The following is a 91,204-nucleotide window of genomic DNA, read 5'->3' as shown; positions in this document are numbered from 1 at the left end:
GAAGTTAGGTGATTCACCTAACTTCTTCCCTACTAGATTCCTAATGAAATATATTTTTCTTCTAAGTAATCTCTTATTCCTTGGTGCCCGCCTTCGCGTCCGTAGCCACTCTCTTTCATGCCGCCGAATGGGGCTTGGGCAACTCCTGGCATGGCGTCATTTAAGCCGATAATTCCAAAGTTTAATGCTTCAGATACACGAACTGCTCTTGAAATATCTTTTGTATATAGATAAGCTGCAAGCCCATATTCTGTATCGTTCGCTGCGTTAATTACTTCTTCGTCGCTTTCAAAAATAGTGATTGGAGCCACAGGACCGAACGTTTCTTCCTTCATAATTTGCATGTCTTCTGTCACGTCATCAAGAATAGTAGGTTCATAGAAATAACCAGATTCTTCCGAGACCTCGGCACCGCCACAGAGAACTTTTGCTCCTTTAGAAACTGCATCTTCTACATGTTCTTTTACTTTATCGAGACTAGAGCCACTTACTAATGGACCAATATCGACGCCTTCGCTTAAGCTGTTACCGACTTTTAATTGTTGCACTTTTTCTACAAATAATCTTGCGAAGTCGTCTTTTACGTTTTTGTGAACGTAAATTCTGTTTGCACAAACACAAGTCTGTCCGGCATTTCTAAATTTACTTGCAACCGCTCCTTCAGCTGCTTGCTCAAGATCTCCATCTTCAAAAACGATAAATGGGGCATGACCGCCAAGTTCTAAAGATAATTTTTTCAATTGCTTCGCTGATTGGACAACAAGGTCTTTTCCTACATCCGTCGAACCTGTAAAGGAAACTTTCTTTACGATCGGATTGTTAAAAATTTCGTCTGAAATCGATTTGGTCGAACCAGCTACAATATTAATTACTCCTTTTGGAAGGTCTGCCATTTCAGCTAACTTTGCAAATGCAAGTGCAGTTAATGGTGTCTGGCTAGCAGGTTTCACTACGCCTGTACATCCGGCTGCCATCGCTGGGCCTAACTTTCTTGTCATCATCGCTAATGGAAAATTCCAAGGCGTGATTGCTGCCACTACACCAATCGGTTGCTTGATCACGAATAATCGCTTGTTTTCTGCAGAGGCGGGAATGGTTTCACCGTAAATACGGCGGCCCTCTTCAGCAAACCATGTAAGATAGCTGGCCGCATAAGTGACTTCACCTTTTGCTTCATTAAAAGCTTTTCCCATTTCTGCACTCATGATCATTGCGAGTTCTTCGGTATGATCCAGCATTAAATCTCTTAACTTTAACATGTAGCAAGCTCTTTTTTCTGCTGTTAATTTAGACCATTTAGGGAACGCTTCATTTGCTGCATCAATTGCTTGCTTCGTTTCCAGCGCTCCTCCTTTAGGTACATGAGCTACCAATTCTTTTGTAGACGGACTGTAAATATCGAATTGGCCTCCTTCAACTGAAGTGACCCACTCTCCATTAATAAACAGACCGACATTTTCTACGTCGATTAATGGATTACTTTTTAATACTGACATGTTCTCTTCCTCCCTTTCACTTTACTATATTTTGAACTCTTCCTTCCTAGAAGCGGAATAGAGTGAAAATCGCACCATCTATTCGATGTATTACACCGTATGAATTCCTTTTCCAATTAAGGCATTAGCTGATTCCATTAATGCTTCCGATAAAGAAGGATGAGGCTGTACCATGTTTGCCAGTTCATCGACTGTGCCTTCCAGATACATAAAGGCAGAGGATTGGCTAATCATCTCCGTGACATGAGCACCGACCATGACAACACCGAGTATTTCGCCATATTTTTCATCTAGCAACACTTTTGAAAAACCGTCTGTTTCACCGGTGGCAAGTGCCATTCCATTTCCTCCGAAGTTAAATGTATGAACACGATAAGAGATTCCCTTTTCCTTTAATTCTGTTTCGGTCATTCCTACACTTGCGATTTGCGGGGTCGTATAAATGCAGCGCGGCATGACCGCATAATTCATTTTGACGGTCGGTGTTTCAAGGTTTGCCACTGCAGTTAAACCTTCACTACTTGCAACATGAGCAAGTTGTAGATTTCCAATGACATCTCCGACTGCAAAAATTCCCGTTTCACTCGTTTCTAAATATTCATTTACTTGAATGAAACGTCCGTTCATTGCCAAATTAAGTTCTGCTACAGCATCCGTATTCGGAGTACGACCTACTGCAATTAACAGATCCTCGGCTTTCACCACTACTTCTTTGCCATTTTTGTCGGTGACGTGAACCTCTTTCGTATTTTCCCCTTCGTGCACTGCTTTCACTTGATGTTTCAGTAATACATTAACACCTTTTTGTTTCAAACTTTTAAGTAATGCTTTAGACGCTGCTTCATCTTCTGTCGGGATAACACGTTCACCTAATTCAATGATCGTGACGTTTGTTCGCAAGCTGGAAAAAATATTCGCGAACTCAACACCAATTACTCCGCCCCCAACGATGACAAGGGATTCTGGTATATGGTCAATATCAAAAATCTTATCTGTTGTATGATAAGCTACCTTATCCAGTCCGGAAATCGGTGGGACAGCGGGACGGCTTCCAGTTGCCACGATAATTTTCTCTCCTGTCAGCTCTGTCTTCTCATCAACGATGACATGTTTACCAGGAATTACTTTCCCAAACCCTTCATATATATCAATTTTTCCAGCTTGAAGCAGACCTTTAATCCCACCTCGAAGTGTCTGAATGACGTTATCTTTTCTCGCCAGCATTTTTTCTAAATCAAATTCTAAAGAACTTGTTTCAATTCCCCAGTTTTGTGCTTTTTCTATCTGTTCTATAATTTCTGCATGTTTTAATAATGTCTTAGATGGAATACAGCCACGGTTTAGACAAGTTCCACCAAGAAAATCCGCTTCGACTAGGGCTGTTTTTTTCCCTTCTTTGGCAGCGCGAATGGCAGCAACATAGCCGCCAGGTCCACCACCAACAACGATTACATCATACGTAGTCATTTCGTTAACTCCTTATACCATTAATTTATATGGCTGTTCCAGAACATTTTTTAAATCCGTTAAAAATTGTGCAGCAGGTGCACCATCAATGATCCGGTGGTCAAATGATAAGCTGAGTGTCATCATCGAACGGGCCTCAACTTGACCATTTATAATTACTGGCTTTTCCTGTATGCGACCGACACCTAAAATAGCAGCATTTGGCTGATTAATAATCGGAGTGAATCCATCTACTGCAAACATTCCTAAATTACTAATCGTAAAGGTGCTGCCTTGCATTTCATCTGGTGTCAACATTCCATCACGAGCTTTTTTAGCAATTGTTTTTGCTTCTTTCGTTAATATTCCTAGTCCCTTCTGGTCGACATTGCGTAGAACTGGAACGACTAGACCGTCTGGTACAGCTACTGCAAAACCAATATGAATGTCTGAATGATAGACGATTTCTTTCTCATTTTCCAAAGAAATATTGATGTTCGGATTTTGTCTTAGTGAAAATGCAGTTGCCTTTACTATAATTTCGTTATAGGATACGCGAACTCCTTCCGCTTCTTCAATAATAGGAAGCAACTGTTTCCGAAGTTTGACACATTCAGTCATATCTATTTCAGAATGAAGCGTCACATGTGGTGCTGAATAATAACTATCGGAAATACGATCAGCAATCACTTTCCGTATTCCTTTAAAGGCAACTCTTTCATCAGCGGCAGCTACTTCTTTCGGACGATTCGCTGCAATAATATCGTCTTTGACTATTTTTCCATATGCGCCTGAACCGGTAATGGATGTTGTATCCACTTGTTGATCTACAGCCATTTTCTTTGCAAGCGGCGTAATTTTTTGCTTATTCTGTGCAATCGCATTTTCCACATCCACTTTTTGAATTCTCCCAAGTGGGCCTGATCCTGTGATCTCACGCAAATCAATATTATTTTCTGCAGCTAATCGGCGCGCAATCGGTGTACGTCTGATCTCGGTCGTGTCACTATCTCCCGCGCCGGTTGCTGTCACTTCGGCCGGTGTGTCTACTTTAGCATCTGGCGTCACTGCTTCCGTTTTGTCTACGGAAGAGGCATCATCTACTAAATCATCCACATTTTCCCCGGCTTCACCGATATAAGCAATCACCTGTTGGACAGGGATCGTATCCCCTGCCTCATACAATTTTTTAAGTAAAACACCGTCTGCTTCTGCTTCCACTTCCATCGTAATTTTGTCCGTTTGGATTTCCACAATCGGATCGCCTTCTTCGATTTCTTCACCGACATCAACTAACCAAGAGTCGATCGTCCCCTCTTCCATCGTTGCGCCTAGCTTTGGCATCACTACTTTTTCTGCCATGTTGACACCTCCTTACTTATTCATCACTGATTTAACTTTTGCAATAATATTTTCCACTTGTGGAACGGCGGCCTTTTCCAATTTCGGATTATAAGGAATTGGTGTTGCAACACCACCAAGACGGCTAACAGGTGCATCTAAAAAGTCAAACGCGTCACTTTCACCGATCATACTTGCAATTTCTGCTCCATACCCACCACGTTCAACTGCTTCATAGACAACTAATGCTCGATTTGTTTTCTTAATTGATTCGATAATTGTTTCTGTATCTAAAGGCACTAATGTCCGTGGGTCAATGACCTCAATACTAATTCCTTCTTTCTCCAACTCTTTCGCTGCTTCTAACGTCCGATGAACCATCACGCCAGTTGCGACAACAGTTAAATCTGTACCTTCTCGTTTTACTTCTGCAACACCTAATGGAATTTCATATTCCTCTTCTGGTACATCGCCTTTTGAATTGTAAAGTAATTTATGTTCGTAAAATAAAACAGGATTATTGTTATTAATCGCTGTTTTCATTAATCCTTTTGCATCATAAGCGTTGGAAGGTTGTACCACAATTAAACCAGGTACATGGGCCATCCATGCCTCTAAGCTTTGCGAGTGTTGTGCGGCAAAACCTGCACCAGAACCTCCTGGCAAGCGAATGACTGTCGGAACTTGAGCTTTCCCGCCAAACATATAACGCATTTTAGCTGCTTGGTTTACGATATTATCCATTGCGATCATGACAAAATCAGAAAACTGAATTTCTAAAATCGGGCGCATCCCCATCATTGCTGCACCCACCGCACATCCACTGATGGCCGCCTCTGAAATTGGTGTAATTCGGACACGTTCTGGACCAAATTCCTCGATCATCCCGTTCGTCACACCAAAAGCACCACCATAAATCCCAATATCTTCTCCTAAAATAAATACGTCGTCATCTGCACGCATTCGTTGACTCATCGCTTCTCTAATTGCATCTGCATATGTTATTTCTCTCACCATCATTCTCCCCTTTCCTTATGCATAAATGTCTGCCGTTAATGTATCTAAACTCGGTTCAGGACTTTCTTCAGCAAATTGAACAGCTTCCGCTAAGTCTTTTTCCATACGTTCTTCAAGTTCAGCAAATTTTTCTTCTGTTAACACATTCTCTTCGATTAACTGTAGTTTGAATCGTGCAATTGGATCACGATTTTTTCTCCAATCTTTTTCTTCGTCTCTCGAACGATATTTCCGTGCATCACTTCGAGAATGACCGCGCCAGCGATACGTTTCTGCTTCAATTAATGTCGGACCTTCTCCTTTTCGTGCTCGTGCTACCGCTTCTTCTGTCGTTTTTGCCACTTCAAGCACATCATTTCCATTGATTGTAACCCCTGGAATCCCGTACGCTTTGGCTCTTTCTGAAATATGTTCCACATTGACCATTTCTTTGATTGAACCGGACATACCATATAAATTGTTTTCACAGAAAAAGACCATTGGAAGATCCCATACAGATGCTAAGTTTAATGCTTCATGAAATGCTCCTTCATTCGTTGAACCATCTCCGAAAAAGCAGAGAACAACATAGCCTTCATTTTTCATTTTTGATGCAAGAGCAGCTCCTGTTCCGAGCGGAAGTCCCGCAGCAACAATCCCATTCGCTCCTAAGTTACCGACATTCAGATCAGCAATATGCATGGATCCGCCTTTTCCTTTACAGTAACCAGTTTCTTTTCCTAATAGTTCCGCCATCATTCCTTTTACTTCTGTACCTTTGGCAATACTATGGCCATGCCCACGGTGGTTACTCGTAATTTTATCTTCTCGGGTTAATGCAGCACAAGCCCCCACTGCTGTTGCTTCTTGTCCAATACATAAATGCATCGTGCCATGAATTTTTCCGTCTTGGAATAGCTTTTCAACAGTTTCTTCAAATCCACGAATTAACATCATGTCATATAACATGTTTATTTTTTGTTCAGATGTATAATTTGCCATGATAAAACCTCCTATAATTAACTTTTAAAAAACATTTACAAGTTAAACCTTTCTTAAATAAGCAGTTATGTCACTATAACTTTTACTTCCTAATCATTTTGCAATGGTGTTTCCACAAAATATGTTCTGTAAATGACCGCAAAGATGCGCACCTAACCTAAATTAAAGTGCACATTTTTAATTAAGCGTGATGCGCTATTTTATTCAAATCTATTTCCCTAATTCTTTGTTAGGAGGTTGTACGATTTCTAAAGTGATCCCATCTGGGTCAAGAAAATAGCATGTATACCCACCTTGATTTCTTCCTGCCTGAATCGAGACAGGTGGTGATTTAAATTCCACACCATTAGAAATTAAAAATTCATATGTTTCAAAAATATCATCGACTAGTAATGCTAAATGTGCAGCACCTACATTACATGTTTTTACATCTAATTTTTCACCTTTTGGTGCGTAATATTGATTTAATTCCAACACATGCCCAGATCTTCCGGCATCGTGTCCTGAGATTTTGAGCATGACTGCTTCTAAATCAGCATCCTCGTACCCGACGAATTTTCTTGTATATTCATTATTTTGTCGTTGGGAATGCACTACTTCAAAGTTTAATAGTTCCGTATAAAACTTTACTGTTCGGTTTATATCACTTACGGTGAAAGCTGTATGCCAGTGTCCAATAATCATGATGATATTCCTCCCTTGGGGCTACTTCTTTATTTCGACAATAGATTAGGCAAAAACAAACTTACTTGCGGTATAAATGTGACGATTAGTAGCACGATTAGTAATGTAGTGAATATAGGAATAAAATATTTGAGCGATTGCTCGAACCTTATTCGTGCAATATTAGATGCTATAAAGATATTCAATCCAAGTGGCGGAGTAATTAATCCTAAAGCTAAGTTCAAGCAGACGATGATTCCAAAATGAATAGGATCAATTCCTAAAGGTAAAACAATCGGAAGTAATAATGGAACAAATAATAAAATAGCTGCTACTGTTTCCATAAATGCCCCAACAATGAGCAAGAATATGTTGATTAATAATAAAATGATAATTGGATTCGTCGTAAAATCAGCAATTACTCCAGCAATATATTGTGGAATTTGTTTTAAAGCCAATACTTTTCCAAAAAACGATGCGGTGCTTACGAAAATCATAATCGTACCAGATACAGTTGTTGCCCGTAAAAACACATCAAGCAATTGGTTTAATTTAAATTCTTTATAAATAAATACACTTACAATTAAACTGTACACTACCGCAATTACTGCTGCTTCAGTTGGCGTTACAATCCCACCGTAAATACCACCTAAAATAATAACCGGTGCAAGAAGTGCCCATTTTGCCTCATTTAAGGATTTCCAAAAACTTATTTTCTCTCCAACGTTTTTCGCTCCACCGAAACCTTCTTTTTTAGAAATGATATAATTAATCACCACTAGTGCAGTTGCCATTAAGAGCCCTGGTATAAGACCAGCAATAAACATATCTCCAATAGACACACTCGCCATTACTCCATATAAGATAAAGGTAATACTTGGCGGGATGATTGGCCCTAAAGTACCTGCACTTGCAGCAATCGAAGCTGCATATGGTTTACTATATCCATTTTTAAGCATATAAGGTATGGTGATTGCACCAATACTTGCAACCGTTGCTGCACCAGAACCTGAAATTGCCGCGAATATCAAACTCGCTATAATCGTGATTAAACCTAGACTGCCTGTAATCGATCCGACAATGTTTTGTACAAAGTCGATAAGACGTCTTGCAATTCCACCTGTACTCATTATTTCACCTGCTAAAATAAAGAAGGGAATAGCTAAAAGTGGAAATGAATCACTAGATCCAAATGTCGTCTGAATAAGAAAGGATAGAGGAACGGCATCTTCAACTAAAACTACTGTTAATCCAGCAATTCCTAGCCCCATTGCAATCGGTATATTCAAAAAGAGGGTAATTAAAAATACACCAAATATAAGTAGTAATGTCATTGTCATGGTTTAATTACTCCTCCTTTACCAAATCATCATGAATTTCTTGAATCTCAATTTCTGGGTTTTTGATCGATTCTATAATTTGAAAGAATAGGCGTAGTGACATGAGAAAATATCCTAAAGGTATTCCAAAATAAACGAGCGACATAGGTAATTTCATCGCCGCTGATACAGATGTTGTCATACTCAATGCATATGTGACTCCCAAGTACGTAACGAAAAGAGAGAAAGCAAACCAAATAATTCTTCCAATAATATTTATATAAGGGCGTATTTTTTTAGGTACGAGTCCGTTCAATGCCTCCACTCTTATATGCGCTCTTTCCGTAACTGCATAGCTTGTGCTGATAAAAATGAACCAAATAAATAAATATCTCGATAACTCTTCTGACCAGGAAAGGGATGCATTAAAAACATAACGGAATATGACTCCGATAAACATAACAAAAGTCATCGTCAGTAATAATCCAAAACACATATAGCCTTCAATTGGTCTTCTTTTTTTATCGCTCACGGTTACCCCTCCTTTTTTAAATGTAAGTATTAATTGCCTAGAACGGGATCTAGACAATTAATACTATTTGAATTGAAAAGTTTAGTTTTCTAATTGTTCGATCGCTTTTTCATAGTTTTCTTTACCAACAGTATCGATATGTTTTTCAATTACTGGCTCTACTGCCTTTTTGAAAGCTTGACGTTGTTCATCAGTTAGTTCTACAACATTAACTCCTTCGTCTTTCATACCTTGTACAGCTTCCTCTTCGGCATTTACTGCTAATTCTCTTGCATACGTAACATATTCATTAACGGATTCTTCTAAGATTGTTTTTAATTCATCAGAAAGTCCATTGTAAAAATCGTTGTTGACCATCATAACATGCGGCAAGAAAACTTGATTTGTTACTGTCATGTTTTTACTTACTTCAAAGAAACGGTCGCCATAAATTAATGGTGTCGTTGTAGAAACTCCATCGATTGTACCTTGCTGAAGTCCTGTAAATACTTCACTATAAGCCATAGGTGTTGGGTTACCTCCCATTGCTGACATTGTATCTAAATGTAAATCTGCAGCGGAAGTTCTAATTTTAAGTCCTTTTAAATCCTCCGGCTTTTCTATTGATCTATCATTATTCAAAATTCCGTAGAATCCTAAGTCAATAAATCCTAACACTTGTACATTTGCTTTTTCTTCGATTTGTTCTTTAATGCCTTCACCATATTCACCATCTAATAATTCATAAGCATCTTCACGGCTATCAAAAAGCATTGGCATATCAAATAATTTAAGTGCATCTACACCTGTAGTATTTGCAGTACCATAAGCAGAAGAAGTTGACAATTCAATAGATCCACTTTTTAAAGATTCTACAATTTCTTCATCTGAAGTTACGAGTGTTCCACCGTTATAAATTTCAACTTGAAATTGTCCATCACTTTTCTCTTCAATGATTTCTTTAAACTTTACATATCCTTGATTAAGAAAATTCTTTTCATCTACTTGATTTGCCATTCTAATTGTTATTGTTTCTCCGTTTTTCGATGATGCTTCTCCTTCATCACCTTTTCCATTTCCTTCTTCATTTCCTCCACATGCTGCAAAAATTGCTAACGACATAATAAATAGCAGGGTGATCCCCATACGCTTTAATCCTTTATTCATTTTGTTTCCTCCTCGTTGTCTGTTAAAGTATGAATATTTTAAATATTGCTTCGTGACTGCGCCCCATCAACCGTGACACATGCCCCAGCGATCCAAGATGCTTTGTCTGAAGCAAGAAAAACGACCGCTTGAGCTATTTCCTCTGGTGTTCCAAATCGACCAGCTGGAATTTCATTTTCTATAAATTTATTTATCATTTCTGGATTTTCGTTCATTCGCCTATGCCAAACCCCGGCTTCATGATAGACACTTCCAGGTGCAATGCTATTAACATTAACCCCTTTTTTCACCACTTCATTTGCTAATGACTTTGTAAAACTTATGAGTGCAGCTTTAGCATTGTTGTATGTGACGAGCCCGCCACTTTCTCTTCCATAAATAGAAGCTATATTGACGATATTTCCAGAGCCTTGTTTTACCATTTCACTCACTGCTAGCTGACAAAGATGGACTGCTGAAAAGTAATTGTATTCAAATGATTCATAAAAGGCTTCTAACTCAGTATTTAAGACAGTACTTCCACTGCTTCCACCTGCATTATTTACTAAAACATCGATCGATTCATTATCCCTTAAAAATTGCTCCATCAGGTTTTCACGATCTTGTTTATTCGTAACGTCTGCTTGATAAATATCAATATCTCCTAGCTCTTGCTTTACATCTTCTAACATAGCTAGTGTTCGTCCAACAATGGAAACTTTCGCACCTTCATCGACAAATTGTTTTGCAATTGCCTTCCCAATCCCTCTAGAGCCACCAGTGATCAAAATATGTTTATCTTTTAATCCTAAATCCATACTCCCCCTCCTTTATTAACTTATTTGTTTTTTTTAGCAATCAGTTCTCCACCAATGCTAAATAGATCTTTCTTTAGTTCGATGAGCTCAATTCTCACATCGTTTTTCGAAACATTCAGTGAATCACAAACAGCTTCGGTTATATTGGAAACCAGTTTATTTTTAGTTTCAATATCTCTTCCCTCAATTAATTTGAGTTGAATGTATGGCAACGTATTCACTCCCTTCCATAAAATAAGCTAGTTATCTTCCTAAAAATCCACCATCTACTGGTAACAGTGCACCTGATACAAAATCAGAAAGGTCAGAAGCTAAAAATTTAATCATGCCACCGATTTCCTTTGGTTCCCCAAAACGTCCTGCCGGTACACGGCTAATCAAATCTTGATAACGCGCTTCATCCGTTAAAATATGTGTGTTTAATTCGGTATTGTAATAACCCGGTGCAATCGCATTTACATTAATACCGTCTTTTGCCCATTCATTAGATAATGACTTTGTAAGTTGTGCAACTGCCCCTTTACTTGCAGAATAAGCAGTTGCATTGAAACCACCTTGTACCGCTAATACAGATGCGATATTAATAATTTTTCCTTTTTGGTTCTGTTTCATCTTTGCTGCAGCGAGTCGTGCTAGTTCAAAAACCGCTACAACATTCACATCTAAAACCCGTTTAAAGTCAGAAAGTGATAATTCTTCAGCTGGCAGTGGCTTATGAATTCCAGCATTATTGACTAAAATGTCGATGTCTCCATCTAATTTTTCTAATGCTGCACCAAAGTAATTCGTAATTTTTTCTACTTGTGACAAATCAGCTTGTACACCATGAACGTCATACCCTTTTTCCTTAAATGATTCGATGACCTCAGGTAGTTTAGGAGAAATGTCTAGAATACAAACTGTCACCCCTTCTTCACAAAGTGCTTCTGCCATTGCAAAACCAAGCCCTTGTGTAGCACCTGTCACGATTGCTTTTTTCGAACGTAAATCATTCATGATTTCACCTCGTAATTTTATTATTTTTCCATCAATTCGATTAGATAACCATCTGGATCTTTCATATATACTGCTTTAGCTCCTTTATGATTTCCGGCCGTAATCGTTACTACTTTTTCAGACTTAAATTGAACTCCCTTTTCAGACAATTCATTGAACATGGCACCTAAGTTGGTTACTTGCAAGCAAATATGCCCTGTTCCGTGGTCACACGATCTCGCTTCCCCTGGATAGGTATCGACCCCGATATATTCAAGGAGTTCAATCACAGTGCCGTCCGGCGCTTCCACAAATGCTATTTCTATTTTTTCAAGCCCAGGGATTCGGACAATTTCATGAATATAATCTGAATCATTCGTCTGGTTTTTAATAACTTTAAAATCAAGTAATCCCGTATAAAATTTCAAAGATTTTTGGAGATCCTTAACAGTAATTCCACTATGAATAAACCCAACAACCTTCCATTCGCTCACTTGAACTTCTCCCCCTTTCATTTACCCTTTTCATTTCTATGTGTTTTAGCAGATATACAAATTTAACTTTTTATGAAATCCCGTCTTGCAAGTGCTTTCAATTTCAATTAATTAAATGACTAACCCGCCATTCACACCGATAATTTGTCCGGTAATAAAGTTGGAACCTTGTGAGGCAAGGAATAAAACAGTTTCCGCAACATCTTCTGGCATCCCGATTCTCCCAAGTGGAAAGGCTTCTACATTAAAGTCCACGTTTTGAATCATATTAGACTGAATTGGGCCAGGAGCAATTGCATTCACATAGACATTATGTTTGGCACCTGCTTTGGCTAATCTTTTCGTGTAAGCAATTACTCCACCTTTTGAAGCTGCATAATGCAGTCCAGCCAGATCTCCACCAGTTTGTCCTGCATTAGAGGCTAGACAAATAATTTTTCCGGATTGTTGTTTTTTCATTACTTGAAACGCTTTACTTGTTACTAAAAAAGTTCCTGTTAAATTGATATCGATCATTCTTTTCCAATTATCTAACGTTAAATCGTTTTCATGTGTTGTTTCATAAATGCCAGCACAATGAACAACAATATCCAGTCGCCCAAATTTTGCGACACTTTCGGCAATTAAATTTTCAACATCCGCTTCATCCGTAATATTACAATCGACTGTTAGTAAGTCACCTGTAGAAACTTTTTCATGAAGTGCTTCTGTACCGTGGTAATCTGTAGCAACTACTTTAGCCCCTTCACGAAGAAATGTTTTCACTGAAGAAAGCCCAATTCCACCCAGTGCACCCGACACTAAAGCAACTTTCCCCTTTAAATCTGGCTTTGAACTTATCGTAGACATGTTTATATGCTCCTTTTATGTAATAAATCAATCTCTTCACATGAAAATAAGATGACGTTTACATATAGAATTTTATGAATTATTACTTGGGTTCATATTGTGAACCGTTAGTTCTCTTTTTGATGAAATTAAATATACTGTAAAAAAATAAATCCGTCAAGATGGATTTGTGTCTTTTTTTGTCGAGTTATTGGTAAAAATGTTGAAAGTATTGGTTTTTTCATAGGTGAATTTTTTTGGAAAAATTTTTTTGGAGTGGATTTATGGATGAAAAGAAACAATCTAATACTTGATATATTCTTGTAAAAAGTATACGTTGGTTATAAAAACAAGTACTTGTTTTATGAAATTTATGGAAATATAAGGGGATTAAACATATGAATCAAAAGAAAAATCCTAATACAGTCGCAGTAATTGAAAAAGCACTGACCGTTATCACTTTCCTAGAAAGAACCAAAGAGGGTGTAGGATTAACAGAAATTGCAAGACAAACTAACATAAATAAAACTACTTGTTACCGAATTTTACAGACATTGATGCTAGATAATATCGTAGAATACGGTAGTGTAGAAGGTACATATCGACTTGGCTTTCGATTATTAGAACTCGGAAACATCGTCAAACGCCGCATCGACGTTAGAGAAATTGCCTTACCTTATTTAAAAGAGTTGACGAATAACACTGATGACACCACATATTTATGTATTTTAAATAATGATGCTTCTTTATGCGTCGAACGAATCGAAGGTATCTATGTTCAAGTTTTATTGTTAAACATTGGAGACGTGTGGCCTCTCTATGTTGGAGCTGCACCAAGAGCGATGCTAGCCTTTCTTGATGACAAAAAAATCGACGAAATCCTAGCAACTCCTGATGAAAAAAATATCACTGTTCACTCAGAAATAAAGCATAATGATTATTGGAGCCTCATTAAAGATATTAGGAAAAAAGGATACTCAGTCAGTTATGAGGACGTTATAAAAGGGGTATCAAGTATCGGAGCACCAATATTTGACCATAAAGGAAGGATTACTGCATCTGTCAGTATTAGTACGACTTCACAGAAACTCCCCCCAAGTAAAGAAACAAAAATTGCCGAACAAGTCCTTCATACCGCAAACCAGATTTCTAAATCACTCGGTTGGCAAGGTGACAAAAAGTAATGGTAAGCAAAATATGAAATGTAATAGGGCTGTTTGAGGAATGAATAGTGAGATAGTGGATGCCTACGGGAAAGGCTGAGTTGAATTTGTAGCTAAGTTGTTTACGCTTTATCTGAGTAATTCTATAGTGTAACTGATGGATTTTGGTTTAGATAATTGATTCTTTGCAATCACGTGACAGATGAAGTGTCGCTAATAGAGCAGTATACTCATGCATATTTTCCCTATCTAAAAAAGAGGGCTGTCACAGAAATTCAGTTTTCACTGACTTTCTGGACAGCCCCTTCTGTTATTATTTTGGCTATTTTTGGCGACCTTACTACGGCTTGCTCAACTGCTGACGCGATTGCGCGACCTTCACCTTGAATTGCGCAACTTCTGATATGATCGCGCGACTTTAACCTTGAATTGCGCAACTTCTGATGCGATCGCGCGACTTTTACCTTGAATTGCGCAACTTCTGATGCGATCGCGCGACTTTAACCTTGAATTGCGCAACTTCTGATGCGATTGCGCGACTTTTACCTTGAATTGCGCAACTTCTTACGCGATCGCGCGACTTTTACCTTGAATGGCGCAACTTCTGATGCGATCGCGCGACTTTTACCTTGATTGCTCAACTTCAAACAAAAATCCATTTCTGTGTGCCTTCTCGTTGTAAATAAGTTAGAATTTTGCAGAATCCTTGTCACAACAAGCCTTGAGCTAATCTTCAAAAACCCCCTACATTGTTTATTTGTTATGGTATCTCAAATCAATAGGCAATAATCCTTTGTTTTTCTTATTTTATATATAAAAGACCCTCACCTCTCATTTAGGTAAGGACCTTCTAAATCATTCTTCTACTTTCTGTTGTCCACTTGGCAATTCCTCATGCAAAGATGAGGATGGACCGGCTGCTAACATATAGCTGTCGCCTGGAACGCCAATGATGTTGCGCACGTCTTTAGCTGCTGAGATCAGTGCGTTAAGATTCGTTCCAGTTTTGATGCCCATTTCTTCCAGCATATGAGCGAGATCTTCGGTCGATACGTTTCCGGTCGCGCCCGGAGCATAAGGACAACCACCGAGCCCCGCGATGGAGCTGTCGTACAATGTTACTCCTTGTTGCAATGCTGCTAATGTATTGGCAAGTGCCATTCCACGGGTGTTGTGAAAATGCATCGAATAATCGATGTGTGGAAATTCTGCTTGCAGAACGCCTAACACATCATATACTTGCTTTGGTTGGGCCATTCCTGTTGTATCGGCGAGAGAAATTTCTCGAACTCCTGCTGCCTCATAACGACGAACGATTTCGATTAAGCGCTCAGTCGGAACAATTCCCTCAAACGAGCAACCGAATGCAACAGAGATGGAGCCCATGACAGCAATGTTTTCCTTTGCTGCAAATTCAAAGATAGGACTCTGTTTATCTTGTGCGTCTGCTACAGTCGCATTCGCATTAGATAGACTGTGAGAATCAGTCGCTGATAGCATTGTTTTTAATTTGCGGACGCCAGCGCCGACTGCTCTTTCTGCTCCACGTAAATTAGGTACGAGCGCGCGTACATCTACCCCCTCAAGCTCGTCGATCACTGTGCGTACTACTTCTTCTGCATCTTTCAGTTGCGGAATCGCCCGTGGATGCACGAAAGATGTGATCTCAAGTGATGAAATTCCTGTCCGTGCTAATTTACGAATGATCTTCACTTTATCTTCTGTAGGAATAAACTCTTGAATCGATTGAAAGCCATCCCGTGGTGCAACTTCACATATGGTTACTTGTTCCGGTAAGGCTAAAATATTTACCACTTAAATCACTCCTTGTTCTTTGAGTGCATTAATTTCTTCTTCTGTAAGGCCGAGTGCTTCGCTTAAAATTTCATTATTATGTTCACCTAGTTCAGGTGCACGGTGGCGAATAGCTCCTGGAGTTTTAGAAAACTTCGGCACAATACCTGGCACTTTCACTTTACCTAGACGAGGATGTTCTACTTCAACAATATTTTCACGTGCTTTATATTGTGGATCATTGAAGATATCTTCAATGGTGTAAATCGGGCTAACAGGTACACCGTCTGCATCTAATTTTTCCGTTAATTCTTTTTGTGTAAATTGTTTGATCCAGTCAGAAACGATTTTTTGAACGTCATCATTATGTTTTAGACGGACCGCATTTGTATAATAACGATCATCTTCTAACATATCTTCGCGCCCCATTGATTTGGCAAGACGGTCGAATGTTGAATCTGTACTACAAACTAGGACAACGAATTTTCCATCTTTTGTTTCATATGTTCCTGCAGGACTTGAATGACCGGAGAGTCCTGGTGTCCGCTCGCGAACCATTTTATTTTGGTCATATTCTGCGATGAGAAACTCTAGCATCCGGAAAATAGATTCATAGAGTCCCATTTCAACTACTTGACCTTCTCCCTCTTCCCCAGTGTCACGATGATAAAGCGCAGTAACAGCTGCAAATGCTACATATACTCCTGTAATATAATCAAGCAATGAGTAAGAAGGACTTACTGGAGGACGATCTGGATATCCTTGAAGTGCAGTGTGTCCACTAAACGCCGTACCAGGTGTCCCAAATCCTGCTTTATGTTTATATGGACCAGTCTGACCATAACCAGATACTCGAACCATTACAAGCTCTGGATTTTCTTTCTTTAATTCCTCATATCCCAAATCCCATTTTTCCAATGTTCCTGGACGGAAGTTTTCAATTAATATATCCGATTGGGCTATTAATTTTTTAAAAATCTTTTTTCCTTCGTCTGTACGAATATCTAAAGTAAGGGATTTTTTATTTCGAGCAAGCCCTGGCCAACGAAGTGCCTCGTCTCCTTTCCAAGGCCCAACTGTCCGAAGGGTATCTCCTTTATTTGGTAATTCTATTTTAATCACTTCTGCTCCAAAATCCGCTAACAACGTCGCTCCAAATGGCGCTGCAATCATCGTTGAAATATCAAGAATCTTTATACCGGTTAACGGACCGAATTTCTTAGCTGTCATTCTAACCCCTACCTCCATCAATATATTAGAAAGCTTGACTCATTGCTAAAGTAACATGCCCCTTTCATAGGGGAAAACCGACGTTAGGCGCAAAGCCTATTCTTAGTCGGCCCTCCTCAGAGCCATGCTGGCGCAAGACAGTCGGTTATGTTGTCCTTATGCTCTTGAGTCAAGCCTTTTTTTAAGTTTTTGTGAATACTTATCCAAATGTACTTTCGTAAATTATGGATCGATCTAAACGTTACGAGGGAAGAGACTGTACTCTTCTTACAGTAACCCCTTCCTTATTAGAAAACTTGGCTTATCGCTAAGATAAACATTCCCTTTCATAGGAGATGCCGACGTTAGGCGCAAAGCCTTAGTTGCACTTATGCAGTAAGAAAGGATTTATACTTTCTTATCCGCCCATGGGTGCTCTACACCTAATTTACAACGAATAACCCATATTATTAGAAATCTCCAACGCGCTTGCTACTAAAATCGTTTTCAATTCTGCAACTTTACTTGGATTAAAACGCTGTGCTGGCCCGGAAACAGAAAGTGCTGCGACTACTTCCCCGTGAATATTAAAGATAGGAGCAGCTGCAGCCGAAGTTCCAGTTTCTCTTTCTTCAATACTTTCCGCATATTTTTCAAGCGTAATCATATTCAATTCGGAAAATAAGGCAGTTTTGCTTTTTACCATTACTTGCTTTTCCATAATTTCTTCAATAAATTCCTTCGATTCATATGCAAGTAAAACTTTCCCACTTGCTCCTACAGTTAAAGGTAACTTCTGTCCAATTTGGATCATATGTTTTACTGATTGCAAGCTCTCAAATTGTTGAATACAGACACGGTTTTCTCCTTCAAGCACATAAAGATTTACCGTTTCTTTTAACTGATCCCGCAAGCGAATCATCGTTCCTTTGGCAACTTCTTTTAATTCAATTGAACGTCCAGCTGCATGTCCCAAAAAATATAGGCTTCTGCCTAGTCGATACTTTCCTGATGTTGCCTCTTTTTCTACAAACTTATTTTCTTCCAATGTCGCTAATAATCTTGTTGTCGTCGATTTAGCGAGTCCTGTTTCATTTGATATTTCTGTCAATGTTAATTCTGCTCTCTCTTCACTAAAACTGTGAAGAATATCGATCGCTCGTTGTACCGAACGAATAACTTGCGGATTATTTTCCATTATCGACAGTTCTCCCTTTTAGTTTTCCAGTAATGGAACTCGATTCTGTACAATAGAATTATAACTTTAGTTTAAAACAATTCATTTAAATTATCAAATTTTTTTATTCCTTATACTTGTTGGACTGTAATAAATAGTATTCAACCTTAAAATCACAGTATTAATTGTAATAATCACCATATCTTCTATTTAAATTTATGAGAATACAACAAAATTTATTTATTTTAGAAATTTCGGATGACAGCTAGTTTTTTTTATGATAGAATGCTTTTATCCTTAAATTCCATTTGGGGATATAGAGTTCCATTAGATGGAATTTTTAATATCGTAAAGGTAACCGTTTTCAACCATAAATTATAAAAGGTGGTGAATTTTCCAGTAGTTAATTCTTATCATTATACAAATAAATGAATTATAATAAATAGAAAGGTAGAGTGAGAAATGAATAAATTTTTCCGTAGGATTGGAATATTACTTAGTTTAGTAGCTATATTCGCTTTAGCAGCTTGTGGCGGAGGAGATAAAAGTACGGATGAAGCTAGCGCAACAAAAGATAATGATGCAGCATCTTCATTCCCAGAGAAAGATATCAATGGTGTAATTCAGTGGGGTGAAGGTGGAGCAACAGATATTATTTCAAGAACTCTCGCTTCCATTGCTGAAGATGAGATTGGTGCTTCCTTAATTATGCAAAATAAAACTGGAGCAAGTGGTGCAATCGGTGCACAATATGTGTATGATCAGCCAGCAGACGGATATACATTATTATTCGGTGCTGAAAACCCTAACCTTTATCAACTTCTAGAGATTTCTGAAAGGGATTACGTAAATGACTTTGTACCAGTTTCTATTATTGGACAAAGTTATGCTGGAATTGTTGTAAATAAAGATTCCGAGTTTGATACGCTTGAAGATTTAGTAGATTATGCGAGTGAGAATCCCGGTAAACTATTAATGGGTACTTCAGGTGAGGGTGGCCTGCCACATGTTGCAAGTGCAATGTTAAAGAGCGAGCTGGATACTGCGTTTAATCTGATCCCTTATGATGGCGATGGTCCTCTCTCTGTTGCATTACTTGGAGATGAAATTGATGTAACCGTTCTTGCAGTCTCTGCAGCACAAGAGTATGTCGATTCAGGCGATTTTAAAATGCTAGCTGTTCTAAATGATAGTTCATTAGACTCTATACCGGATGTACCGCCGATTACGGATATTTATCCTCAGTTCGAACAATATTTACCATGGGGACCTTTCCAAGGTATTTTCGCACATAAAGATACACCAGAAGACGTCGTTCAAAAATTAAGTGATGCATTTAAAGCTGCACAAGAAGACGAAGAATTCATTGAAAAGCTTACAAGCCTTGGCGTTGATCCGGTGAACTTACATGGAGAAGAAGCTGAAGAGTTTGTAAAAGCGAACCAGTCAACTTCAACTTGGATGCTTTATGACGCAGGCGAAACAGATATTTCTCCAGAAGAACTAGGTATTCCTAAAGTAGGCGAATAAAGAATTGTTGCGCTCTTATCTATAAGAGTGCAACAATTAAACATAATGGGGGGAAACAACATGAAGAGTAAGTCACTTACATTTATTGTTCCAATTTTCGCAATAATTATTTTAGTTTTAGCAGCTTGTGGTTCAGGCGATGGAGAAAAGAAAGACAATGCAGGTGCAGAAAAAGAATCAGCAAGTTCTTATCCAGAAAAAAACATTGATGGGATCATCATGTGGGGTGAAGGTGGAGCGACAGATATAATCGCTAGAACACTTGCACCAATGGTAGAAAGTGAAATTGATGGTTCACTTGTTATGCAAAATAAAGCAGGAGCTGCAGGAGCTATTGCTACGCAGTATGTACACGATCAGCCTGCAGACGGATATACATTATTATTTGGAGCAGAAAACCCGAACCTTTATCAAGTTTTAGATATTTCTGACCGCAGTTATCAAGAAGATTTTGTTCCAGTAACTATCATTGCAAACTCGTTCGCTGGAATTATCGTAAAAGCGGATTCACCATTTGAAACACTAGAAGACTTAGTTGAATTTGCTAAAGAAAAGCCTAATGAGCTTATTTTTGGTACCACTGGTGAAGGTGGACTTCCAAGTGTCGTTCTTGCTATGCTTCAAAACGAATTGGGAACAGAATTCAAAACAGTACCATATGACGGGGAAGGTCCGGTTACGACTGCACTTTTAGGTGGCGAAGTTGATGTTACCGCAGTAACAGTTTCAGCTGCACAAGATTATGTTGAGTCAGGTGACTTTCGAATGCTAACCGTTGTGAATGAAGAACCAATTGAGGCATTACCTGATGTTCCTGCGATTACAGACTCTTACCCTGAAATTGATAAATACTTACCTTGGGGTCCGTTCCAAGCAGTATTTGCTCATAAAGATACACCAGCAGATATTGTGGAAAAACTTTCTGAATCTTTCCAAGCAGCAGTTGAAACGGATGAGTTTAAAGATACGTTATCAAATCTTGGTATGGAATACATGAATATAAGTGGGCAAGAAGCAATTGATTATGTAGATCAAAACCGCTCTACTTCAGCTTGGATGTTATATGAGGCTGGAGAAACAGCAAAATCACCGGAAGAATTTGACATTCCTAAAGTGGAAGAATAAGAGTGAAATCTAATTGGATAGCTCGCGATTTGCGAGCTCTCCTTTGTTTTACACTCAGATATAGAAATTTTTGCATAGTAATTTAATCAAAAGGAGGAGTTTAGAAAATGCAAAAGATAAAAGCATTTGCTCCTGGAGTAATTATGATTATTGTCAGTCTTGTTTTTTTAAGTCAAACATTTGTCATGGAAAAAGCCTCTATTACTGACCCTTCAGGTGGTAGTTTCCTTCCAGCATTAATTGCGATTGTGATGATGATTACTGGAATAACTGTTCTCATTCAAGAACGGCCTAAAAAGAAGGCTGCAGCGACTGAGTCTATTTCTCATAAAGTTAATAATGATGATACCGAAATGACAAGTGAGACTACCTCCGTTGAAAATATGGAAATGACTATGAGGCAATACGGTTTAATTTTAACTTATTTTATTATTGTTGTCTTATACGTTTTGTTGCTATCCTTTATTCCTTTTATCGTCGCAACATTTATTTTCTTATCAGTTAGTATGATTTATTTAAGAGGCGTTTCTTGGAAAACAAATCTTTTAGTTTCTATCATTAGTATTATCGTCATTGATTTAGTGTTTTCGAAATTGTTTCACATTATTTTTCCTTAAGACGAGGAGAGTTGGTTATGGAAGTCATTCAACAATTACTAGTTCCACTTTTAGATATTAAGTTATTATTTTATGTTGCAGCAGGTACGTTTGTCGGAATTATTCTTGGAGCGATTCCAGGCCTATCTGTAACATTATGTATTGCGTTAGTACTATCCCTTACTTATTCATGGGATCTTTTGGATGCATTAGCAATTATGTTAGGGGTTTATTATGGTGGTGTATTTGGTGGTTCACGAGCTGCGATTTTAATTAATATGCCAGGTGGTCCATCGAACGTCGCAACTTCATTTGATGGTTATCCATTAGCTCAAAAGGGAGAAGCGAAAATGGCGCTAACCCTTACGACGGTATTTTCTTTCGTAGGTGGGATGATTGGGGTTATCATTTTAGGAACAACGGCACCGCTTATAGCAAAAATTGCGATTAATTTTGGTCAACGTGACTATTTGTTACTTGCCCTACTCGGATTACTTTTAGTGGGCAGTCTCAGTAAAGGAGCTACAGCGAAAGGAATTTTTGCCGCTGGTGCCGGAATTTTAGTTGGACTTGTAGGGATGGATACAATCGGTGGCGGTACAAGATTTACATTTGGTTCCTTACAATTAATGAGCGGTGTAAATTTTGTTGTAGCATTATTAGGGTTATTCGGTATGTCTGAAATTTTGTTCCAAATGAGAACAATTAATAAATCTGGAATTAATGCGATTTTGAAGAAAACTGCCTTTCCAACAATTGCTTTTTTCTTGAAATTTTTGCCGATGTCTTTACGTGTTTCTATTATGGGTGTGTTCATTGGGGCCTTACCTGGTGCTGGTGGAGAGATTGCTGCCTTACTTGGGTATGATCACGCAAAACGAACCGTCAAAAAGTCGAACCGTCCATTTGGTGAAGGTTCCTATGATGGTGTAATTGCACCAGAAGCTGCAAATAGTGGAGCAATCGGTGGAGCGCTTATTCCACTTTTAACACTAGGAATTCCCGGGGATGCAGTTACAGCAATATTTATCGGTGCGCTATTTATCCATGGCTTACAACCTGGTCCATTATTGATGGAACAAAGTAGTGACCTGTTTTGGATGATGGTTGGCTCATCTGCATTAGCTAATATTTTCTTACTTATCTTCGGATTACTCGTCGTATCCATTTTTATCCGTGTTGTAACAGTACCGAAGCAAATTTTACTTCCTATTATTGCTGTTATAACAATCATCGGTTCTTATTCTTTAAACAATAATATCACTGATGTTTATTGGATGCTTGGCTTTGGAATTGTTGGATTCTTTATGAAAATCAATAACTTCCCAGTTGCACCGCTTGTTCTTGGGATAATTTTAGGCCCCCTTGTTGATACGTCTTTCCGACGGGCATACATGAGTTCTGAAGGAGCGGGAGACTTTTTACTCGGTTTCATCAACACGCCAATTACGTTAATTTTATCGGTCGTATTTATTTTTACTTTACTTTCTCAAACAAACTTATTTGAAAATGTAAAGAGTAAATTTAAGAAGGCGTAGGAGTTGGTCATGATGAAAGAAGTAAGACTTGCAGTACTTGGGCTAAATCACGGCTATAAATTTGCAAAAGATATAATAGAATTAGAAGGGGTCGAACTTGTTGCTGTTGCGGGGCAAGACATATTAGCAAAAGAACGCGCAGCAGCAATGAACGTCCCCCTTTTTGTTGATTACCGAGAGTTGTTAGCGACATGTGATATTGACGGGGCAATTATTACTCTCCCGAATCAGCTGCATTTGGAGGCAGTTCGTGAATGTGCCAGACGAGGCATTGACGTTTTGGTTGAGAAACCAATTGCTGCAACCGTAGAAGAAGGGGATGAGATTGTTCGTATCGCTCAGGAAGCAGGCATTAAACTGCTTGTCGGCCATCACCGGAGGTTTTCTAATAACATTATGCGATTACGTGAAGTAATTTTATCTGGAGCCATCGGCGATTTGATTGGTGTAAACATGCTTTTTACTTTAGCAAAAGACCATGACTATTTTAAAGAGAGCTGGCGTGTTTCAACAGGCGGTGGTGGTCCCCTTTTAATAAATGCTGCACATGATATTGATAATTTACGTTTTGTAACTGGTCGAGACATTGAGCGCGTGTATGCCTCCTCACAAAATCGTATCCGTAGCAATGAAGTAGAAGATGCAGCCTCTGTGTTACTGGAAATGAAGGATGGACCTACGGTGAATTATTTCATTACTGATGGAGTACCTGCTCCGTGGTCCTATGAGTTTACAACTGGGGAAAACCCTAAATATCCACATTACGGAGAAGAAAACTGCTATTACTTTTTTGGCACTAAAGGTAGCATCGCCTTCCCTAGCATGAAAATGTATACATACGAAGGAGAAAAATACGGATGGGATCATCCGTTGAGTGAGGAAATATTGGGTGTTGTGGACAATGATCCAATGACAACCGAATTACATCATTTTATTGATGTAATAAACCAAAAAGCTTCTCCCCTCGTTTCAGGAGAAGACGCATTAGAAACATTGAAAGTTGTATTAGCGATAAAACAATCAGCAGAAACGAAACAATTAATCGACTTGTAAAAACGGCTATCCGAGAGGAAGTCGTTTTTTGTGTAAGGAATGCATCACTTGGTGGAAAATGTGATTCACAAAGCATAAGTGGCGCGGCACTTGGCATAGAGCATACTCACTTGGCATAGAACGCGTGGCACTTAGCATAGCACGAATTCACTCAGCGAAGAACACGCGACACTTGGCATAGAGCGTATCCACTCTTCATAATCACGGCTATCTCATAGTTTCCTATTTATCTATATTAAAAATCCCCTCTACCTAACTAAGTAAAGGGGACGTTCGTTCGTTCTTTCATTTAATTATTATTCTACTGTTACGTGGTAAACTTTTTTACCTGGTGAGTAAATATCCATGATGTTCCAGTGTCCATCTGTTGGTACTGGATTGTTGATCATCGGTACATCGATTACTACAGGTTTATTCATTTTGATCGCTTTTTCGAGTGCTGGCTTAAATTCGTCAGCGGAATTGATTCTGATTCCTTCGATTCCATAGGCTTTTGCTACTTCGGCGTAATTAGGAGATTTGTCAAAGACTGTACCAAAAGTAGTATCATAATGAGCTTTCTGCAAACCTGCAATCGTTCCGAACGAGTCATTGTTCATAATAACCCAAACTACAGGAATGTTTTCCTCAGCTGCAGTTGCTAGAAGTGCCGGGTTTTGCCCGAATCCTCCATCTCCTACGAGAGAAATAACGACATTGTCAGGTGCTGCAAGTTTTGCCCCCATTGCTGCAGGTGCACCGAATCCCATAGTTGCAAATCCACCTGGAGTCAAGATGCTACCCGCTTTGTAAATCGGGAATTGCTGTCCAACACCATTTTTATTCCAGCCTACATCTGTTGTGATATATGCGTCTTTTGGAATAACTGCTTCTACGTCTGCTAAAATTCGTTGTGGTTTTAATGGATAGCTACTGTCTTCACGTACTTCTTGGTTGCTTGCACGGAATTCTTTTCTATTATTACGAATTTCTTCTTTAATTGCTTCGTTAGAAACCCCTTCCGGATACAACTCTTTCGCCACACGATTTAATACCGTTAATGCTTGTTTCAAATCAGCAACGACTCCAATTTCTACTGGGTAGTTGCGGCCGATTTCATCTGCGCTAATATCAATTTGGATCAATTTTGTTTTTGGAATATCGAATGTATATTCAGATTCCCATGAGCTACTGTCTGCTTCAGCGAATTGCGTACCTAATGCTAAAATAGTGTCTGCTGTACGTGTTTTTTCGTTAATGAATTTTGTTCCCCAGAATCCTGTCATTCCTAAAGTTAAATCATTATCATCTGACATGACGCCTTTCCCCATCAATGAATGGGCAACTGGGATGTCGAAGTGCTCAACAAATTCGCGAAGTTCTTCCGCCGCATCTGCTAAGATAACACCTCCGCCCGCATAAACAACTGGGTTCTTCGATGCAACAAGTTTTTCAATAATTTCTTTCGCTTTCACATCGTCGATTGATGGCTTTGTGATTGAGCGAGTATGGTGTTTGGCACGATCAAATAATGATTCGTCAATTTCTTTTGAGAAAATATCCATTGGAACGGATACTAAAACTGGGCCAGGTCTCCCTGTTTCAGCAAGTTGAAATGCTTTTTCCATAATTTCAGGCATTAAATCTGGACGGTCTACACGCCATGCACGTTTTACAAATGGACGATAAATTTCGTATTGAGAAGCATCTGCGTGTAAGTTCACTTCTTGGTGAGGATGTTTTCCGTAAAAATGTGTTGGAATGTCCCCTGCGATTACCACCATTGGAATGGAATCGAGTGCAGCATTCGCTACTCCTGTTGCAGCGTTTGTTAATCCAGGCCCCAAGTGGCTAAGTACAACTGAAGCCTTTTTCGTTACACGCGCATATCCATCTGCCATATGAGCCGAAATTTGTTCATGACGAACGTTTACAAACTTGATTGAACTTTTCTCAAGTTGAGAAAGGAAAGCAATATTTGTGTGACCACATAATCCGAAAATATGCTCTACACCACGATCTTCTAAATACTCTACTAATAAATTTGAAACTAGTTTCTTCGACATTTCCTTGCCTCCTAAAATAAAATTTTTTCACCGTTATATCGATCTACTTTTTTATAAAAAGGGGAGCTTTCCCCTTCCCTTCATTTTAAAATTCCAGAACAATTTTTCTGTAATGACCTGAAACAGCTTTTTCATATGCTTTTTCAAAGTGAGCAATCGGCAAAACTTCTGAAATAATTGGCTCTACGTAAAACTTTTCATCTAATAAGTATGTGATGCTTGCTAGAAAATCGTCTGGTACATTATAAATAATCGACCCAAAAATCGATAACTCTTTTCGAACCATTTTCACCACCGGAATTTTCGCCACGGCTGGGAAACCGACTGCTACTACGGATCCACCTGGTTTAACAATTTCAATACTTTGCTCAAAGGATGCGCGAACTCCTGCAACTTCAATGGTGACATCGTACTGATTTTCAGTTACTTCTTCCGGGTGTTTAATTTCAATATCCGGATAATGCTCTTTCACTTTTTGAAGCTTTTCAGGATTAATATCAATTGCCGTAATGTTGCCTCCTAAGTAATTTGCTAATGCAACCGCAAGCATACCTTCAGTTCCACAACCAATAACTGCAACGGACGTGTTTTCGTCTATTTTCACCTTTTTTAATGCATGAACAATGACTGCTAAAGGTTCAATCAATACTGCTCGCTCATTCGGCAGCTGGTCTGGTACAGGGATAATATATTTGGATGAAATGATAAATTCCTCGGCAAAACCACCATGTTCATTAATGCCGAGAGATTTTTTTTCTGGGCAAATGTTTGTCTTTCCAGCTTGGCAAAATTCACATTCACCACAATAAGAATTGGGTTGTACGACGACACGCTGGCCAACTTGAACACTAGCAGTCTTTCCAGCTTCCACTACTTCTCCCAAAATTTCATGACCCGGAATGACGGGATATGCTGCATGTGGCAGTTTTCCTTTAAAAACAGAAACATCTGAACCGCAAATGCCCCCATAAATTACTTTTAATTTCACTTCATCGCTGTTTACTTTTCCCACGGAGGATACCGTTTTCCACGTAATTTCTCCGGGTTTTTCTATATATAGAGCTTTCATCTTTACACCAACTTAATCCATACGAAGTACAATCATTTTAGATTCTGTCAACTCCTGAACGGCAAAACGTGGACCTTCTCTACCGATCCCACTATTCTTCACGCCACCATACGGCCAGTGATCGAGTCGGAAATTCGATGTACCGTTTATCACAACACCGCCAACTTCCATTTCACTTGCCACTTTGTATGCTAGGTCAATTTTATTTGTAAAAATTCCAACTTGCAAACCGAACGGAGAATTATCCGCTTCAGCAACTGCTTCCTCAAGTTCAGAATATGGAATGACGCTAACGATCGGCCCAAACACTTCTTCACAAACAACTTTTGCCTCTTTAGGAGGATTTTTAAGCACTGTCGGAACAACAGACGCACCATTTTTCTCTCCACCGTGTAAAACTTCTGCACCGGATTTTACAGCTTCATCGATCCAGTTCATAATTCTATTCGCTGCATTTTCGTCAACTAACGTTCCAACATCTGTTGCTGGATCAAGTGGATCACCGACTTTAAGTTTTGCCACTTCTTCTACAAGCTTTTCCGTGAATTCATCCACTACTGAATCATGCACATAAATTCGTTGAACAGAAATACAGCTTTGACCAGAGTTGGAGTATCCTGTCCGTGCACATTGCGTTGCTGCACGATTTAAATCAGCATCTTCATGAACGATTGTTGCAGCGTTTCCACCTAATTCATACAGTTGCTTTTTAATTCCGGCAATCTGAGAAATATTCGTGCTTGCTACAATTCCACCAGTGAATGAAATCACGTTTACACGATCATCACTGACAATTTGCTGTCCGACCTCAACTCCGCCTAATACCATATTAATCGAATTTTTCGGAAATCCTGCTTCAAATAATAGATTCAGTAAAGCGGTCGCAATTAATGTCGTCTGAGGTGCCGGTTTTAAAATGGTTACATTTCCGCCTGCAAAAGCTGGGCCAATTTTATGACAAACTAAATTAAGTGGTGCGTTAAATGGTGTAATTGCTGCTACCACACCAACTGGAACACGGATTGTTGCAGCCATTGTATTCATCCCACGAGAGGATACATCCCCTGGCATTGTCTCACCATGTAAACGTTTTGCTTCTTCGCCGGATAGTTCGAGCGTTTCGATAGATCGATCTATCTCATCTAATGTATTTTTTAAAGGTTTTCCTAGTTCACTAGATAATAGTTTTGCAAACTCTTCTTTTCTTTCTGTTAAAAGAGCTGCTGCATTCTTTAAAATATTTGCTCGTTTGAGCGATGGAATTTGTTTAATTTCTTTTTTACTCCGATAGGAAGCCTCAAGTGCACGCTCCACATCATCTTTTGTCGCCAAATATTGCACACCAATTTTTTCGTTAGAGTACGGATTAATGATATCAACCTGTTCACGATCCGTATCTAACCATTTCCCCTCTACATAAGAGTTCGAAACTGTAAGTACCATCTGATCACCCTCTATAAAATTGTATCGATCTAATTTTAACTTAAAATTTTCCCTAAGCCCTCATACCCTATTGATTTTCCAAGAAAAAGGAGTAGTATAATAGATAGTGAGTTTTCGTTAGATCGATCTAATTGTAATCGTTAACAATATAATACACTAGAATAATAAAAAATTCAACTCCCTTTTAGAAAAGTATTGAATTTAATAGATAGTTAGGTTGCTGGATGTATACAAGCGAACTATACGCAAAATCAGCAAATGTCAGATATTCAGCGCTATTATTATCAGGAGGTTGTTTCATGCTGCGTCTTTTTCTCTATCCGATGTTAATCATTTTATATATATTGGCGATGCTATTTCCAAATGAGGAATTATTTCAGATTGTAGGGGTTATAGCTAATATTACAATTATCGTTTCCTTTTTTTATGCACGGGGACTATATCTTTATTCAGGGATTTTATTTTACATAATTGGATTAACTCTTTTCATTACTAACGGGCTTTCTTGGCATGAATTTTTCCTGCAGTTTGATTCCATGCTTGGGATACTAGCTCTATTTTTACTGCTTCCGTTTTTAAATTCACTCATATTAGTCGGCCGATATGATAAACATTTACGTTCTCTTCTCGAATATAAGGTTTCACATGGAGGGGATTTATATCGACGTGGTGGACTGGTCAGTCATATACTTGGCTTGTTTCTAAACATAGCTACCATTCCGCTCGTACTGCACTCTTTGCAAACATCTTTGAAAAATTATCCAAAACCGATAACGGATAAATTTTATACACAAAGTTTGTTACGAGCATATGCACTTTGTTTAATGTGGAGTCCAATGGAAATTATGATCATCAAGTCGCTTGAAATTACGGACAAGGAATATATTTTTATCTTTCCCTTTCTACTATTTTTCTCTGGGACATTGCTTTATCTTGATACAATCTTTGGAAAACGTAAATATGCCCATTTGACCATTCAGGCTGTGGAGACGAACGTTTCTCTTTCATCCATTTTGGCAAAAATTAAGGAACTGTTCATCTTGCTCCTATTATTAGTCATCACCGTCACTATTTTAAATAAAGTTTTACAACAAGGATATCTTTTTTCATTGGTATTATTAATCATTCCGATATCTCTCATTTGGTCGTTTAAAATAAAGAAAGCACATCGATATTTTACACATAGTTTAGCTCATTGGAAACTAAAGACGAAAGGATTAGCCAATTTTTTCTTTATGTTTTTAACAGCAGGTTTCTTCGTTCATATGGTCGCTGAAACGAAAATTTTAACTTACTTACAAAATGTTTTCATTGACTTTTCTAATCAAACAATCATTTTATTTGGGTTAATTGGATTGTATTTTTTTATAACTTCCTTTATCGGCTTTCATCCGCTCGTTTCTATTGTTTTATTAGCGGAAATTTTACAACCAATTTTGTCAGAAATCTCAAGTATTCCTTTAGCGATTGTTTTAATTATGTGTAGTTTGAGTACTGTCATGTACAGTCCATTTAATGTATCGTTGTCGATTTTAGCTAACGAACTAAAAAGAAATTCGTATCAGATTAGTGTGTGGAATATTCCCTTTGCATTAGTACTCATCGTAGGGGCAATCTTGTTTGCATACACCATTCACATTGTAACAAAAATAATCATTTAACTACATTATGAGGATAAATGTGGAGAAAAATGTAAAATAATACCGTGAGTTCCTATACTTTATTACTCGTATGTACTATAATAAAGCTGATTATATATAGAGATATGCACGGGTTTTACATCGATATGGGGGGACAAAAATGATTAATAAACCACCACGCCGTGTAACATTGCAAGATGTCGCAAATCATGCTGGAGTTTCTCGAGCGACCGCTTCGCTAATTGTTCGCAACAGTCCCAAGGTTGCGGATAAAACGAGAGAGAAAGTATTAAAATCAATGGAAGAACTGGGCTATGTGTATGATCGGGTAGCAGCAAATTTACGCTCACAGAGTTCCACTACAATCGGTACAATTATTACTGATGTAGGAAATACTTTTTTTGCTCAATTTTTACTTGGGGTGCACCGGGAACTAGAGAAATATGGCTATACTGTTTTATTAGGAACTACATTTGATTCATTAAAAGATCAAGAAAGACTCATTTCAACTATGCTCGAAAACCGGGTCGGAGGCATTTTACTTTGCCCAGTTTCAGCTAGCTCAGCTGAAACCGTTGAGCGGATTAAAAAAATTGATATTCCAATTGTACTTGGAATTCGAGAACTGCCTAATTTAACCTCTGATTATGTTGGACTGGATTATCAATCGGGAGCCGATATGGCAGTATCGCATTTATTGGGCAAGGGGCATAAACGAATTGCTTTTATAGGAGGGATTTCCGATTCCACTACATGGCAAGAACGAATGAACGGATATCAACTAGCCCATGAAAAAGCCGGAGTCCCAATCGATGATTCACTAATTCTCGATAGTGAGCCAACAAGGGAAGGTGGACTTGAAGTCATACAGCAAGTGATGAAGCAAGCTAATCCTCCAACAGCGATTTTTTGCTTCAGTGATTTGATTGCATTTGGAGCGATTATTGGACTTCGAAAAATGGGATATACCCCCGGAAAAGATATAGATATTGTCGGTTTCGACAATATTCCTGAGGCCGAAATTTCCTATCCGCCACTCACTACTGTTTCTTCATTTGCCCAAGTGACCGGAACAAAAGCTGCAAACTTATTGCATAAACGAATTAGCGAACCAAATCAAGAAAGACAACGAATTATTATCACACCAGAACTCGTAAAAAGAGAATCATCTTAATTTTAAAAAGATGTCTAGTTAAAAATTCAAGCTAGACATCTTTTTTAAAATAAGGAAATGTCACCACCCCTAACCTTCATTGAAGAGGGACACTTCGCTATTCTACAAAACATGTTTGCACTCTATACTCCTTTAAAAATTGGTTTCCTTTTTTCTGCAAATGCAGCGAGTGCCTCCAATCGATCTTCTGTATCGATCGTCAATTCATACGCTTTTGATTCTATTCGTATTCCTGTTTCAAGATCTGTGTTCATCCCTTGAGTAATTGCATATTTTGCCTGTCGGATCGCGACTGGACCATTACTTGTTATACGACCTGCGAGTTCCTTACATTCCTTCCTCAGGCGTTCCTGTTTCACAACATCAAGCACTACTCCAAGCTCCTTCGCCTCAGTGGCATCAAACCGGCGAGCTGTAAAGATTAACTCTTTCGCACGCATTTCCCCAACTAGGCGTGGCAAGCGTTGTGTCCCACCAGCTCCTGGAATGATTGCCCAACTCGTTTCCGTTAGTCCAAATTGACTGTTCGACGAGGCTATTGCAAAATCACATGCAAGTACGAGCTCAAATCCCCCGCCAAACGCATACCCATTAACTGCAGCAATTGTCGGTTGAGGCAGGTTTGCGATTGCATTAAACACATCGACTATTGCCTTAACATTTCTCCGCACCTCATTTGGAGTCAATGTCTTTCGCTCTTTTAAGTCTGCCCCGGCGCTAAATGCCTTTTCACCGGCTCCTGTAAAAATGACAACTTGAATGGATGGATCTAAATGTATAGCGTCTACAACGTTTTGTAATTCGGATAATGTTTCATAATTAAAAGTATTTAACACCTTTTCCCTATAGATCGTTACCGTGCAAATACCATCCTCTTTTTCAGTTAAAATATTTGCCATTCCACTCCCCCGCTCTCACCAATTCCTAAGATTTTTCCACTAGCATGGAAATACCTTGTCCGACACCAATACACATTGTCGCTAAACCAAATCTAGAATCTCGACGTTTCATCTCATAAACTAATGTCGTTAAGATTCGCGCTCCGCTTGCACCTAGCGGATGACCAAAAGCGATTGCTCCACCGTTTACATTTATCTTATCCGGGTTTAGTCCTAATTGCCGGATACATTCAATCGATTGAGATGCGAACGCCTCATTTAATTCGATAAGATCAATTTCATCAAGATCCATTGCTGCGCGTTGTATTAGTTTTCGCGTTGCATAAACTGGCCCGAGTCCCATAATATCTGGCTCCAATCCAGACACCGCACTCATTCTATACGTTGCCAAAGGTTCGATCCCTAGCGCTCCTGCCTTATCAGCACTCATTAATAGAAGTGCACTTGCTCCGTCATTTACACCAGAAGCATTTCCAGCGGTTACTGTCCCATCTGGAAAAATTGGACGTAATTTAGCAAGAACTTCTTTAGTCGTATCAGGTCGTGGATGTTCATCCGTATCCACTGTTATTGTATTTCCACGTCTATCTTGATAAGTAACCGGAACGATTTCATCTGCGAATCTGCCAGCTTCTATCGCCTCTTTTGCTTTCATCTGGCTTTGAAAAGAAAACTCGTCCTGTTCTTCCCGCGTTACACCAAATTGCTGGGCAACATTTTCTGCAGTTTCTGGCATCGAATCTGTTCCGTACATTTCTTTTAATTGTGGATTTGTAAACCTCCATCCTATCGTCGTATCAAACAATTCTTTATTTCCTCGAGAAAACCCCAATTCCGGCTTTGCCATGACATATGGGGCGCGTGTCATACTTTCTGTTCCACCGGCTATATAAATATCCCCTTCACCAGCTAAAATTCCTCTAGCTGCATACGTAACTGCATCGAGTCCTGATCCACATAAGCGATTAATCGTCGTGCCGCCAACTGTTAAAGGTAAACCTGCCAACAAAGCCGCCATTCGAGCGATGTTCCGATTGTCTTCCCCAGCCTGATTCGCATTGCCGAGCACGACATCCTCAATCTCCTCCGCCTGTACTTTCGGGTTCCGTTCCAATAATGCCTTGACCACTATTGCAGCTAAATCATCAGGACGAACATTTTTTAACGCTCCATTATACCTCCCAAAGGGTGTCCGGACTGCATCCACGATGACAACTTCCCGCATTTAATCACGCTCCTTTGAATAATCATAGACTCCTTTTCCACTTTTTCTCCCAAGCCTGCCCGCTTTTACATACTGTTCTAATAGGGGAGCTGGACGAAATTTATCTCCTAATTTTTCATGTAAATAACGTAAATTATTCAACCGCGCATCAAGTCCTACTAAATCCCCCAATTCTAATGGTCCCATTGGAAAATTTAATCCGAGTTTAATCGCCTTATCAATGTCTTCAGCAGAAGCTACCCCTTCTTGTAACATATGAAACGCCTCATTCCCAACGAGCGCGCTAATCCTACTCGTCACAAACCCTGGAAACTCGTTCACTTCTACCGTTTCTTTTCCCATTCTCTCAGCAACTTTGCGAACTTTTTTCACCGTCTCATCACTTGTCTCAAGTCCTCTTACAATTTCAACGAGTTTCATTAAGTGGACTGGATTAAAAAAATGCATGACAGCAAAATGTTCAGGCCTATTCGTGTAGGATGCAAGTTCTGTCGGACTGATCGTGGACGTATTTGATGTAAAAATCACTCCATCCCTGGCATGCGCTTCTACCTCTTGCATGATACTCTGCTTAAGGGAGCGCTTTTCAGGCACCGCCTCGATCAGAAAATCTGTCTCCTTTGTCGCCGTGGCCAAATCTGTAGACGTGTGCAAATTTTCAAGTAGAATTTGCTTTTTTTCTTCCGTTATTTTCCCTCTCGCAATCCCTTTTTGTACTGTCTGTTTCGCATTTTCCATCGCATCAAGTAACTGACTTTCCGAGATATCTACCAATGTCGTCTTGAAGCCGGCAAGGGCGGAGACATACGCAATCCCCCGCCCCATCACACCAGCCCCCACGACAGTAACATGATTTATCGTCATGGGTACGCCTCCTTTTTTGAAAAAGTGTTGTTCTGATTATAGAAAATTTCACTTTACATGATTGAACAATTAATACGAATTGAGCGACTTTATCCCGAATTGCGCGACTTCATCCTGGATTGCGCGACTTTCACCTCGAATTGCGCGACTTTATCCCGAATTGAGCAACTTTTTCCCGAATCGCGCGACTTTCACCTCGAATTGAGCAACTTTTATCTCGTATCGCGCAACTTTTTCCCGAATCGCGCGACTTTCACCTTGAATTGCGCAACTTTATCCTGAATTGAGCGACTTTCACCTCGAATTGCGCAACTTCCATCCCAACTTGCGCGACTTTTCCCTGAATTGCGCGACTTTCGTCTCCAATTGCGCAACTTTTTCCCGAATCGCGCGACTTTCACCTCGAATTGAGCAACTTTTTCCCGACTTGCGCGACTTCCATCCCAAATTGCGGGACTTCATCCCGGATTGCGCGACTTTATCTCGAATCGCGCGACTTCATCCCAACTTGTGCGACTCTTACCCCGACTTGCGCAACTTCCATCCAACCCATACCTAATTTATATTTAACGTATCCACCCAGTAAATCTTATCTCTATACTCCAAACGGATTGATTGGCTTCGAGCCATAGTACGACAACACACTTTTATCTTCCATATATAAATCAAGTGACTCAACTGCCAACTCTCGCCCAATTCCAGATTCCTTATATCCACCAAACGGTGTTCCCGGGAATGCGGAGAACGGGCTGTTCACCATAACAACTCCAGCTTCAAGTTGATGAGCCACACGTGTAGCACGTCCTTGATTCGTCGTCCAAATTGCTGCTGCCAATCCATACTTCGAATCGTTCGCTCGTCCCACAACTTCTTTTTCATCCGAAAATTTCTCCACCACAACGACCGGCCCAAAAATCTCTTCGCGCACCGCTTTCATATCAGGGGTTACATCAACGATTACCGTCGGCGCGTACCAATGTCCATTTTCATGTCCTTCAATCGTAAGTTCCTTACCGCCTGTCAGCACCGTCGCACCATCCTCAACCGCTGACTTCACATAGCCATCAATAATCTCCAATTGCTCCCGACTAATAATCGACCCAACATGAGTCGCCTTATCAAATGGATCGCCTAAATTCAGCTTCTTTGTCTTCTCCACAAATTTTTCCAAAAATTCATCATAAATCGATTCATGCACAAACATTCTCGAACGCGCCTCACACGACTGGCCCGTATTAAAGTAAATTCCGAACAACGACCCCGCAACCGCTGCATCCATATCTGCATCTTCAAACACAATATTCGGCGACTTTCCACCAAGCTCGAGCGTAATCCGCTTCAATGTACCCGAAGCTTTTGCCATAATATCTTTTCCAATCGGTGTTGAGCCCGTGAACGCTACTTTATCTACATCCTCATGCTCCACAAGATAATCACCGACGACTGCACCTGATCCTGGAATGGTGTTAACTACCCCTTCAGGTACACCCGCTTCATGACAAATCTCGTTGATCAATATCGCTGTCACAGGTGTCAAACTTGCAGGCTTGACGACAACTGAGCAACCTGCCGCTATCGCGGGAGCAATTTTCCATGCTGCCATCATGACCGGGTAATTCCACGGAATAATCTGCGCACACACTCCGACTGGCTCCTTATGTGTATAGTTGAAAAATCCATATGGCATATTGTTCACCGTTCCGCGATGCCCGACAATGGCGCCTGCGTAAAATTCAAAATCCTCCACCGCCTGATTTATTTGCGCAATCGCCGCACCGACTGACTTTCCGCTATTTAACACTTCCATTTCAACCAGTTCCCTAAAACGGTCCCGCATAATTTCTGCAATTTTATTCATCACACGCGCTCGTCTTCCTACTGGCCATTTTCTCCATTTTCCACGATCAAAAGACTCCCTCGCAGCCTGCACCGCTTTTTCTGCATCCTCGATGGTCGCTTTAGCAACTGTTGCAAGTTTTTCTCCCTTCGCAGGATTGTACGTGTCCATTACATTATTTGTCACACTTTCCACCCGCTGGCCATTAATGATCATCTGGTAGTGATCCCGTTTCATCGTACCTACTTCTCTAATTAGTTCATCCTCTACAGTCTCTTTCAATTTAACTTCTCCCTTCTTAATAATGAATAAAATCACATCGTCTTCGAAATGTCACATCTTCACGAAATACATATCTATTCCATTAACAGCCCATCTCCTTCAAATTGGCATAGCTTACTTCAAATTTATTTCCCTTCAAACTTCGGGCGACGTTTTTCCAAAAATGCCTGAACTCCTTCTTGGTGATCTTCTGTTAACCCGGCGATTCGCTGGGCCTCCGCCTCTTGCTCTAGAAATCTTTCGAACGGGGTATGCATGCTGTCCATCATATATCGTTTCACTAATGAAAATGCTTTTGGTGGTAAACTAGCGAGCTTTTGCGTAAAGTTTTCCACTCCTTCATCCCATTCGGTTGCATCAATTAATTCTGATGCTAGTCCTAGCTTGACAGCTTCTTCACCGGTAATCGGCTTTCCAATTGTCGCTATTTCTAGTGCTTTTGCGTAACCTACTAGGCGTGGCAGTATGTACATAAATCCTGCATCTGGAACGAGCGCAATTCCTAAAAATGCACTTACAAATTGCGCTTCGGGTTTGACGATTCGGAAATCAGTCAATAACGTTAAACTCATTCCCGCTCCTGCTGCCACACCATTCACAGCTGCTACAGTAGGTTTAGGGATAGATTGAAAGGTATTGACCATCGGATAATAATTCTTCCTTAAAAAGGATCCGTAATCCATATCAACTTCCACGCTCTTAATATCCTGTCCGGCGGAAAATGCTTTGCCGTCTCCAGTGAGAACGACACAACGGATTTCCTGATCTCTCTCCGCTGTTTTAAGTGCATCCGTGATTTCTCGATTCATCACAGGGTTTAATGCATTATAAACATCCGGACGATTTAATATAATTTTTGCGACAGCATCCTTTTTCTCATAACGAATTGTTTCATATTTTCCCATCCATTACTCCCCTTTAAATGAAGGACGGCGTTTTTCCACGAATGCGCGCATCCCCTCTTTTTGATCCTTTGAGTCAAATGCTAAGTAAAAGTTTTTCCGTTCGATCGTTAAGCCTTCACGCAATGGTACATCCTCTGCTTTATTAACTGCTTCCTTAATTAGACGAAGGGCGATCGGCGACTGTTCGGCAAGCTTTTCTGCAAAACGCATCGTTTCTTCAAATACAATTTCTGGTGCGGTAATTCGATTAATAATTCCTAACTCTTTCGCTTCTTTTGCCCCCATATGTTCACCTAACCAGATCCATTCCAATGCTTTGCGTTTGCCGATGAGTCGAGTTAACAGTTGTGTCCCGCCTGCGCCAGGCATGACGCCTAAATTTACTTCTGGAAAACCGAATTTTGCATCCTCTGCTGCAATAATTAAGTCACAATGAAGAGCCAGTTCAAATCCGCCGCCAAGTGCATATCCCGTAACAGAAGCAATTAGTGGCTTTTTAATAGACATGAACCTATCCCAAACTGAAAAGGGGTCAGCCATTTCAAAAGAAAGTGGCGTTTCCCCCATCATTTCCTGAATATCCGCCCCAGCTGCAAATGTTTTTTCATTCCCTTGAATAACCACCACTCGAATTTGCCGGTTTGCTTCAAACATTTCCAGTTGTCCAACGATTTCTTCGATCATTTTTCGGTTTAATGCATTCAAACTTTTTGGTCGATTTAATTCGATGACACCAACTTTTCCCTCCGTTCGTACAAGAATATGTTCATATTCACTCATCGACTTCTTCACCGATCATGAGCGTAATAATATCACCTGCAAATTGGAATGCGTCTTTTCCAGAAGCTTTTCCTTCATCTGATTTCATCGCCTTTTGTAGAGATTCCATATCATCATAGATCATTTCACATTGTAAATAGTACTCACTTTTTCCCATGGGAGAACCGACAATCTTTGTAACATTCATTTCACGTAAACCAGGAATTTTTGCCGTTAGTGGGCCATGCACATTAAAATAGTGCTCATCAAATTTTTCCTTATCCTCGGGTTGTTTATATAATGCAATCACTTTTGCTCTTGCCATTTTACATTCTCCTTTTTTAATAAAATTTTCTTTATTAATGCAATAGATATTTATCTTCCTCAATCTACAGAATGATTCATCTCGCATCAAAACATCGAATTTTTCAAGTTCTAGTACCTTAAATTCTTTTCTATCTCACGCCGTCTCTTCCTCGACAATAACTGGCTTCATTGCTTCAAATGGATTTCGACAATCTAAACAATAAAGAATACTTCGACAAGCAGTCGGTCCAAACACGTTTTCCATCGATGTATAACTTGAACTGCAATAAGGACAATCTACTGTCCACTCCTCTCCGACACGATAATGGTCGGGTGGTGGAGAGATTCCAAGTTTTCTTAGTTGTACCTTTCCACGATCAGTAATTAAATCTGTTGTCCATTGATACTCAAATGAAAATTTTACCTCACAGCTATCTACCCAAGGAAGATGCTCAATTGCTTTTTTCACGTCACGTTCAATGAAGTCAAGAGCCGGACAACCGGCAAATGTTGGAACCATTGTCACCGACACATGCCCCCCATTTAAAACAACCGAATAAACCATCCCAAGGTCATACACGCTCACATTCGTTAACTCAGGATCATCGACTGTCTTTAATACTTCCAACACTTCTTCGTCCGGCATCAATTGCACCATCTGCCTCCTCTCCTTTCTACCAAGCTGCTTCCACATCTGTCCGATACACTGCGGTAAAAATGTCAATTGCTTGTTCCAGGTCTGCGTTAAATTCACCGATACGCCCGTTTCCTAATTTTTTCTTTGGTAATGACTCATATTTTTCCGCTAGTACCTCATTTACCTTTTCAAGCCAACGTTTTTTCAAGGTCTCTTCATCGATCAAAAGATCAAATCTATGAATATCGTCAGCTTTTGGACCTAGTTCAATCGCATCTCCAAATTCTTGCCATGCCTCTTCTAACCTTGCGCTAATCTTTGCTTTCGCTTCTTCCGTCGAGGCTTGCAATTGTTGAATCCATAATCGCCAGTGTGCTAAATGATACGTCTGTTCCATCAATATTTTCCGAGCAATAAATATTAGCGGCTCATAGGAACTACGTGTAGCTGCTTCTAACTTTACTCGTTTCAATGTTTCATAGAGAAAATTCCGAACAACAGCGAGTGCCCAATCATAATTTGCATCCTCTATATAGCTTCCTGAGCCATTCATTTTTTCTAAATAAACAGAACTTCGTCTTTCACCTGGCGACCTTCCGTGCGCTAAATGGTCTGCGTCTCCTTCTCCTAACTCTTCTAACATTTGAAAAAACATAGTCGCATGTCCCATTGTATTCTGAGTAATCGAAGAAAATGCTACATCTTCTTCAATGTGAGGAGCGAGGCCAAGCCATTCCGAACCACGGAAAGAAATAATAAAATCGTCATCTGCAAATTGATATAAAAGTTCAACCAATGCTGCCTTATATGATTGATTTTGCTTTGCTTCTTCCGGTGTTTTTATGATCTTACTCATCGGCTTCTCCCCTTACTCCATGAGAATATTTCTTTTTCATCCAACATTCCCATTTTCTCTTCTTTCTCTCGCCATAACTTTCTTAAATATCCGTATCCTTTTGTGTTCCGGTACTCTTTATTGTCCAACCGTTTCGTTAATTGTTGTTTTTCCTCGCTCGTTAGTGCTCGAATATCTTCCCTATCTACTACCCAAATATCAATCGCTTCTTCCCGTCGCATAAAATTTTCCTGAGCCATCATCACTGCCATTTCTTTATTTGGTGCAAGCAAACTGAACTGATGTTGGAGTGGCAACTTATTACTTTTCCGACTAAAAACTTCATACTCCCGGTAAAAGTTCTTTTCTTCTTCTTGAGTCATTTTTCTCCCTCCTTATACGACCGCTTCCGGCTGATGAGCTAATGCCCGACGTACCCAACTTCCGTTATCATAAGCAATTTGTCTTAAGTGCAATCTCGCTTTTGAACGTGGACCATTATTATTAATAATTTGTTTAAACTGCTCCCAATCTGGTTGCTCGTATGTCCATTCTTTCGTCTCTTCGTTAAAGGAAATTGTTTTATCTGGAAGCTCCAATCCAAGTGCTCGTATTCTAGGAATATATTTATCAAAAAAGGCTTGCCGTAGTTCTTCATTATTGTTTACGCGAATTTTGTACTTTATCATGATGTCCTGACGCGATGACCCAGTTACTTTCGGTGTTGGTGGTCCAAAAAACATCACTAATGACTCCCACCAACGGTTAAGCGCTTCTTGCAACATATCTCTTTGCTCTTTCGTCCCATTGGCTAGTGCCATAATGAGAGCTTCCCCGTGTTGTGCATGAAAAACTTCTTCTGCACAGATTCGCTGTAGTGCCCGCTGATATGGACCATAAGAAGCATTAAGCATATTCGTTTGGGTAATGATTGCCGCCCCGTCTACTAACCAAGCGATGATCGCAGCATCCGCCCATGATTTTGTTTTCATATGAAAGACATTATGAAACTTTATTTTCCCTTCTAATAACCCTTCCAACATTTCCTTTCGTGAAATGCCGTATGGTTTTTGTAAATCTTCTGCTACCCGCAGCAGCAACTGTCCATGCCCCATCTCATCCTGTACTTTTGCCATAATGGCAAGTTTCCGCTTTAATGACGGGGCTTTCGGAGTCCATTCCTTCTCTGGAAGCGCTCCCATTATTTCACTCATGCCATGCATGGAGATTAAACGAATGAGTGCTGTCCGATAATCATCAGGCATCCAGTCATTCGGCTCGATTTTTTCTCCATTGTTAATGCGTTCCATAAACAGTTCATAACGCCGTTCATCCGTTTGCTCATTCTGGATTAAATCTCCACCTTCAATATAAAGGTACATTACAAATCCTCCTTATGACGTTTTGTTAACACGTAATCGCATTACTTAATAATAAATGTGCTTTTATCCACTATTTTTTTAAGCTGGTGATCAGCAAAGAAGACACACAATTTGCAACTAATTTATCTCCCTGCTTTACCTCTGCAGTAACATATGCAATAGTTCTACCCCGTCTCTCTACTTTTGCCGAGATTTCAACTTCTCCCTCCATTGTTGGCCGATGAAATGTCGTATCTAAATCAATCGACGCAAAACCTTCTTCTTCTGTCAATGTGGAAGCAATCGCATATGCCATCATAATATCGACCGCTGCAGATACAAATCCCCCCATCACAATCCCATGGCCGTTAATAAATTTCCTATCCACCTTCCAGATTCCGTTAGCATTCCCAGCTTCCGCTTGATGAACATGAACTTGCATCGTTTCGTCACATGGTGGTGGACTTTTCAGTTGTTTTGCTACGTTTTGTAAATCAGTAATCGTATATTTTTCACTCATTCTCTATCTCCTTTAGTTAAACTTATTTTCAGTCTACTATATGCATATAAGGTTTTTAGTTGATAGCGAGCCACTTTACTAGGGTTTTGCAATCATGATGTTAGTTTGAAATCGTTTACATAAGAGTGGTAAATTTTCTTGTGTCATGGAGAGATAATATGATAGACAGATTACTTTTGAAGTTAACATTACGTTTATTTGTAATTCGTGTAAAGTTCGTTATAAATGATTATATATTCAACAGAATATACTGTCAATAGAATAATGAGAAAATGGACATTGCCCTCATAATAAAATATAAAGCTGTTATACGATAAACTTGAGCCTTCGTACTATAATAAATTACTATGACGTATTTTTCACGTTTCAGTAGAAGTAGTGGCTCCCTATGCTATAATAAAAATCAACTTAATTATTACGTCGTAAATACTAATTGCAGAGAAGGAGAAAGTATGGAAAAAAAGTTTAATACGAGATCGATGATATTTACAATCTTCGGCGACTATATTCGTCATTATGGAAGTACTATATGGATCGGGAGTTTAATTAAATTATTAGAAGCCTTTGGTCATAATGAGCAAGCAGTACGAGCTGCCGTTTCTAGAATGAGTAAGCAAGGGTGGGTTCAATCAGAACGGGAAGGAAATAAGAGTTTCTATTCTTTAACAGAACAAGGAAAAATCCGCATGGAAGAAGCATCAAGAAGAATTTACAAAGAACCAACCTTGTCATGGGACGGGAAATGGTGGATTTTACTATATAATATTCCAGAAGAAAAACGTCATTTACGCGATAAATTAAGAGAAGAACTTGTCTGGAGCGGTTTTGGACCTTTGTCAACGAGTTGTTGGATTACCCCGAATAATTTACAAAAAGAAGTTAACTTAATGGTTAAAAAGTATCAAATAGACGATTATGTCAGCTTTTTTCATGCTTCCTATGAAGGTATGCAAGATCATGAGCATCTTGTTCACAAATGTTGGGACTTACAAGATATTAACGATAAGTATGCACAGTTTATTGAACAATACAGTCAAAATTATATTATTCACAAAAACAAGATCAACAAAGATGAAATGAGTGACGGCAGCTGTTTTGTTGAAAGCGCCCTGCTCGTCCATCAGTATCGAAAGTTTCTATTTATAGATCCGAGTTTACCTTCCGAACTTTTACCGAATAAATGGTTAGGAGATTCAGCGGCAGAACTATTTAAAGAATATAATGCACTCTTATCAAAACCTGCAAAACGTTTCTTTGAATCTGTGTTCGAGCTTGGCGAGCCAATGAAACAACGATAGGGAATTTTTGAAAAATAATTTGAGGTTAAGACATAAGCTAAAAAAAATTATTGAAACACGAATGATTACGTTTATAATAATCGCTACAGAAATATTGTTCGTGTGTTCATATCTACTATTTTATTTTGTCCCAACCTCTTCACAAAAAAACTTGACAGCCAATACAGGAGGTCAAGTTTTTTCGTTCTTACAACTTTACTTTTGATCTGTCTACCTTTTCAAAAATTGCTGGATCTTGATATTGTGCTGCATTTCTAACATACGTACGGATTGTCAGATCAAGCAATTCTTCATCTTGTTCCGTTAACTCACGAACCACTTTTCCAGGACTTCCGATGACAAGTGAATTCGGTGGGATCACTTTTCCAGCAGGGATAAGTGTGTTGGCACCGATGATGGAATTTTCTCCGATTACTGCCCCATCCAGTACCGTTGCTCCCATGCCTACTAGGACTCCTTTTTTCAATGTGCACCCATGAATAATCGCATTATGTCCGACTGTCACTTCATCTTCTACAAGTAATGGATGCCCTTCATACAAATGACATACCGTGTTTTCCTGGATACTGCAGCGATTCCCGATCCGAATTTGATCTTCGTCTCCACGCAAGACCACATTAAACCAAATACTGGTGTTCGCACCAATGACTACGTCCCCAATTACTTTTGCTCCTTCTGCAATGAAAGCGGATTCATCTACTTGCGGAACAAATTGCTTGTAACGATAAAACATAGACTCTCCCCCTTTCCTTCCATCCTAAAGAGCTTACTTGATCAAGTCAACTGGAAAAAATTAGACACTTTTCACTTTTTCAAACAAGTGAGTACTGTGGATATTCACTCTTGCCTTTGGATCCATTCGTAACTTCGCTTGATTGACCGCAATCGTTGCTTCACCGAAACCTGTTGCGATTAATTTAGGCTTTCCTTTATAAACACAAATGTCCCCAGCCGAATAGATACCAGGAATATTCGTTTCCATCTGTTGGTTCACGGCAATCGAATTACGATAAATATCCAACCCCCATTTCTTTAACGGGCCTAAATCTGTGACAAAGCCAAAGTTTACAATAACACTATCTACATCTAGTACACTTACATGGTCCCCTTTCACTTCTTTGATCAAAACTTGTTCAATTCTTTCTTTCCCAAAAATTTCTCCAACTTCAAAAGGCGTTTTCACCGTAACACCCGACTGCTTCAACTGTGTAAGACTAGCCTCATGGGTTCGAAATCGATCCCGCCGGTGAATAAGTGTAACATTTTTCGCAATCGCATCTAAAGCTAATGCCCAATCAACTGCAGAATCTCCTCCCCCGCAAATCAACACATTATTATCTGTAAAATCTTTTACGTTTTTTATAAAATAATGTAAGTTTTTCCCTTCGTAATTGCCACAATCATCTATCTCTAATTTTCTAGGTTGGAACGCTCCTGCCCCTGCCGTAATAATAATCGCTTTCGTTACATAGCGGTCTCTCGTCGTAATTAGCTCAAATGTTTCTGAATCCAGGCGATTTACATGGAGAACAGACTCGCCTAACGTAATTTTTGGAGAAAAAGTGATTGCTTGTTTATAGAGTTCCTCGACTAAATCCTGCGCCTTTATTTTCGGAAACCCTGCTACATCATGAATATATTTTTCTGGATAAAGCGCAGATAATTGTCCACCAACTTCTGGCATACTATCAATCAAATGAACACTTGCTTCACGCATCCCGGCATAAAAGGTTGTAAACAAACCAACGGGTCCTGCGCCAATTATCGTTATGTCATGAATTTCCTTCACTGTCTAAGCCCCCCTAATATAGTTTTCTTCTTTTAAAGTATCACCATCAAACGGCTCATCCGATATCTTGATCGAACCCGTAGGACATTCATCATAGGCATCCTCCAAATCGTATAACAGATCTTCATCTACTGGTACATTTCCTTCATTATCATCCGCTATATAATAAGATAACCCTTCCTCATTGTAAGCAAATATTTCAGGTGCAATGGCTCCACAACTTCCACAAGAAATACAGGTTTCTTGATTCACCATTGTATACTTACACATATTCTCCCTCCTCATATAATTATATATGACGTTTTATATACGTTTAATTTATTTTTCGTTATAGTAATACTACATAAAACTCTTTTTACTGTCAATATCATTTTTGCATTATTTTGGAAAGTAATATTGTCTTACCTACTGACTTTTGTTACTATGAAAAATATATAATACAATTTTTACGGACGTATTTATCATGTGATAATTAAAGGAGCCGAATATCCAAATGAAGAGTGAAATTAGTAATCTATTAAATATTACTTACCCAATTATTCAAGGTGGAATGGGGAATATAAGCAATGCAAAATTGACAGCGGCTGTATCAGAAGCGGGCGGCCTTGGAACGATCGGCTGTGGGACAATGGAACCGTCCGAAGTAGAGAAAATCATTTTGGAGACAAAAAAATGCACGAAAAAACCGTTTGCCGTAAATATTGCGATTAATGTCACACCACATACCGATGCGTTAATCAAAACAATTATCAAACATAAAGTACCGGTCGTCTCCTTGTCAGCCGGAAATCCAGCTCCCTATATCCCTATTCTGAAGGAAAATGGTATCAAAATACTTACCATTGTCGCTGCTGTAAAACACGCCGTAAAAGCAGAAGCTGCCGGAGCCGATGCCGTTGTTGCGGAAGGATTTGAAGCTGCAGGAATAAACTCAAATTTAGAACTAACTACAATGACATTAATCCCACAAATCGTCGACCGAGTAAACATACCAGTCATCGCTGCAGGAGGAATTGGCGATGGTCGCGGACTTTCTGCCGCACTCATGCTTGGAGCTTCTGGTATCCAGATGGGAACGCGTTTTATCGCAACAAAGGAAGCACCTTTTCATGAAAACTATAAAAATGCCATCCTGCAAGCGACAGACACTTCGACAAAAATTATCGGACGAAATGTAGGACAAACGCGTAGAGTAGTAGAAAATGAGTATGCAAACAAAATCAGTCAATTGGAAGCCGATGGAATGACGGCGGAAGAATTTTGGAGCCTAACGACGGAAGCCCAGCATAGGAAAGGAGCTATTAAGGGTAATTTTACAGATGGATTTATTAATGGCGGGCAAGTTTCCGGTCTGATCAGCGATCTTCCTACTGTAGAAGAATTACTGACTGAAATGATGAGGGATGCACAGGCGCAAATAGAAAACGTGCGGATGTTGTTTTAATTTGCCCGCTGCCTTACGTATGTTCCTTCTCTGTATGAATAATTTATAAGAAAAAAGAGTGCGATAATCAAAATTTTCGCACTCTAAAATATCTATATTAAATTTAATTAAAGATGAACAATATATGAGTTAACCGAGTATTATTCTGTTTTTAAAAAATTTTGGGCAGACAAGCCACAACATTAGTTTTATACTTACTTGCTGGTTAAATTCGGACATCGTTAATTCACAAGTTTATTTATATACCCCTTCCGAATAAAGAAAAAGCTGATTATAAACAGTAGTAAAAATATACCTAAGCCAATTGCCGTTAGTTGATAAAATGCCAATGAGATATAGTTATGCATGCCAAGCAACGTTGCAAATAAAATAAAAACTGCAATTGTAAAAGGGATAAAAATTAAGGTAGTCAGCTCTTTTGTCACAACAGATGATAATTCTTTCATGGAAAAACCAATTTTTCTTATGCCCGAAAATTTTTCTCTTTCTCGTTCAAGCGATGTTTGGAGGTAAAAATATAGAATACTCAATGCCGCGCTCATAAAAATCAGACTAAGCATAAATCCAATGAAGAACATAATGCTTTTTACAAACTTCTCTGTCTCATATAATTCAATTTTAGAAGTCATTAAGCGTATATCAGGTTCTGTAGTAATTTTTGATAAAATAGTATTCGCCACATGGGCCTTGTTTGTCCAACCATCCAATTCATAAGCAAATATTTTATAATCTGGATACTCAATTGTTTCATATACTTCATCAGGAACGATATAATATACATTTTGTAACCCGGATGTTAAAATATTTCTCTTTTCTATACCTGTAAATTCAAGGTTTCCAAATGGATAATCATGAATGGATTCTTTGTTTGGGTCTACCCCTTCATGACCAGCTGCAACAAAATACTCATTATTTTTTAACGTTATTGGCTTATGCTGACCAAGCTGATTGAAATTCGTAACGGACATAAAAGCAATCCTACGCTTGTCATCAGTTTTAAAGGCAGAATAGTATGCTTCATAATTACCTGCTTTATCTAAGGTCGCTTCAATAAATGTTATATCTTTCTGAGCTTCTAATTCGTTTCCGGGAAATGAAGTATATTGGAAACTATAAGGATATAACATTTCCGTTTTTTCCTCTACATTGTAGTAAGAGCTGTAAAGTACGCTTGTACAAACAAAGGTACCTAATAGTAAGACTGTTAATAAATAAATGATATGGGCATGTGAACGCCCTCTTGCCTTTAAGTTAGAAACAAAAAGCATATTAGTTTTCCTAAAATACGATGGTTGCTTTTGCCATACACGAATGGCTAATAACATTCCTTGTGTGACTGTAAAGTAAATGGCCAATAATAGACTGATAAATAATGCAATGTAGGAGAGAGTTCCAAAGGATTCCACCCAATTCATTTCCTTTATCATAGAAAAGAGCAAGAATACACTCACGATGATGAATAGTATCAGTTTAAATGGTTCAAGTTTAATCAGTTTTTCCTGTGTAATGTCTGCTTTTAATAGGTGAACAATTTCTTCTTTTTTAATCATATATGTCATAAATTTAGTAACAATCAAGAATAGAAGAGTAAATAAAACAATCGTTATTAAGATGGCTTGAATTGGCACATACATGCCAAAGATTTCCGCACGTAATATCTTTTTGGCAACCATTAAATATAAAGGTGCAATAACAAGCCCACACACGATAGCTGTAATAATCGCTGCACCAGCAATGATCATATTTTCTCTAAAAAACATTTTGCGGATTTGCTTCATGGAAGCACCCATCATCATAAAGGTGCCTAGCGTTTTCGTTTTCTTTTTCAAAAAAGCGAACAACGAATAGATGATAAAGACAATCGAAAAAACATAAATAAAAAAGCTAGCTAGCAACATTGTTACTCCTAGTGTGCTTGTTGTATCCATTTTCGCCAACATTGGATGAAAAGCTGTAATTGAAAACAGGAAAAAAACTAATATAGAAAATATACTGCTTAAAAAGTAAGAAATGTATGTCGACTTATCCCGTAAAATATTTTGAACCACAATATGATTAAAACTCATGCTGGCCACCACCTAGAAATGTGAGTGTGTCCATAATTTCTTGGTAAAATTGCTGTTTGTTTTTGCCTCGATGTATCTCATTATAGAGGATACCGTCTTGTATAAAGATGACACGACTTGCAAAACTAGCAACGTATGCATCATGTGTCACCATTAAAATGGCTGTATTAAAGGTTTTATTTATCGATTCAAATAACGTCATCACACTATTCACAGATTTAGAATCCAAGTTTCCAGTCGGTTCATCTGCTAATAATAATTTTGGATTATGAATAACCGCTCTTGCAATCGCCACACGTTGCTTTTGACCGCCAGAAATTTCAAACGTTCGCTTTTTTAATATTTCCTCAATCCCTAAAAAGTCAACGATTTTATCTAAACTCTGTTTCATTTCTTTCTCGGATACAGAGTCTAGTGTTAAAGGAAGTAATATATTCTCCTCTACTGTTAATGTATGAACAAGGTTAAAATCTTGAAATACAAAGCCTAATTCTGTACGCCTGAACCTTGCTAATTCATCATCATTTAATTTATACGGATCTTTTGAATTAATTATTATTGAACCATTTGAAGGACGATCGATAGTGGAAATGCAGTTAAGGAAGGTCGTTTTCCCACTGCCAGATGGGCCCATCACAGCAACAAATTCTTTCTCCCCTAAATGAAAATCAATGCCTTTTAATGCTTTATATGTGATTTCTCCAGTATATTCTTTTTGTAGTTGCTTTACATGCAAAATTGTATCTGTCATACGGTTTCACTCCTTGGTGTCCTTTGATACATTTAGTATAAACAAACCGTTCTCCCGATAAAATCTTTGAACATGACAGCAATATGACAAATTTGTCATATTCAATAACGGCTGCCTTTTTAGCAACCGTCTACACTCCCGGAAAAATCAATCATAAACATCGTTTCATTATGAGCAGAGGATAACTTATATGGATGATGCAGCGTAGAGAGTATTTTTTTGACTAAATAGAGTCCGATACCAGTCGCTTCACCTTGGGTACGTCCCTTTGTTCCAGTGTAAAACAATTCAAATACACGGTTAATTTCACTTTCTGGTATCGCTTCGCCTTTATTTTTGATCCATAACTGACCATTTTCATAACGAATGAGAACGAAGGATTTCTTTTCACCATATTTGACAGCATTACTTAATAGCTGGTAGATAACAACTTTAAGCCATTTACGATCAGAATAAATTAAGATATTTTCTTCAATTGTACTTTTGGGGTATACTTCCATTTCAATAAAGAAATCTTTTAAATCGTTAGCCACTTCTTTGACAATACTCTTTAAGGATATCGGTTCAATCTTCAGATCAGCTAATAATTGGGATGATCGGCTATAGGTTAATAGTTGATTTAAAGAATAATTCACTTTATCGCATTCTTTTTTTACCTTTTGCCATTCAAGTAGTAAATTTGGTTCTTTTAATTGATTCGTTTGTATAAGTAATTGAATTACGGAAAGTGGTGTTTTCATTTGGTGAACAGTTTGGGAAATCATTAGTTGCTGTTCATGTAAGAAATCTTTGTGTTCATCCTCTTTTGAAATAAAAAGGGACTGAATTAACTGCATTTGTTTTGCATATGCCTTTTCAACAAGAGCTTGGGGATGGTGAATCAATAAATCATTTTCTCCTAATTCCTTTCCATTCAAATGTGTATACATTTTTTTGCGTCGAATATATCGAAATAAAAGAAGAATGGCTAATAAAATTATAGATAAAAAGATAAAGTAGGCATAATGATTGCTAAAGTCATCTAGTCGATGAATAACAATTGGTAAGCAAATCATCGTTGTAATGTAAAGAATTATAAAGCTTACATGATCACGTAAAAATAGCTTCATAAGCTTTTCTCCGTTAGTTGATAGCCAATCCCTCGGATAGTTGTTATTAACAATGATGAATGAATAGCTTCTAACTTTTTACGTAATCGAACAATATTGACTGTTAGTGTATTTTCTTCGACGAATGTCTCATCATCCCAAATGGCTGTAAGAAGCTGCTGCCTTGTCACAACATTCGGAAATGCTTCAAAAAGCATAGAACATAACTGAAGTTCCTTTATTGTCAATATTGTTTCGTGTTCGGGTGTAAATAATCGAACAGTATCCAAATTTAAAGTTGTATTTCCCTTTTTCAACATTCGAGTTTGCAAATCATTCGCATATTCCCCATATACTCGACGAATTTGTCCATTTATTTTTGCTAGAACTACATCCATTAAAAAAGGTTTTGTTATGAAGTCATCTGCCCCATTTTCAATACCATACACTTGATCTAACTCACTCATACGGGCAGAAAGTATCGTGATGGGACAATTTGATACTTGCCTAATTTTTCGGGACCAATAATAGCCATCAAAGGCGGGAAGATTAATATCCATTATGACAAGATGCGGTTGGAATTCTTGGAAAGTATCAAGTACCCTTTCAAAATCCTCTACAATATGGCAATCATAATTATATTTTTCAAAATGATTCTTTAATGTGTTCGCAATATTCATTTCATCTTCAACGATTAATAGTTTAAACATTACTTCCTCCTGTGTATCGGTGACGAATTTACTTGCTTCTATTTCGATCCACTATTTTATTATTATAGAGGAAATTTGAATTAACTTTCAATGAGATAAACTTTCGGACCATTTAATGGAATAAAGGCCTTATGGTAATAATAAAGAAATATTCTAGTATTAATGACTTGCTTAAATACTTGAAATATCATTTAAAAGGATTTCTTCTATAAAAGAACATGCCTTACGAAATAAAACTCGGTTTTCCTATATTTAAGGAAACCCGAGTTATGATGATACTCTATATAATGTTTGATGCACCGCCATCAATGACGAATTCAGACCCTGTTGAAAACGACGATTCATCAGAAGCTAGGAATAAAACTAAGTTTGTCACTTCTTTCGGATCACCCATTCTACCTAGTGGGAACATCGAACTTAATTCTTCTTTTGATGCCTGGGTTGCTTCTTGTGCATAATCTGCCATACCAGTTGTAATATATCCTGGATGGATAGAATTAATTCTGATGCCTTTTTGAGAATACTCTGCTGCTGCATCCTTCGTCATCACACGAACAGCACCTTTACTTGCCCCATATAGAACATGATTAGCAGACCCCATCAATCCAGCTAAGGAAGAGGCATTGATGATAGACCCAGATTTATTTTTCTCCATTTCAGGCAACACATGCTTCATACCTAAAAATACGCCTTTAACGTTAATATCCATGAGCTTGTCCCACGTCTCCACATCCGTCTCTATGATCGGCTTAATGATATAAATACCAGCGTTGTTGAATAGGATGTCGATTTTATTAAATTTATTCACCACTTCAGAGACAACCATTATCCAATTATCTTCACTCGTTACATCATGTTTTAAGAATAGTGCATCCCCATTGGCTTGCTTAATTTCATCCAAAACTTTATTACCATCGTCCTCATTGATATCTGTGAATACAACCTTAGCTCCTTCTTCCGCAAACTTGATTGCCGTCTCTCTACCAATCCCTGCTGCTCCTCCTGTAATTAGCGCAACTTTTCCGTCTAGTCTACCCATAGTATACCTCCTAATTTTTTATCGTAGATAGTATACCTCAATGTTGTTTTTCTAAAACAATGCAGGTCATTGGGCAGTAGTAGCGAAAACATGCTTTTTTAGGAGAGTGATGGAGGTATACATGAATATACAGATCACAGTATAACAAATGAAAGAGTCAGTTAAGTCTACTCTTATAAAACAAACGGGCAAAAAATTAGAAAAGGTTCACCTCTGCTCATTTTACATTAAGAGCTGTTTAATGAAATAGCGAAATTCTAATCAGCCTTTGATATAGTTATTAAACTGCTGTTATTCACAGAAGCAAGAATAGGAGAAGGGATATCAATACTTTTCCAAGTCAAAATTTGCTAAGTTTTTTGTTGGTGGGACCTTTTTATATAGTTGCATAGATTTAAATGATAACTTTGCTCTTGAATCTCCAGTGGCGTCATCTTTTATAATCGAATACAGTTGTTCATCAACAATAAATTACGCTATTGGAGTCGATATTATGAAAAAAGAAAAATTGTTAAACAGGATATTGGCAAGTTTAATGCATCTTTTCTCATTATTACTAACTTTTGTTTTGCCTATATTGGTATACTTGGGAACAAAGGGAAGAAATAAATACTTTGCAGATCATGCAAAAGAGGGCATGAATCTCCACTTTACATTTTTTCCTGTTTTTTTAATTTTAAATTTAATCTCTCTAAGATGGAGTGTGTTATCAACCTTTTCTTATGGTCTCATTACAATTGAGGCAATATTAATTTTAATTGCGGTAGTTTATACATTAATGGGAAAAAAGTTTTCTTATCCTGTTATCCGTTATTTCAAAGTTTAAAAGATAGGGACCATTAGTAAATAAAGATATGAGGTGAGGAACGTATGGTAAAAGAAGGTTTATTTACTATTGGAGAATTTATGCAAAAGTCTGGCGTCAGCATTAGAACTCTTCGATATTATGATAGTATGGACTTGATTAAACCAAGTGACTATACAGTGGGCGGACATAGGTTATATTCAAAAGAAAATTTATCCACTCTTCAACAAATTAAATCTTTGCAATTTCTTGGTTTTTCCTTAAAAGATATTAAAAACATGCTCCAAAAAGACACTGCTAAGGGTTCAGATTTATTGAAGTCATTAAAAGATCAAAAGCAGATATTTGAAGCAAAAAGGCGTGAAATCGATAATATTTTATCTGATTTAGATCATCTTATTGAAACAATAGAAAACGAGGAAACTGTCAATATCAACATATTCTGTATGATGCTACAAAAACTAATGTTTGAAGAAGATACAAAAAAATGGTTTGAAGACCACTTCGCCAAAGATATAACCGATGAATTACTTGATATGAATAAAACCGATGAAATTGATTTAGATAAAAGATGGGCTAAAATTTTATCTGATATCAAACATTTAACGCTTGTCGCAGCCATACCATCCTCCAAGAAAGCACAACATATAATCGAATCACTGATGGAACTTATGAAGGAAACTACGAAAGGAAATTTGAATTTAATTGTGGAAAAACTGGTACCATCAGATCCCTTTCCATTTCCTAATCCTTTCACAGAAAAGGAAGTAGAATTTTTAAAAGAGGCTATGGAAATCTATCAGAAAGATAATTCCGGCTTCTAGAGGAGAAAGTAAATTGCTCGTGACTTAGTATGATAGTTTTGTTTAGGCTGCTACTCCCTTTTTCGAGATAATTGCAAGTGTAGGTGACAGGAAATTTTTATAGTTTTAAACAGAGAGGAGAGCCAATATGGAAGTAGTATATTTTGCGGGCGGCTGTTTATGGGGAGTACAAGCTTTTATTAAAACTTTACCCGGAGTTAAATTTACAGAAGCAGGAAGAGCTAATGGAACAACTCATACACTTGAGGGTGCATATGATGGGTATGCCGAATGTGTAAAAACAGAATTTGATCCGACGGTTGTAACAATCAAGGAATTAATGGGATATTTCTTTGAAATCATTGATCCATACAGTTTGAATAAACAAGGGCAAGATGTTGGCGAGAAATATAGAACGGGAGTTTATAGTGAGAATCCTGAACACTTAAAAGAGGCTAGGGCATTCCTTAGTGAGAGAAATGATTATGACCTTATAGTTGTTGAGGTATTACCTCTTACAAACTATGTGAGAAGTGCAGAAGAACATCAAGATAGATTAGCTAGATGTCCAGATGATTATTGTCATATTCCAGAAGAAATATTAAATAGATATAAATAATGAAAAAATAAAATTGGTTTATGGACTCCATAGTTTCGGAGTTACTTTTACCATATCATCAAAGTTGGAGAGAATTTGGAATAATACTTCAACTGAAGAATATAATGGTATAATATACTCGATCATAACTAAAATCGCTAATGTATGAGTCCATTCGTAAATAAAGAGGTGTTCACAGATGAGAAAAATAAAACTAAGTCAAATAAACGAAAATATTGAAACGAATCTTCCAGCTGTAAAAAAAAATATAAACAGTGAACACGGATTGCGAACTAACTCCAAAAAACGTAGAACTAAGAACAAACAAAACCTATTGTTAGAAATTACAAGGGAAACTTTAGAGAACGCCAAAAAACAAGGTAAATATAAAGTGATTGGAGAAAGGAAGTTATACTATGACCCGACTTAGAAAACTAAAAGAGGGCTAATACTGAATAGGATTACTTCAATAATTTTCGGATAAAAAAGACGACCCTACCAAGGAATCGTCTTTTTTTCGTTCTTTTAAGAAAAAATCTCATCGATTTCTTTAATTTCCTGCTCAGACAGTTCAACATCTAACGTTTTTAAATTACTGTGCACCTGATCTTCACGCTTGGCTCCAGGGATGACAACATCAATTGCGTCACGCGTCAAATACCAAGCGAGTACGACATGAGCCACCTCAGCATCTTTGGCTTCTGCGATTGCACGTATCTTTTCAATATTGGCCAGATGATTCTTAAATGTTTCCCCTTGGAATTGCTCCATATTTTTGCGAAAATCTCCTTTAGCAAACTTCGTGTCCTTCGTATACTTTCCGGCAAGAAGGCCAGATGCAAATGGAAAATATGGCACAAATGAAATATTGTTTTCTAGCGTATAAGGAAAAATTTCGTTCTCATTTTCTCGCTCAATTAGATTGTAAAGTCCTTGGTATACATTTACATAGCCATCTCGGTTTGCCTCTTTTAACTGCTCTAATGAAAAATTTGATACACCGATTGCCCGGATTTTCCCTTCATCCTTCAACTCTTTCAGTGCACCTACTGCTTCATATTTTGGCGTGTCTTCATCGGGAAAATGAATATAAAACAAATCGATATAATCGGTACGCAGCCGTTTTAAACTATCCTCGACTGCCTGCTTTAAAAAGGCAGGTGAATTATCGAAGACTGTTTTTTCCCCAATAAATTTATGTGCCGCTTTTGAAGCTAGGACAATATTTTTCCGTTCTTTTGTTTCTTCGAGCACTTCTCCGATAATTTCTTCCGAACGCTTTGGACCGTAAGTAAATGCAGTATCCCAGAAATCTACTCCATGCTCAATCGCCGTTTTTAAAAAGGCTCGACCATCATCATCTGTAATATTCGGATAATATTTTTGTCCTCCAACTGAATTCGTACCAAGTCCAATCGGATTCACTTCTAAATCTGTACCTCTAATCATTACTTTTTTTGTCATTTTATCCCTTCTTTCTAATTATTCTCTTGGTTTCATCATATAGGTTGCCAGGCCAATTGCAATTTCTTCGCCTTGATCATTCTCTATGACTGCTTCGCCGACAACGAGTGATTTCCCTTGTTTGACTACTCGCCCTTTAGCAATTAACTTTTCTCCGATAGCCAGGCGTAAATAATTGACTTTCATTTCAACCGTCACACCGCCCATCCCTTTTTCAACTTGCGACCTGAGGGCAGCTCCAACAGCCGCATCGACAAGACTTGCAATCACTCCGCCATGAACCGTTTTCCGACTTTGTGTAATTTCATGAATAACGGGCAGTTCGAGAACAGAGTGACCATTATTAAGTTCAACTTCTTTTAAGCCGATATGATCCCAGTATGGGTTATTACTCATTATATTTTCACTCATCGAATCTTCCTTTCTATTAAAACATCGGCGTATATTTTATAAAACTTTCAGGTTGATAGTATGTAGAAATAGTAAGCGCACTCAATATTCTCTTCTTGCTAACTTATTATCTTTTACTCTCCAAATAATCCGCTTCTTCTTCTTTTGTCAATAATCTAGTGGCTTCTCCTATAGTTCCACCTTGCATCTTCCAAATCGTATTATGATCATCGACGGCATGCGAAAAATTACCATCCGCCCAGCGTGTTAAAATTTTTTTATACACTTCTTTATGTTGTAGAGGTTCTTTTGTTTTATCTACGCTTTTGAGTAACCAGTCAATCCGTTCATCTGTGATTTCAATTAATCCCCATTTTGCTTCAGCCTCTATTTTTTGATGAGACATTTTATGAATGAAATCTCTCATCACCTCTTCAGTTACTTCTTCCTGTTTCATTGTTGTATTAAAAGGGTTTTTATCTTCATCTCCCTGTTCATTCAGTAAAATCGGTTCTTCTTCTCCCTCATCTTGAGGAGATTCTGTTTCAGTTTCAGCTGGTTCTTCCGTAATAGGTTGTTCAGAAGTTGTTAAATCCGTATAAACGATATAAGTAAACCATCCAATTAATGCTACAATCACAATTATGAAGGTCCATATTATCTTCTTAAACATAGATACCACCTCTCCCTCACATCCATTGTAGCATGTTTTATAAGATGAAAAAGAGGACAAGTTCCCCTGTCCCCAGCCTTATTTTATACCCAATACCGAAACGCAAACTGAACCTGCAAGTAAGTCACATTGCTTCTGACTCGATATTACTTTAAATAAAGAACATTCTCACCCTAATCTCTTCTATTCCCAGCTAGGTACTAATTCTTGTGTTAATTGAATTGCTTCACGTAATTTTTTAACCGGAATTTGACCTGGAGCAGATAACTCAACACCGACACCAAACGTAATAATTGAACCATAAGCCCAGCCAACGATACGGCTTAATCCGCCAAGATCGCCCATTGACATTGTCACTACAGGTACTTCAAGCATATCATCAATTGTTTTTGTTACTTCAAGCAAACGAAGTACATCTTCTTTTGAGTTTGGCATTACCGCAAACTTTGCTATATCCGCTCCATAAGCCTCTGCCTGACGAGCACGTTCAATGATCTCGTCATTATCCGGAGTAACTTTAAAATTATGATAGGATAAAATTAGTTGTTTATTGTTTTCTTTAGAAATATCACGTAATGTTTTTACATACTTATCTTCATTTGACGTTTCATAATCAACGAAGTCGACATCCGTTTGTTTACAAACCTCGCTAATTAAAGATACTTTATCTTCTTCAGTTAACGTAATTTTTTCTCCACCTTCATGCTCTGCACGAATAGTAAATAATAATGGGATATCTGTTTTACCTTTGATTTCTTGAACGAGTCCTAATACAAGTTCAACATCAGCTAAATCTGTTAAAAAATCTGCTCTCCATTCAATAAGATCTGGCTTCTGTGGCAGAATTTTATCTAATTGCTCAAGAATTTCGACCTTTGTTTTCCCTGTTAAAGGGGTACAAACATATGGCGCTTTTTTATTTACAAAAATTTCTGTAGTCATCTTGTTACACTCCGTTTCATTTTTCCTTATCGATAGTATACCATAACCCTAGTAGCTATTAACTTTCTCCTGACGAGGATGTTTAGCAAAATACTCTTTCGCTGTTACGAGACAACGGCGAGCAAATTCTTCGTAACCAAGCAATTCAGATTGACGTTTATTTGGCAATTCAATTGAATATGGCACTTGTGGGATACTATTAATAATACTAGCTACATCAATACCGCCCTCCCCGACATATGAACGAGCTTCTCGTACGATGCGAACCATTTCATCCCGATCAGACGGAATGACACCAGGCGCATCACAGAGATGGAGAAAACGGAACCATTCTTTAGGTACTTTTTTCAAATCTTCAACTGTATCATGCGCACGATGGAAATGATGGATATCAATCATAAGCCCAGCATTCGCTTTATTAACTGTATTTAAGACGTCCATTACACCAGCTAAATTTGAAACGCTTGCAATTGGCACATACTCTAACTCAACAGTTAGTCCATACTGAGCAGCTAAATCACAAAGCTTTGCAAACTTCTCAATTGCTTCTGCTTTATTATCTGTCCATATACTACTCAATACATGACGTCCACCAAGCTCGGCAGCCACTTCCATCTCAGGCTCATACTGACTCGGATCAATGCCATCTGCGATCCGTGCAAGTTCGATATCTAGTAATTGTAATCCAGTATCTTTTAATGCTGTTTTTGTATCACGAAGAAGTACTTTATTTTTAGCTAAAGAAAAATTTGGTTCACCCGGTAAACCCATATAAATCGGACGTAAACTAACAAAATCATACCCCGCACGTGAAGCCATATACGTCATTTCTGGCGGCGGTGTGTTCAAAACTGTTAAATATGCTAATGAAAACTGAGGTTGTGTCATGAAAATCCTCCTTTTATTTTAAAAAGTAATTAACATGTTGGATCGATCTAATTTTAGTTAAAATTATTTATAACATTTGAATGGTTATCTTCTTTTTGCGTTTAGATCGATCTAAAATGTAAGCGTTAAAATTATAATACAATATTAAAACTAAAATATCAATAATTTGTTTAAGTGCTATCACAAAAACAAGGCACGTCTTCCTGCCTTGTTCATGGAATAATTACCTCATCTCTTTGAGATGCATCGATCGCTAAAATAATTCCTGTCACTAAGTGTAAAATCCAACCAACTAATGGAATCCAAGCTAAGCAAGATGTTACAATTCCGAATATGTTCCCAACCTTTGATGTTTGAGCATTTATCGCTATAACAAGTGATGTAATATGTATCCCTAACATAATAATAAGAGCAATATACCCAGTGCTAATTACGATAGATCCACCAACAATAGGAATAGCGAGAAACAGTTCTAGTCCGCCAGAAACCCACTTCATAATCCTGGAAATCGACAACTAGTTTCCCCCCTCTCATTAAAACTGATTTATATATTGATATGTTTAAGCAACACTGCATGATAAAAATATATCCAAATAGTAGTCCATATGTTTCAAACTGTCAAATAAGTCTAAGATACTATTTTTATGATAAAAGAGGCTGTGACATAAATAAAGCTAGCACTTAAAAGGAATCTCCCTATCCATAAGAAAATAAATGCCTACAATGACTCCAATCAGAACAAAGTTAACATTTTGCTTCATTATTCTCCTACTAAAACTTTTGACTAATATATCCCTATTAGTTATACAAGTTTGCAGCTGTTGTTCCTTACGAAGTAGTTCGATTACTGGTAATCGAACAAGTTTGGAGCTGTTAGTCTTTATGAAGTAGTTCGATATATTTTCTATCTTATCTCCTCCACGCTAATAAGTTACTTCTCTTGGGATTTTGATGAAGGGCTAACAAAGACTAGTCTTAAAGCACTTATTTTATGATCTCTAACAGGCTCTCTAATTTATTTATTTCGTAAGTAGGTTTTAGAGAGGTATTGTTTTCCTTGTACTTAGGATTGAACCAACAAGTATCAATACCATAGTTAACCCCACCTTGAATATCGGAAGTCAATGAGTCACCGACCATAAGTACATTGTCTTTATCTGTAATCTGCAGCTTATTAAAAGCATAATCAAAAATTTCTGTCTGTGGTTTTTGGAATCCAGTAGATTCAGAGATAATTATATGTTCAAATGCGCCTTCCAATGGAGATTTGTTAATTCTTGATTTTTGTACATCTGTGTAACCATTCGTAATAATTGCTAAACGTTTATGCGAGAGATCACGAATGACTTTTTCAGCTTCTTTGACGAGATGCGTTTGTACTCCAAGAAATTTTAAATAATCTTGATTGAATACAACTGCGTCAATATCAAGTTCATGTTCTAAAAATAATCTCCTAAATCTCTCTGACCCTAGTGCAACAAGGCTCATTTTTCCATCTTCTAAATCTCTCCATAAAACTTTACTAATTTCTTGGTAACTTTTTTCGTACAGCTTCAAGCTATTTAATAAATTATATTTATCAAAGACTTTATTAAAAGCCTCTTGCTCCGACTTAGTAAAATCAAAAAGTGTATCATCTACATCAAAAAATATAATATCGTATTTTTTCATTTTCTCCCTACTTCCTGATACTATTTAGGGTACCTAAAAAGTATCCTGCCTGAAAAGAAACCATTTGTTGAATACTAGTTCTTCACCCCCTATTTTACCATTAAGATCCTTTCGCTAGAAAGCGGGGGGGGGCTCTCATATCTTTTGTATCTTTTTTGTTACACAATCGCGCCCGATTGCTTAAATATGGAGTATCGCAAAAATGAATTATTTACCCCAGTCAATCTCCATTGCACCCATCATTTACACATAAATATAAAAAGACCACACGACTAAAAACATACTTACTAATCCCCACACCGTCGCTCCTACTATCCACCAAATAACGAGTTTAGTTGATGTCTGTTTGCCTTCCATACTGTCCTTGTTTTCTATTGCTAAAGCAACTCTTGCCTCCATGCTTTTTTTCATTGAAATAAGGACAAAAAATCCTACTACGATAAAACCAACCGCTAACCAAAGTAACAATTTCATTTTAACACCCCATTTTTTATAGGTTACTTTCTACCTCAGTTCTCCTGAAAGTTGATGAATGCCAAAGAATCAGCTTTTAACTTTGCATAAATCTACTAAGTAGAACTAAAGTAAATATAATTACAATACATTGAATTAGCGAAATTATAATATCTTTTTTCCAAGTTTTTTCCGAAGTATACTTCTGTCCGTATCTATGTATCATTCTAATAAAAATCAAACAAACTAACCACAATGAAAGAAACTGAAAAACACCCATTACAAAATCGAAATACTTCATATTTCCACCTTTCATTATCTTTACCCTCAACGATTCAAGGTCAATTTATCGCAACAAGATTTCCACCTAGTGAGAAGAAGACTATACCAACTATATCCTTATATGCGATAAAGGGTGCAATCCCTTATTAAACAATTGCACCCGTTTCCTGAAAGAATGCCTAAAAAAGAGGTTCTTCTTCATTTGACAGTTCAACAAAAAAAGGATTAATTATAAAAACTGATGGAAGCAAGACTAAAAGTGCAAATATGGATACATATGAAGGACCCAAGAAAAGATTACCCAGCATTATTATGGCGACTATTACAAAAGGAATTAAAGTACTTCTTTTCCTCATGCGAGCAGTTAGATATTGTTTTTCTTTACAATAAGGACAGGTCATTCCACCACCTAATGTAAAAGACCCCTTAAAGGTTTGTTTCCAACTCCATTTATTGTGGCAGTTCTGACAAGTTGGCATTTTATTCACTCCTTGTTTTGCAAATGACTCAATAAATTAAACCCTTTTGTCTAAAGACAAATATCTGAAAAATTCTTTAAAGTTCATTTGAACTCCTCTTCTAAAATAGCGTAATAATATTCATCCCACCATTCATTATCTTTTGGAATACATTTTTTAAAAAAGCCTTCTCTCCTCATTCCAATCTTCTCCATAACTCGGTATGATGGAATATTCTCAGGCTGACAATTAGCTATAATCCTATGTAAGTTCATTTCTTTAAAACCATATTCCAAGAGGGCCTTTGCTGCTTCAGAAGCATATCCTCTATTTTGGTATTTTGAGTTAAAAACCCATCCAATCTCATAGGTATGCTCACCAAAATATTTTTCAAAAATAATATGCCCGATAACAATATCTTCATCTAGTAATACTACAGGAAATTTATCAGCATTATCACCTGTGTTTTTATTTACAAACTCTTTTGCATCTTCTTCAGTAAAAATCCCTTCAGGTATATACTTCATAACATTAATATCTGACGTATACTCATATACAGCTTGCCAATCTTTCAATTCAAATTCTCGGATCAATAACCTTTTTGTTTTTATATGCATTACACAAACTCCAATCAGAAATATTCCCCTAAACCATTAATGTTCCACAATGACCTTTAAACAACCGAGCTCAATTATTTAATTTTTTTCAAGCACCCACATTTTTGATACATCCTGATAACCCATTTTTAGATATAAAGGATGCCCCATCAGACTAGAAATAAGTACACTCTGAACAGCGCCTTCCTGTTTGGCATCAATAAGCATTTTTCCGCAAAGTGCTTTGGCCATTCCTTTACCCCTATGTACCTTCGAAGTAAATACATTATCTAAAAACACGGTTTTATCCAGTAGTGCATAGCTTCCATGAGATGTGGGATGACCGTTTTCCTCAATCACGTAAAAATACAGATTTGGATCATTTAATCTTTTAAGATCGATTACAGGCTTATTGAAAAAGTGATTGATACGTTGTGATTCTTCCTCCGTTTTCACGCATTTGATGGTCTTGTTTTCTGTTTCAACAGACCAGTTATCCAAATTTAAAATCATAAGAAACTCTGTACTTTTGATGGTATATCCCTCAGCTACATAATTATTTGGTTCTTTATCAGATAATACAGTAATCCAATAGTCTTTTTTTATGTCTAGTTTATTTATGGTATACATAACGTGAGCGGGATTTGAATTATAAACGATAAATTCATCAGTTCTGCCAGCAACATTTTTACCAAAAGCAAGATGTTTTATAGATTCGTATTCATTTACTTTGGAACCAGGTTGGCGACTACAGTAATACTCACCTTGAACAAAAAAATCTACAACTTTTTTCAACTCCGAATTTTCCCCCATATAATCCATTCCTCCAATCACATTATAATTATTCAATCATTTAACCCGTTACAAGTTCTTTGTATTACCTATTTTACCATTAAAATCTTTTCCCTTGAAAGTTTGTTTTCAGCTCGAATTAATTTATCGCCTTTTTTTATGCTAGATCACGTAAATATTCAGACCAAAAGACAATACTATTACTAATGATGGTGTCATTTTTTTTATGGATATAGTCCATTCTGCTAAATAGTGAAGGAAATTTTGCAAACATAACTACATCTTTTTTAGAAAAGTTTTACAAGAAGGTTGAAAAGAAAACAGAAGAAATTCTGGACTGACAAGGATTTGGGCATGAAAAGACCCCGAGTACGCAAATGTTTATTCGCACGAAAACGGGGTCGAACGAGCAGACGTTTTTTCTATTTCATCTTCTCTGGTAACAAACGGATTGATTCATTCAGCACATCAAGTTTTCCTTCAATACGATGTAGTAAATAAAATGTAATCGCAATAGGAAAACTGAGTTCTGTTATAAATGTCACCCATGTTTCCATATTAGTTCCTCCTCACTTTATTAAAAACAGACCAGAGTGATCGTGACCCTGGTCTGTTTTATTCAAACATATTGAGTTTCCTAGCTCCCCATTAGAAGATATACTTTTCTAATGTCTGCTTATCCCTCAATTCCAATATCAATATCTGTTACCTTACGCTCAACAATTCTAGCTCCCTTTTTCGCAACAAGATCTCCTCCAGTTGAGCCGAAGCAATTTTGTGAAATCACTTCATCCATAGCTGCATTTACCGCTTCAGGGTCAGCTGGATCAACCGGACTGTCAAGTGTATACGTAACTGACTTTCCTTCCTCGTTTTCAAAAATAAGTTCTAATCTCTTCATCTTTATCCTCCTTCCTGTTTAATTGATTTCACCTCTGCCTTAAAACTGGGAGATTTCTGAGCTGTCTGAACGCTCAACTCCATAAAGTGGCAATGTCTGTAACTCTGCCAATGCATGGGCTACATCGTACAATTGATCTGCTGTTGCGTCCGTCTTCACGTTGTTAAACGATTTTACTTTAATAATGACATTGCCTGATGTTGGATGAACTCCATTATCTAAGGCAAGACGCAATTGGGAACGAATAATCCTGCTTACTGCCATTCCTCATCACCTCGCTTTCAACCCTACAATCGTTAGTCAGAAAGAAAAGGTGTGATAAATATCAAATAAAATCGTCGATCCTTGTTTGAAGGTTCCGCTTTTCCCGTTACCATGATCCATACGCTTTGTAACTTCTGAATCAAAAAGGCAGTACTAATCCATCCCTATTTTTTGTCATTAATAAAAATAAATTGTAAAAACGAATAATTTTACTTCTTTTATAGAAAATAGGACCATGAGAAAACTTTTAAAATACTTTCGCTACGGTTTATATCGATCAGAAAGAGGAGGAGCATTATGAAATACGTAAGATTCATTTTACTAATTGTTATGTCTGTATCCATCCTGCAAGGGTGTAATACAGCAAAGGAGAAAGCTGATAAGGCTGAAGATAAAACGGAGAATGTCAAAAATGCAGCTGAAAACAAAGCAGAAAATGTCAAAAATACAGTTGAGGATAAAACGAAAGACGATCGTAAGGAAACAAGTGATTCCAATACTAATAACAACGAAACTAAAGACGAATATGACGAAGAAAAATTTAAATTAGATAATGAAACCGTTCCATTTACCTTTCATAAATTTAAATTAAAAGTCATATACGAAAACGACAAAGAATATAAAGCTGAATTTGAAAAAGAAGAAGATGATTATTTAGAGGCAGAATTTAAAGACGAAAATATTAACGAGGAAATAGAAGGGAAAGAAGCATACGATAAACTAAAGGATAAACTAGAAAAGTTAACTTTTGATCAAAATACAGATACTAATAAAATAATTGAAGAAGTGACTAAAGAATTCGATTTAAATCCTGATTATAAAAGTTTGAAGTTAAAAGTACGGTTTGAAGACGGAACAGAAAAAGAATATACAAAATAATTACCTTCCTCATGATAAGTGTTGATGTTTGCACTTATCTTTTTTCCTGAATCATGCCAACTTAAAAGTAGATAAATAATGCGTAGGATAATTTTTGTTTTTTTAATACTTTTCATTTGTTATCCACCAACAATCATTGGGTTCTATTAAAAATAGAGAAGAATATGAAAAGACTGGTAAATCTTTTTGGAAAGTTAACATTAACAAAAAAAATTTCGCATTTACCTTTGATGATGGACACCATCTGGTCTTTAAACCACAAATTTTAAACGTTTTAAAAACATGATTCAAAGGCAACCTTTTTTAATGGGTGCCCATGTATTAAAGTATCATGATTTTGTTAAGCGGAAGGATAATGAAGGTCATGAACTAGGCAATCATACATTTAACCACTTTTATAATAAACACAACATTTTGTAAGAGGAAATTGATAAAAAGTAATAAAACAGCTGGATTTAAAACGAAATAATTTCGACCCGTTGGCGGCTACTAGAATGACAAAATTATTGAAATGTCTATTTTTATGTGCCAATTCAGCATCTCTTTGTAATAAAAAAACTTTAATCGAGTGTGAGAAAAATGCATCAATTCATTCAAGGGATATTGTTAACTGTTGTCATTACATCCTTTCCAAATTCAAAGAGTATAGAGGAATTTGGCTATTCCATCGAAATGTTACCATGGGAAACAGTAAATGAATTAATCCCAAATAGGAGTTTTTTCACAATTATGGATGTGGAAACAGGAAAGAAATTCAAAGTTCAGCGAAGAGCGGGAAGCAGACATGCTGATGTCCAACCAATTACCGACAATGATACAAAAATCATGAAAGAAATATATAACGGAAAATGGGATTGGAAAAGAAAGGCCATTATAGTCATCTCAAATGCCCGTTGGATTGCAGCATCTATGCATGGTATGCCACACGGTGCAGGAGCCTTAAACAATAATTTCCCGGGGCATTTCTGTGTTCACTTTTATGGAAGTACGACTCATTTGACAGGTAAAATGGATTTGTCACACAAATTAATGATTTATAAAGCTGCCGGTAAACTTGAAGATTTTATTAATCTTGGTAAGCCAGTAGATATTGTGAAAGCGTTTGTCACTGGAATTAAACAGCAAGATGCAGACATAATGAAAAATATTTCAACTAAACAAATGGATTGGAGTAAAGTTAATGAGGAAATAAAAAATATTAGATTAACTGACATAAACGTCGTTAGTGAACTCCCATTTTTCCATGAATTTGAAATAAAGTTGGATTGGGTAAGTAAAGATAATCATTTAGAAAGTTTTGTAGGAAAAATTTCTATAGTTCGACTTTCACCTATAGATCCTTGGAGAGTAGATAATGAGAAACTATTTCGTGAATTAGGAATATTTGACCCTGAACAAAAAAGGAAACTGGAACTTTAAATTAAAAGTCGCACAAGTTAAGGTGAATGTTGCACAATCGGCGTAAAAGTTGCGCAAATTAAGGTGAATGTCGCGCAATCGACCTAAAAGTTGAGCATGTTAAGATCAATGTCGCGCAATCGGCCTAAAAGTTGCGCATGTTAAGGTGAATGTCGCGCAATCGACGTAAAAGTTGCGCATGTTAAGATCAATGTCGCGCAATCGGCCTAAAAGTTGCGCATGTTAAGATCAATGTCGCGCAATCGGCCTAAAAGTTGCGCATGTTAAGGTGAATGTTGCGCAATCGGCCTAAAAGTTGCTCATGTTAAGGTGAATGTTGCGCAATTAGCGTAAAAGTTGAGCAAATTAAGGTCAATGTCGCACAATCGGCCTAAAAGTTGCGCATGTTAAGGTGAATGTCGCGCAATTGGCATAAAAGTTGCGCGAGTCAAGACGAAAGTCGCGCAATCAGTTACTTTTTATATCCCAGCTTCTTTACTTTAATAATATTAAAAACTACAAACGTGTTCTAAGTCCTTTTTGTATAAACAAGCCACATAAATTTAAAAATAGGTAGCACTCGCTTCCAACGAACTGGCTGTTTTATTATTCGGTACAACCACTCTAAATTTAATTTAATCCAAAAATCAGGAGCACGCTTTACTTTTCCTGCAAACACGTCCAGACTGCCACCTACTCCCATAAAAATTCCTTTTGAAAACAGATGATAATTTTTATGGATCCATTCTTCTTGCTTCGGAAATCCTAAAGCAACAAATATAAAATCAGGTTCCGATTTGAGCACGAGCTCAGTAATCGCCGGATCATTGATGTCAAAGTAGCCGTGATATCTACCCGCTACTTTTAGTTTGGGAAAATCTGTACAAATATTTTTTACTGCCTCCTCATTTACCTCTTCAGAAGCACCTAGAAAAAAACATTTTGCACCAGACTCATTTGCGAGATCTAACATATCCTTCATTAAGTCAAATCCAGCTATCCGTTCTTTTAAAGGGTTTTTTCGATGTTTAGCGGCAAGGATGATACCCACTCCATCAGGCACAACATAATCAGCAGATTGTACGATCGCTTTATATGTTTTATTCCGTCTTGTTTCCATAACAATTTCAGGATTTGCTGTAACAATAAAGCATTTCTTTTGTAATTGTACATGTTCTTTAATTTCTTTTTCTATGAATAAATCTTTCGTATTATTTACAAATGGAATATCCATTATTTGTACTCGCTCATTATTTGCCACCAGTTTATTCCTACCCTTCAATATACAAACATCTACCGAACAATCTTTGTCTTTTCACCTATTTTTATTTACGAATTGACAAAAAAATAGTAAAATATGTAGAGATTGAGTTTATTCGTCATTATAATAAATATTATCATTGAACAACATTTTTTTCTAATTGTAATAAAACACATTACCGCTTTTTATAATATTAATATAATGTCTAACTATCCTTTTTAAAAGGAAGAAGGAGATCTAATATGACTAAAAGTAATTCGAGAATCGCTCAAAAGAAAAAGCGCACTCTCAAAAGAAGATTCAAAATATTAATTCCATTTTTAATTGTTATTATAGCTGTAGGATCATATTTCATGCATTTATACTCAAAAGCTGATAGTGCTATTTCAGATTCACATGACGATATTAATCGGGATAAATCAGATTTACGAGAAGAATATGTGGATCCTAAATTCGATAATGTATCTATTTTATTAATGGGGATTGATTCAAGTGAAAAACGCGGCTCTGATGATGCCGCAAGAACCGATGCTCTTATGGTAGCTACATTAAATAAGGATGATAAAAGCATCAAATTAGTCAGTATTCCAAGAGATTCATACGTGTATGTTCCAGAAGTAGGTTATGAAACAAAGATCAACCATGCTCATGCTTATGGAGGTCCCCGATCAACGATTGAAACAGTAGAAAATTTGCTCAATATTCCCATCGATTATTACGTCCGAGTAAACTTTGAAGCATTCATGGATGTAGTTGACGCAGTTGATGGCATTACAATGGATGTTCCGTATGAATTTAGTGAACAGGATTCTAAGGATAAGGCAAACGCGATTCATTTATACCCTGGAGTTCAAAAGTTGGACGGAGAAGAAGCATTAGCTCTTGCACGTACAAGAAAGAAAGATAGTGATGTAGAACGAGGAAAACGACAACAGGAAATTATGAAAGCTTTAGCTGAACGTACATTATCCGTAAAATCTATTTTAAAATATGATGATGTAATTGAAGCAATAGGCGCAAATTTGAAAACAAATATGACATTTTCTGAAATGAAAAGTTTCTTTGGATACTTAACAAATGGCACAGATTTGGATATAGAAGCACTTAATATCGAAGGCGAAGACTATAAACCGGGATCTATTTACTACTGGCAATTGGATGATCGTTCACTTGCTCAAACAATTAACACATTAGAAGATCATTTAGAACTACCCATAACAGACTACGGTTATGACTTTGCTGAAGAAGATGATGAAACTAGCAGCAGTAGTGAAGAAGCACAGTCAACATATTAAATTAAAAAAAGTAACTGCACCTATTCTTGATGCAGTTACTTTTTTTGTCGCCGCAGTTCTACCCTCTTACCCTTTTAACGAAGTTAGTCAACGGCTTAAATTTACTATCGATTAATTCCAACACTTCAATCAATACTTGAATTACTATAAGTGAAATTGCACCAATTAAGACTGTTCCCCAGATTGTAGACATGGATAATAGTATTGCGGCAAATCCAAACATTCCACTCAATAAATACATAAACCAAACCGTTTGTTTATGAGTCATCCCTAATTTTACAAGCCGATGATGTAAGTGAGAACTATCGGGACTTGAAATGGATCTTCCTTGAACAAGCCGCCGAACAATAGCTACCACTGTATCAAAAATAGGAACGGCAAGAATAAAGATAGGAATAATGAAAGAAATAAATGTAATATTTTTAAAGCCGAGCAGCGACAATATTGAAATCATAAATCCTAAAAAAAGTGCCCCTGTATCACCCATAAATATTTTTGCAGGTGAAAAATTAAATGGTAAAAACCCAAGAATACTCCAAAATAAAATAATCGCAATGCTTAATACATACACATTCCCCATGAGGATGGCCATGATTGAAATCGTGAACAAAGCAATTGCTGAAACACCTGCAGCAAGCCCATCTAGTCCATCAATCAAGTTAATCGCATTTGTGATCCCAACGATCCAAAAAATTGTCACAACCGCACTAAACCAACCAAATTCAATCTGCCCTCCGAACGGCAAATTTATAAATTCCACCTGCAAGCCACCATAAAAGACAACAATACAAGCTGCTGCAATTTGAAAAATAAATTTTGCCTTTGCAGTTAATTGATACAGATCATCGAAAAAGCCAAGTAAAATAATGATTGAAGCACCAATTACAATTGCTAGATGGTATGGACTTTGAGGTTGAATCAATAATAACCCGACAATGAAGCTAAAAAAGATAGCTAATCCACCTAATGTAGGCATAGCTCCAACATGAACTTTTCGTTGATTTGGCTTGTCTACGGCATTAAATTTTTTAGATAATTTTATAATCAAAGGCGTAATAAGAAACGAACAAACCATACAAAAGATTGATAAATATATTAATTTTAGCATAAGGCACCTCTAATTTTATCCCTCAAACTTAGTTTCTAAAAAAGTTCTGAAAATATGCATTGATTTATAATGAATATTCGTTCTCCTTAACAGGAATAAACATTCTCGATGTAATTCTAAAAATTAGCACTTACTTGTTACATGCTTTATAAACATTATAAACCTCATTGGCACATTTATCTAATGAAAAATTATGAGATGCATAAGAATACAATCTTTTTCCCATCATCTTAAGTCCTTCTGAATGCAAATAAACAGCTTCCTTCATTGCTTCCACCAATCCATCTACATCACAAGTAGCGACTTTCCAACCTAATTCATCTTTGTATAGTAACTTTTCTACATCTCCTACATTGGTAGAAATAATCGGAGTTTTTGCACGAGCCGATTCCAACAATACATAAGGAAAACTTTCACTAATCGATGTAAGTAATGTAACATCAGCAGCTTCATAATAGCGATCAATGTCTTGCTTTTCCCCAAGAAAATGAACATTTTTTTGAATGTTTAAGTCTTTAGCAAATTGCTCAAGTGATTCCCTCATCGTTCCATCTCCAATTAATAAGAGATGAAACCTTCCCTTCATCTGATCTAATAATTGAGCAAAAGCTCTTAAAGCTAAACTATGTCCTTTTACACTTTCTAAACGGGCTACTTTAATAAACAAAAAGTCTTCCTCTGAAAACCCTAATTCAGCACGTATATTTGCGGGAATCTCCGGCATGATCTCCGTACTTATTTCTTCCATAAATTCAATACCATTATGAATGATAGCAATTTTTTCTTCATTGATTCCAGCATTTAAAAGATCTGAAATGATCGCGTTACTGACAGAAATAACTTTATCCGCATTTTTAATGGCTTGAATATGTACTTTAGTTAATAGTTTTCCGTATATACCCTGATCTTGAAAATCGATAAAAGGATCACTATGGACGGTAACAATCCAAGGTATATTTACTTTTTTCTTAATCATATTCATATAAACATTCGCTCGTGGACCATGTGTGTGAACATGAGTAATTTTATTTATTTTAATAAAACGAATCATTTTTTGCAGTAAAGGGATACTCCATTTTGATGTATGGTCAAAATGGATAGTAGAAATATTTCCAGCTATTGCCCTCTTATAAAGTTCTTTCTTTTCCATCACACCTAATACACAATCAACCGTGGAGTCTTCTTTAAATTTTGTTAACATATGCAAAATATGAAACATCCCCCCTCCTGTTTCGTTTCCAGCATTTAAATACAAAATTCTCATATTCTTCTCTCCCAATCGGAATTTATATTGTTCATCAATATAACCAATTAAGAGAGAGATTATAATTTAGCTCTTACTCATTGAATAAATCAACTTTAAATGGACGATACTATTTTTTACAGTTTTAAATGACAGGCGAGGATGATATGGAGAAAAAAGAGAAATTGATTTTTACTTTGATTGTGGCACTACCTATAATAGATATCCTTACATCTCTAACTGAACATGTTCCACTTTCAGTAGGTGCACTTATAAGAACAGGCTTCATGTTCTTTTTATTTATGTACATTTTTAACTACTTAATTTCTAAAAAATTTATTTATACAATTATTTTTCTACTGCCTTTTTTATGCATAATGTTAACATTTATCATTAATTATTTAATTAAACAACCCTTTTTACTTACGAGTGAAATCAATTTTAGTATTAAAACAGCCTATTTTCTCGTTATTATTTTCACCGTGCTACTTCTGCTTAAAAGAAAGAAGTTTATTAATAAAGACGTTCTTTTAAGAGCATCTGGATATGCTTCTATAATTATTGGAGCATCTTTTTGGATAGCCATACTGACAAATACTAATATTAAAAGTTATTCATATGTAAAAACAGGCTTTTCTGGATGGTTTCATTCGGCAAACGAACTAAGTGTAATTGTTATTATTTTACTTACTCTATCGATTATTCACTATCATTATGAAAAATCTCCTTTAACGATCCTTGTATTAACTGCTCTTTTGTCCGTATTACCAATGATAGGAACAAAGGCAGCATTTTATGGCGGAGTAATCATTATTACGATGTATATCATCTCTATATTTTACACTAAACAACTAAAAAGCAATTTACCTTTTTGGATAGTGATCGTATTATGGCTTTTTGTTTTACCCTTTTCGCCAGTTATGACGAATAAGTTTACTTACGTAGATCCACCTGAACAAACAGAGGAAATCAAACAAGAAGAGAAAATCACTCAATTATTGAGTTCAAGAGATGTTTATTTAAACGAAACAAAAGAAAATTATCTCAATGCTTCATTCATTCGAAAAATCTTTGGGTTAGGATATGCAGGGGATTATAAAACACATCCGAAAATGATTGAAATGGACTTTTATGATTTGTTTTTCAGCTACGGAGTAATTGGAACAATACTATTATTACTCCCTCTTCCTTTTTTACTTAACCAGATTCTTACATATAAACGGTCTATTTCTTATATACTACTATTGCTAACAATTGGACTTTGTGCAGGCATTTCCTTTGTAGCAGGTCATGTTTTATTCGCACCTTCAGTAATGACATATATAGGTATTCTAATTTATATAGCCGGAATAGAGGGAAAATCGAGGTTGAATCAAAATGAGTAAGAAAGTTTCCGTCGTTGTACCAATTTATAACGCAAAAAAGTACTTAGAAACCTGTTTAACCAGTATACAAAACCAATCATATAAAAATATAGAAATCATTTTAGTTAATGACGGTTCAACAGATGGGAGCGACGAGATTTGTGAAGAACTAAAAGTAAAAGATGCTCGTATCATTGTTGTTAACCAAGAGAATCGCGGCCCGGCAGCCGCTCGAAATCGAGGAATCGAAATAGCAAATGGGACATATATTCAATTTGTCGATGCAGATGATCAAATTAAACAAACAATGATTGAGAATCTTGTATCTTCATTGGAAAACACTCGTGCCGACCTTGCTATTTGTGGATATGAAACAATAAACAATACGTTTCTTCCTTCAATTAACGGATACTTTGATCAGGAAACTTTTTTAAACTATGTTGGTCAACTTTATAAAGAGATAATTTTACCGTCTCCATGTAATAAGATGTATCGCCTTAAAAATATTAAAGAAAAACACATCCGTTTTCCGGAATCTTATTCACTTGGTGAAGACTTGCTCTTTAACTTAACATTTTTACAGCATTGTTCCTCTGTATATGTTATTGAAGAATCCTTTTATATGTATCAGCAAAATCAAGATTCTCTTACAAATACCTATACTCCTGATATGTATAAAATAAATAGAGAACTCTATCAAAAAATAAAAGCATTTTTATCCGAGAATAACAGCTTAACAGCAGAAAACCACTTATATTTAGAAACAATTTATTCAAATGCTCTTATTAACTCTATGACTAATCTATTTCACCGAGACAGTCCATACGATAAAGAAGAACAAAAAAAGCAATTGTATGTAATGTTGGATTATCCAATCATTCAAGAGCAACTTCCTTATTTTACTGATAGTCGACAAGCGAAAATTATTAGCTATCTTATCCGAAAAAAATCATACGAAAATATTTACTTCTTCATGAGAACAAAAGAATACTTACGTCATACATTTAAAAGCGTTTTTAGGATGCTGAAGCGTTTAAATGCGAGGTGAGAGGAATCAAAAAAGTAATGCTCTATGCGTATACTGCAAATAACTTAGGAGATGACCTTTTCATACATATATTGTGCACTAGATATCCAAATACAAAATTTATTTGTTATGCTCCAAAAACATACCAACAAACTTTTTCATATCTTCATAACTTACATATTGTACCAAATGATCGTTTTTTAAATAAATTGGTGCATACTACTTTAAAACCATATCAAAAGGAGTATGTTATCCGTGAACAAATTGCCAGGGACTGTGAAATTGGTATTTATATTGGAGGATCACTCTTCATGGAACAAGACAATTGGAAAGCAGAAGCTCGGAACTTTGATTCTATGAAACATTGTCATTCATCATTTTTCGTATTGGGGGCAAATTTCGGACCTTACCACAGCCAGGAGTTTTTAAATACGTATAAAACATTATTTCAAGGAATAACAGATATCTGCTTTAGAGACAACTATTCAAAAGCACTTTTTTCTGATTTTCAAAATATTCGACAGGCTGCAGATATTGTTTTTCAATTTTCAAATGCTACATACAAGGTTGAAGAGAAAAATCAACTTGTTATTTCTGTCATTTATCCGTCCGTCCGAAACAATTTAAAATCATTCGATAACCTATACTTTCATGCAATAGCTACGATAATAATCCAATCAATCAAAGAAGGATACAACGTTATTCTCATGGGATTTTGCAAAGAGGAGAAAGATGATCTCGCTATTGATACGATTCTCTCAATCATCCCGAAACAATGGCATCATCAGATTCAAACGTACCAGTATACAACTCATTTGCCGTCCGCTATTGAATTAATTAGTGAATCATCTGCCATCATTGCGACACGATTTCACGCAATGATTCTTGGATTGGTCTTTCATAAGCCGGTGTTTCCAATTATTTATAGTGAAAAAATGAAGACGGTGTTAGAAGATATAGAGTTTCCGAATTTGTATTCGACGGTACAAAACATCGATTGCGTTTCTCCGTCACAAGTAACAGAAACATTTCATCAAGAACCAATAGATATCCACAATTTTATCCAAAGTGCAGACAAGCAGTTTGACATGCTCGATCAATTTTTAAATTAATGTTGAGGGTTTGTATGATGAATAAGAAAGAGAAATTATTAAACGACACAATCCTATACGGAATTGCCAATTTCGGGTCATCTACATTAACCTTTCTCATGCTGCCGTTATATACCCGATATTTTACTCCAAAAGATTTTGGAACATGGGATTTAGCTATTACAACGATTACTTTACTCATCCCATTTATTACATTTGAACTAACAGCTGCTACCTATCGTTGGCTTCTTGATAAGCAAACAAATTATTCAAAGCAAACAATCATATCGACCGGGTTTTTTCAAGTTTTACGGCATTCACTTCTGTTTAATTTGCTTGCAATCTTGGTATTTTACATTAGTAATTTTTCTTATAAATGGGAAGCTCTCTTATTGCTTAATGTGATGATTTTTAGTAGTTTTGTGCAACAATGTGCGCGCGGTCTAGGACATAATCGATTATTTGCGTCATTAGGAATTATTCAGACATTCATCGTAATAAGTTTAAATTTACTTTTTATCCTCTATTTCAAACTAGGTATCGAGGCTCTATTTTATGCACATAGTATCGCGGGTATATGTATCATTATTCTCGCTTGCTATCGCATGATTTTTTTGCAATATCTCCTTACCAGCAGTGTTTCCAGTAAGTTGCTTAAGGACTATATGGCATACGCGATACCAATCATTCCAGCTGCAGCAAGCTGGTGGGTCATGACGATGGCAGATAGATGGATCATTGCGACTTTTTTAGGCGTTTCTGCAAATGGAATTTACGCGATTGCGATTAAGATCCCTGCAGTTCTCTTAATCATCAACTCAGTCTTTTCTTTAGCTTGGAAGGACAGTGCTATCCTTTCATTTCAAGCTAAGGATAAAGATTCATTTTTTTCAAAAACATATGAATACTATTTTCGGCTTATGGCAACTTCTGTTATATGTTTAATCTTAGTTGCAAAACCGGCTATTCGTATTTTTATAGGGAATGAATTTTTTGAAGCATGGAAATATAGTGGATTCGTTCTGGTTGCAACACTTTTTCACTCACTGGCATTATTTTGGTCCGCTGGATTTCATGGAGCCAAAAAAACGACTGCCATTTTATCTACCTCAATAGTAGGAGCAGTCGTTAATTTAGTATTGAATATATTATTAATTCACTATCTGGGTCTGTATGCCGTCGCTATTTCAACTTTAATTGCCTTCTTCTTAACTTGGATCATTCGGGTCCGAGTCGCAAAAGAACTATTCACCATTACTTTTAATAAATGGGATTTTTTAATTCTATTTTCTCTTATGTTCATCGCCTTATTTATACCGTTCTATGCACAAAATTTCACATTAGCCGTCAGCATTGTAGGCAGTGTCTTACTATTCTTTATATATAACCGAAAATTAATAGCCTCTATTTGGTTCGCCATCTTCAAGAGATAAACTTATATCTGTTTTCTAATCGTTGCGGCTTATAATAAGTAGTTCCATTAATACTGCCGTCCGCTTCACCCGAATAAGCTTGTATACTTTTTTCGTAACAATTTCTCAGAAAGTTATTCATTTATTGGAGACTTCGTGAAAATCGTCCGATATATTAATCGCTTTCGATCTTTTCTTTCCCCTTCGCGAATATCTCTTAATAAATGATGGCGCTTCGAATGATCCTTAAATTTATACATATTGCCGCTTACAATGATCTGAATCTCTTTATTTAATGTCCTATCATAGCGTTCAAGAACTTGCTTATCCAATAGTAACATTGCTTTATATAAAGCAGGGAAAATGGCATTAATATTATCATTATCATAAAAATAACCGATAATTTCATTCTGATAAAACTCTAACAAGTTTCGATCCAATCCATGATGTGCTTCCTCTTCAACCAAGTCAAACTTTAAATCAGTATAAGCTAACAGAAACTCTTCAATCCTCTCACGTGAATCCGTCTGGCTAATTGATGGATTGGAACGTGAGTCATTCCGCTCTCTATGAAAATAGATCGCTTCCTCTAAATATAGTACATTACTAACTTTTTCAAATGCCTTAAATGAAAATTGTAAATCCGTATAGCTGTTCAAATCGTTAGCAAATTTTATACGTTGATTTACAATCAATTCTCTGTTAAATAAAATATTCAAAACCGAGTTATTGTTAATTAATTGAAATCGATCTTCCATATATGCTTTTGGCTTAAACAAGCCTCGAAACGTAATGGAAAAACTGCTACTTAAGTCCGTTATTTTTATTTCCCCTTTAATTATCTGATGATTCCCTATATTACTCACTAATAGTTCAATAGTCTCGGAAGGTATATAATCATCACTGTCTAAAAAGTAAATGTAGTCACCAGTCGCTTGTTGAACTCCAAAATTTCGCGCAAATCCTACGCCTCTATGTTTCGGTAAATGATATAGTTGAATTCTTTCATCTCTCTTTTTTAATGCATGTAGTAAACTCGTACAGACTATATTACTTCCATCATTAACTACTATTATCTCTGTATTGTTATAAGTCTGTTTCAATGCCGAATTTATACAATCTTCAACATATTCTTCCGTATTAAAAACTGGAATAATTATTGATACCTTTCCCATCTTGCACTCCCCTTTTCAAATCATCACCATAATACTATATATGCATTACAATAACCATGGTTCTTTAGGTCTGATTATCGCTTGGGATGAAAGGGTAAAAGACTCGTAGACAAAAATCAATTTCATAGTATTTTACTCTTACCAAATTGTATAATTATCCAGGAATATTTGATCAGATAATAATGGTGAACAATATTCTTAATTATTTAGAATATAATTTGTTTGATAGGGAAAAGATTAAAAAATATATTTTTACCTTCTAGCAAAATTATTTTAATACCATATAATAGTATCAATGTTACAATAGATTTAATTAATTTATAAAGTCTTAAAAGGGGGCATGAATGTGAAAAACATTCTTATTAGATCGGGAATTTCACCACTGGATACATTTGATCCGGCATACATGTTAATTAAGAATTCAATTGGTGGTAATGTAGGAAACTTAATATACGCGTATAGTGTTTACCGAACCCTTATGACAGAAAATACAAATATTGTGCCTGACTATTATAGGATAAACGAACAAGATGCAGATAAAATTAATAAAACTTATGATTATTATATTATTCCTTTAGCAGACGCATTTAGACAGAACTTTATTCCACATTTACGCAAATACACGAAGCTAATTAAAAAGTTGACTATACCTGTTATAGTAATTGGTGTAGGATTACGTGCACCTTTTGAGCCCAAATTAGGAGAAGGTTTTCCATTTGATAAAGATGTAATAGCTTTTGTAAATGCTGTATTAGATAAGTCCGCAATGATAGGAGTTAGAGGAGAAATAACAGCTCAATATTTAAACAGATTAGGCTTTCGTGAAGAAATTGATCATACTGTAATCGGTTGTCCATCTATGTATACCTTTGGTAAAGCATTAGAAATCCGTAATACAAATATTACTAAGGATTCTTTAATATGCTTTAATTCATCTATGCTTTCGCCCAAAAACGTCCTAGACTTTATTACACGAGGAATGAAAGAATTTCCGAATCATTATTTTATCCCACAATGGTTAAAAGAAATGAAGCTAGTTTTTTCAGGTACTCCTTCTCTCAATGAAAAAGCCGATAACTATCCGGCAAAAATGTCACATCCAGTTTATGCTAATAATCGAGTTCGTTTCTTCCTAAATGCAGCAACTTGGATTGACTTTATGCGTAGAATAGACTTGAGCTTTGGCGCAAGATTACATGGAAATGTCACTGCTACAATTGCCGGAACTCCTAGCATCATTATTCCTAAGGATGCCCGAATGAGGGAACTTGCCGAACACCATAACTTAACTAGGGTTTGGTGGAACGATATTACTGAGGATACATTTCTTGAAGACATTATCGAAAAAAGTGATTTCAAGGCACCAGAGAAAGTACAAACTAGAAACTTTGAACATTTTATTAAGTTTCTTAACAAGAATAATTTATCACATATATATAATGAGCAACAGGTATCAGATGTTGTTCCTTTAGAAGAGAAAATTTCAAAATTAGAACTTCAACCTCCTCTTACACCTGTCACAGGATGCAACAACTCTGACCTTTTACTACGCTTGCAAAAAATTCAGCAATTACTTGAGAAAGAGAATAGTGAAAAAGCTAACAAAATTAAAGGAATAAAAAGAAATAAGGATAAGACAATTAAGGAGATTAAAATGGAGGAGGATGAAAGGCGGTTAATTATTGAAAAAAAATTCAGAAAAAAAGAAGGAATATTACAGAAAGAGTTAATGAAAAAAGAGGAAACAATAAAACGTTTAAGAGGAATTTTAAACAGGAAATCCGTACGACTAACTTTAGCAACTACTAATAAACTTAAATTTAAATAGACCAACTTTTATTTTAGATCCTCCCACCTTTCATTTTTTAGGATAATTTCAATTTATAAAGAGCTATGAGTTAACTATAAATAAATATCACCTTTGAAATCCATTCAGAATTTTCAAAGGTGATAATTTTTATTCCTATTTTGTTCTAAACATATTTGCTGTCTTTAAAGCTAAACGAACAGACTTTCTATTTATAGTTCCTTCAAGATACTTGATTCGTTTATTCTTTTTTGCAATTTCCTTTTTATATTTCTTTTTAACTCGAGTAGCCTTCTCATCCTCTAGTGGATAGAACTTCTCCCATCTTTCTACCATTTCTTCCATTGTACATCCGCTGACAGGAACAAGAGGCTGCTTAAATTCTACTTCACTTATTTTATCATCCAATGGAATATCTGCTGGATTTAAATTTTCTTTATAAACATGCGGCAAATTATTTTTATTTAGAAAATCAATAAAGTTATCAAAGTTTCTTGCTTGAACTTTTTCAGGTGCTTTAAAATCTACTTTCTCAACGAGATCTTCAAGCCTTGTCTCATCTGTAATATCATTCCACCAAACACTTGTTAGATTATGGTATTCGGCAAGTTCTCTCATTCTAGCGTCCTTTGGAATAATGATACTCGGAGTTCCAGCAATAGTAGCCGTCACATTACCGTGTAGCCTTGCACCAAAGCTTAAATCAGCCTGACGCATAAAATCAATCCAAGTTGGAGCGTTTAAAAAGAAACGGACTCTATTATTCATATATGCAGGACTTGACATTTTTGCAGGATAGTTCTCGTCTTTTTCAGAAAGAGAAGGAGCACCCGCATAGACTAGAATCATTTCTTTTAACCATTGAGGGATAAAGTAATGATTTGGATAATCTCCCATACTTCTCGTAATAAAATCTAACACATTTTTTGGTGAAGTCATGGATGAATTAACGCAGACCATTGATTCTTTTGTTATATTTGTTTCTCTAATATTTAACTTTCTGCCAAACGTATACATAGATGGACAACCAATAACGGTATGGTCAACCCCTTCACGGAAACCCAACTTTGTCAGATACTGAGAAGTAATTTCCCCACGAAGACCAATTATCTCAGACTTTTCTAAAACAGCACTCACAAAGTCTTTAACGTCTTCATCATACGGAAATCCTTCATCAAGCTTAGGTTCAAACGGAGCGCGTAATCCAACACCTATCACGTAAACAGGAATTTTTAATTTTTTAATCAGTTTTGTATAACGACGTAATAAAGGAATAAAATTAGGACGAAATGCATCAGCTAAAGGAATGACATAAGCATCGTATTTTTCATTTATCTCGTCAGCTCTGTTAGGATCTGTATTGTAATAATCCGGTACGATATTTGTATTTTCGGTCATTAAAGTACGATATATACTATAAGCATAAATTAAATTTCCTACATTTCCTCCAATAGAATTTTTATTTATCATATAAGAAGCATCAAATGTATCTAATGGCGATATACCGGATCTGATTAAAATATTTCTCAATTGTTAACTCTCCTTGTTTTAAATATAAAATGTTTTTGTTCATATGATAGCTTAAGCATTATCTTCATCTTCTTCATGCAACGATCGCTCAAATAATTCAATTCTAGACTTCGGAGGCTCCAACTTAATGTCTAATACTTCTTCTTCTTCATACTCCGATTCTAAACTTGGGATAATTACTTCGTCTACCACATTCTGTGATGCTTTCCCTAATGTTCCATTAAAGAAATAACGAACGAATGGTTTAATTTTTTCTAACTCAAATTGTTCACTTTGGATGGTTTTAATTATTTCTTCGGTTGTTTTTACTAATGGTCCTGGAATAAAGTTAAAATAATTATAGTAAAAATCTCGAGTTCGAATATAATCTTCGACATCAAATGCAAAGAACAACATAGGCTTATCTAATAGAGCATATTCAAAACATACAGATGAATAATCTGTTATTAAGATATCTGTAACTAAAAGTAGATCATTTATCTCTCTAAAATCACTAAAATCGTAGAAAAAGTCGATATATTCATAAGGGATTGAAAGTTTATTATTAACAAAAGGATGAATTTTAAATAGAAATACATAATCGTCTTTTAATTCTTCATAAAGCTTTTTAAAATCTAAAACATGGAAAGGAAAATGAGCCGATGATTGACCATTTCCTCTAAAGGTAGGTGCGAATAATATAACCTTCTTCTCCTTTAAGAAAGGATATTTGTCATATAATGTCTTTCTAACATATGCCTTGTACTCTTCATCAAAAAATATGTCTGATCGTGGAACACCTGTGGGATGAACTTTATCAACCTTTACCCCAAATCCTTCTGCATAATGTTCACGCACACCTTCACTGCTCACCGTCACCTTTGTATAATTACGATGATTTCTTGATCTTGGTGAAGGTCCCCCCGGTCTTCCAATTCTGCTAAACCCAAACGTTTTAAATGCTCCTGCAGCATGCCATACTTGAATGAGATCACTATTTCTTCTAATATTTAAAGGATATATTAAAGGATAAAAATCGTCTAATAAGATTATTTTAGAAGTCGCAAAGTGAAATGCAGTTTTTAAAAGATTAGAGAATGTTTTTGTATTATCTATTCGTTCATTAAAGATAAACTTGATTTTTAAATCTAAATTTCTTTTGTAAAGTTCTTCATAAACAAAATACAGGTTTCCGTTTAGTTCGGTACGACTATCCGAAGCAAATGAGACTTTCCTCTTATTTATTGGTAAAATACTAAATAAGATATAAAATAACTTGAAAAATCTTCTTTTAACTGCTTGAACATAACGATGTTCTACCTTCATTCCTTCCTCTTCCGATAATTCTTGGGGATTAAAGGATTGAAGTAGAGTGTTTTCAAGTTTTAGTGTTTTATGCTTTGCATCAAACAAAGCTATCAAATTATATTTCATAATCAGTGTTGATGAATAATAATGAAGATGGGTGGTTATCATTCCATTATTCAAAAAGTTTTTGAGCGTTGATAATTGGACTGTTTTTAAATATTTAACATCATCATTTTCATTTAAAAGCTGTTCTAATTTGATATAAATATTGTATTTGCCTTTTTCAAGTGGCTTGCCATTTGACATGACTGCCAAGTCGATAGATAGTTTAAAACCACCCAACGATTCTTTATCTTCAATTTTTGAATTTTCATGATTCGTAACTTCTTCAAATGTACAATTATCTAACGGGATCTCAACAATATGCATGTCAATAATTTCTTTATCAGTTAAATCTTGATACTGTTCATCCTTACTATATTCTTCTCGGAAAGATTTTATATCTATTTCAGGAACAAATATTAACGTTTTTCTTATTCTATCCTCTGAATAAGAATAGATTCCTGTCACTGATACATAACCCTCTAATTCTAGATTCGATCCTTTTAACGAAAAGTGTGTAAGATCAAAATTTACTGGTGAATCCGTTCTAATTACTGCATCTTCATTATCAATTGGAGAACCTAACATGAGTTCACCCTCTTTCTAGCTATATATAAAGTGAGAAACTATTTTTTTTGCAACGTTTTCTGTATGGTCAAAATTAACATGAACCATACGTGATGTATTATAATGTTCGTTACTTTTTCTTGTATTTATCCAATGCACCAAATTCTCTTCGTCCCTAAGAATTGCTCCATCAGATATCTCTTCAATAGATTGATACAAACCGCGATTTTTCGTATAGTCATCTATATCGGGAACATAATGTGCTATAGGTCTTTCTAATAATGCAAAATCAAAAATGGATGAAGAATAATCAGTTATAAAAGCATCCGACACTAACATCCATTCATTTATTTCATATTTATTAGCTATAACTACATTAGGATTTTTTTCTAAATTAACTAGCTCGATTTTAGACATATACGGATGAGCTTTAAAAATTATTTTCACATCTTTATTAATGTCTGTAATAAAATTAGAAATAATACTGCTAATATTAAAGCTAGACTCTTTCTGAATTCCACCAGCCCTATAAGTTGGCGCTATTAAAATATTGATAGACTTATCATCTTTTAATAGCGGGTATTCTGTAAATAACTTATTTTTAATTTGTGCAATCTGCTGTTCATTTTTAAATAAATCTATCCGTGGAATTCCTAACGGATAAATATTATGCATCGACATATTAAATGCCTCCGCATAAAAAGGTATGATATTTTTAGATGATACATATACATGGGTATAGTTAGAGTGTATTGGTATTAATTTTAAATAATTATCTGCTGGTCCAAATTGAGTTCCGATTGTACTGTAACCAAATTTCTTAAAAGCGCCGGCTGCATGCCACAACTGGATGACTTTCAAGCGTTTATTTGGCTTGACCAAATAGATAGGAAGATAATAATCATCTAATATTAAATATCTAGCATTACATATAGTAAAAAGCTCTTTGAATAAGTTAAGATTCATCTTGTTCTCTGTATAAACTAGATGAATCTTAACGCCATCTAACTGATTAAGTAACTCTTCATAAATATAATATGAGTTACCTTCTATATCCTTACTTCTTGATAGAATAAATACAGCTTTTTTATCGTTGTGTTTTTTTACATGCGTCATGATAGTATACAACGTATTATATATGGTCTTATACATCACAATTAACGATGTTTTTAAATAATCTCTTACTACCACTTAGATCATCCATCTCATTACAGTCTTCCCCCAAGAACTAGATAAGTCACTTTCAAAAGCCTCTGTAATATTCTCAATATCTCGTACCGTATGAACTTCTCCCACAATCGTACCTAAATAATCAACAATATCTGTATACTCTTTATATATATCAACTGTCCGCTGAAAATCTTTGGCTCCACTTCTACTACTTCCGATAAGTGTCAAACCTTTTTCCAAGACCATTCTAGTATTTACTTCAATTGGATATTCGCTAACACCTAATAAACTTATTGTACCTTCGGGGTTAATATGGTCAATAATCTGAGCTAAAGCATACTGACTTCCTTTCCCTCCAGCACATTCTATTGCATGGTCTATTTGAATATCATTCGGAATGGCGTCAATCTTTATTGCATCATCTACAAAAGAAAAATGATTCATTTTATAATCTGTCTTACCGAAGATAATTACTTTGCTATCTGGATATAACTTTTTCAAAAATAGACAAGTTATATACCCTAAGTTACCATCTCCCCAAACCCCAAATGTTTCGCGGCGAGCATGTGCTTTTTTCTCAAATCTACTTAGTGCATGGGTAGTAATCGTAACAAGTTCTGTAAATGCAGCAACATCTAAGTCTATATCCTGTGGCAATTCAATTAATCGATCCGTATCTGTGAATATATAGTCTTGCATAAATCCATCATATCCACTTGATCTAAATCTACTTGTTCTTAAATAATTTTCTGCAATATTTGGGTCTGACTCTGTCGGTAAATTCGGAACCATAACGACTTTTGTTCCTAGCTTAAATGTGCCTGTAGGATCGAACACCACTTCTCCAACACCTTCATGAATCAAAGCCATAGGAAGTTTTTCACGCATAGCTTGTTCTCCGCGTGTTCCCGTGTAGTACCTTTGATCTGCAGCACATATGGATAGATGAGTTGGACGTACAACAACTTGATTTGCTGTAATTGATTTATCTTTATACGTTACCTCAAATTGTCTCGGAGATACTAAACGATATACTTGGTTTATCATTTATCTAAACTTCCTTTTATTATTGAATTAGCTACATTCAAATCATATGGTGTTGTTATTTTTATATTAAAAATTTCACCTTTTACGAGTTTCACTTTTCTGCCTTTCATTGTAAAGACCTTACAAGCATCTGTTAAAATTTCTTTCTCTTCTTTTGATAACTCATTGTATAGCTCTTTTATTGTTTTCATAGAAAATGTTTGTGGAGTCTGTCCTTGGTGCATGATATCTCTTCTTGGTATATCACTAATAAAATCATTATCAGCTGATTCGACAATTGTATCGATTGCTTGAATGGTAGTATCTACAGCTCCATACTTTAAACCCATTTCAATATTCTCTTCAATAATTCGATGAGTTAAAAATGGCCTAACCGCATCATGGGTTACTAAAATATCATCCTCTGATAAATCACCATTTTCTTTCTCCACATAGTTAATTATATTCATGATTGTATCGTTTCTTTCACTTCCGCCCTCTATAACTACAACGTTAGGTAAATCGATTTGAAACTTCTTTAAAATATCTTGTGTATAGTTTATCCATTCTTTCGGCGAAGCTATGATAACTTTATTAAAACGAGGATTTAATACAAACTTTTCTACTGTATGCACTAAGATAGGTTTGTCATTCAATAATAAGAATTGCTTTGGCATTGGAACATTTCCCATTCGTGTTCCTTGTCCCCCTGCCAAAATCCCAGCATAAATCACTATAAACACCTCATCATATATAAAATAATTGTAATCTTTTGTAGACATACCATAATAAATTATACTAATGATAATTCCAAAATACAACCAATTGAAGAAGTTAGCAAAAACGGTATTTACTAATAGTGTTCTTAAAAAAGAATCCCATAAAACAGTACAACCTGATTATTCTTTTATTTAATCAGGTTGCTTTTGTATCTCATTCTTATTCAATTAAACGACTATGATGGATCCAAACTTTTTCTCCTTCTAAATATCCATAATACCAATATCCATTTCTAACTTTATCAGTTCTCTCCACATGGAATTCTTTTCCCTTGAATGGTGTTAAATTCTTAAAAACAACATTTTTTTTCGTACCCCATGGTCGATTATATGCCAATCCTTCCCCATCTAATTTAAATACTTTAGTGTCTTGATCTATGAAGATTAAATCATGAGACACAACGTCTGTTGCCTTCATCCAACCAATTATCCCTCTACTTGCGCTCGGTTCATCACTTAGTAAATAAAAGCGATCGCCATTTAAAATTGCTTGTTTTTTTATATAATAAGACTCGCCAGTAAGTCTTTTCGAGATTGTGAAATCAGACAACATTCGAGGATCTTTATAAATAGGTAGTCTATCTTCTTGCACCCTGCCAATTTTACTAATTAACTGTTCTTTGTATTCAGTAGGTTTTGGTTCAATTACTTTTAAGAACTCCTTATAATCTAAGTTTTGATTCATTGCCTGAGCCCGATATTCTTCCCGCTTATTTTTAGATAGCTTTTTCCACATGTTTAAAAACTCTTCATACTTCGGCATGATAGCTTCTACATCACCATAATCTTTAACCATACCAAATTCCAACCAAAGAATTTTATCGCAAAACTTTTTCATTTGCCCAAGAGAGTGACTAACAAAGATCATCGTTTTTCCGGATTTTTTAAACTCCTGCATTTTGGCTAAGCTTTTTTCTGCAAAAGCCTTATCTCCAACCGAAAGAGCTTCATCTATAACTAGGATATCGGGATCAATATTAACGGAGATTGCAAAACCTAAACGTGACTTCATCCCACTTGAGTATGATTTAACTGGCTGATCAATAAACTTTTCTAATTCCGCAAATTCAATAATATTATTTTCTAGTTCTTTAATCTCTTCTTTACTAAACCCTAGCATTAAAAGTTTAAGTTCAATATTATCTCTGCCCGTAAGATCATTTTTTAATCCTGCTGCCACGGCAATTAAAGATACTTGTCCATTAATTTTCACAGTACCTGAAGTCTCTGGTACAATTCCCGCAATGATATTTGAAAGTGTAGACTTACCAGATCCGTTTATGCCTACAAAGCCTATTACCTCTCCATGGTTAGCCTCAAAGTCAATATTAGAGAGAGCAAAAAAATCATCTCCATAACTTTTTGGTGTGATTAAATCAAGAAATCTCTCTTTCGTATTATTATACAGTTTATATTTTTTAGTTAAATTTTTAACTGAAATTGCTTTGTCCACTATCATCACAGACCTTTATAAATAATCAATAAAATGCCTTCTGAATTTAACATGCAACATAGATCCAAAAATAAGTAACAAAATAACAAGTCCCCAAAAATAGAGCGAATATTGCCAATGAGCTATAAAGTACCATTCAGTACCAAAGAAAGAAGCTCTATACCCCTCAATTAAATAAAATAATGGGTTCAATTTCATAATTTGCATAAGTAATGGAAATTCTGCCAACAAAGTTATAGGCCATAAGACCCCCGAAATATACAACAACATTCTTAATATCGAATTTAACAACATATGAAAATCTCTTACAATTGTTGATAGAGTTGAAGTAATTAAAGATATTGCAAACAGCAAACAAAAGGCTGCGAACATAAAATATAATAACTGAATGTAATAAACGGAAATATAAAACCCCATAAATTGGAATATAATAATTGAAATTCCTACCAAGAATAAATGTATATAAAAATTCGAAAATATAACAAAGTTGGGTATAACACTCATTGGAAAGTTCATTTTAGATAGCATACGTAACCTTGTGTAAATTGACTTCGAACCTTGAATTAATGCTTGATAACTAAAAGTCCATAAAAAGAATCCTGCTAAAAGCCATGCAAAAAAAGGAATTTCGGTATTGCCCATTTCAATGGGTGCACGACTTCTAATTGTACCAAATACAAACCAATATATTAATAGTTGTATTGCCGGGTTAATTATTTCCCACAAAGTACCTAAATAATTATTACGATTATTACTCTTTATTTCATAAACGGATAGCCTTCTGATTAGATAAAAATTATTTATTTGTTCTTTAATAACTGTAATTGCAGATTTCATTTGGTTTTACCCTTTCATCCCTTCGTCATACCTAACGCACTTTATAAATTATACATGTAAGTATTTTAAAACACAAAAAAGACGTGTAATAAATACTTTAACTTATAATAGGACCTGTTATGTGTTTTTTTGATATTTTTTTACATTTTGTGTTTTTTTTAATGCTTTAATTCTGATATACTAGTAATATGGTACGTTATTGCTATAGGTAATTTGGTAACTTAAAAATTTATGAAGGAGTGATTGGAATATTAAAGAAAAAGTTTAGTGTGCTTTTTGTTCTGCTAGTTTTATTGAGTAATACATTTTTCGCCCCATTACAATCATTTGCAAGCAGTGAGACGAAAGATCTATCTGAAAGTGAACTGAAGATAGGAAAGATAGTAACAGATCAAGAGGATGGAGTTCCACTCTATAAGAATGCAGAACAAATCGATGCTAACGAAACAGAGAACGAAATCGCCGAGACAGATGAAGACATTGATTCTAGCAATATATTAGTCTACTTAAACAATAATGAGATAGTAAAAATAATTGAGGAATTTGAAACATATTCTTTCGTTGAATTTATCTCAAATGTAGATAATGCAGAGGATGTCTTTCTTTCAGATGATCATAATAAGGATGATCTGGAAATCGAACAAGGATACATAGACAATAAATATCTGGAAATTGATAGCAAAGTTACCGAGACTAATAGCGACCAAATTGAAAGTGATCCACTGGAAGACACGGACAAACAAACCGATCAGGATGAATCTTCTACTAATGTTGATGTAAATGAAGATGACTCTGCCGATTCGCTTGAAGATGAAATTGCAGACATGGAAGACAGTGAACAGGAAAATGTATCTGAAGAAGAAGTAAATGATAATTCTTCACAGACAACTGAAAATGATGAGGAAGAAGAACAACCGAAAGAAGAACAAGTTGATAAAACCGAGGAAAAAACATCTCGTTCTTCTCTACAGACATATAATATCTCCTCATTTGATCAACAGGGTGTCGCAGGAAAAGAAAACACATATATCCGAAAAGAGGCCACTACTAAGTCTGATCCGTTAACAATAGTACCGGCCGGTACTGTCTTGAAAATTGCCCCTTATAATGAAAACTGGTATGCAGTTTCCACAGGTGGCTATATACATAAAAAGCATTTTGAGCTAGCCGTAAAAAAACAAGAATCAATACACGGTGTTGCGTTAAAATCGCCAACAAATATTAGAGAAAATGCTTCGACAAAGTCTAAAGTTGTTAAGACATTTCCAATCGGCTCTATAATTGATTATAAGACATTTTCGGAACACTGGTATCAAGTGACCTTTGACGGAAATAAAGTTGGTTATGTTCACAAAAAACATGTCGATAATGCTTTACCTAAGCAAGAAAGTCTGCGAGGTGTTACATTAAAATCACCTACGAACATTCGGACAACACCTTCAACCAAGTCAAACGTTTTAACGACTTTCCAACAAGGTACAATTATTGATTATAAAACATTCAATGAATATTGGTATGAAGTTACGGTCGATATAAATGGAACTAAAAAGACTGGGTTTGTACACCAATACCATGTTGAAAACGCAACTGTTAAGCAAGAATCTTTGCGTGGTGTTGCATTAAAATCTCCTACTAACATTAGGACTTTACCATCTACGCAGTCAAATGTTCTTGCTACTTATTCAATTGGATCTGTAATTAAATACAAAACATTTAACGACTACTGGTATGAAGTTGAAATGATTATTGGCGGGAAACGTGTTTCCGGATTTGTTCATAAAAAACACGTAGAAAATGCAACTGCTAAAGAGGAAACTCTACGGGGTGTAGCACAAAAATCGCCAACGAATATCCGAACAACACCTTCAACCAAATCCGATGTTTTAACAACTTATCAAATTGGATCTGTCATCAACTATAAAACATTTAATGACTACTGGTATGAAGTTTCTGTAAGAGTTGGTGGTGTTCAAAAGACTGGGTTTGTCCATAAAAATCATGTAGAAAATGCAAAAAAACAAGAATCTATTAAGTTATATACTCTTAAATCTCCTACGAATGTGAGATCACGAGCTTCTACACAAGCCGACGTCATTGGAACATTCCGTGCTGGACAAGAGATAACCCTAAAAACATTTTCTACTTTCTGGTATGAGGTTACGATTAACGGTAAAACTGGTTATATCCATAAAAACCATGTCGGAGATCCTAAAGATATTAGAACGAATTATAATATCACTCTAGATGAAGCATTAGCTATTCAGATGAAAGCAACACCTCAAACCGATAAAAAATATGCATGGGTATCAAAGACATATATTAATAATAATAAAGTTATAGCTGAGTCTGGCTTAAATGTAAGAATTGGTCCTGGTAGTAACTTTAAATCTCTTGGAACCTTATTAAATGGAACTACTGTTAATATTTTAGATGAGTATAATGGTTGGTACGCAATCGACTATAATCATACAACACAGTGGGTTCATGCTAGCCCTAAAGATGTTCTATACTATTTAAATCCAAATAATTTTGTAAACCATGAAAAGCAAATTTTTCAATTTTTAGATTTATCAAAACCTAGTGGAGCAACAGCAGCTGTACTAAATAAAGCTTTAAAGGGTAAAGGAATTTTAGAGGGTCAGGGACAAGCATTCATTGATGCGGGAAAACAAAATGACATCAATGATGTATATTTAATCTCTCACGCATTCCTTGAAACAGGCCATGGTACTTCCGAGTTAGCTACTGGTGTAGAAGTCGGAAAAGATAAAAACGGTAAAACAACAATGGTCACAGCTTCCAATAGAAAAAACTTAACGAACATCAAAATTGTTTATAATATGTTCGGAATCGGTGCGTATGATGATTGTGCATTAAAATGTGGTTCCGAACGGGCATATGATCGAGACTGGACAACACCTTACAAGGCCATTGTAGGTGGTGCAGAATTTATTGGCAATGACTATATTAAAGGCCAAAACACTACAAATACTGTCCAAAACACTATTTATAAAATGCGCTGGAACCCGGAATATATGGAAAGAACTAAAAGTTTCGGTCATCAGTATGCAACTGATGTAGGTTGGGCATCTAAGCAGATTAACAACATGTATAATCTTTACCAACAACTAGATTCATATACTTTAATTTTAGATGTTCCAGAATATAAATAATTTTCATTAAAAAAAGTAAAACAGGTAGATATAT

Annotated in this window: 89 protein-coding genes and 1 pseudogene; 24 read left to right on the top strand and 66 right to left on the bottom strand. The window is 36.4% G+C overall.

What is annotated here, in order from left to right:
• Positions 1-32: 32 nt before the first annotated feature.
• The 14 genes from SPD48_RS18425 to SPD48_RS18360 form a co-directional block, all read right to left on the bottom strand.
• Positions 33-1,448, bottom strand: coding sequence for an NAD-dependent succinate-semialdehyde dehydrogenase (locus SPD48_RS18425; protein WP_336259607.1), 1,416 nt, complete (start codon positions 1,446-1,448; stop codon positions 33-35).
• Positions 1,449-1,586: 138 nt separating this feature from the next.
• Positions 1,587-2,963 (bottom strand): dihydrolipoyl dehydrogenase, encoded by a 1,377-nt coding sequence (lpdA, locus tag SPD48_RS18420; RefSeq protein WP_336259605.1) that lies wholly within the window; start codon positions 2,961-2,963, stop codon positions 1,587-1,589.
• A 12-nt stretch (positions 2,964-2,975) separates the two neighbouring features.
• Positions 2,976-4,304, bottom strand: coding sequence for a dihydrolipoamide acetyltransferase family protein (locus SPD48_RS18415; RefSeq protein WP_336259604.1), 1,329 nt, complete (start codon positions 4,302-4,304; stop codon positions 2,976-2,978).
• A gap of 12 nt (positions 4,305-4,316) precedes the next feature.
• Complete coding sequence (locus SPD48_RS18410) at positions 4,317-5,297, bottom strand: alpha-ketoacid dehydrogenase subunit beta (RefSeq protein ID WP_336259603.1); 981 nt, start codon at positions 5,295-5,297, stop codon at positions 4,317-4,319.
• An 18-nt stretch (positions 5,298-5,315) separates the two neighbouring features.
• Positions 5,316-6,281 carry a thiamine pyrophosphate-dependent dehydrogenase E1 component subunit alpha gene (locus SPD48_RS18405; RefSeq protein ID WP_336259602.1) on the bottom strand — a complete coding sequence of 322 codons (966 nt, stop codon included), beginning with the start codon at positions 6,279-6,281 and terminating at the stop codon, positions 5,316-5,318.
• Between the two features lie 210 nt (positions 6,282-6,491).
• A complete protein-coding gene (locus SPD48_RS18400) occupies positions 6,492-6,965 on the bottom strand; it encodes a VOC family protein (RefSeq protein WP_336259601.1) in 474 nt (157 codons plus the stop codon).
• Positions 6,966-6,994: 29 nt separating this feature from the next.
• Positions 6,995-8,284, bottom strand: a complete 1,290-nt coding sequence (locus tag SPD48_RS18395) for a TRAP transporter large permease (protein ID WP_336259600.1) — start codon at positions 8,282-8,284, stop codon at positions 6,995-6,997.
• A gap of 7 nt (positions 8,285-8,291) precedes the next feature.
• Positions 8,292-8,795, bottom strand: a complete 504-nt coding sequence (locus tag SPD48_RS18390; protein ID WP_336259599.1) for a TRAP transporter small permease — start codon at positions 8,793-8,795, stop codon at positions 8,292-8,294.
• Positions 8,796-8,876: 81 nt separating this feature from the next.
• A complete protein-coding gene (locus SPD48_RS18385) occupies positions 8,877-9,941 on the bottom strand; it encodes a TRAP transporter substrate-binding protein (protein WP_336259598.1) in 1,065 nt (354 codons plus the stop codon).
• Positions 9,942-9,979: 38 nt separating this feature from the next.
• Positions 9,980-10,738: an SDR family NAD(P)-dependent oxidoreductase gene (locus SPD48_RS18380; protein ID WP_336259597.1), complete on the bottom strand. Its 759-nt coding sequence runs from the start codon at positions 10,736-10,738 to the stop codon at positions 9,980-9,982.
• Positions 10,739-10,758: 20 nt separating this feature from the next.
• Positions 10,759-10,950, bottom strand: a complete 192-nt coding sequence (locus tag SPD48_RS18375) for a tautomerase family protein (RefSeq protein WP_336259596.1) — start codon at positions 10,948-10,950, stop codon at positions 10,759-10,761.
• A 31-nt stretch (positions 10,951-10,981) separates the two neighbouring features.
• Entirely contained in the window at positions 10,982-11,734 is a 753-nt protein-coding gene (locus tag SPD48_RS18370; RefSeq protein ID WP_336259595.1) for an SDR family NAD(P)-dependent oxidoreductase, read from the bottom strand.
• A gap of 20 nt (positions 11,735-11,754) precedes the next feature.
• Positions 11,755-12,207 carry a VOC family protein gene (locus SPD48_RS18365; RefSeq protein WP_336259594.1) on the bottom strand — a complete coding sequence of 151 codons (453 nt, stop codon included), beginning with the start codon at positions 12,205-12,207 and terminating at the stop codon, positions 11,755-11,757.
• Positions 12,208-12,318: 111 nt separating this feature from the next.
• Positions 12,319-13,056 (bottom strand): SDR family NAD(P)-dependent oxidoreductase, encoded by a 738-nt coding sequence (locus tag SPD48_RS18360; RefSeq protein ID WP_336259593.1) that lies wholly within the window; start codon positions 13,054-13,056, stop codon positions 12,319-12,321.
• 377 nt (positions 13,057-13,433) lie between these two features.
• Here SPD48_RS18360 and SPD48_RS18355 point away from each other — a divergent pair, with 377 nt between their 5' ends.
• The gene (locus tag SPD48_RS18355) at positions 13,434-14,219 is read left to right on the top strand and encodes an IclR family transcriptional regulator (RefSeq protein WP_336259592.1); all 786 of its coding nucleotides are present in this window, start codon (positions 13,434-13,436) and stop codon (positions 14,217-14,219) included.
• 834 nt (positions 14,220-15,053) lie between these two features.
• Here the strand turns inward: SPD48_RS18355 and SPD48_RS18350 are convergent.
• The 3 genes from SPD48_RS18350 to SPD48_RS18340 all read right to left on the bottom strand — a co-directional run bounded on the left by SPD48_RS18350 (position 15,054) and on the right by SPD48_RS18340 (position 18,399).
• Positions 15,054-16,013: a hydroxymethylglutaryl-CoA lyase gene (locus SPD48_RS18350; RefSeq protein WP_336259591.1), complete on the bottom strand. Its 960-nt coding sequence runs from the start codon at positions 16,011-16,013 to the stop codon at positions 15,054-15,056.
• Positions 16,014-17,222, bottom strand: coding sequence for a CaiB/BaiF CoA transferase family protein (locus SPD48_RS18345; RefSeq protein ID WP_336259590.1), 1,209 nt, complete (start codon positions 17,220-17,222; stop codon positions 16,014-16,016).
• A gap of 427 nt (positions 17,223-17,649) precedes the next feature.
• Positions 17,650-18,399 (bottom strand): IclR family transcriptional regulator, encoded by a 750-nt coding sequence (locus SPD48_RS18340; protein ID WP_336259589.1) that lies wholly within the window; start codon positions 18,397-18,399, stop codon positions 17,650-17,652.
• A 441-nt stretch (positions 18,400-18,840) separates the two neighbouring features.
• On the opposite strand from SPD48_RS18340, the gene SPD48_RS18335 reads away from it, so the two are divergent.
• From SPD48_RS18335 to SPD48_RS18315, 5 genes are all read left to right on the top strand, one after another.
• Positions 18,841-19,908 (top strand): Bug family tripartite tricarboxylate transporter substrate binding protein, encoded by a 1,068-nt coding sequence (locus SPD48_RS18335; protein ID WP_336259588.1) that lies wholly within the window; start codon positions 18,841-18,843, stop codon positions 19,906-19,908.
• Between the two features lie 60 nt (positions 19,909-19,968).
• Positions 19,969-21,033: a tripartite tricarboxylate transporter substrate binding protein gene (locus SPD48_RS18330; RefSeq protein WP_336259587.1), complete on the top strand. Its 1,065-nt coding sequence runs from the start codon at positions 19,969-19,971 to the stop codon at positions 21,031-21,033.
• Positions 21,034-21,140: 107 nt separating this feature from the next.
• Complete coding sequence (locus SPD48_RS18325; RefSeq protein ID WP_336259586.1) at positions 21,141-21,650, top strand: tripartite tricarboxylate transporter TctB family protein; 510 nt, start codon at positions 21,141-21,143, stop codon at positions 21,648-21,650.
• Positions 21,651-21,667: 17 nt separating this feature from the next.
• Positions 21,668-23,167 (top strand): tripartite tricarboxylate transporter permease, encoded by a 1,500-nt coding sequence (locus SPD48_RS18320; RefSeq protein ID WP_336259585.1) that lies wholly within the window; start codon positions 21,668-21,670, stop codon positions 23,165-23,167.
• A gap of 12 nt (positions 23,168-23,179) precedes the next feature.
• Complete coding sequence (locus SPD48_RS18315) at positions 23,180-24,220, top strand: Gfo/Idh/MocA family protein (RefSeq protein ID WP_336259584.1); 1,041 nt, start codon at positions 23,180-23,182, stop codon at positions 24,218-24,220.
• Positions 24,221-24,516: 296 nt separating this feature from the next.
• On the opposite strand, the gene SPD48_RS18310 is transcribed toward SPD48_RS18315, so the two are convergent.
• The 3 genes from SPD48_RS18310 to SPD48_RS18300 form a co-directional block, all read right to left on the bottom strand.
• A complete protein-coding gene (locus SPD48_RS18310) occupies positions 24,517-26,265 on the bottom strand; it encodes a thiamine pyrophosphate-binding protein (RefSeq protein WP_336259583.1) in 1,749 nt (582 codons plus the stop codon).
• Positions 26,266-26,350: 85 nt separating this feature from the next.
• A complete protein-coding gene (locus tag SPD48_RS18305; protein WP_336259582.1) occupies positions 26,351-27,334 on the bottom strand; it encodes a zinc-dependent alcohol dehydrogenase in 984 nt (327 codons plus the stop codon).
• Positions 27,335-27,346: 12 nt separating this feature from the next.
• A complete protein-coding gene (locus tag SPD48_RS18300; RefSeq protein WP_336259581.1) occupies positions 27,347-28,777 on the bottom strand; it encodes an aldehyde dehydrogenase family protein in 1,431 nt (476 codons plus the stop codon).
• Positions 28,778-29,076: 299 nt separating this feature from the next.
• Between SPD48_RS18300 and SPD48_RS18295 the strand changes: the two genes are divergently transcribed.
• Together SPD48_RS18295 and SPD48_RS18290 are read left to right on the top strand one after the other, a co-directional pair.
• Positions 29,077-30,438 (top strand): hypothetical protein, encoded by a 1,362-nt coding sequence (locus tag SPD48_RS18295; RefSeq protein WP_336259580.1) that lies wholly within the window; start codon positions 29,077-29,079, stop codon positions 30,436-30,438.
• A gap of 139 nt (positions 30,439-30,577) precedes the next feature.
• Positions 30,578-31,591 carry a LacI family DNA-binding transcriptional regulator gene (locus SPD48_RS18290; protein ID WP_336259579.1) on the top strand — a complete coding sequence of 338 codons (1,014 nt, stop codon included), beginning with the start codon at positions 30,578-30,580 and terminating at the stop codon, positions 31,589-31,591.
• Positions 31,592-31,713: 122 nt separating this feature from the next.
• On the opposite strand, the gene SPD48_RS18285 is transcribed toward SPD48_RS18290, so the two are convergent.
• The 12 genes from SPD48_RS18285 to SPD48_RS18230 form a co-directional block, all read right to left on the bottom strand.
• Complete coding sequence (locus SPD48_RS18285; RefSeq protein ID WP_336259578.1) at positions 31,714-32,490, bottom strand: enoyl-CoA hydratase-related protein; 777 nt, start codon at positions 32,488-32,490, stop codon at positions 31,714-31,716.
• 25 nt (positions 32,491-32,515) lie between these two features.
• Positions 32,516-33,715 (bottom strand): thiolase family protein, encoded by a 1,200-nt coding sequence (locus tag SPD48_RS18280; RefSeq protein ID WP_336259577.1) that lies wholly within the window; start codon positions 33,713-33,715, stop codon positions 32,516-32,518.
• The gene (locus SPD48_RS18275) at positions 33,716-34,579 is read right to left on the bottom strand and encodes a 3-hydroxyacyl-CoA dehydrogenase (protein WP_336259576.1); all 864 of its coding nucleotides are present in this window, start codon (positions 34,577-34,579) and stop codon (positions 33,716-33,718) included. It abuts the gene before it with no gap.
• A 595-nt stretch (positions 34,580-35,174) separates the two neighbouring features.
• Positions 35,175-36,653, bottom strand: a complete 1,479-nt coding sequence (locus SPD48_RS18270; protein ID WP_336259606.1) for an aldehyde dehydrogenase family protein — start codon at positions 36,651-36,653, stop codon at positions 35,175-35,177.
• Positions 36,654-36,823: 170 nt separating this feature from the next.
• Positions 36,824-37,603 carry an enoyl-CoA hydratase/isomerase family protein gene (locus SPD48_RS18265; RefSeq protein ID WP_336259575.1) on the bottom strand — a complete coding sequence of 260 codons (780 nt, stop codon included), beginning with the start codon at positions 37,601-37,603 and terminating at the stop codon, positions 36,824-36,826.
• A 3-nt stretch (positions 37,604-37,606) separates the two neighbouring features.
• Positions 37,607-38,383, bottom strand: coding sequence for an enoyl-CoA hydratase-related protein (locus SPD48_RS18260; RefSeq protein WP_336259574.1), 777 nt, complete (start codon positions 38,381-38,383; stop codon positions 37,607-37,609).
• Positions 38,376-38,687: an EthD family reductase gene (locus tag SPD48_RS18255; RefSeq protein WP_336259573.1), complete on the bottom strand. Its 312-nt coding sequence runs from the start codon at positions 38,685-38,687 to the stop codon at positions 38,376-38,378. The genes SPD48_RS18260 and SPD48_RS18255 overlap by 8 nt, the downstream gene beginning before the upstream one ends.
• Before the next feature lie 135 nt (positions 38,688-38,822).
• Positions 38,823-39,326 carry a 1,2-phenylacetyl-CoA epoxidase subunit PaaD gene (gene paaD, locus SPD48_RS18250; RefSeq protein ID WP_336259572.1) on the bottom strand — a complete coding sequence of 168 codons (504 nt, stop codon included), beginning with the start codon at positions 39,324-39,326 and terminating at the stop codon, positions 38,823-38,825.
• A gap of 16 nt (positions 39,327-39,342) precedes the next feature.
• Positions 39,343-40,161, bottom strand: a complete 819-nt coding sequence (paaC, locus tag SPD48_RS18245) for a 1,2-phenylacetyl-CoA epoxidase subunit PaaC (protein WP_336259571.1) — start codon at positions 40,159-40,161, stop codon at positions 39,343-39,345.
• A complete protein-coding gene (gene paaB, locus SPD48_RS18240; RefSeq protein ID WP_336259570.1) occupies positions 40,158-40,523 on the bottom strand; it encodes a 1,2-phenylacetyl-CoA epoxidase subunit PaaB in 366 nt (121 codons plus the stop codon). The genes paaC and paaB overlap by 4 nt, the downstream gene beginning before the upstream one ends.
• A 12-nt stretch (positions 40,524-40,535) precedes the next feature.
• Positions 40,536-41,522, bottom strand: a complete 987-nt coding sequence (gene paaA, locus SPD48_RS18235) for a 1,2-phenylacetyl-CoA epoxidase subunit PaaA (protein ID WP_336259569.1) — start codon at positions 41,520-41,522, stop codon at positions 40,536-40,538.
• Between the two features lie 70 nt (positions 41,523-41,592).
• Positions 41,593-42,021 carry a PaaI family thioesterase gene (locus SPD48_RS18230; RefSeq protein WP_336259568.1) on the bottom strand — a complete coding sequence of 143 codons (429 nt, stop codon included), beginning with the start codon at positions 42,019-42,021 and terminating at the stop codon, positions 41,593-41,595.
• Between the two features lie 452 nt (positions 42,022-42,473).
• On the opposite strand from SPD48_RS18230, the gene paaX reads away from it, so the two are divergent.
• On the top strand, positions 42,474-43,319 hold the full coding sequence (gene paaX, locus SPD48_RS18225; protein ID WP_336259567.1) for a phenylacetic acid degradation operon negative regulatory protein PaaX: 846 nt from the start codon (positions 42,474-42,476) through the stop codon (positions 43,317-43,319).
• Between the two features lie 187 nt (positions 43,320-43,506).
• Here paaX and SPD48_RS18220 read toward each other — a convergent pair whose 3' ends face one another.
• The 3 genes from SPD48_RS18220 to SPD48_RS18210 are packed head-to-tail and all read right to left on the bottom strand — an operon-like array spanning position 43,507 to position 45,378.
• Positions 43,507-44,052 carry a gamma carbonic anhydrase family protein gene (locus SPD48_RS18220; RefSeq protein ID WP_336259566.1) on the bottom strand — a complete coding sequence of 182 codons (546 nt, stop codon included), beginning with the start codon at positions 44,050-44,052 and terminating at the stop codon, positions 43,507-43,509.
• A 60-nt stretch (positions 44,053-44,112) separates the two neighbouring features.
• The gene (locus tag SPD48_RS18215) at positions 44,113-45,108 is read right to left on the bottom strand and encodes an NAD(P)/FAD-dependent oxidoreductase (protein WP_336259565.1); all 996 of its coding nucleotides are present in this window, start codon (positions 45,106-45,108) and stop codon (positions 44,113-44,115) included.
• 3 nt (positions 45,109-45,111) lie between these two features.
• Positions 45,112-45,378 carry a ferredoxin gene (locus tag SPD48_RS18210; RefSeq protein ID WP_336259564.1) on the bottom strand — a complete coding sequence of 89 codons (267 nt, stop codon included), beginning with the start codon at positions 45,376-45,378 and terminating at the stop codon, positions 45,112-45,114.
• A gap of 223 nt (positions 45,379-45,601) precedes the next feature.
• On the opposite strand from SPD48_RS18210, the gene SPD48_RS18205 reads away from it, so the two are divergent.
• Positions 45,602-46,552, top strand: a complete 951-nt coding sequence (locus SPD48_RS18205) for an NAD(P)H-dependent flavin oxidoreductase (protein WP_336259563.1) — start codon at positions 45,602-45,604, stop codon at positions 46,550-46,552.
• Between the two features lie 221 nt (positions 46,553-46,773).
• On the opposite strand, the gene SPD48_RS18200 is transcribed toward SPD48_RS18205, so the two are convergent.
• The 5 genes from SPD48_RS18200 to SPD48_RS18180 all read right to left on the bottom strand — a co-directional run bounded on the left by SPD48_RS18200 (position 46,774) and on the right by SPD48_RS18180 (position 52,206).
• Positions 46,774-48,618, bottom strand: a complete 1,845-nt coding sequence (locus SPD48_RS18200; protein WP_336259562.1) for an FtsX-like permease family protein — start codon at positions 48,616-48,618, stop codon at positions 46,774-46,776.
• Positions 48,608-49,369, bottom strand: coding sequence for an ABC transporter ATP-binding protein (locus SPD48_RS18195; protein WP_336259561.1), 762 nt, complete (start codon positions 49,367-49,369; stop codon positions 48,608-48,610). Before SPD48_RS18195 ends, SPD48_RS18200 begins: the two co-directional genes overlap by 11 nt.
• Positions 49,370-49,488: 119 nt before the next feature.
• Complete coding sequence (locus SPD48_RS18190) at positions 49,489-50,478, bottom strand: sensor histidine kinase (protein ID WP_336259560.1); 990 nt, start codon at positions 50,476-50,478, stop codon at positions 49,489-49,491.
• Positions 50,475-51,167, bottom strand: coding sequence for a response regulator transcription factor (locus SPD48_RS18185; protein WP_336259559.1), 693 nt, complete (start codon positions 51,165-51,167; stop codon positions 50,475-50,477). Before SPD48_RS18185 ends, SPD48_RS18190 begins: the two co-directional genes overlap by 4 nt.
• A 280-nt stretch (positions 51,168-51,447) precedes the next feature.
• Positions 51,448-52,206, bottom strand: a complete 759-nt coding sequence (locus tag SPD48_RS18180; RefSeq protein ID WP_336259558.1) for an SDR family NAD(P)-dependent oxidoreductase — start codon at positions 52,204-52,206, stop codon at positions 51,448-51,450.
• A gap of 493 nt (positions 52,207-52,699) precedes the next feature.
• Here SPD48_RS18180 and SPD48_RS18175 point away from each other — a divergent pair, with 493 nt between their 5' ends.
• From SPD48_RS18175 to SPD48_RS18160, 4 genes are all read left to right on the top strand, one after another.
• The gene (locus SPD48_RS18175; protein WP_336259557.1) at positions 52,700-53,032 is read left to right on the top strand and encodes a DUF4870 domain-containing protein; all 333 of its coding nucleotides are present in this window, start codon (positions 52,700-52,702) and stop codon (positions 53,030-53,032) included.
• A 44-nt stretch (positions 53,033-53,076) separates the two neighbouring features.
• The gene (locus tag SPD48_RS18170; RefSeq protein ID WP_336259556.1) at positions 53,077-53,835 is read left to right on the top strand and encodes a MerR family transcriptional regulator; all 759 of its coding nucleotides are present in this window, start codon (positions 53,077-53,079) and stop codon (positions 53,833-53,835) included.
• A 127-nt stretch (positions 53,836-53,962) separates the two neighbouring features.
• Complete coding sequence (locus SPD48_RS18165; RefSeq protein WP_336259555.1) at positions 53,963-54,433, top strand: peptide-methionine (S)-S-oxide reductase; 471 nt, start codon at positions 53,963-53,965, stop codon at positions 54,431-54,433.
• A gap of 178 nt (positions 54,434-54,611) precedes the next feature.
• A complete protein-coding gene (locus tag SPD48_RS18160; RefSeq protein ID WP_336259554.1) occupies positions 54,612-54,842 on the top strand; it encodes a hypothetical protein in 231 nt (76 codons plus the stop codon).
• Between the two features lie 95 nt (positions 54,843-54,937).
• On the opposite strand, the gene SPD48_RS18155 is transcribed toward SPD48_RS18160, so the two are convergent.
• From SPD48_RS18155 to SPD48_RS18090, 14 genes are all read right to left on the bottom strand, one after another.
• Positions 54,938-55,876, bottom strand: a complete 939-nt coding sequence (locus SPD48_RS18155) for an aldo/keto reductase (protein ID WP_336259553.1) — start codon at positions 55,874-55,876, stop codon at positions 54,938-54,940.
• Between the two features lie 18 nt (positions 55,877-55,894).
• A complete protein-coding gene (locus SPD48_RS18150; RefSeq protein ID WP_336259552.1) occupies positions 55,895-56,287 on the bottom strand; it encodes a PaaI family thioesterase in 393 nt (130 codons plus the stop codon).
• Between the two features lie 106 nt (positions 56,288-56,393).
• Positions 56,394-56,939, bottom strand: coding sequence for a DUF6241 domain-containing protein (locus tag SPD48_RS18145; protein ID WP_336259551.1), 546 nt, complete (start codon positions 56,937-56,939; stop codon positions 56,394-56,396).
• Positions 56,940-57,122: 183 nt separating this feature from the next.
• Complete coding sequence (gene aroD / locus SPD48_RS18140) at positions 57,123-57,881, bottom strand: type I 3-dehydroquinate dehydratase (RefSeq protein WP_336259550.1); 759 nt, start codon at positions 57,879-57,881, stop codon at positions 57,123-57,125.
• A gap of 48 nt (positions 57,882-57,929) precedes the next feature.
• Entirely contained in the window at positions 57,930-58,769 is an 840-nt protein-coding gene (locus SPD48_RS18135) for a sugar phosphate isomerase/epimerase family protein (protein WP_336259549.1), read from the bottom strand.
• Between the two features lie 212 nt (positions 58,770-58,981).
• Positions 58,982-59,284: a hypothetical protein gene (locus tag SPD48_RS18130; protein ID WP_336259548.1), complete on the bottom strand. Its 303-nt coding sequence runs from the start codon at positions 59,282-59,284 to the stop codon at positions 58,982-58,984.
• A gap of 469 nt (positions 59,285-59,753) precedes the next feature.
• Positions 59,754-60,440 (bottom strand): YjjG family noncanonical pyrimidine nucleotidase, encoded by a 687-nt coding sequence (locus tag SPD48_RS18125; protein ID WP_336259547.1) that lies wholly within the window; start codon positions 60,438-60,440, stop codon positions 59,754-59,756.
• Positions 60,441-60,683: 243 nt separating this feature from the next.
• Positions 60,684-60,914 (bottom strand): hypothetical protein, encoded by a 231-nt coding sequence (locus SPD48_RS18120; protein ID WP_336259546.1) that lies wholly within the window; start codon positions 60,912-60,914, stop codon positions 60,684-60,686.
• A 440-nt stretch (positions 60,915-61,354) separates the two neighbouring features.
• Complete coding sequence (locus SPD48_RS18115) at positions 61,355-61,654, bottom strand: TIGR04104 family putative zinc finger protein (RefSeq protein ID WP_336259545.1); 300 nt, start codon at positions 61,652-61,654, stop codon at positions 61,355-61,357.
• Positions 61,655-61,737: 83 nt separating this feature from the next.
• Positions 61,738-62,250, bottom strand: a complete 513-nt coding sequence (locus SPD48_RS18110) for a GNAT family N-acetyltransferase (protein WP_336259544.1) — start codon at positions 62,248-62,250, stop codon at positions 61,738-61,740.
• A 78-nt stretch (positions 62,251-62,328) separates the two neighbouring features.
• The gene (locus tag SPD48_RS18105) at positions 62,329-63,042 is read right to left on the bottom strand and encodes a GNAT family N-acetyltransferase (RefSeq protein ID WP_336259543.1); all 714 of its coding nucleotides are present in this window, start codon (positions 63,040-63,042) and stop codon (positions 62,329-62,331) included.
• Between the two features lie 401 nt (positions 63,043-63,443).
• Positions 63,444-63,578 carry a YvrJ family protein gene (locus SPD48_RS18100; RefSeq protein ID WP_336259542.1) on the bottom strand — a complete coding sequence of 45 codons (135 nt, stop codon included), beginning with the start codon at positions 63,576-63,578 and terminating at the stop codon, positions 63,444-63,446.
• Between the two features lie 119 nt (positions 63,579-63,697).
• Positions 63,698-63,922, bottom strand: coding sequence for a DUF2922 domain-containing protein (locus tag SPD48_RS18095; protein WP_336259541.1), 225 nt, complete (start codon positions 63,920-63,922; stop codon positions 63,698-63,700).
• A 39-nt stretch (positions 63,923-63,961) separates the two neighbouring features.
• Positions 63,962-64,186 (bottom strand): DUF1659 domain-containing protein, encoded by a 225-nt coding sequence (locus tag SPD48_RS18090; protein WP_336259540.1) that lies wholly within the window; start codon positions 64,184-64,186, stop codon positions 63,962-63,964.
• A 297-nt stretch (positions 64,187-64,483) separates the two neighbouring features.
• Here SPD48_RS18090 and SPD48_RS18085 point away from each other — a divergent pair, with 297 nt between their 5' ends.
• The 3 genes from SPD48_RS18085 (at position 64,484) to SPD48_RS18080 (ending at position 66,484) form a co-directional block, all read left to right on the top strand.
• Positions 64,484-65,065 carry a YusW family protein gene (locus SPD48_RS18085; protein ID WP_336259539.1) on the top strand — a complete coding sequence of 194 codons (582 nt, stop codon included), beginning with the start codon at positions 64,484-64,486 and terminating at the stop codon, positions 65,063-65,065.
• 282 nt (positions 65,066-65,347) lie between these two features.
• A complete protein-coding gene (locus SPD48_RS19990) occupies positions 65,348-65,485 on the top strand; it encodes a polysaccharide deacetylase family protein (protein WP_442962173.1) in 138 nt (45 codons plus the stop codon).
• Between the two features lie 159 nt (positions 65,486-65,644).
• On the top strand, positions 65,645-66,484 hold the full coding sequence (locus SPD48_RS18080) for a hypothetical protein (protein ID WP_336259538.1): 840 nt from the start codon (positions 65,645-65,647) through the stop codon (positions 66,482-66,484).
• 508 nt (positions 66,485-66,992) lie between these two features.
• Here SPD48_RS18080 and SPD48_RS18075 read toward each other — a convergent pair.
• Positions 66,993-67,724, bottom strand: coding sequence for a WecB/TagA/CpsF family glycosyltransferase (locus SPD48_RS18075; protein ID WP_336259537.1), 732 nt, complete (start codon positions 67,722-67,724; stop codon positions 66,993-66,995).
• A gap of 242 nt (positions 67,725-67,966) precedes the next feature.
• On the opposite strand from SPD48_RS18075, the gene SPD48_RS18070 reads away from it, so the two are divergent.
• On the top strand, positions 67,967-69,019 hold the full coding sequence (locus SPD48_RS18070) for an LCP family protein (protein WP_336259536.1): 1,053 nt from the start codon (positions 67,967-67,969) through the stop codon (positions 69,017-69,019).
• 58 nt (positions 69,020-69,077) lie between these two features.
• On the opposite strand, the gene SPD48_RS18065 is transcribed toward SPD48_RS18070, so the two are convergent.
• A complete protein-coding gene (locus tag SPD48_RS18065) occupies positions 69,078-70,127 on the bottom strand; it encodes a glycosyltransferase family 4 protein (RefSeq protein ID WP_336259535.1) in 1,050 nt (349 codons plus the stop codon).
• A 130-nt stretch (positions 70,128-70,257) separates the two neighbouring features.
• The gene (locus SPD48_RS18060) at positions 70,258-71,391 is read right to left on the bottom strand and encodes a glycosyltransferase family 4 protein (RefSeq protein ID WP_336259534.1); all 1,134 of its coding nucleotides are present in this window, start codon (positions 71,389-71,391) and stop codon (positions 70,258-70,260) included.
• Positions 71,392-71,537: 146 nt separating this feature from the next.
• On the opposite strand from SPD48_RS18060, the gene SPD48_RS18055 reads away from it, so the two are divergent.
• Genes SPD48_RS18055 through SPD48_RS18040 form a run of 4 tightly spaced genes read left to right on the top strand, consistent with a single transcriptional unit; the run spans position 71,538 to position 76,285 of the window.
• A complete protein-coding gene (locus SPD48_RS18055; RefSeq protein ID WP_336259533.1) occupies positions 71,538-72,755 on the top strand; it encodes an O-antigen ligase family protein in 1,218 nt (405 codons plus the stop codon).
• Positions 72,748-73,782: a glycosyltransferase family 2 protein gene (locus tag SPD48_RS18050; protein ID WP_336259532.1), complete on the top strand. Its 1,035-nt coding sequence runs from the start codon at positions 72,748-72,750 to the stop codon at positions 73,780-73,782. Before SPD48_RS18055 ends, SPD48_RS18050 begins: the two co-directional genes overlap by 8 nt.
• Before the next feature lie 17 nt (positions 73,783-73,799).
• Positions 73,800-74,873 (top strand): polysaccharide pyruvyl transferase family protein, encoded by a 1,074-nt coding sequence (locus SPD48_RS18045; RefSeq protein ID WP_336259531.1) that lies wholly within the window; start codon positions 73,800-73,802, stop codon positions 74,871-74,873.
• Between the two features lie 14 nt (positions 74,874-74,887).
• Entirely contained in the window at positions 74,888-76,285 is a 1,398-nt protein-coding gene (locus SPD48_RS18040; RefSeq protein WP_336259530.1) for a lipopolysaccharide biosynthesis protein, read from the top strand.
• A gap of 113 nt (positions 76,286-76,398) precedes the next feature.
• Here the strand turns inward: SPD48_RS18040 and SPD48_RS18035 are convergent, their stop codons facing one another.
• Positions 76,399-77,439 carry a glycosyltransferase family 2 protein gene (locus SPD48_RS18035; RefSeq protein ID WP_336259529.1) on the bottom strand — a complete coding sequence of 347 codons (1,041 nt, stop codon included), beginning with the start codon at positions 77,437-77,439 and terminating at the stop codon, positions 76,399-76,401.
• A 346-nt stretch (positions 77,440-77,785) separates the two neighbouring features.
• On the opposite strand from SPD48_RS18035, the gene SPD48_RS18030 reads away from it, so the two are divergent.
• Positions 77,786-79,267: a polysaccharide pyruvyl transferase family protein gene (locus SPD48_RS18030; RefSeq protein ID WP_336259528.1), complete on the top strand. Its 1,482-nt coding sequence runs from the start codon at positions 77,786-77,788 to the stop codon at positions 79,265-79,267.
• Between the two features lie 135 nt (positions 79,268-79,402).
• Here SPD48_RS18030 and SPD48_RS18025 read toward each other — a convergent pair whose 3' ends face one another.
• From SPD48_RS18025 to SPD48_RS17995, 8 genes and pseudogenes are all read right to left on the bottom strand, one after another.
• Complete coding sequence (locus SPD48_RS18025) at positions 79,403-80,776, bottom strand: polysaccharide pyruvyl transferase family protein (protein WP_336259527.1); 1,374 nt, start codon at positions 80,774-80,776, stop codon at positions 79,403-79,405.
• A 51-nt stretch (positions 80,777-80,827) separates the two neighbouring features.
• Positions 80,828-82,753: a CDP-glycerol glycerophosphotransferase family protein gene (locus SPD48_RS18020; protein ID WP_336259526.1), complete on the bottom strand. Its 1,926-nt coding sequence runs from the start codon at positions 82,751-82,753 to the stop codon at positions 80,828-80,830.
• 15 nt (positions 82,754-82,768) lie between these two features.
• Positions 82,769-83,923: a CDP-glycerol glycerophosphotransferase family protein gene (locus SPD48_RS18015; protein WP_336259525.1), complete on the bottom strand. Its 1,155-nt coding sequence runs from the start codon at positions 83,921-83,923 to the stop codon at positions 82,769-82,771.
• Positions 83,924-84,949 carry a ribitol-5-phosphate dehydrogenase gene (locus SPD48_RS18010; protein WP_336259524.1) on the bottom strand — a complete coding sequence of 342 codons (1,026 nt, stop codon included), beginning with the start codon at positions 84,947-84,949 and terminating at the stop codon, positions 83,924-83,926.
• Positions 84,946-85,662: an IspD/TarI family cytidylyltransferase gene (locus SPD48_RS18005; protein WP_336259523.1), complete on the bottom strand. Its 717-nt coding sequence runs from the start codon at positions 85,660-85,662 to the stop codon at positions 84,946-84,948. Before SPD48_RS18005 ends, SPD48_RS18010 begins: the two co-directional genes overlap by 4 nt.
• A gap of 205 nt (positions 85,663-85,867) precedes the next feature.
• Positions 85,868-86,125: an SH3-like domain-containing protein gene (locus SPD48_RS19985; protein WP_442962174.1), complete on the bottom strand. Its 258-nt coding sequence runs from the start codon at positions 86,123-86,125 to the stop codon at positions 85,868-85,870.
• Between the two features lie 258 nt (positions 86,126-86,383).
• Positions 86,384-87,160: pseudogene (tagH, locus tag SPD48_RS19980) on the bottom strand (teichoic acids export ABC transporter ATP-binding subunit TagH); the annotation flags it as partial.
• A 15-nt stretch (positions 87,161-87,175) separates the two neighbouring features.
• Positions 87,176-87,997 (bottom strand): ABC transporter permease, encoded by an 822-nt coding sequence (locus SPD48_RS17995; protein WP_336259521.1) that lies wholly within the window; start codon positions 87,995-87,997, stop codon positions 87,176-87,178.
• Between the two features lie 239 nt (positions 87,998-88,236).
• Between SPD48_RS17995 and SPD48_RS17990 the strand changes: the two genes are divergently transcribed.
• Positions 88,237-91,170 (top strand): SH3 domain-containing protein, encoded by a 2,934-nt coding sequence (locus SPD48_RS17990; protein ID WP_336259520.1) that lies wholly within the window; start codon positions 88,237-88,239, stop codon positions 91,168-91,170.
• Positions 91,171-91,204: the final 34 nt, after the last annotated feature.

It is taken from the genome of Pseudogracilibacillus sp. SE30717A (assembly GCF_037071985.1).
Classification (GTDB): domain Bacteria; phylum Bacillota; class Bacilli; order Bacillales; family Amphibacillaceae; genus Pseudogracilibacillus.
The sequence above is the reverse complement of the archived record's forward strand: the minus strand, read 5'-3'. Positions and strand labels throughout refer to the sequence as shown.

Coding starts and splice junctions, on each gene's coding strand:
- lpdA (WP_336259605.1), bottom strand. CDS start 2,963: ATGACTACGTATGATGTAATCGTTGTTGGTGGTGGACCTGGCGGCTAT.
- SPD48_RS18415 (WP_336259604.1), bottom strand. CDS start 4,304: ATGGCAGAAAAAGTAGTGATGCCAAAGCTAGGCGCAACGATGGAAGAG.
- SPD48_RS18405 (WP_336259602.1), bottom strand. CDS start 6,281: ATGGCAAATTATACATCTGAACAAAAAATAAACATGTTATATGACATG.
- SPD48_RS18400 (WP_336259601.1), bottom strand. CDS start 6,965: ATGATTATTGGACACTGGCATACAGCTTTCACCGTAAGTGATATAAAC.
- SPD48_RS18395 (WP_336259600.1), bottom strand. CDS start 8,284: ATGACAATGACATTACTACTTATATTTGGTGTATTTTTAATTACCCTC.
- SPD48_RS18385 (WP_336259598.1), bottom strand. CDS start 9,941: ATGAATAAAGGATTAAAGCGTATGGGGATCACCCTGCTATTTATTATG.
- SPD48_RS18380 (WP_336259597.1), bottom strand. CDS start 10,738: ATGGATTTAGGATTAAAAGATAAACATATTTTGATCACTGGTGGCTCT.
- SPD48_RS18370 (WP_336259595.1), bottom strand. CDS start 11,734: ATGAATGATTTACGTTCGAAAAAAGCAATCGTGACAGGTGCTACACAA.
- SPD48_RS18360 (WP_336259593.1), bottom strand. CDS start 13,056: ATGTCTACGATAAGTTCAAAGCCAGATTTAAAGGGGAAAGTTGCTTTA.
- SPD48_RS18355 (WP_336259592.1), top strand. CDS start 13,434: ATGAATCAAAAGAAAAATCCTAATACAGTCGCAGTAATTGAAAAAGCA.
- SPD48_RS18345 (WP_336259590.1), bottom strand. CDS start 17,222: ATGACAGCTAAGAAATTCGGTCCGTTAACCGGTATAAAGATTCTTGAT.
- SPD48_RS18340 (WP_336259589.1), bottom strand. CDS start 18,399: ATGGAAAATAATCCGCAAGTTATTCGTTCGGTACAACGAGCGATCGAT.
- SPD48_RS18335 (WP_336259588.1), top strand. CDS start 18,841: ATGAATAAATTTTTCCGTAGGATTGGAATATTACTTAGTTTAGTAGCT.
- SPD48_RS18330 (WP_336259587.1), top strand. CDS start 19,969: ATGAAGAGTAAGTCACTTACATTTATTGTTCCAATTTTCGCAATAATT.
- SPD48_RS18325 (WP_336259586.1), top strand. CDS start 21,141: ATGCAAAAGATAAAAGCATTTGCTCCTGGAGTAATTATGATTATTGTC.
- SPD48_RS18320 (WP_336259585.1), top strand. CDS start 21,668: ATGGAAGTCATTCAACAATTACTAGTTCCACTTTTAGATATTAAGTTA.
- SPD48_RS18315 (WP_336259584.1), top strand. CDS start 23,180: ATGAAAGAAGTAAGACTTGCAGTACTTGGGCTAAATCACGGCTATAAA.
- SPD48_RS18310 (WP_336259583.1), bottom strand. CDS start 26,265: ATGTCGAAGAAACTAGTTTCAAATTTATTAGTAGAGTATTTAGAAGAT.
- SPD48_RS18305 (WP_336259582.1), bottom strand. CDS start 27,334: ATGAAAGCTCTATATATAGAAAAACCCGGAGAAATTACGTGGAAAACG.
- SPD48_RS18300 (WP_336259581.1), bottom strand. CDS start 28,777: ATGGTACTTACAGTTTCGAACTCTTATGTAGAGGGGAAATGGTTAGAT.
- SPD48_RS18295 (WP_336259580.1), top strand. CDS start 29,077: ATGCTGCGTCTTTTTCTCTATCCGATGTTAATCATTTTATATATATTG.
- SPD48_RS18290 (WP_336259579.1), top strand. CDS start 30,578: ATGATTAATAAACCACCACGCCGTGTAACATTGCAAGATGTCGCAAAT.
- SPD48_RS18285 (WP_336259578.1), bottom strand. CDS start 32,490: ATGGCAAATATTTTAACTGAAAAAGAGGATGGTATTTGCACGGTAACG.
- SPD48_RS18280 (WP_336259577.1), bottom strand. CDS start 33,715: ATGCGGGAAGTTGTCATCGTGGATGCAGTCCGGACACCCTTTGGGAGG.
- SPD48_RS18275 (WP_336259576.1), bottom strand. CDS start 34,579: ATGACGATAAATCATGTTACTGTCGTGGGGGCTGGTGTGATGGGGCGG.
- SPD48_RS18270 (WP_336259606.1), bottom strand. CDS start 36,653: ATGAAACGGGATCACTACCAGATGATCATTAATGGCCAGCGGGTGGAA.
- SPD48_RS18265 (WP_336259575.1), bottom strand. CDS start 37,603: ATGGGAAAATATGAAACAATTCGTTATGAGAAAAAGGATGCTGTCGCA.
- SPD48_RS18260 (WP_336259574.1), bottom strand. CDS start 38,383: ATGAGTGAATATGAACATATTCTTGTACGAACGGAGGGAAAAGTTGGT.
- SPD48_RS18255 (WP_336259573.1), bottom strand. CDS start 38,687: ATGGCAAGAGCAAAAGTGATTGCATTATATAAACAACCCGAGGATAAG.
- paaD (WP_336259572.1), bottom strand. CDS start 39,326: ATGGTGCAATTGATGCCGGACGAAGAAGTGTTGGAAGTATTAAAGACA.
- paaC (WP_336259571.1), bottom strand. CDS start 40,161: ATGAGTAAGATCATAAAAACACCGGAAGAAGCAAAGCAAAATCAATCA.
- paaB (WP_336259570.1), bottom strand. CDS start 40,523: ATGACTCAAGAAGAAGAAAAGAACTTTTACCGGGAGTATGAAGTTTTT.
- paaA (WP_336259569.1), bottom strand. CDS start 41,522: ATGTACCTTTATATTGAAGGTGGAGATTTAATCCAGAATGAGCAAACG.
- SPD48_RS18230 (WP_336259568.1), bottom strand. CDS start 42,021: ATGAGTGAAAAATATACGATTACTGATTTACAAAACGTAGCAAAACAA.
- paaX (WP_336259567.1), top strand. CDS start 42,474: ATGGAAAAAAAGTTTAATACGAGATCGATGATATTTACAATCTTCGGC.
- SPD48_RS18220 (WP_336259566.1), bottom strand. CDS start 44,052: ATGTTTTATCGTTACAAGCAATTTGTTCCGCAAGTAGATGAATCCGCT.
- SPD48_RS18210 (WP_336259564.1), bottom strand. CDS start 45,378: ATGTGTAAGTATACAATGGTGAATCAAGAAACCTGTATTTCTTGTGGA.
- SPD48_RS18205 (WP_336259563.1), top strand. CDS start 45,602: ATGAAGAGTGAAATTAGTAATCTATTAAATATTACTTACCCAATTATT.
- SPD48_RS18200 (WP_336259562.1), bottom strand. CDS start 48,618: ATGAGTTTTAATCATATTGTGGTTCAAAATATTTTACGGGATAAGTCG.
- SPD48_RS18195 (WP_336259561.1), bottom strand. CDS start 49,369: ATGACAGATACAATTTTGCATGTAAAGCAACTACAAAAAGAATATACT.
- SPD48_RS18190 (WP_336259560.1), bottom strand. CDS start 50,478: ATGAAGCTATTTTTACGTGATCATGTAAGCTTTATAATTCTTTACATT.
- SPD48_RS18185 (WP_336259559.1), bottom strand. CDS start 51,167: ATGTTTAAACTATTAATCGTTGAAGATGAAATGAATATTGCGAACACA.
- SPD48_RS18180 (WP_336259558.1), bottom strand. CDS start 52,206: ATGGGTAGACTAGACGGAAAAGTTGCGCTAATTACAGGAGGAGCAGCA.
- SPD48_RS18175 (WP_336259557.1), top strand. CDS start 52,700: ATGAAAAAAGAAAAATTGTTAAACAGGATATTGGCAAGTTTAATGCAT.
- SPD48_RS18170 (WP_336259556.1), top strand. CDS start 53,077: ATGGTAAAAGAAGGTTTATTTACTATTGGAGAATTTATGCAAAAGTCT.
- SPD48_RS18165 (WP_336259555.1), top strand. CDS start 53,963: ATGGAAGTAGTATATTTTGCGGGCGGCTGTTTATGGGGAGTACAAGCT.
- SPD48_RS18160 (WP_336259554.1), top strand. CDS start 54,612: ATGAGAAAAATAAAACTAAGTCAAATAAACGAAAATATTGAAACGAAT.
- SPD48_RS18155 (WP_336259553.1), bottom strand. CDS start 55,876: ATGACAAAAAAAGTAATGATTAGAGGTACAGATTTAGAAGTGAATCCG.
- SPD48_RS18150 (WP_336259552.1), bottom strand. CDS start 56,287: ATGAGTGAAAATATAATGAGTAATAACCCATACTGGGATCATATCGGC.
- SPD48_RS18145 (WP_336259551.1), bottom strand. CDS start 56,939: ATGTTTAAGAAGATAATATGGACCTTCATAATTGTGATTGTAGCATTA.
- aroD (WP_336259550.1), bottom strand. CDS start 57,881: ATGACTACAGAAATTTTTGTAAATAAAAAAGCGCCATATGTTTGTACC.
- SPD48_RS18135 (WP_336259549.1), bottom strand. CDS start 58,769: ATGACACAACCTCAGTTTTCATTAGCATATTTAACAGTTTTGAACACA.
- SPD48_RS18125 (WP_336259547.1), bottom strand. CDS start 60,440: ATGAAAAAATACGATATTATATTTTTTGATGTAGATGATACACTTTTT.
- SPD48_RS18120 (WP_336259546.1), bottom strand. CDS start 60,914: ATGAAATTGTTACTTTGGTTAGCGGTTGGTTTTATCGTAGTAGGATTT.
- SPD48_RS18115 (WP_336259545.1), bottom strand. CDS start 61,654: ATGCCAACTTGTCAGAACTGCCACAATAAATGGAGTTGGAAACAAACC.
- SPD48_RS18110 (WP_336259544.1), bottom strand. CDS start 62,250: ATGCATATAAAAACAAAAAGGTTATTGATCCGAGAATTTGAATTGAAA.
- SPD48_RS18105 (WP_336259543.1), bottom strand. CDS start 63,042: ATGGGGGAAAATTCGGAGTTGAAAAAAGTTGTAGATTTTTTTGTTCAA.
- SPD48_RS18100 (WP_336259542.1), bottom strand. CDS start 63,578: ATGGAAACATGGGTGACATTTATAACAGAACTCAGTTTTCCTATTGCG.
- SPD48_RS18095 (WP_336259541.1), bottom strand. CDS start 63,922: ATGAAGAGATTAGAACTTATTTTTGAAAACGAGGAAGGAAAGTCAGTT.
- SPD48_RS18090 (WP_336259540.1), bottom strand. CDS start 64,186: ATGGCAGTAAGCAGGATTATTCGTTCCCAATTGCGTCTTGCCTTAGAT.
- SPD48_RS18085 (WP_336259539.1), top strand. CDS start 64,484: ATGAAATACGTAAGATTCATTTTACTAATTGTTATGTCTGTATCCATC.
- SPD48_RS19990 (WP_442962173.1), top strand. CDS start 65,348: ATGATTCAAAGGCAACCTTTTTTAATGGGTGCCCATGTATTAAAGTAT.
- SPD48_RS18080 (WP_336259538.1), top strand. CDS start 65,645: ATGCATCAATTCATTCAAGGGATATTGTTAACTGTTGTCATTACATCC.
- SPD48_RS18070 (WP_336259536.1), top strand. CDS start 67,967: ATGACTAAAAGTAATTCGAGAATCGCTCAAAAGAAAAAGCGCACTCTC.
- SPD48_RS18065 (WP_336259535.1), bottom strand. CDS start 70,127: ATGCTAAAATTAATATATTTATCAATCTTTTGTATGGTTTGTTCGTTT.
- SPD48_RS18060 (WP_336259534.1), bottom strand. CDS start 71,391: ATGAGAATTTTGTATTTAAATGCTGGAAACGAAACAGGAGGGGGGATG.
- SPD48_RS18055 (WP_336259533.1), top strand. CDS start 71,538: ATGGAGAAAAAAGAGAAATTGATTTTTACTTTGATTGTGGCACTACCT.
- SPD48_RS18050 (WP_336259532.1), top strand. CDS start 72,748: ATGAGTAAGAAAGTTTCCGTCGTTGTACCAATTTATAACGCAAAAAAG.
- SPD48_RS18045 (WP_336259531.1), top strand. CDS start 73,800: ATGCTCTATGCGTATACTGCAAATAACTTAGGAGATGACCTTTTCATA.
- SPD48_RS18040 (WP_336259530.1), top strand. CDS start 74,888: ATGATGAATAAGAAAGAGAAATTATTAAACGACACAATCCTATACGGA.
- SPD48_RS18035 (WP_336259529.1), bottom strand. CDS start 77,439: ATGGGAAAGGTATCAATAATTATTCCAGTTTTTAATACGGAAGAATAT.
- SPD48_RS18020 (WP_336259526.1), bottom strand. CDS start 82,753: ATGTTAGGTTCTCCAATTGATAATGAAGATGCAGTAATTAGAACGGAT.
- SPD48_RS18010 (WP_336259524.1), bottom strand. CDS start 84,949: ATGATAAACCAAGTATATCGTTTAGTATCTCCGAGACAATTTGAGGTA.
- SPD48_RS19985 (WP_442962174.1), bottom strand. CDS start 86,125: ATGAAGGCAACAGACGTTGTGTCTCATGATTTAATCTTCATAGATCAA.
- SPD48_RS17995 (WP_336259521.1), bottom strand. CDS start 87,997: ATGAAATCTGCAATTACAGTTATTAAAGAACAAATAAATAATTTTTAT.